The following is a 113,453-nucleotide window of genomic DNA, read 5'->3' as shown; positions in this document are numbered from 1 at the left end:
TGACCCCCTGGACCGGCGCCGGGTGCCGCGCCGGCTACTTGGTCCGCTCCGCCGGCTCCGGCCGCGTCTCCGGGTGCGCCACGGGGAACTTCACGCCGGTGAGGTCCTCGGACACGGACCACAGCCGCTGCTGAAGGGTCTGGTCGTAGGACTGCGGGCTGGACGGGGTCACCCGTGGGTTACCGCGGAGCTCACCCCTGCCGTCAGGGCCGTAGTACTGCCCGCCGAGCACCGCCGGGTCGGTCGCGGCACGGAGGCTCGGCAGCGCCCCGTGCGCGGCGTCCTGGCTGACCAAGGGCGCGAGGACCGGTGTGATCAGGCGCAGTACCGCTGACGGGTTTCGGACCAGCTCGGTGTAGGCCAGGCCGGGGTGCGAGGCAACGGAGACCGTGGTCCCCACGGGCGCGAGACGGCGCTGCAGCTCGTAGGTGAACAGGAGGTTCGCGAGCTTCGACTGCCCGTAGGCCCCGTTGCGGTCGTAGGACCTCTCCCACTGCAGGTCGTCGAAGTGGATCGCGGCGCCTCGGAAGCGGTGGGCGATGCTGCTGACCGTCACCACCCGCGAGCCCGGCACGGGCAGCAGCAGATCCAGCAGCAGCCCCGTCAGCGCGAAGTGTCCGAGGTGGTTGGTGCCGAGCTGCAGCTCGAACCCGTCCTTGGTCGTCTGCTTGGGTGGGTGCATCACGCCCGCGTTGTTGATCAGCAGGTCGATCGAGGCGTACTTCGTGTGCAGCTCCGCCGCGGCGTCGCGGACCGACTCCAGCGAGGTCAGGTCCAGCGCCTGCACGCTGACGTCGCCGGAGATCCGGGCGGCCGCGGCCCTGCCCTTCTCGACGTCGCGCACGGCCAGCACCACCCGTGCGCCGTGCTCGGCGAGGGCCCGCGCGGTCTCGAAGCCCAGGCCCGTGTTGGCGCCGGTCACGACGGCGACCCGGCCGTGCTGGTCGGGGATGCTCTGCTCGGTCCACTGCTCGCTCATGCTCATGCTCCCTTTTACGGACCACCGGTCTGTTGTGGCTCCGACCGTAAGAGACCTGCGGTCTGTTGTCAATAGACTGGTGGTCTGTAAACTGGCGGGCATGACGTTTCAGCGAGCGCGCAGCGAGGAGCAGCGGGAGATCCGGCGCCAGGCGATCCTCGACACGGCGCGGTCGATGCTCGACGAGATGCCGGCGGCCGAGGTGGGGCTCAACGAGCTGAGCCGGCGGGTCGGGCTGGCGAAGTCCAACGTGCTGCGCTACTTCGAGTCGCGTGAGGCGGTGCTGCTCGAGCTGCTGGCCGGCGTCCTGGAGGCGTGGATCTCCGAGGTGTCGCAGGAGCTCGCCGACGGCGTCGACCCACGGCTCTCGGCGCGGGAGCGGGGCGACCAGGTGGCCGCGGTCATCGGCCGGTCGCTGGCGCGTCACACGGTGCTGTGCGACCTGGTCAACGCGCAGGCGGGCGTCCTCGAGCACAACGTGTCCGTCGACGTCGTGCTGCGGCACAAGCGGTCCGCCCTTGCCAACCTCGGGACGGTGGTCGAGCTGCTCCACCACCACCTGCCGGAGCTCGGCGACAGCGCCGGGACGGTGTGCATGACGGCGCTGGTCCTGGCCGGCGCGATGTCGACGTACCGCGTCCCGTCCGCCAGCACGCTCGCCGCCTACGAGGCGGACCCCTCGTTGACCAGGTTCCAGGTGGACCTGGACTCCGACCTGGAGAACGCCGTCTCCCTGCTCATCGCGGGTGCCCTGGCGCGCCCCGGCGTCCGCTGACCCCAGGATGGTCTGTCGAGGTCCGCTTCGATCAAGCGGTCCGGCCTGGATGTGGGGCCAGAACCATGCCGAACCGCTTGATCGATGCGGACCTTCGAGGTGGCCCTGCTAGCGGGCCGGGGCGCTCCGCAGCAGCGTTCCGAGCCAGGCGGCGGCGTGCGTCCGGGCCGAGGTCGCCGCGGCGAACCGCGCGGCGTGCGCGTGGATCTCGGAGGGCTCGTAGACCTGGCGGCCCAGCAGGAGGGCTGCCTCCTCGCGGTGGTGCCTGGCGCAGAAGGCCCGGACCTCGGCGGCCTCGAACAGGTCCCAGGACGACATCAGGTTGGACGTGCGGCCCGCGCGGGCGAAGGCGGCGGCGGGCGCCAGGTCGTCGAAGAACGCCCAGCGGTCGGAGAGGTCAACGGCTGCTCCGCGGCAGATCCGGAACGCGGCCGTCTCCACGGCTCCGGGCAGCGCGGGCTGGTCGACGACGGCCGTGTACTCGCCGTCCGTCGTCGTGTGGGGGTAGGCGGTGTGGGGGGAGTGCTCGCCGTACTGCCGGCAGATCGACGTCTCGATAACCTCGAGGACGGAGCTGGTGGTGCTGGGTGGCATATCGGTCCTTCACCTGGTCTTGCCCGGGTCTGTTGGCGGGCATACGGGAAAGTATCCATGCAGAGGCATGGAATTCCGGTCATGATTCACCCTGGGCGCGGAGCGATGTGGGGGGTGCTTCGCCTGGGTGGTTCGGCGGACGTGCTGTCGATCAGTCCTGTGGCCCTGAGAGCCATACGGTCATTCTGTCAAAAAAGGGTCCAATTCGCCCGCTATAGCCGTGCCGGATTCGGATACCGCGCTCGCGGTACGAAAGATGCCACGTCTGGGGGCGGCAGGCGGCGTCAGCCTGCGCTCAGTGATCTTCCGGGTCGACGACCAGTCCCATGAACACCTCGAGGAGCTCGAGCGGCTTGCGGGACGGGTCCAGGAGGGCCTGGATCCGGAGCCCGTCGATCATCGCGAGGACAAGAGTGACCTTCTCGTCCGCGGAGAGGTGGGCGCTGTCGCGTGAGGTGGGCAGCGCGCCGTCGTGGAACCGGGTACGCATGCGCTCGCGGCGCCCGGTGAAGAAGTCGTGCGCCGGGTGGTCCGGGTGGGTCGCCGCTATCGCCAGCGCCATCCAGCTGCGCTGGTAGCCGGGGTCCGAGAACTCCTCGCGCAGCACCGCGCTCAGGACGCCGGGACCCGACATGCCGGTCTCGATGATGCGGGCCGCGAGCTGTTCCTCGTGCTCCTCGCGCTGTGCGAGGGCCGCGAGCAGGAGTTCGTCCTTGCCGGAGAAGTGGCGCAGCAGGGCGGCGTGCGTCACGCCCGCCCGCGCGGCGATGTCCCGCAGCGATGCCCGCTCGTACCCGTGCTCGGCGAAGCTCGCGAGCGCCGCACCGACGATCTCGGCCCGACGGGCGGGCGTTGACGCGTACGGCCCGCGCCGCTGCCCGGCGGCGCTCTTGTCCGTGGTGGAAGAAGTCACGAGGTCCCTGGTTCGACTGCCGCCCGGTGGGCGTGCCCGGCTCTGTTGCGGGAAATCCTAGTCTTGCCCGAACTCTAACCACTGTGGTTACATTTGGCATCGGCGCCGCTGCCAGGGGCGCTTTCGTCACCGCTCCCACCACAGCGAAGGACCGCCCATGAACGACCAGGCCCAGTTCCTCTGGGGCGCCGCCACCGCGCCGCACCAGATCGAGGGCAACAACGTCAACAGCGACTGGTGGGCCCGCGAGGGCTCGATGCCCGGCATGGAGCGCAGCGGGGACGCGATCGACAGCTACCACCGGTTCGACCAGGACATGCGGCTCCTGGCCGACGCCGGCCTGAACGCCTACCGCTTCGGCATCGAGTGGGCGCGGATCGAGCCCGTGCCGGGCCGCTTCTCGCTCGCCGAGCTCGCCCACTACCGGCGCATGATCGACACGGCGCTCGGCCTCGGCCTGACGCCGGTGGTCACGCTGCACCACTTCACCGCGCCCCAGTGGTTCGCCGAGGAGGGCGGCTGGCTCGGCGAGAACGCCGTCGAGCACTTCGCGCGGTACGTGGAGCGGGCCACCGAGATCCTCGACGGCGTCCCCTGGGTCGTCACGATGAACGAGCCGAACATGCTCGCGATGATGGTGACGATGGAGCGCGCGATGCGCTCCGCGCCGGCCGACGCCTGGCAGAGCCCCACCGTCGACAACGACCCGCGCCCGACCCTGCCGCCGCCCGCCCCGGAGATCGGCGAGATCCTCGTCGAGGCGCACGAGGCGGCCCGCAAGATCGTCCGCGCGCGGACGGGCGCCAAGGTCGGCTGGTCGGTCGCGAACCGTGCCTTCGTCGCCCGGCCGGGCGGCGAGGAGAAGCTGCGCGAGCTGGTGCACATCTGGGAGGACCTGTACCTGGAGGCCTCGCGCGGCGACGACTTCGTGGGCGTCCAGTCGTACTCCAGCCAGTGGGTCGGCGAGGACGGCATCGAGCCGCACCCGCCGCATCCCGACAACACCCTGGTCGGGACCGCGTACCGGCCGGACGCGCTCGGCCTCGCCGTCCGGCACACCTGGGACGTCACCGGCGGCGTGCCGATCCTCGTGACCGAGAACGGCATCGCCACCGCCGACGACGAGCGCCGCATCGCCTACACCGGCGAGGCGCTGCGCCACCTCTTCCAGGCGGCCGACGACGGTATCGACGTGCGCGGCTACCTGCACTGGAGCGCGCTGGACAACTACGAGTGGGGCCACTGGGAGCCGACGTTCGGCCTCATCGCCGTCGACCGCGAGACGTTCGAGCGCCACCCCAAGCCGAGCCTCGCGTGGCTCGGGGACGTCGCGCGGCGGGGCCGTCCGTGAGCGCGCACCTGAAGCCCCGCGCCACCGCGACCCGCGACCTGATCAACCTGGACGGCCTGTGGCGGTTCGCCCTCGACACCGAGGCCGGTCCGGAGCCGTGGACCGGACGCCTGGCCGGGACCCGGGAGGCCGCCGTCCCGGCGAGCTACAACGACCTGTTCACCGACCGCGCCGTCCGCGACCACGTGGGCCTGGTCTGGTACCAGCGCAGTGTGCGCGTGCCGCGCGGCTGGGCCGGCGAGCGCGTCGTGCTGCGCTTCGAGGCGGCCACCCACGCGGCGGTCGTGTACGTGGACGACGCGGTCGTGGCCGAGCACGTCGGCGGCTACACGCCGTTCGACGCCGACCTGACCGACGTCGTCCGGCCCGGCGAGGAGTTCCGGCTGACCGTCGGCGTCAGCAACGAGCTGAGCAACGTCACCATCCCGCCGGGCACGGTGACCATCGACGGGGACCGCAAGAAGCAGTCCTACCTGCACGACTTCTACAACTACGCCGGCCTGCACCGCTCGGTGTGGCTGCACAGCACCCCCGCCACGCGGGTCGACGACGTCACCGTCCGCACCCGGATCGAGGGCGCCGCCGGGCTGGTCGACTACCGCGTGGACACGAGCGGCACCGGCTCCGGCACCGCCGACGTCCGCGTGCGGATCCTGGACCAGGACGGTCGGCAGGTCGCCGAGCAGCACGGGGCCACGGGAACCGTCCGGCTCGACGACGTGCACCTGTGGCAGCCGGGCCGCGGCTACCTCTACGACCTCGTCGCGGAGGTGCTCGACGGCGACGCGGTGGTGGACAGCTACCCCGTGCCCTTCGGCGTGCGCACCGTCGAGGTGCGCGGCACCCAGCTGCTGATCAACGGCGAGCCGTTCTACTTCACCGGCTTCGGCAAGCACGAGGACACCCCGGTGCGCGGCAAGGGCCACGACCCGGCCTACCTCGTGCACGACTTCGAGCTGCTGAGGTGGGTGGGCGCCAACTCGTTCCGCACCGCCCACTACCCGTACGCGGAGGAGGTGCTGGAGCTCGCCGACCGGCTCGGGATCGTGGTCATCGACGAGACCGCCGCCGTCGGCATCAATCTCGCCGTGCAGGGCGGGCTCACGGGCAAGGCGCCCACGCCCACGTTCTCCCCGGAGACGTTCAACGACAGCACGCGCGAGGCGCACGCCCAGCACCTGCGCGAGCTGATCGCCCGGGACAAGAACCACCCGAGCGTCGTGATGTGGTGCGTGGCGAACGAGCCGTCGTCCAACGAGGCCGGCGCCCGCGAGTACTTCGAACCCCTGATCGGCCTGACGCGGGAGCTCGACCCGACCCGCCCGGTGACGATCGCCAACGTCATGTTCGCCACCTACAGCAACGACCTGCTCGTGGACCTGCTCGACGTCGTGAGCCTCAACCGCTACTACGGCTGGTACCTCGGCACGGGCGACCTGGAGGCTGCCGAGCGGCAGCTCGAGGGCGAGCTGCGAGCGTGGGCGAGCACCCACGGCAAGCCCATCCTGATGACCGAGTACGGCGCCGACACCATGCCGGGCCTGCACTCCGTGTGGGAGCAGCCCTGGAGCGAGGAGTTCCAGAGCGCCTACCTGGCGATGTACCACCGCGTCTTCGACCGCGTCCCCGAGGTCATCGGCGAGCAGGTGTGGAACTTCGCCGACTTCCAGACCTCCGACGGCATCCACCGCGTCGACGGCAACCGCAAGGGCGTCTTCACCCGCGACCGCCGTCCCAAGAGCGCCGCCCACCACCTGCGTGCCCGGTGGACGGCGACCGGAACCCGCAAGCCCACCGACAGCTGAACCACCCCGCGCGCACCGCCGCACGCCCCCCGTGACGAAGGAGTCACCATGTCCCAGACCGAGCCCGCCGGCGACCAGCCGGCGGCCCCCACCTCCGTAGCCACCTCCGCCGAGGACAGCGGCGGTGAGCGCGCCGTCGTCGCGCCACCGCTGGAGAAGATGAGCACCAGCCACATCGTGTGGCTGATGGTCGCCAACTTCGGTGCCTCGATGGCCCTCATGGTGCCCCTGTCCTACGGCCTCGCCGTGCGGATCTCCGAGCTCGCGCCGGGCCACGAGGAGGTGCTCGGCTACGTCACCGGCATCGCCCAGGTGGTCTACGTGGTGCTCAGCCCGATCATCGGGCTCTGGAGCGACCGCACCCGTTCCAGGTTCGGACGGCGGACGCCGTTCCTGGTCGTCGGCTCGCTGCTCGGCCTCGCCGCGCTCGGGATCGTCGCGCTGGCCCCGACGATCCCGCTGATCGGACTGGGCTGGGTGCTCGGCATGGCCGGCTGGGCGACGGCGGGCGGCGCGATCCAGAATCTGATGGCGGACCGCGTGCCCGAGGAGCAGCGTGGCCGGGTCTCGGCGCTGACCGGCGTCACGTCGCAGGTCGCGCCGGTGGTCGGCATCGGCATCGCCTACGCCGTGGCCTCCAGCACGCTGCTGGTCTTCCTGGTCCCCGGGCTGGTCGGCCTGGTGCTGATCCTGCTGCTGCCCGTCTTCAAGCCGGAGGGCAGCTCCGCCGAGCTCGTCCGGTCCACGCACATCACGGTCAAGGAGCTGTTCGCGAGCTTCTGGTTCAACCCGCGCAAGCACCCCGACTTCGGCTGGAACTGGCTCGGCCGGTTCCTGTTCTTCATCGGCCTCTACTTCAACACCACCTTCGGCACCTTCTTCTACGCCCAGCGGCTGGAGATGCCGGTCAAGGAGGTCGCCGGGGTCGTGGCCTCGATCGGCATCCTCGGGATCGTCGCGGCCACGGCCGGCGCCATCGTCGGCGGCTTCCTCTCGGACAAGCTCGGCCGGCGCAAGCTGTTCACGCTCATCGGCGCGCTGCTCTTCGTCGTCGGCGCCGTGATCGAGGCGTTCTCCTACTCGATCGTCCCGCTGATCGTGGGCGGCGTCATCATGCAGCTCGCCATCGCCGCCTTCTCCGTGGTGGACCAGGCCATCGTGTTCGCCGTGCTGCCCGACCGGGCGCAGGCCGGTCGCTACATGGCAGTGGTCGCCTTCGCGCAGAAGATCCCCAGCGCCCTCGCGCCCCTGATCGCCCCGCTCATCATCACCGCGGGCGTCGTCGGGGCCGAGAAGAACTACACCCTGCTCTACCTGGCGGGCGCGGTCTTCGCCCTGGTCGGCGGGTTCACCATCCTGCTCAAGGTCAAGTCGGTCCGATGACCTTCCACCCCCGTCGCCCGACCTGGAGGACCAGCTCGTGAACGCACCCCAGCACCTGACGACCGACGCCGGGGGCGGCTCGCTCGCCGTCACCGGCGCGCGGCCGCACCTGTCCTGGCGCCTGCCCGCCGGCCGGGCGCACCAGGACGGGTACACGCTGGCCGTCCGGATCGACGGCGTCGACCAGCCGGAGGTCACCGCGACCTCGCCCGCGCACCTCTTCGTCGACTGGCCCTGGCGGCCCTTGAGGAGCGGGGAGACGGCGCACTGGCGGGTCCGCACGCACCACGGCGACGAACGATCCGACTGGGCGGAGTGGCACACGTTCGAGGCCGGGCTCCTGGACCCGGACTGGTCGGCGGCCTGGGTCTCGCCGGACGAGCCGGACGACGCCGGGACGTCGAACCGCCCCGCGTACGTGCTCGCCGGCGCGTTCACGGCGCGGGCCGGTGTCGCCCGGGCCCGGCTGTACGTCGCGGCCCTCGGCCTGTACGAGGTGTTCGTCAACGGGCGCCGCGTCGGGGACACCCAGCTCGCCCCCGGCTCGACGTCGTTCGACCGCACGCTGTACGCCCAGGCCCACGACCTCGCGCCCTACCTGGTCGAGGGGGACAACGAGGTCGAGGTGCTGCTCTCGGACGGCTGGTACCGGGGCAAGGCCGGGACGTGGCGCACGCCGGCACGGTGGGGTGCCCGCACGGGCGTCCGACTGGAGGTGCACCTCCAGGACGGCGCGGGCACACGGACGGTCGTGGGAACCGGCGCGGGCTGGACGTCCCGGCGGTCGTCGATCACCCACGCCGACCTGATGGACGGGCAGGTCACCGACCTGCACCGGGATCCGGGCGCGCCCGAGCCTGTGCTGGTCGACGCCGTGCAGGCGCCGCCGGTGGACTGGTCCCCGGCGCCGCCCGCGCGGGTCGTCGAGAGCCTGCGGCCCCGTTCGATCACGGTCGCCCCGTCCGGCGCGACCGTCGTCGACTTCGGGCAGAACGCGTCCGGCTGGGTGTGGCTGGCCGACCTCGGGCCGGCCGGCATCCGCACCGTCATCGACCACGGCGAGCACCTCGGCCCCGACGGCGACCTCGACACCCGCCACCTGGACAGCTCCCGACCGGGCGAGGAACCGATCCCGTTCGTCCAGCGCGACGAGGTGGTCTCGTCCGGCGACCCGGACGAGGCCTTCGAACCCCGGCACACGGTGCACGGCTTCCGATACGCCCGGCTGACCAGGGACGATGTCGCCGCGGCCCCCGACCCCGCAGACCTCACCATGCAGGTGGTGCACACCGACCTGACCAGCACGGGGACGTTCGAGTGCAGCGACGCCGACCTCAACCGTCTGCACGAGGTGGCGCGCTGGAGCTTCCGCGGCAACGCCGTCGACGTCCCCACCGACTGCCCCACGCGCGAGCGGCTGGGCTGGACGGGCGACTACCAGATCTTCGTCTCCACGGCCGTGCGCCTGTTCGACGTCGACGGCTTCTCCCGCAAGTGGCTCCGGTCGGTGCGCGACGACCAGCTCCCCGACGGCCGGATCGTGAACTCCTCGCCCGACCCCAACCATCTCAAGGCCCACCCCGACCCGATGGTCGACCACATCACCGGATCGGCCGGCTGGGGCGACGCGATAGTGCACGTCCCCTGGGTGCTGTACGAGACGTACGGCGACCACGTCGCGCTCCGGGAGAGCTGGGACGCCATGGTCCGCTGGTTGGAGTTCGCGCTGCGCGCCGCGGCGTCGGCCCGCCATCCCTCCCGGGTGGAACGGTCCAGCGAAGCCTTGCCCCACGAGCGGTACCTGTGGGACGGGACGTTCCACTGGGGCGAGTGGAGCGAGCCCAAGACGCGGTCCGCCGACGGGACGCTGGTCTCCGCGCTCGGCTCCGACCCCCGGGCCTGGTTCATGGCCGACAAGGGGGAGGTGGGCACCGCCTACCTGCACCGCTCGCTGCGCGAGCTCGCCGACATCGCCCGCGTGCTCCGCAAGGACGACGAGGCCCGGCACTACCGCGAGCTGGCCGGGAAGGTCCGCGACGCCTGGCAGACGGAGTTCCTCGGCGCGGACGGCCGCGTCGCGGCCGACACCCAGGCCGCCTACGTCCGGGCCCTGACCTTCGGCCTCGTCCCCGACGACCTGCGCTCCGCCGTCGCCGAGCACCTCGTGACCCGCGTGCACGACGCCGACGACCACCTCACCACGGGCTTCCTCTCCACGGCGGACCTGCTCCCGGCGCTCGCGGACGCCGGGCACGCGGACGTCGCCTACGCCGTCCTGCTGCAGCGGACCTACCCGTCCTGGCTGGGCATGCTCGACCGCGGCGCCACCACCATCTGGGAGGACTGGGACGGGATCGACGAGAAGGGCGAGGCCAACGCCTCCCTGAACCACTACAGCAAGGGCGCCGTCGTCCGGTTCCTGCACACCCACACGCTCGGCCTGCGGCAGGCGCCCGGCTCGGTCGCGTGGGAGTCGTTCGACGTCGCCCCCGTGCTCGGGGGAGGGCTCACGTGGGCGCGCGGGACGTTCGACGGCCCGCAGGGTCCGATAGCCGCCGAGTGGCGGGTCGCGGACGGCGTCTTCCGGCTGAGCGTCACCGTGCCTCCCGGGTCGACGGCGACGGTGCACCTGCCCGACGGCACCTCCCTACCGGTCGGGCCCGGCCGCCACACGGCCGAGTGCGCCGCGCCGGCGTCGTACCTCCCCGCACTTTCCTGAACACCCTGAAGAAGAGGAATCACACATGCCTGTACCCGACGTCTCCCAGCACTCGATCGGCGAGCTCGTCACCCTGCGCGGCCGGACGGCCGTCGTCACGGGCGGCGGCCGCGGCCTCGGCAGGGCGATCGCCGCCCGGCTCGCCGAGGCGGGCGCCCACGTCCTGGTCGGCGACATCGACGGCGACCTGGCCGGCAAGACGGCGGCGGAGCTCGCCGAGCGGTACGGCGCCGACGCCGTCGGCGTCACGATGGACGTGACCGACTCCGCGAGCGTGCGGGCCGCCGCCGACCTCGCCGTCGACCGGTGGGGACGCCTCGACGCCTGGGTCAACAACGCCGGGGTCTTCCCGCACATCTCGGTGCTGGAGATGACCGACGAGGAATGGGACGCCGTCTTCGCGGTGAACGCGCGCGGCACCCTGGCCGGCTCGCGCGAGGCGGCCCGCGCCATGAGCGCCGGGGGCCACGGCGGCGTGATCGTGAACGTCGCCTCGACGGCGGCGTTCCGGGGGAGCGCGCCGGGCCTGGCGGCCTACGTCGGCTCCAAGCACGCGGTGCGTGGCATGACCCGGCAGCTGGCGCTGGAGCTGGCACCTCTTGGCGTCCGGGTCCTGGGGGTCGCACCCAGCTACGTCCCTACCGAAGGGAACCAGCTCGCTGCCCAGGCGGCCGGGATGCCCGCGACCGACTCGGCGTCGACGGCGCTGATGATGACCGCGCCCGTCGGCCGCATCGGGACGCCCGACGACATCGCCCGCGTCGTCTTCTTCTGCGTGAGCGACCTGTCCATGTTCATGACCGGCAGCACCCTGCTGGCTGACGGTGGTGACACGGCGTAGGTCCGCCGCGATCCCGTACCGCGATCGCGTTACGCGCGCATGCCGCGTCAGGTGGATGCCACCCGAACGGTGCCCCGGCACACTGAGGCCATGGAATGGCCCACGGAGACCGCGACCGGCGGCTCGTCCAACCCCGGGAACGGACGATTCCGGGTGCCGACCTGGGCCAGGGACCTGATCGCCGCGGCGCTGGTGGTCATCCCAGCGTTGGTGCCTCTCCCCGGGGACAAGTTCCCGCCCGAGGGGCCCCTCGAGATCGCCGTGGCCGTCGCACCCGCCCTGCTGCTCCCGCTCCGGCGACGGTGGCCGATCTCGATCCTCGTGGTCTGCATCGCGCTGTACGGCATCGCGGCCCAGGCCGGAGCGTTCGCACCCGGCATCGTCCTGGCGGCCTCCATCGCCATGTTCGCCGTCGCCTACCGGTCGCCGCGGCGCGAGACCCTCATCGCGGGTGGGGGCACGATCCTGGCGATCGTGCTCCTGAGCTCCCTGTCGGGACTTGGCGGCATCCTGGATTCCCGCATCGTCCAGCTTGCCGCGACCATCGCCTTCGCCACAGCCGCTGGAGATGCCTCCCGGTCCCGGAAGGAGTTCATCCGTGCCATGACCGACCGCGCCGTGCGAGCAGAACAGGCCCGCGACTCCGAGGCCAAGCGGCGCGTCACCGAGGAGCGGCTGCGGATCGCACGCGACCTGCACGACGCCGTCGCGCACCAGATCTCCGTGATCAGCCTCAACGCCGGAGTCGCCACCTCGACCATGGACACCCGGCCGGAGAAGGCCAGGGAAGCTCTCGGCTCGATCCGGACCGCCGCGCGCACGGTGCTGGGCGAGATCGGCGACCTCCTGGCCGTGCTGCGCGCCGACGGCGATACGTCCGCGACCGATGCCGCTCCGCAGCCCGGCCTGGCGCAGCTCGACGCCCTTGTCCAGCGGTTCGAGGAGGCGGACCTCTCGGTCCATGTCCGGGTCGAAGGCGATCTCGGCCGGGTCACCGGCGCGCCCGACCTGGTCGCCTACCGGGTGATCCAGGAAGGTCTGACCAACGCTCACAAGCACGGATCCGACCACCGGGCCCACGTCCTGATCGAGGTCCAGGACCAGCATGCCCGAATCGTGGTGGCCAACCCCGTCGTGCCCGCACCGCACGACCTGCCGGATGCGGAACGGCTGGGCGGCCACGGGCTGACGGGCTTGAGAGAACGCGTCGGATCGATCCGCGGCACCGTCGAGACCGGGCAGACACCCGGAGGATTCCGCCTCGCCGCGACGCTACCCCTGACGAAGGAGAACAGGCGATGACCACCGTGCTGATCGTCGACGACCAGTTCCTCATCCGCCAGGCGGTGCGAGACATCCTGGACAACGAGGCGGACATCTCCGTGGTCGGAGAAGCCGTGAACGGACGCGATGCGGTCACCCTGGCGACCTCGCTCCAGCCCGACATCGTGCTCATGGACATCCGGATGCCGGAGCTCAACGGCATAGAGGCGACCCAAGCGATCTGTGCCGTGCCGTCGCTGGAGAACACCCGGGTACTCGTCCTGACCACCTTCGAGGAGGACGAGTACCTCGTCGCAGCCCTGCGGGCAGGGGCGAGCGGTTTCATCGGCAAGGGCGCCGAGCCGGACGAGATCACCAGATCCGTGCGGGCGGTGCACGCCGGCGACGCTCTGCTGTCACCCGCTGCCACACGAGCCCTGATCACGAGGTATGTGCTACCAGCTTCTACCGCCGGGCCCCGGGCCACGACGGCCGTGCCACCGGCACTGGCGCAGCTGACCGACCGGGAGCGGGAGGTGTTCCTCCTGGTCGCCCGTGGCAGGTCGAACCAGGAGATCGCCGACGAGCTGGTGATCTCGCCGCACACCGCCAAGACCCACGTCAACCGCATCATGGCCAAGCTCTACGCCCACGACCGGGCGCAGCTCGTCATCCTCGCCTACGAGAGCGGGATGCTGGCCCCGGGCGGGGTCTGACCACTGCCCGAGGGCTTCCGTACCGCCGCTCGTGTACCGCGACCGCTGTACGGAAGATGCCGCGCCGGGTGGACGTAGCGCACCCAGGCCCGAAGCGAGAGTTGGGGCATGACCACGTCCCAGCCCGTGCCCGCCGCCGCGGGCGCCATCCCACCGGCAACCACCGATGCGGCAGCGCAGCAGGCGCCCGGGCGCCGCATCCTCCTCGTCTTCGCGGGCCTGCTGGTCTCGATGCTGCTGTCCTCCCTGGACCAGACGATCTTCTCCACCGCGCTGCCCACGATCGTCGGTGAGCTGCACGGCGTGAACCACATGCTGTGGGTCACCACCGCCTACCTCGTCGCGGCGACGATCATGATGCCGATCTACGGCAAGCTCGGTGACCTGATCGGCCGCAAGGGCCTGTTCATCGGCGCGCTGAGCGTGTTCCTCGCCGGGTCCGTCGTGGGTGGGCTGGCGCAGGACATGACCTGGCTCATCGTGGCGCGCGCGATCCAGGGCATCGGCGGCGGTGGCCTGATGATCCTGTCGCAGGCGATCATCGCCGACGTCGTCCCGGTCCGGGAGCGCTCGAAGTACATGGGTGTGATGGGAGCCGTGTTCGGCATCTCCAGCGTCGCCGGGCCATTGCTGGGCGGCTGGTTCACCGAGAGCATCGGCTGGCGGTGGGCGTTCTGGATCAACATCCCGCTCGGTATCGCCGCTATCGCGCTGGCCGCGGTGTTCCTGCGCCTGCCCCGGCACGACACGAGGGTCCGGTTCGACGTGTGGGGCACGATCACGATGGCGGTCGCGGTCACCTCGATCATCCTGGTCGCTTCGTGGGGTGGCACCGAGCACGAGTGGGGATCGGCGACGATGAACACGCTGATCGGCCTGGCGGTGGTGTTCAGCGCCTTGTTCGTCCTGGCCGAGCACAGAGCGGCGGAGCCGCTCATCCCGCTCGCGGTGTTCCGTAACCGCAACTTCGTGCTCGCGACCGCGGCGGGCCTGTTCATCGGTGTGGCGATGTTCGGCGCGATCGCCTACCTGCCGACCTACCTGCAGATGGTCGCCGGCGTCGATGCGACGGTGTCCGGGCTGCTGATGATCCCGATGATCGTCGGCCTGATGACGACCGCCCTCACCACGGGGCAGCTCGCCGGAAGGACGGGCCGGTACAAGTGGATGCCGATCGCCAGCATGGTCGTGCTCGGCGTCGCGCTGGGGCTGCTGTCCACGCTTACCCCGACCACCGCGCTGTGGGTACTGCTCGCCTATCTGTTCGTCCTGGGCGCGGGAATCGGTCTGGCGATGCAGATCCTCGTCCTGGTCGTGCAGAACTCCTTCCCCGACAGTCAGGTCGGGACCGCCACGGCCGCGAACAACTTCTTCCGCGAGATCGGTGCCTCGCTCGGCGGAGCCGTCGTCGGCGCGCTGTTCACCTCCCGCCTGACCACCCTGCTCACGGAGCGGCTGCCGGACGGTCAGGCCGGAGACAGCAACTCGTTCACGCCCGAGCTGGTGAACAGCATGCCCGACGCCATCCGTGACCTCGTCGTCGGGGCCTACAACGACGCCCTGACCCCGGTGTTCGCGTCGCTCGTCCCGATGCTCGTCGTCGGGCTCCTGCTGGCCGTCTTCATCAAGGAGGTGCCCCTGCGCGCCTCGCTCGAACCGGCCGAGGAGACCGGCCCGGAGGATCCGAGCACCCCCATCAATGCCTCCACCGACGCACGCACCACCACCCAAGGAGCTCTGCTTCCGTGAACGCAGTCCAGATCCCCGACCTGACCGGCCGCACCGCGGTGATCACCGGTGCCAACAGCGGCATCGGCCTCCCGACGGCCCAGGCGCTGGGCCGGGCAGGTGCGCACGTCGTGCTCGCCGTCCGTGACCTCCGCAAGGGCGAGCAGGCAGCGGCCACCATCCCGGGCAGCAACGAGGTCCGCCGTCTCGACCTCGCCGACCTCGCCTCGGTACGCAGGTTCGCGGCGTCCTGGGAGGGTGACCTGGACCTGCTGATCAACAACGCAGGCGTGATGAACATGCCGGAGGGACGTACCAAGGACGGGTTCGAGACTCACTTCGGCTCGAACCACCTCGGCCACTTCGCACTCACCAACCTGTTGCTGCCATACGTCACCGACCGCGTCGTCACGGTCTCGGCCGCCGCACACCGATGGGTCAAGGGAATCAACTTCGACAACCTGAACCTCACGGGAAGCTACAGCCCGAGCCGGGCCTACGGGCAGTCCAAGCTGGCCAACCTGCTCTTCACCCTCGAGCTGCAGCGGCGGCTCACCGAGGCCGGATCGCCCGTGCGTTCGCTCGCCGCACACCCCGGCCTGGCGATGTCGAACCTCGGCCCGAGGACCGGTCTGGGCGCCCGGATCCGCCCGGTGCTGTTCAAGCTCGTCGCGCAGACCACGGAGGCCGGCGCCCGGCCCACCCTGCTGGTCGCGACCCAGGACCTGCCCGGCGGCAGCTACGCCGGCCCCGACGGCATCTCCGGCATGCGCGGCGAACCCACGCTGGCCGGGCGGACCACGGCCGCGAGCGACCCCGCGGCGGCGCGGCGCTTGTGGGCGCTGTCCGCCGACCTGACCGGCACCGACTTCCCGGGGGGGGAACTCGGTGAGCGCCACCGACCGACCCAGTAGCGAAGTACAAGACGGAGGTACTGCTATGCCCGGTCGACCGAGACCGTGATCGACCGCCCGGCGTAGGCGCAAGCCGACGAGGGGTTCGCTTGTACAACGAGTTGTAACCGTGGTTACATCCACCCATGACCGGAGAGTGGGTGCTGCTGAGCTACCGGCTGCCGCGCGAACCGTCGTCGCCGCGCGTCGCGTTGTGGCGGCGGCTCAAGCGGCTCGGCGTCGCGCAGATCTCCGACGGGCTGGTCGCGCTGCCCGCCGACGCCCGCACACGTGAGCAGCTGGAGTGGGCGGCCGGCGAGGTGGTGGAGCACGGCGGCACGGCCAGCGTCTGGCTCGCCCGGCCGGCGTCGGCCGCGCAGGAGCGTGAGCTGGCGACCGCCATGGCGGCGGACCGGGCCGCTGAGTACCTGGAGCTGGAGACGGCCGCCCGCGAGGCGCCGGCCCAGCCGCTCGCGGAACGGCGCAAGGTGCTCGCCAGGCTGCGCAAGACCTTCCGTGCGGTGTCCCGGAGGGACTTCTTCTCGCCGGACGAACGGGAGCGGGCGTTCGCGGCGCTGCGCGAGCTCGCGGACGAGCCCCGGGTCGACACCGACGGTGTGCTCGCGACGCCGTCGGTGCAGAGCGAGCGGGGTGTGCGATGAGGTGGGCGACGCGCGCCGGGGTGCACATCGATCGCGCGGCCTGCGCCTGGCTGATCCGCCGGTTCGTCGACCCGGACGCCGAGTTCGTGTTCGTGGGGGACCTCGCCCACGTGCCTGACGACGCCACGCCGTTCGACATGCGGGGCGTCGAGCTCGGGCACCACGGCGACCGGTGCAGCTTCGAGACGATCCTCGTGCGGTACGAGCTCACGGACCCGGTCCTGACCCGGATCGGCCAGATCGTGCACGAGGCCGACCTGGACGACGCGAAGTACGACGCGCCGGAGGCACCCGGCCTCGACGTCGTGCTGCGTGGGCTGTCCATGACGGGCGACGACGAGCACACCCTCGGCGTCTCCGGCCCGCTCTTCGACGGGCTCTACGAGTTCTTCCGGCGCTCCTACCTGCTGGGACGCGAACCCGCCTGATGCCTGACCAGATACCCACGACCAGACACCCATGACCAGGAGCGACATGACCGACGACGAGACCGGCGCGACCTCTGCGGCCGCGTCGCCACCGCGGGACCTGATCCCCTTCCGGACCGCGGTGCGCGCCTGGTTCGCGATCTCGTGGCAGACGTTCGGCGGCCCGGCCGGGCAGATCGCCGTCATGCAGCGCACCCTCGTGGACGAGAAGCGGTGGATCGGGCAGGGGCGGTTCCTGCACGCGCTCAACTACTGCATGCTCCTGCCCGGACCCGAGGCGCAGCAGCTCGCCGTCTACACCGGCTGGCTGCTCAACGGCTGGCGCGGGGGCCTCGTCGCGGGCGGCCTGTTCGTCCTGCCGGGGATGCTCGCGCTGCTGGTGCTGTCCGCGATCTACGTCGCCTTCGGCGAGACCACCGTCGTCTCGGCGGTGTTCGCCGGCCTCGCCCCGGCCGTCCTGGCCATCGTGGTCCAGGCGGTGCTCCGGGTGGGCAAGCGGGCCCTGACGAGCCCCGCGCTCGTGGTCCTCGCGATCGCCGCCTTCGTGGCGCTCACCTTCTTCGCGGTGCCGTTCCCCCTCGTCGTGCTCGGCGCCGGTGTGATCGGGTGGCTGGTGCACCGCTACGCACCGGCCTGGATCGCCACCAAGCCGCGCAGCGACCAGGCCGACGGCCCCGCCCCGCTCATCCCCGACGACGCCCTGCACACCGAGAAGCCGTCCGGCCGCCGGGCCCTGCGCGTCCTGGTGCTGGGCCTCCTGGCGTGGTCGCTCCCGGTGCTCGCGGTCGCGCTGCTGACGGGGGTCGACAGCGTGTTCACCCAGCAGGGGCTGTTCTTCTCGGGCAGTGCCCTCGTGACGTTCGGCGGCGCCTACGCGGTGCTGGCCTACGTCGCGCAGCAGGCGGTGCAGACCTACGCGTGGGTCACGCCCGGCGAGATGACGCGCGGCCTGGCGCTGGCCGAGACCACGCCCGGGCCGCTGATCATGGTCGTGCAGTTCGTCGCGTTCCTCGGCGCCTACCGCAACCCCGGCGACCTCGACCCGTGGGCGGCGGCCGTGCTGGGCGCGCTGCTGACGACCTGGGTCACCTTCGTGCCCTCGTTCCTCTTCATCTTCCTCGGCGCGCCCTACGTCGAGCGGCTCCGGGGCAACAAGACCCTGAGCTCCGCGCTGACGGCCATCACCGCGGCGGTCGTGGGCGTCATCGCCAACCTCGCCCTCTACTTCACCACCCACACGCTCTTCGCCACCTCGAACCTGTGGTCCGCCGGTCCGCTGAGGTTCGACGCCCCCGACCTCACCACGATCCAGCCCGCCGCGCTGGGCATCGCCGTCGTCGCGGCGCTGCTGCTGTTCGTGGTGCGCTGGTCGGTGCTGCGAACGCTGGGCGTGTGCGCCCTGCTCGGTCTCGCGCTCGGCCTCGCCGGCCTGCTCTGACCCCTGTGTGCGCCGTCGCGCTCGCCGGACTCCGGAGCCGGACGACGTCGTCGTTCGGCTTTTCCTTGTCACCGTCGGTGCTGGAGGCGCACAGTGGGGCGCCGTCACCACAGCCGTGGGGTCGGCGTCAGCCCCCGGTGAGAACCAAGGTGACGGAGCGCGATGCGCGAGCGGGATACGTCGGACGCGGTGCGGGACTGCCTGGCACCCCTCAGACCCGTGCATGCGGAGCTCTACGACCGGGCCGTCGGCTACGTGCTCGACGGCGCCGCGCCGCACGTGCTGCACCTCCTGGCGAACCAGCAGCCGCTCGACGTGACGCTGGTCGTCCGGCCGGACGCCGTCGTCACCGCGGAGCGGCTCGACGCCGTTGCCGCCGCGCACCCCGGCTGGACCCAGGACGGCGCACAGGCCGCCCGCCGCACGGTCTACCGGACGGCACCGCCTGCGGTGCTCGCCCGGTTCGGTCGGCTGCTGACCAGCGTGTCCCAGGACGACGGCGCCGACGTCGCCGAGCGGTTGGTCCGGCTTGTCGACGACGTCAGCCGGCTCACCGCGGGCGCCCGAGGACGCCGGGGGAGCGAGGACGTCGAGGAGACGCTCGCGCGCTGGACGCCCGAGCTCATGTCCGAGGTGGTCCGCGAGTACGGGCTGCCCGACGACGCGGCGGTCGCCGTCGTGCTCCAGGTGCTGGTGCGCCGCGACCGGACGAGCGATCAGCGCCGCTGCCTGGTCCTGACCCCGGCGGCTGACGCGTTCCTGGTGCGGCACGCGGGCATCCTGGCGCGTGTGGTGACCGCGCTCGACGCGGCGGGCAAACGGTCCTTCCTCGATCTCGCCGCGCGGAACCTGGAGGCGCACGCCGGGCTCGTCTCCGCCCTGGCGGTCGACAAGGCGCCGGAGGTACGCACGAGCGCGACGGACCTGATCGCACGGCTGGCCGACGGCGCGCAGGTGCGTGCGCTGGCCCCCCACCTGACCGTCGCGGACCCGGACCGGCTCGGTGCGGTCGTCGCCCACCTGACCGCTGTCGACGGCGGCGTCGCGGCTCTGGGGGACGCGCTGGCCGGGCTGGCCTCGGGGCGGCTCGACGACGAGCGGGAGCAGCTGCTGCGGCGCGCGCTCGACGGTGAGCTCAACCCCTGACCTCGCCGCTGGTCGCTACCCCACCCCGGTGGTCGAGCTTGTCGAGACCGACAGATCCGACAGGCCCAAGGATCGTTCAGCCGATGCCGCCCAGCAGCGTGCCGGGCAGGCCGACGGTGAACCCGTTCATGTCCTGCCTGCCGTGGTCGACGCTCCGGCCGTTGCCCTTTCCGATACCACCGCGGTGCCCGTGGCCCTTGCCGTTCCCGCGGCCGTCGTCCTGACCGTCACCGCGCTCGTTGCCCTGCCCGTGCCCGTTCTCGTGACCACCCCCGTGGCCGTTGCCGCGCCCGTTGCCGTTCCCGGGGCCCTGGGCGTCTCCGGGTCCCTGGTCGTTGTACTTGGTGGGGCCCCGGCCGTTCGGGTTGCCGGGGTTCCCGGGCGGCCCGCCGGAATCGACGGCCGGCGGCGGGGTCGGCTTCGGCTCGGGTTCCGGCTCAGGAGCCGGTTCCGGAGGCGGTGCGGCGGGCTCGTCGACGGGCGCCCGCGGCGCGGTCCGGTCCACGGCCGGCTTGATGTCCGGAGCGGACGGCGGGTCGTCCGCCGGTTCCGGCTCGGCAGCCTTCCGCTCGGGCGCCGGCGCCGGGACGGCGTCCTCCTTGGGCGTGGTGGCCGGGCGCGGCGCGGGGTCTGCGGGCGGGATGGCCGGGGGCCGCTCCTGCGCGGGTGGCTCCGGCAGACCCGGCAGGCTGGGTGGCTGGCCCTCCCTGAGGGCCTGGACCGGGAGCTCGTCGCCCTGGTTGGCGATCAGCGCCGCCGCGCCCGCACCGACCGCCAGGACGGCGAGAACTCCTGCGGCCACGGCAGTCTCCTTCTTCCCGAACGAACGTGGCTGCGCCTTCGCACCGACGGCGCCACCGGTGCCGACCGCACCGGTGCCGACCACGCCGACGGCTCCGGTGGCCCAGCCACCGGCGACAAGGTGTTGTCCCAGGTCGCGGAGCATCCAGGAGACCTCGCGGACGTCGACGAACGCCCGGGTGCACTCGGGGCAGCCGTCCATGTGGACCTCCAGGCGCTGCTGGCGGCGGGGCAGCAGGCGTCCCTTGAGGTAGTCGTGCATGGCGGCGCGGGTGGTGCGGCACTCGGGTTCGTTGACGCCCTGGGCGTGGGCGGCGGCGAACGCGCCGGCGAGGCGTTCCTCGGCGCGGCGCAGCCGCATGGTCACGGCGTGGGGCCGTACGCCGAGGTTGGTCGCGATGTCGGAGACCGCTCGGTCGTGGACGTGGCGTTCCAGGAGGAGCTGGCGGTCGTCGTCGGCGAGGTCGGACAGTGCGGTGCGCAGCATGGTGATGTCGGCGTGGCGTTCGGCGTCGAGCTCTGCTCCGGCCATGGGGGGTGTGAGGCCGTCGAGGGTGTCGTCCTCGACGGGGTGGGCGCGGCCGGCCTCGCGGGTCATGCTGATGGCTTCGTTGACCGCCGCACGTCGCCAGTAGGGGGCGGGGTCGTCGATGGTGGTGCCGGTGGAGGCGATCCGGACCATCTTCTCCAGGGCGCGGCTGGCGGCTTCCTCGGCGTCGATGCCGGGCACGCGTGCGGCGACCGAGCGTACGACGTTGGACCGGTGCACCACCCAGTCGACCCGGAGGTCACCAGTGGCGGTCACGCGACGCTCCCCACGTAAAGCTGCTCGTCATCGAAAGGCCCGGATGGGCATGCCCGGATAAAAATGTCCGGAACGGGTCGGGTCGGCGGCGTCCGCCCAACACCACCGCCTCAAGCATACGGAAACGCCGTTCCGCGCTTGTGATCTCGAAGATTGGAAGGCTGCGGCAACCCGTGGTATCACCCGTAGGGGCTTGCGGGCGGTGCTCCGCCTGTGAATCCATGGCGGCATGAAGTCACTTCCTGTTCCCGGAGATCAGTCCATCTGGTCAGTGGGCGACCTGGCCGTGCGGTTCGGCCTTGAGACACACGTGCTGCGCCACTGGGAGGCGATGAACCTGCTGAGCCCGGCCCGCGACGGCGCCGGCCGGCGCCGGTACGGCTCCGACGACGCCTTCCGCGTCGCCACGATCATCCGCAGCAAGGCTGCTGGTATGAGCCTGGAGCAGATCCGCGTGATGCTCGACGGCGGCGCCTACGACCGCCACGTGATCCTCGAGGAGCACATCGCCGACCTCGGGCGGCGGATGGCAGACATGGAGCGGTCCCGCGAGATGACCCGCCACGCCCTCGAGTGCCGCGCGCACGACATCACCTCGTGCCCGAACTTCCGCGCGCACGTCCAGGACATCGTCGACAGAAGGGCCGGCCACCGACAGCCCCTCGCCGAACCCCTGCGCCGATCCCGCTGAGCGCGCGACTGGGCCCGGGGACCCAGTCGTTCTGGGCGCACAGTTGGGCCGCCGGGCCGTCGTGACCTGCGGGTCCGCTCTCTAGGTTGGGCGAGTGACCAGTGCCGAGCCCCGGAGCCGCCGTAGCACCGCGTCGCCGCGTGCCGACCGCGAGGCCGGGCAGGCCATGCCCGAGTACGTCGCGGTCGTCGGGTTCCTCCTCGTCCTCGTCGCGCTCTTGTTCGTCGCGGTGGCGCCCGTCGCGGCCGACGTCCGTGACCAGCTCGTGTGCGCGGTGAACTCGGTGGGCAAGGAGCCGGGCACCGTCGTCTGTGACAGCACCGCCGGTGAGCCCGGGGGCGAGGAGTCGCCGGGGGACGGCTACGGCCCGCCGTCGGGCGACTGCCAGGACGACGTGACCTTCGACCTCGTGGACAACCCCGCAGCGGCGGAGGACACCGAGGTCGTGCAGATCAACTGCGTCTGGTATCCCAACCCGAAGAACTGCATGGAGGAGCACCAGCCCGCGGGACACCAGGACCGGCCGCGCGCGGACCGCGTCTACCTGGAGGAGGAGATCCAGGACTTCGCGGACTGCGTGATCAACGGCTGGGGCCCGCCGAAGGACGACCCGAACGACCCGAGCTGCGTCAACACGATGCCGACCAGCGGGGAGTTCGACGAGGACGCGCCGCCCAAGGTGCAGGTGGGCTGCCGCGAGCTGCCGGTGCCCAAGGGCTGCGAGAAGGAGTGGAAGGCCTACGAGGACGCGGCCCCGGGCAAGGACCGCGCGGCCCGCTCGGGCGAGCTGGCCAACTGCGTCACCACGCGGTACACCAGCATGGAGCCGCCGTGCGTGATCGAGGCCACGGGGCACGTCGAGAGCGAGAACGTTCAGTTCCTGTTCTTCCGCTGGGGCAACAGCAACGGCACGCTGATCGAGAAGCTGGGCGACGGCCGCATCCGCATCCATATCCTGACCGGCGTCGAGATGGGGGCCGGAGTCAGCGGCAGCGACGTGGGCGGCACGCCCGTGGCGTTCGACATCGCCGGTATCACGGGCTACTCGAAGGACAAGACCTACGAGTTCACCGACATGCGCAAGGCGCAGGACTGGATCGACTGGTACAAGAAGTACGACGCGGTCAACGGCAAGCAGGAGAGCTGCTCCGGAGCCATGCAGCAGTGGGCGGGCGGCTGCGGCAAGAACCCCTACTTCGAGGAGGCCGAGGAGCTGCGGGGCCAGGAGCCCGAGCACCACGAGCTGGCCGAGGCCGACAGCGACATCAAGAAGGTCAAGCTCAAGGGCGGCCTGAAGTGGGGCCCGCAGACCGGCGCGATCGCGCTGAAGGGCACGGTCGAGGGCGGCTACGAGGGCGAGGTCCAGGTCGAGGACCGCCGGTGGTCCGACGGCAGCCGGCAGGCGACCTACACGTCGTCGGACATCGGCGGGTTCCTGATCGGCGCCGAGCTGTCGGGCAAGCAGCCGTTCACCAAGAACAGCAACGGCGCGGGCAAGGGCAAGGGGCAGCTCGGCGCCGAGTGGAAGGGCACCACCAGCACGTCGGTGGTGTGGAACAAGGACGGCAAGCTGTCCCGCCTCATCATCGCCATGGACGACCAGGTGCTGAGGACGCTCTACAAGGGGGGCATCGACGTCGACGTCGTGCTGCCGTACGGCTTCAAGGTCACCGGCGGGTACAGCAAGCAGGAGGAGGAGGGCACGCTCACCAAGCGCGAGCTGATCATCGACTTCGAGCAGTACCCGGAGCTGCGGGACACGCTCGGCCCCAAGATCGACAAGATCTTCCCGCGCGACCGCGAGGGCAACCTCATCAAGGGCGACGTCGAGATCAACGGCGAGGACGGGGAGGGCGGCGAGCTGTACGAGGCCGCCCAGGACTACGCCAACGTCCGCGAGCTGAAGTACGACATGGACCGGGTCACCGGGAGCGGCGGGTTCGGCCTCAAGTGGGAGGGCCTGGACCTGTTCAAGGTCGAGTTCACGACCGTCGACGACACCCGCACGCTGTCGGAGTCGTCGTTCGAGGTGACCGACGTGGACGGGAACCGGCAGACGACGTCCCCCGCGCCGCAGTGCCGGGCCAAGGACTTCAAGATGCCCGAGGGCTACTACAGCAACGACTACTCCGACCCGCCCACCAGCCGCGTCGACTCCCGGCACGACCTCGGTGCGCAGTACGTGGACAACGAGTCACCCATGTACACCGAGGGCACCTACCCCGGCACGAACTACGGCGGCAGCGTGCCCGGCGACCGGGCCGACCGGGTCCGCTCCCTGGTGGACGAGTACTCCAAGGCCTTCCCCGACAAGAACATCCTGGTCGTCAAGGACTTCGAGAACTTCTCCTTCAGCAACCTGTTCGGGTTCGTGCACCTGGCCACCGTCGACGGCATGGACGTGATCGCCCTGAACTCCGGCACGGTCAAGAACAAGGGGGACGGCGGTTGGATCAACTGGGGCTTCACCGGGATCTACGACTACGACCCCGAGACCAAGGTCGTGAAGTTCAAGCAGCGGTGAGGTCGAGGGTCAGGCGGCTGTCCGGCACCAGCCCCCAGCGGGCGAAGCTCCCGGCCGGGGCCTCGAGCACCTGGGTGACGCCGCGGCGCGGCCGGGTCATGCCCCAGGGGCGCAGCACCTGGGTGTGCAGCACCCGCAGATCGGCGGAGAGCAGCGCGACATCGAGCGGCACACGCATCCACGCGCCGTGCACCGAGGTGCACGGCCGCAGCAGCAGCGCGTCGGGCAGCGCGCCGCGGAACAGCAGCCCGCGCGCCCTGGTCAGCACCGTGTCGGCGACCTCGACGTCGACGACGGCGTCGCCGTCCACCACGAGCCGGACCTGCTTCACCAGTGTGCTCCCGTCGCCGAGGGGCGTGCTCCGTCCGCGCACCGCGCGACGTGCGCGGTGCCGGGGAGAGGCTCGCGCGGCCGAGTGAACGCCCCGCGAACTCTTGTCGAAATGACGACCAATAAGGGGGATATGTCCATATTGAATGTGAGGATATCGATGTCTCGGGGGCGGCACTGGTGGAGTACTCGATGAGGGGACAGTCGTGCAGGTGATCGCGATCGGTGCGCCGGAGGGCGTGCACCCGTCGGTCCACCGGGTCGGCCGCACGCTCGACGAGGTGCTGACCGCCGTGTCCGGCCTGCTGGCCGACGACGTGGTGGTCGCCACCCGCGACGACGAGGCCCGCGCCGTCGCCCGGTCGGCCCGGCTGGTCCTGGGACCCGAGCGGGTCGGCCTGCTGCACGTGGACGCCCCGGTCACCGCGTGGGCGGTGCTGCTGGCCGGCATCTCGACCGAGGGGCTCACGGCGTCGGCCGCGCAGGCGGTGGCCACCGAGGTGCTCGCCCGGACGGCCACGCGGGTGCTCCTCTCCAGCGTGGCCGGCCTGGACCGGCCCGCGCCCACGTTCCGCCAGCACGCGGGCAGCTACCTGCCGCGGACGGCGTTCGTGGTCGACCCCGGCCGGGGACGGGTCGGCCGGTTCGGCGGGAGCCTGGGGCTGCCGGACGGCGGAGACCTGCTCGTCGTGGCCCGCTCCGCCCGGCCCGTGGTGCCCGCCGAGGCCGGCGACCTGCTCTCCCGGGGCCCTGACACAACGTTGAACGGCGCCCTGCCGGGCTGGCCCGCCGCGCGCTGGTTCGAGGCCTCGACCGTCGTCGGAGCCCTGACCTCGGCGGTCGCAGCGGCCGTGTCCGACTCGTACCGCTGGGGCGCCTGCGACGTCTGCGGGCGGGCCGTCGCAGGGGCCTGCATCTTCTGCGGCGTCACGGAGCGGCGTGCCCGGCTCCCGCGCGCGGATCGTCTCCGTCCGGACCGGCCCGGTCCGGTCCGGCCCGACAGCCAACCCGACAACCTGGGAGTGATCAGTTGAACCCGCGCCAGCGCCGTGGAGTGTTCTTCCTCGTCGTCACCTCGATGCTCGCCGTCGCCGTGTTCGCCGGCGTCCTCTACTACGTGCGCACCGTGAGCACGCAGGTGGGGCCCATGGTGACCGTGCTCCAGCTCAACCGGTCGGTGGACGCCCTGGAGCCCGTCGACGAGTCGATGCTGGACCTGGTCAGCGTCCCGGAGCGCTGGGCACCCGAGACGGCGGTGCGGGACGTGGCGGACACCGCCGACCTGGTCGCGGCCACCGCCTACGAGAAGGGCTCGATGCTGCAGACCGGGATGCTGGTCGACCGGCCGGGCGTGCAGCCGGGGTTCCGCGAGGTCGCCATCCTGGTGGACGCGGAGACGGGCGTGGCGGGCAAGGTCGAGCCCGGTGACCACGTCGACATCATCGCGACCATGGGCGGCAGCGGGGACGTGCGGCCCGTCTCCCGGGTGTGGGTCTCGAACGTGCTGGTCCTCGAGGTCGGCCTCCCGCGGACGGTCGAGGATCCCGACGACCTGTCCACCACGACCAGCGGCCTGCCGGTGACGTTCGCGCTGAGCACCCAGGACGCGCTGACCCTCGCCTACGTCGAGTCCTTCTCCGTCAAGCTGCGCCTCGCCCTGCGGGGCGCGGGCGACGAGGACCTGCTCCCGGCCGAGCAGCGGGTCTACGACGGCACGATCCGCGAGGGGCGGGACTGACCATGGTGACCAAGGTGCTGCTCGCGACGCCCTCGCACGAGGTCCGGGACCATCTGGGCCACGTGTTCGCCGAGTCCGACGGCTTCGAGCTCGCTGCCGCGGTGTCCGACGGAGCCGGGGTGCTGACGGCGCTCGACCGGCAGCCGGACATCGGGATCGTCGTCGTCGACGAGGCGGCCGACGACGGGCACGGGCACGCGGTGGCCCGGACCGTCGGCCTGACCACTCCGCTCACCGGCATCGTGATGGTCGTCGACGCCCACAGCCCGGCCGAGATGAGCCAGGCCATGGCCCTGGCGATGGAGGTCGGGGCGCGGTCGGTGATCGCGCGGAACGCGGGCCTCGAGGAGGTGCTGACCCGGCTGGAGGCGGTGGCGTCGTGGTCGGCGACGGCCCGGGCCTCGATCGCCGCGGAGCGCAACGGCGGCCGCAGCGGCCAGGTGGTGGCCGTGGCCGGGGCGAAGGGCGGCGTCGGGACGTCCGTGCTGGCGCTGCTGCTCGCCCGGACGGGGCGGGCCAGGGACACCGTCCTCGTCGACCTGGACCTCGGGGCGGGCGACCTGACCGCGTACACGGGGGTGCGCACCCGCCGCTCGGTGGTCGACCTCGCCGCCGTCGAGGGCGAGGTCACCGGGCGCATGCTCCGCGAGACCACGTACGAGGTGCCGGGCGGTGTCCGCCTGCTCCCGGCCCCGAGCGAGGGGGAGCGCGGCGAGGAGATGACGCCGGCCGCGGTCCGGTCCGTGGTGAACGCCCTCCGGTTCGAGTCCGGCCTGGCCGTGATCGACGTGGGCGCGCACCTCGACGAGCCGCGTGCCACGGCGCTGGAGTTCGCGGACCGGGTGCTCCTGGTCACCACCCCGGATCTCCCTGCCCTGCGCGCCGCCCGGCGCACCCTGGCGCAGTGGGAGCGGCTGGCGGTCCGGCGGCCCGCGACGGTCGAGCTGGTGCTCAACCGGCGCACGTCGCGCGACGAGGTGACGCCCGCGCTGGTGGAACGGATAGTGGAGCGCCCGGTCGCGTTCACGGTGCCGGACGGCGGGGCGGCGTTCTCCGGGGCCGTCAACACCGCCACGCTGCTGGAGACGCCCACCGCCGTGCACGCGGCGGTCGCCAAGGCCGGCGCCGCCGCGCTCCGGCGGGACGCCGGGGCCGCGCACGAGAGCACACCGGACGGGCCGACGGAGGTGGAGTCGCTGGTCGCCGGGTCGGCGCGGAGGGCAGGCGGGGGAGAGGGCGCCGGGCGGAGGCGGACGAGCCGCCGGCGGCCGCGCCGCTCGGACCCCGAGGCCGGCCAGGCCACGGTCGAGCTGCCCGTGGTCATCCTCATGGTGCTCATGGTGGTGGTGCTGTGCGTCCAGGGCATCGGGTGGGCCTCCGGCCTGCTGGCGGCGCGCGCCGCCGCGCAGGAGGGAGCACGCACGGTCGGCGTCCTCGGGTACTACGACGCGCAGGGCACACGCCGGGACGACGTGGTCGAGCAGGTCCGCGACGACGTGCGGGAGCGGCTGCCGGACGCGCTGCGGGCGACGGTCAGCGACTCGGACATCGAGGTCCTGGCCGACACGGTGAGCGTGCGGGTGACCGTCTCGACGCTCGTCCCGGGCGTGGACCTGTCCGCGTCGTCGTCGGCCGCCGTCTACCGGGAGGGCTGATGGTGCCCCGCCGCGAGCACGGACGGTGCCGCGGGCACGGACGGTCCCGCGGGCACGGACCGGGACGCGAACGTGGACAGGCGAGCGTCGAGCTCGTCGGCATCGTGTTCACGATCGTGGTCGTGGCGCTCCTGTCGATCCAGGGCATCACCGTGGCGCAGACGGCGTCGATCGCGCAGGAGGCGGCCCGCAACGGCGCCCGCGCCCTGAGCCTGGGCCAGGACTGGCAGGCGGTGGTGGAGCGCACCGTCCCCGAAGGGCTCGACCTGCGGGAGGCGGACCCCGTCGTCGCCGACGGCGCCGCGCGCCTGCGCGTGACCGTCGCCGCCCCGCTGGGGCTCGCCGGGATGGAGCTCGTCGACGTCTCGCTGACCAGGACCGCCGTCTTTCCAGTGGAGGAGTGACATGGCGCTACGTGACCGGCTCGCCGCCGACGAACGGCACGGCGAGGACCACGACCTCGCGAAGATGTACCGCGAGCGGCTGCTCGAGGAGATCGACGTCGACGAGCTCGCCCGGCTCTCGCCGTCCCAGCGGCGGGTGCGGCTGGAGCGGGTGCTGTCCCGGATCCTGTCCGTGGACGGGCCGGTGCTGTCGGCGCGCGAGCGCAGCGCGCTGGTGCAGCGGATCACCGACGACGCGCTCGGGCTCGGCGTGCTGGAGCCGTTGCTGGCGGACGAGTCCATCACCGAGATCATGGTGAACGGCCCGCACGACGTGTTCATCGAGCGGTACGGCAAGGTCGAGCGGGTGCCCGCCCGGTTCGCGTCGGTGGAGCAGCTCTACCAGACCATCGACCGGATCGTGTCGCAGGTGAACCGCCGCGTGGACGAGTCCTCGCCGATGGTGGACGCGCGTCTGCCCAGCGGCGAACGCGTGAACGTGATCATCCCGCCGCTGGCGCTGGACGGGCCCACCCTGACGATCCGCCGGTTCCCGACGCCGTTCCGGATGGGCGAGCTGGTGGAGCGCGGCACCCTGGACCTGAGCACGGCGAGCCTGCTGGCCGCGTGCGTGCGGGCGCGGCTGAACATCGTCGTCTCGGGTGGCACGGGCTCGGGAAAGACGACGTTCCTGAACGCGCTGTCGGGCCTGATCCCGGAGCACGAGCGGATCGTCACGATCGAGGACGCCGCCGAGCTGTCCCTGCAGCAGGGGCACGTGGTGCGGCTGGAGTCGCGCCCGGCGAACGTGGAGGGGCGGGGCGCCGTCGCCATCCGCGACCTGGTGCGCAACGCCCTGCGCATGCGGCCCGACCGGATCATCGTGGGCGAGGTCCGCGGCGGTGAGACCCTGGACATGCTGCAGGCGATGAACACCGGCCACGACGGCTCGGTGGCCACCGTGCACGCCAACACGGCGCGCGACGCCCTGGGCCGGCTGGAGACGCTCGCCTCGATGAGCGAGCTCGACCTGCCGGCCGCGACGCTGCGCGACCAGATCAACTCGGCGATCGACCTGGTGGTGCACCTGGAGCGGGCGCAGGACGGCTCCCGCCGCGTCATCGAGGTGCAGGCGGTCACCTCGCAGCGGCGCGAGGAGTACGCCCTGACGCCGCTGATGCGGTTCGTCGCGGACCCGATCGGTCCCGACCGCACGGTGAGCGGCGAGTTCGTCCGCTCCGCGGCTCCGCGGGAGCTGGTGGAACGGCTGCAGCGCGCCGGCGAGACGCTGCCCCAGGCTGCGGAGCCCTCGCTGGTCGAGCCCACGGTGGTCGAGCCCGTCGAGACCCCGGGCGGTGCCCGATGACCGTCCTGTTCATCGCCCTGGGCCTGCTGGTCACGCTCGTGATGGCGGCCGCGACGGTGGCCACGCTCGTCAGCAACGCCGAGACCGAGCGGCGCATGGTCGAGACCGCCGACCTGGACCGGCTCGCCGGTGTCTCCGTGTTCGCCCGTCTCGACGAGCGGCTGACCCGGGCCCGGTGGGGCCAGCGCCTGGTGGCGCTGCTGGCCGGGGCGGGCCTGCCCACGTGGTCGCCGTCGCTGTTCCTCACCTCGGCGTGCGCGGGGGCGGTCGTGGCGGGCCTGATCGTCCTGCCGCTGTTCGGCTGGGCGACGGCGGCGCTCGCGGTGCTGCTCGTCGCCGTCGGCTCCCGGCGCTGGCTGGACCGGCGGCGCGACCAGCGCGTGGACCGGTTCGTGGCGCAGCTCCCGGAGCTGGCCCGGCTGCTGGCGAACGGCGCGTCGGCCGGGCTGGCCGTACGCCGGTCGCTCGAGATGGCGGCGCAGGAGATGACCGAGCCCGCGGCATCCGAGGTGGCGCAGGTCGGTGCCGAGATGGCGGTCGGCCGCTCCATGGGGGACGCCCTCGCGAGCCTGAGCGAGCGGCTGCCGTCCCGCGAGCTGTCGGTGCTCGTGCAGACGCTCACGATCCAGGGACGCTCGGGCGGCGAGCTGGTGACCGCCCTGGCGGGGATCGGGCAGACGCTGGAGGAGCGGCGGCGGCTGCGGCGCGAGGTGGTGACCGCCACGATGGGCGCGCAGTTCTCGGGATACACGGTGATCTTCCTGGCGTTCGGGGCGGTGGCGCTGATGAACGCGTTCAGCCCCGGCGTCGTGGACGTGATGATCACCAACCTGGCCGGCCAGGTGGTGCTGCTCGTGGCGACCGGGCTCTTCGTCGTCGGGTACCTGCTCGTCCGTCGTCTGGCGAAGGTGGAGGTGTGACGTGCCGGAGCTCGTGATCGCGGCGGCCGCCGCCCTGCTGACGGTGTTCGGGATGGTCTCGGGCCGCCTGCTGACCAGCACCGGGCTGGAGGACGTCGAGGCCGAGTACGCGCCGGACGCGGAGCCGAGGCAGCGCGGGTTCGTCGCCGTGCTGGACCGTGTCGGGGCGCCCCTGCTCCCGCTGGCCGTGCGGCTGCACGGGCGCCAGCGTCTGCAGCGGCTCGACACCGCGATCCGCCGGGCGGGCCGGCCGGAGGGCGTGACGCTGACGATGTTCGTGCGCCGCGAGGCGGCGCTCGTCCTGTTCGGCCTGCTGTTCGGGCTGTTCTTCACGCTCCAGGGGCTGTGGTCGGTCGGCGTGCCGCTGGCGGTGGCGCTGGCCGGCTGGATGAGGCTGTGGCTGGTCACGGAGGCGAACCGGCGGCGTCGGCAGATCGACGCCGAGCTGCCCGACTTCCTGGACGTGCTCAGCGTGACCGTGACGGCGGGCCTGGGCTTCCGGCAGGCCCTGGAGCGGGTGTGCGACCTGCACGGCGGCGCTCTGGCCGCCGAGATGCGCACCGCGCTGCAGGAGATGAACGTGGGCGCGTCCCGGCGGCAGACCTTCGTGGCCCTGCGCGAGCGCAACCGGTCCGCCACCGTCGGCACGTTCGTGACGGCGCTGCTGCAGGCCGAGGAGCTCGGGGTGCCGCTGGCGGACGCGCTCACGGACATCGCCTCGGACGTGCGCCGCGAGCATGCGGAGACCGTGCGCCAGCGCGCGGCCCGGGCCGCGCCGATGGTCTCGCTGGCCGTGACCATGACCATCCTGCCGGGCGCGCTGATCCTGATGGTGTCGGCGGTGCTCATCGCGAACGCGGGGGTCCTCGGTGACCTTTTCTGACCGGCTGAGCCCGCCGCACGCGATGGACGCGCTGACCCGGCGTGCCATCGGTCCCGCGGTGCGCCTGCTGTGCCAGATCCGGCTCGTGGTCCTGGCGTTCGCCCTGGTGCTTGCCCTGCTCGACGGCGCGGGCTGGTTCGGTGTGTTCCTCGTGCTGCTCGCCGCGCCCTTCTCGTTCGTGCCCGCGCTGAACTGGGAGACCCGGGGCCGCGTCTACGCCCGCAACGGGATCCTGCTCGCGGGGGACACCGCCGTCGCCGTCGTGGCGCTGCTGCCGCTCGCCGGATCGCCGCTCATGGCGATCTACGCCGCGGCGACCGCCGCGCTCTGGGGCCTCTTCGCGGGCCTGTGGCTGGCGCTGGTGATGGCCGCGCCCCTGTGCCTCTACCAGCTCACCGGGTACGACGACGGCTGGCGCGGCCTGCTCACCGGCGTCGCCGGTGCGAGCCTCACCATCATCATGGCGTGGACCGGTACGCACCTCGGACGGCGGCTGCGGCGTCAGGCGATCCTGTCCGCTGAGCTGGCGACGGTACGTGCCGAGCAGGCGGCCCTGGCCGAACGGCTGCGCCTGGCCCGGGACCTGCACGACACCGTGGCGGGCGACCTCGCCGGGCTCGCCCTGACCGCGCACGGGCTGGCCGACCGGCTGGACCGGGAGGGTGCGGCTCCGGGCACCGTCGAGGTGGCGCGCGGGCTCAGCGGCGCCGTCCGGACCGTGCACGAGCACACCCGCCGCGCCCTGGGGGAGCTGCGTGAGGACTACGACGGCGTGTCCGGGCTCCTGACCGGGATCGCCCGGCGCTGGACGGAGCGGACCGGCGTCCCGGCGGTGGTCGACGTCGGGCCCGGCGTGGACGACGCGGCGGGCGAGCGCCGTGTGCGGCACGTCCGCGCGCTGGTGACCGAGCTGCTGGAGAACGTGCGCAAGCACGCGGACGCCTCGCGCGTCGAGATCGCCGTGACCGCGGCGGACGGCGTGGTGGAGCTCGTGGTCGCCGACGACGGCGTGGGGCTCGGCCCGGGGGCGTCCGGCGGCGGCCGGTACGGGATGCGCGGCGTCCGCGAACGGGCGGAGCTGTGCGGCGGCGACGCCACCTGGGCGCCCCGGCCGGACGGCGGGACCGTCGTCCGCGTCGTGCTGCCCAGGGAACCTGCCGGCGTGGGTCCCCGGCCCGTGGCGGAGGTGGCCTGATGCGCATCCTCGCCGTGGACGACAACCCCATCATCCGGATGGGCCTGCGGACGCTGCTGGACGGCGCGCAGGGCGTGACGTCGGTGCTCGACACGGGCGACCCCGACGAGGCCGTGGCGCACGTGCGGGCGGGCCAGGTCGACGTCGTGCTGCTGGACGTCCGGATGCCCCGGATGAGCGGGCTGGAGCTGCTGCCCCGGCTCGCCGGCGCGACCGTCGTGATGCTGACGCACACCGACGACCCGGCGACCGTGTCGGAGGCGCTCGCCGCGGGGGCGGCCGGGTACCTCGTGCACGGTGCGCTGGAGCCGGACGCCATGGTCGACGCGATCCGGCTCTGCCGGAACGGGAGCCAGGTCGTCTCCGGGGTCTCCACCGCCCCAGCCGTACCCGGCCGGGGCCCGGGCCTGCGGGACCTGCTGTCCCGGCGGGAGGCCGAGGTGATGGACCTGGTCGCCGACGGCCTCTCGAACGGCGAGGTCGCGGCTCGCCTGTTCATCTCCGAGAAGACGGTGAAGAACCACGTGAACAGCCTGTTCGCCAAGCTCGGCGTGACCAGGCGCAGCCAGGCCATCGTGCGGTGGCTCCAGCGGGACCCGGACCACGGTAGGGCCAAGGGCCCAGGCAGAACGGGTCCCACGGTGGGACCGGGCACCCTGGGCGCGGGGCGCGGCCATCCATAGGTTTGCTGGTGTGGCCGCGTCCTTCGGACCCGCGGCCGGCAACCGGACACCACACGTGGAGGACAGCATGAACAAGCTGATGGAGAAGGTAGTCGCCACGCAGGTGGGCGCGCGGGCCTTCGCCGAGCGCGCGGCACGGCTGGCCCGTGACGACGAGCGCGGACAGGGCTCGGTCGAGTACGTCGGCATCATCCTGGTCGTCGTCGCGATCGTCGGCGCCGTGGTCGCGGGCGCCACGCCCGTCGGCACGGCGATCCTGACCCAGCTCACGACCGCCGTGAACAACATCGGTGGCGGCGCCCCCGCCCCCTGATCCAGCCCCGACGACGGAGGTGTTGATGCGTCGAGCCACGCTCACCGTGCTCGCGCTCGGTCTCGCGAGCCTCGCGGCCGGCTGCGGGCTCGTCGGAACCGACGAGCCCGGCCCGGCCGAGCCCTCGGCCGGTGCATCGGCATCCGTCACCTCGCCCTCGCCCGGAGGCTCACCGCCCCCGGGCGAGGTCGTGTCCGTCGACCGCGAGTGGCACGGCGCGCGGGTGCACCTCGACGTGCCGCCCGTCGAGTCCGACGGCGACCTGGCGGTCCTGCGGTACGAGTTCGGCGCGACGGCGGCCGACCCGGCGGAGCCGCCGTCGTTCTCGACCGTCGTGCTGAACCTGGGCGGGCTCGGCAGCGCGGCCACCGACGGCCGGGGTGTGCGCCTCTTCGACACGGGCGAGGGCCTCGTCCACCCCGTGGCGCGGGCACCCGGCGGAAACCCCGCCGCGGTGATCGACTGGACCGAGGACGGCGCCCTGCGGGGCTCGGCCGTCGCCGTCTTCGCCGCGCCCGCGAACGAGTCGGTGGACGTGCTGCTGCCCGGCTTCGGCGCCGTGACCGTGCCCGTCGTCCCCGCGGGCGAGGGCTTCCAGGACGCCGTCGACCAGGTGGGCGGCGTGGACGACGCCGAGACCAGGCCGCTGCGTGCCTTCACCCGCGCCTACGACGCCGATTCGGCGACGGCCGCCGAGGACGACGACGTCACCGTCACGCTGGCGTCGGACGTCCTCTTCGCCTCGGACCAGCACACCCTGTCCGCGAAGGCCCGCGGCGTCGTGGACCGCGCCGCGGCGTCGATCCGGGAGCAGGCCGACGACGGCGACGTGCGCGTGGAGGGGCACACCGACGACGTGGACACCGACGCCTACAACCAGGCGCTCTCCGAACGCCGTGCCGCGGCCGTGGCGGCTCGGCTGCGCGCGCGGCTCGGCGACGGCTTCACGGTGAGCGAGGAGGGCCGGGGCGAGGCCGAGCCGGTCGCCGAGGGGACCAGCCCGCAGGCCCGGGCCGCGAACCGCCGCGTCGAGATCGGGTTCCGGGGCCACCTCGTCGTGGAGGCGTCCGAGGAGGGCGACGTTCCCGAGGCGGACGTCCCGACGGCGCGGAACGGCCCGGTCACCATCGCCACGAGCGGTGGCGAGTACACGGTGGAGGTCGAGTCGATGGTGCGCGGGCCCGGGGCGATCATCGGCACGCTCACGGCCGAGCGCACCGCGGGCGCGGCCATCGACGTCGCCTGGTTCCTCCCGTCCTACCTGGAACAGATCGGCGACCGGCGGTTCGGTGTCCTCGGCGACCTGGCGGGCCCGCACAACCTGTCGTTGCTCGGTGCCCAGGAGCGGGTGCTGCCGTTCGACTACGTCGAGCAGAGGAAGTCGGGCGGGTTCGTCCTGCGGCGTCTGCTCGGCGACGAGGAGATCAAGCCGCTGAACCGGGGGGAGCGGACGACGATCACCGTGGTCTGGCCCGACACCGGGCAGGACACCGTGACCGTCGACGGCCCGGACCGCTTCCGGATCACCGACGTGCCCGTGACCGATTCGACCGTGACCGATTCGACGGAGGAGTGACCGTGGCACGGACGACGCCGGACGACGGCGAGCGCGGGACGACGCCGGACGACCGCGAGCGCGGGTCCATGCACGTGATGACGATCCCTGTCGCCGTCGGCATGGTGACCGTGGCGGTGCTGGTCGTGACCATGCTGGGCTCGGCGACCGACGACCGCCGGGAGGCCGGCACGGCCGCCGACGCCGCGGCGCTCGCCGCGACCCAGGAGTGGGACGAGCACCTGGGGCTGCTGCACGGCCTGCACCTCGGTGTCTCCGCGCCTGAGGAGTTCTGGGGGCTGGCCGAGGAGGCGCTGCTCAGCCAGGGCCTCCAGGAGGAGATGTACGAGGCGGCCGAGGCGTACGCGGAGGGCAACGGTGCCGAGCTGGTCGGGTTCGACGTCGACCCCGAGCGGCTCCAGGTGACCGTCCGGGTGGAGCACGACGAGGCGGTGCCGGGCACCGCGATCCGCCCGGAGGCGTCCGCGACCGCCGGCATCACGCTGCGCGGCGGTCTGTGCGTGGACGGCGACGGCCTGGGCTGGCTGATCGACGGGCTGTGCCTGACGGAGCCGGAGGACGACGCGGAGGAGGAGCCGGACGACGTGGAGGAGGAGCCGGACGGCGACGTGGAGGAGGAGCCGGACGAGGGCGACGACGAGGAGGATCCGGACGAGGACGACGACGAGGAGGACTGGACCCCGCCGGAGGTGGACGGCTACTCCAGCGCCGTGGTGCTCGTGGGCTGAGCCGCATCGGCTTGCGCACAGTGCCCGGTCCGTGACTTCATGTCGACATGAAGTCAGTCCCGGTACCTGGAGATCCTTCGATCTGGTCGGTAGGTGACCTCGCTGCGCGGTTCGGCCTGGACACCCACGTGCTGCGCCACTGGGAGTCCATGGGCCTGCTCAGCCCGGCCCGCGACGGCGCGGGCCGCCGTCGGTACGGCCCCGACGACGCCTTCCGTGTCGCCACGATCATCCGCAGCAAGGCGGCGGGCATGAGCCTCGAGCAGATCCGCGTGATGCTCGACGGCGGAGCCTACGACCGCCACGTGATCCTCGAGGAGCACATCGCGGACCTCGACCGGCGGATGGCCGAGATGGAGCTGTCCCGCGAGATGGCGCGCCACGCCCTCGAGTGCCGCGCGCACGACATCGCCTCGTGCCCGAACTTCCGCGCGCACGTCCAGGACATCGTCGACGGCAGGGCAAGTCACCGTCCGCCCCTCGCCGAATCCCTGAGGCAGAGACACTGACACCCAGCTCAGGGGCTTCCCTGGCTCGTCCCTGGCTTGTCCCCGGAACCGCCCGAGAACCCTTGGTTCGCAGGTCAGAGCCGTGAAATAACCTCCACATGAAGACGCCCAGACTCATCCCGTCAGCACTCGTCGCGACGGCCCTCGTGGCCTGCACGGCGGTCGTCGCACCCAGCGCGGCGGCCGGTCCGGCGGTGGTCGGCCCGACGTCGGCTACCGCGTCGTCGGACGACGACACCCCGGCACTCTTCCTGTCCGAGCCGACCGGGCAGTACCCCGTCGGCATGAAGCCCGTCCACCTCGTCGACGAGGACCGCGCCGACCCGTGGCGGCCCGAGCGGCGCCGGGAGCTCATGGTGTCGGTGTGGTACCCGGCGCTGCCGTACGGCGAGCCCGCGCCGTACACGACGGAGGCCGTCTCGGCGGCGATCGTCGCGACCGCGGGGCTTCCGGTGGCGCCGGACATCCTGACGACCGTCGAGACCAACTCCTACGACCGCGCCCCGGCGCTGCCGGGCCGGCGGTCGCTCGTGGTGCTGTCGCCGGGCGCCGGCCTCAGCCGGGAGTCGCTGACCTCGCTCGCCGAGGACCTGGCATCGCGCGGGTACGTCGTGGCCGGCGTCGACCACACGTACGAGGCCCGTGCCATCCAGTTCCCCGACGGCAGGGTCGCCCCCTGCCTGCTCTGCCAACGTGAGAACAGCGCGGAGGTCGGCGCGTGGGTCACGCGCGGCCGCGCCCTCGACATCGACTTCGTCCTGGACGAGCTGACGCACGGCCGGCTCTGGCGGCACGGGCCGACCGTCGACGCGCGGCACATCGCCGTCGTCGGCCACTCGCTCGGTGGCGCGTCCGCCGCGGCCGCGATCGTCGACGACCCGCGCGTGGACGCCGGGGTCAACATGGACGGCACCTTCCAGGTGGACTTCCCCGGGACGGGGATGGACCGGCCGTTCCTCATGCTGGGCAGCGCCTCGCACGAGCCGGGTGCCAGCGACGGGACGGACTGGCCGGACAACCGGGCACGCCTGGGCGCGACGGGCCTGTGGCTGCAGGTTCCGACCGCCAACCACGGATCGTTCACGGACCAGCTGATGTTCCTCGACCAGCTCGGCGTGCCGGGGCCGGGCGGGTTCATCGGTGGGGCTCGCGGCGTGGAGATCACCAACGCCTACGTGGGCGCGTTCCTGGACCGCCACCTGCGCGGCCAGGCCGCACCGCTGCTGGACGGTCCGGTGGCCGAGTATCCGGAGGTGGAGTTCCGGGACGGGCAGTGAGCCGCGCAGCGACCGGTGCGTCGGCCGGTGCGTCGGCCGGCGCAGCCCCGAATTCCCCCTGACGCGGCGCGCCTCGATCCCTAGGATCTGGCGCATGTCGAACCCAGCCACCCACCCCGCCGTCGAGAAGGTCACCGCTGCGCTCGCCGAGGCCGGCGCCACCGGCCAGGTCCGCTGGCTGGACGACGCCGCGACCACCGCAGCGCTCGCCGCCGCGCACCTCGGCATCGCAGTGGGCCAGATCGCGAACTCACTGGTGTTCCTCTTCGACGGCGTGCCCACCCTCGTGCTGACCTCCGGTGCGCACCGGGTCGACACGGCGTGGCTCGGGGAGCAGATCGGCGCGACCATCACCCGCGCGTCCAAGGAGCAGGTCAAGGAGGCGACCGGGCAGGTGATCGGCGGTGTCGCGCCCGTCGGGCACCCGGCGCCCGTACCGACCTACGTCGACACGGCCCTCGCCGCCCACACCGAGGTGTGGGCGGCGGCGGGCCACGCCAGGACGGTGTTCCCCACGACGTTCGACGAGCTGGTCCGGATCACGGGCGGGACGCCGACGGCGGTGGCGCCGACCTGAGGGCTTGCCCCTCAGGGCCCGAGAGCCTAAAGTCATCTGTGACATCTGAATCAGTTGTGACATTTGAACGGGAGGTGTGGCGATGGCTCTTGAGACGGCGAACATCCCTGCTGTCGAGCTTGATGCTCTCGAAGAGTTCGCGCGCACCAGCGCAGGTCCCGAACTGCGCGATGTGTTGCTGACGCTGAGTCGTGCTGCGCGCGATGGCTCGCAGTTTTCGATCATTGATGCCAACGCCGTTCTGTCGCCGAATCAGGCCGCTGAGCGTCTCGGCATGAGTCGCACGCACCTCTACAAGCTCCTGGACGGAGGCGAGATCGTGTTCCATCGCGTGGGCCGTGATCGCCGCATCAGAGTGAGTGACCTGATCGCCTTCGAGACGCGCCGTCAACGTGGTCGCCGGGAGCTTGCCGAGCGTTTTGCCAGCCAAGACCGCACGCGCGCGAATGCGATCGACGAGGTCGCAGATGGTCTTTAACCCGCCCGAGCGTGTTTGGCGAAGCACATCTATGGTTGTTTGGTGCACAGTCGACGAGCTCGCCCTACGCTTCACCTGCTATCGGAGCATCTGACTTCCGGATGGACTTCGCCGCTGCCCGGGAGGGCGCTCGCTGAGGGCGACCTCAGCCGACTGCATCCGTTGCCGGAACTGCCGCACCCGATCATCCGGAAGGCCGCGGCGTCGTTCGCTCACACGGCAGATGCTGACAACTTCGTTGGCACGATCACGAGCAGCACCGAGTTGCGGCTCTTCGAGATCAAGGCCGGTCAGTGGCGTGGCGGTGTGTGGCAAGACGCTGAGACCAAGGTCAACTGGTTGGTCGTCGCAGGGCTTGCCAAGGGCGAGCATCAGGATCACGACGACTTCTACATGCGCGTGAAGAGGGCCAACGACGGTGGGGTAACCGATCAGTGGCTGCCGACCGAGGCGGACTGGCGCCTGCTCAAGCAAGAGACGGCAGCCCGATTGATCACCGAGTGGGAACTGGCCTTGCAGTCACAGATGTTGGACTCCGTGCGCGTGGTCCAGCGCGGTGGGACGACGAGCGGTGCTATTCGTCACGTGTCCACCGAGAGGCCTCCCATCGGACGGTTCACGAGCTCGAACTCTTCCCGGAGCCTGCGTTCGCTGGAAGCAACCTGCTCTGGCAGGCGACGCTCCGCTCGCTGATCTCACTCAATCCACCTGAGCAGGGTTGGGACCGCGACAGGAACTCGTACATGACGATCGCAGAGCCTGGCGCCCTCTCGATTCGAGTCTGCGAGCTCGAACGGCTCGTGGGAGAAGGTGAGCTGGGCGAATCAGTGCCCGGCGCCCACAGCCATTACACACATCGCATGCACCTCGCGGGACAGACCGTCGCGGGCAGGGCTGCGCGTGCCCTTTGCGGCGTCTTCTTCGTGCCGACCCAGGATCCTGAGGGTCTGCCGGTGTGCTCCAGCTGCGAGCAGCGCTACAACGAGATGCCTGGCTGAGGGCGCCGGAGCCGCGTCTCGTGCCGGGCTCCGCGGCCTACCGGAGCCCCGTCACCGTCACCCGGATCGACAGCAGCATGTGCGTCGCCGTCACGAACAAGGTGTTGCGCTTCGGTCCGCCGAACGTCAGGTTCGAGCAGACCTCGGGCAGCAGCAGCTTCCCGAGCAGGGTGCCGTCCGGGTCGAAGCAGTGCAGGCCGTCGTGCGCGGCGGCCCAGAGCCGGCCCCCGTCGTCGACCCGGACGCCGTCGAAACCGCCCGCGTCGCAGGTGGCGAACACCTCGCCGCCGGACAGCGACAGATCCTGCCCCACGTCGAAGCGACGCAGGTGCCCGCGCTCGGTGTCGGTGACATAGAGGCTCCGCTCGTCCGCCGAGAACGTCAGGCCGTTGGGCCGGGAGAAGTCGTCGGTGACCCGCGTGACCGAACCGTCCAGGTCACGGCGGAAGACGTGACAGCCGTCGATCTCCGGCGTGGCCCGAAAGCCCTCGTAGTCGCTGTCGATGCCGTACGCGGGGTCGGTGAACCAGACGCTGCCGCCGCTGTGCTCGACCAGGTCGTTGGGGCTGTTGAACCGCTTGCCCTCCCAGCGGTCCGCGAGCACGGTCACGGTGCCGTCCGGCTCGGTGCGGGTCACCGAGCGGGAGCCGTGCTCGCACTGGAGCATCCGGCCCGCACGGTCGATGGTGCGGCCGTTCGCGTACCCGCCCGGGCTGCGCCAGACGCCGACGGCGCCGGTCGTCTCGTCCCAGGACAGGACCCGGTCGCTCGGGATGTCGCTGAAGAGCACGGTGCGCCACGCCGCGGAGTAGGCGGGACCCTCGAGCCAGCTCCCGCCGTCGTACAGCACCTCGACGAACCGGTCCCCGCGGACGGGGGAGAACCGCTCGTCGTGGCGCTCCCACTGGGCACGGATCCTGGTCACGGTCACGGGAACATCATCGCGTGTGAATCCGCGAACCGTGAACGGAGTGTGAGGGGTTCCGTCCCCGCACAACCAACGGTGGGTCGAGAAGCGTCAACATGACGTGAAGCAAAACGTCGGTACGGAAGCGAAAGCGGAAGCAGCCGTGCCGACGCACGTGCCGATCCGCCCTGCTCGGCACGCGGCCGTGAGGGCGGTGGCCGGTGCCAGGCATCCCCGGCTCGCGGGCATCGATGCCGCGCGAGGGCTCGCCCTCGTCGGGATGATCGTCGTCAACGTCGGGCCGGTGGGCTCGCAGTCCCTCCTCCAGCGCCTCTACCTGCTGCCCTACGGGCGGGCCTCCGTGCTCTTCGTCGTCGTGGCCGGCATCGGCATGGGATACCTGCTGAACCGGCGGCCGGAGCGAGAGCGGTGGTCGACGGTCACCTGGCGCGCGGCGCTCCTCTTCGGGGGCGGGGCCGCGCTCCAGGAGCTGACGGACCAGGTCAACGTCATCCTGCCCACCTACGCGGTCCTCTTCCTGCTGGCGCCGCTGCTGTGGCGGCTGCCCGACCGCGCGCTGCTGGGTGTCGGCGTCGTGATCGCGCTCGCCGGGCCTGCCGTCATCGTCGCGCACGAGACGATCTGGCCGGGCCCGCAGCCGGTCGACCCGGTCACCCTCGGCACGCCGCCGTGGGAGGCGGCGTACTCGCTCCTGCTGACCGGCCGGTACCCGCTGCTGAGCTGGACGGTGCCGTTCGTCGCGGGTCTGTGCGTCGCGCGGCTGGACCTCACCGACACGGCGGTGCTCCGGCGGCTGACCGCCGGTGGGGCCGCCGTCGCGGCGGTCGCGGTCGCGGTCGCCCAGCTCGCGTACCTGCTCATCGGGCCGGACGCGGACCATGGCCCCTGGCGCCTGCTGACCGGCGCCGCGCACGGCCAGATGCCGTTGTGGCTGGCCAGCAGCATCGGCGGCGCGGTAGCGGTCGTCGCGGCATGCGTGCTGGTCCTGCGCCGGTTCGAGGGGTCGCGGGTCCTCGGCTGGCTTGTCGCGTGCGGCCGGCTCTCGCTGACCCTCTATGTCCTGCACTTCGTCGTGCTCGCGGTGATCAAGCCCGCGCAGGGGTTCTCGTTGGGGCAGGGCGTCCTGATCAGCTCGGTGCTCGTCGTCGCCGTGGTCGTGGCGGCCGTCCTCTGGGCGAGGACGGGCCGGACCGGCCCGATTGAGCAGCTCCTCCGCCGGTCGTGGCTCCTGCCGCCGACGACGCGGGTACGCACCCCCACGCAGACGCACCGAACCGAGGAAAGGGCAACACAACAGTGACTGACCAGAAGAAGCGGCCGGGCATCGCGGCGGCGTTCGTGACAGCCGCAGTGATGGTGGGGCTCGGCGCCTGTACGGCGGCGCCGCCCGATCCAGGGCCCGGCCGGTCGCCGTCCCCGTCGGCCTCGTCGTCGGGACCCGCACCCTCGTCCACGCCCCCGCCCGCAGCGGAGCCGGAGCTGGGCGCCCACGGCGTCAGCGCCGGACACCCGCTGGCCGCCGAGGCCGGCGCGCGGATGCTGGAGCGAGGCGGCACCGCCGTGGACGCCGCGGTCGCCGCGGCCTTCGCGGACGCCGTCCTGCAGCCGGCCAGCTCGGGCATCGGGGGCGGAGGCGCCGCGATAGTCCTGGCCGAGGGGGAGGCGGCGAACTACGAGTACCGCGAGGTGGTCAACCAGGCCGGCGAGATCCCGGACAGCGGCGCGGGGATCCCCGGTTTCGTCGCGGGGATGGAGCGGCTGCACCGCGACCACGGATCTCTGCCCTGGGCCGACCTGCTCGAACCCGCCGTCGAGATAGCCCGGTCCGGCGCGCCGGTCTCGCGGTACCTCGCGTCCCAGATCGCCGGCGCCCCCGGTCCGGAGGTCACCGCGTCGCTCCCGCACTTCCGGCGCGACGACGGCTCGGTCCTCCGCCGGGGCGACGTGCTGGTCCAGGAGGAGCTCGCCACCACCATGCGCACCCTCGCCGAGGACGGCGCCGACTCCTTCTACACCGGCAGCCTTGCCCGGACGCTGGCCGAGACCCCGGGGATCGACCTGGAATCCCTCGCCGCCTACGAGGTCGACGTCTACGAGCCCGCGGCGGGCCCGGTGGGCGAGTTCACCATGCTCTCCGGAGCGCCGGCGCTGCCCGGCGCCGCCATCATCCAGCTGCTGCAGATCGCCGAGGCCGCGGGCATCGCCGACGTCGATCCCGACTCGCCCGAGTACGTCGACATCCTGTCTCGTGCCTGGCAGGTCGCCGACACCTCCGTTCAGGAGCACTTCGGGGACCCGCGCTTCGTGGACGTCCCCGTGGAGTCGCTCACCGACCCCGAACGGAACGCCCAGCTCGCGGCGACCCTGCCGGGTGTGGCCGAGACGAGCCAGAGCTCGGCCGCGTTCGCGAGCTACGAGGGCGCACCGAACACGACCCACATCTCGGTGGTCGACGCCGACGGCAGGGCGGTGTCGATGACCAACACCATCACCAACTACTGGGGCAGCGGGCAGTACGTCGCGGGGTTCTTCGTCAACAACCAGCTCGGACGGTTCGGCGACGTCGGGGTCGACGGGGCGAACCGGCCGGAACCCGGGCGCCGCTCCGTGACCTGGAGCTCGCCGTCCATGCTGCTCGACGAGCGGCAACGGCCGGTGCTCGTGGTCGGCACCCCGGGCGGCCAGCAGATCCCGAGCACCATCGCGAACGTCGTCGCCCGCTGGGCCCTGCACGGCCAGCCGCTGGAGACCGCCGTCCGCTCCGGCCGGTTCTACCTGACCGGCGGCGAGCTGCGCCTGGAGACCCCGCAGCTCGCCGACGCGATGCGGGGGATGGGCTACGACGTCGTCGTGACGGACGAGGCGGCCCGGCCCAGCTACGGCTCGGTGCAGGCGCTCGTGGTCAGGTGGGGGCAGGGGCGGGTGGGCGGCTACGCCGACGAGCGCCGTTCGGCGGGCTACGTGGTGGGCCGGGGCTAGCCCGGCTGAGCCCCGGCCAGCACGGCCTGCGCCGTCGTGACCTCGATCAGCGGCGCGTAGAGCCGCATGACGTCCAGCGCGCGCTCGTGGTTCTCCGGCGTCGAGCCGGCGCAGGCGTCGGCGACCACGAGCACGCGGCGGCCCGCGTCGGCGGCGGCGAGCGCCGTCGAGATCACGCAGCAGTCGGTCGCGACGCCGGCGAGCACGAGCGTGCCGGCGTCGTGCGTGGCGGCGGCCAGCTCCGGGCCCCACTTGCCGAACGTGGGGAGCGCGACGACGGGCGCCCCGGCGTCCGCGACGTCGGCCAGGTCGGTGATCTCGTAGAGCGGGTCGTCCTCGGGCACGAGTGCGAACGGCCACTGTTCGAAGTAGGCGCGCCAGGCGCCGTCGGGCACCGTGGGGGCGATGTACCTGGTGAGGACCGTGCGGCCCGAGAAGGCGGGGAGCAGACGGCGGGTTCCGGCGAGCGCGGCCGGGTAGTCGGGGGAGGCCCATGGGCTGGGCGGACGCGCGAAGACGTCCTGCATGTCGATGACGACCAGTGCCGTGTCGAGCCCGGGCGGCGCGACGGCGGCCGCTCCGCCGTCGCTCACCGCTCCTCCTGGCGGCGGACGGCGCGCGCGGTGAGCAGGAGCGTGCCGAAGAAGCCGAGGGCCAGGGCGACGAGCACGCCCAGGTTGGCGTACGCCCAGTTCCCGTCGACACCGCCGAGCGGGCCCAGCAGGTAGCCCTGCCAGGCGAGCCACGGCGCGTAGGTGTTGGTCACGAGGCCCCACCCGATGGCGGTGCCGCCCAGCACCAGCGCCACGGCGGACCAGTTCACGGATCCGTACCGGCCGGCGGCGTCGTACAGGTCGGCGTCGGTGTAGTCGCGGCGGCGCAGCAGGATGTCGGCGAGCAGCACGCCGCACCACGCGGCGACGGGTACGCCCAGCGTGATGAGGAAGCCCTGGAAGGGGCCGATGAACGAGTCCGCGACGAACACGACGTAGATCGCGCCGATCACCATGAGCCCGCCGTCGATGGCGGCGGCGACCCAGCGCGGGGCGGGCAGGCCCAGGGACAGCAGTGCGAGGCCTGAGGAGTAGATGTCGAGCGCCGCGCCGCCGATCAGCCCGGCCAGGGCCACCACGACGAACGGGATGAGGAACCACGTGGGCAGGAGCGTGGACAGGGCGCCGATCGGGTCGGCGCCGATCGCCGCGTTCAGGTCGGGGTCCGAGCCGGCGAGCAGCAGGCCGAACACGAGCAGCACCACGGGGGCCAGTGAGGCGCCCAGCGTGGTCCAGCCGACGATCCGCGGGCCGGAGGCGGAGCGGGGCAGGTAGCGCGAGTAGTCGGCGGCCATGTTGACCCAGCCCAGGCCGAACCCGGTCATCATGAACACGAGACCGCCGATCACCTGCGGTGCGCCGCCGGCGGGGATCGCGGCGACGGTGGCCCAGTCGACGTGGTCGGCCACCAGGATGATGTAGACGACGGTGAGCACGGCGGTCAGCACGGTGATGATCACCTGCAGCCGCATCACGAGGTCGAACCCGAAGACGCCTGCGGCCACGACGATGCTCGCCACGACCACGAGGGCCACGATCTTGGTGACGGTTCCGCCGCCCCAGCCGAGCGCCCCGAGCACGGTCGAGGTCGCGAGCGTGGCAAGGGCCACGAGCACCGTCTCCCAGCCGACGGTGAGGATCCAGGACAGCAGGGAGGGCAGCTTGTTGCCGCGCACCCCGAACGCCGCGCGGGACAGCACCATGGTGGGCGCCGAACCGCGCTTGCCCGCCAGCGAGATGAACCCGCAGAAGAGGAACGACACCACGATGCCGAACGCGCCGATCACCGTCGCCTGCCAGAACGAGACACCGAAGCCGAGCAGGTAGGAGCCGTAGCCGAGTCCGAGCACGGACACGTTGGCCCCGAACCAGGGCCAGAACAGGCTGCGGGGCGCGCCGTGCCGCTCGGACTCGTCGATCGTGTTGAGGGCGTTGGTCTCGACCGCCGTGGGGACGCTCATGGTGGCGATCCTGCCACCTGCCGGTGACACGCACGAGAGGCCCGCACCGATGTGGTGCGGGCCCCTCGGGTGGCTGGGTTCAGCCGGCGCGGACGTCAGCCGACGCGGATGAAGGTCGGGCTGTTCTGCCAGATCTCCGTGTAGCGCACGGTCTGGCCGGGGACCGGCGCCTCGACCTGCATGCCGTCGCCCGCGTAGATCGCGACGTGGCCGGGGCTCCAGATGAGGTCGCCCGGCTGGGCCTCGGCCTGCGAGACCGGCGTGCCGGCGTAGCGCTGCTCCGCCGAGGAGTGCGGCAGGTCGATGCCGATCTGCGCGTAGACGTACGACGTGAACCCGGAGCAGTCGAACCCGGCGGGCGTCGAGCCGGCCCAGACGTACGGCACACCGAGGTACTGCATGGCGATCGACACGATCTCGGACCCTCCGGCGGAGGCCGGGGCGGCCTGCTCGACGGGCGCGGCGGTCTCGACGACCTCCTCGACGACCGGCTCGGGCTCGGGTTCCGGGGCGGGGGTCACCTCGATGGTGCCCGTCTCCAGCGTGAACTTGCTGTCGGCGGCTACCTGCACGGCGGGTGCGGTGTTCACGGCCTCGACCACCACGGCCTCGGCGACCGAGCCCTGCGACGTCTTGTTCAGGAGGTCGAGCTCGGCGGTGGACGGGCTGTTGTCGGCCACCGGCGCGGCGTCCGCGGGAACGCTGAGCAGGGAGACCGCCAGGCCGGAGCCGGCGACGACGAGTGCGCCGCGGCGGGCGGCACCTGAGATGCCCCGCGCCGCGGCACGGGAGAGGGGAGTCAGCGGGGTGATCGGTCTGCGGGCAGCACGGTGGCGCCCAGGCGTGCGAGTAGTCAAGAGCTTCTCCTGACGCCTACGAGGTGAGCTGTCGGATTCGGATCGGAGAATGACCCGGCCGCGTACTACCGGTGCGGCTTCACCCCAAGGACACCGTCTCGGTGCCCGCTTACCTGGTTCCCCCGTCCCTGTCTTTTGTCTGTGCAGTCTCGAGGAGGTGACAGGGCTCGGCGCCCACCTCGAGTGCCCGCGGACTTCCCGCGAACCGGAGCGACGCTAACCCCGTCCGGCCGCAAAGTCACAATCGCATCACGGCTCACGGGCCAGATCGCGTCCTACTTGACCCGAATTGTCCCTATGAGGTAGATCACTCCGCCGCCGGGGGAACGTTGTGATTCCGGGCAAACAGGTTGCTCGGGTCGTATTTCCGCTTCACCGTGGCAAGTCGCTCGTAGGTTCCCGCCGGATAGACCGCCGCGACGTCGTCCGCGGTGGTGGTCCCGAGGAAGTTCGAGTAGGCGCCGTTGACGTGCGGCGCGAGCCTGGCCCAGATCGCCGCGAGGCCAGGACGGGCGGCCTCGATCACGGGCTTCGGGCCACCGGCCACCGTCGCGACCAGCAGCTCCGCACTGCGGTGCGCGTACGCCGTCGCGTCGTCAGGGACTCGCGACACCGCGCCACCGACGCTGCGGACCGCTATCGACGGCGCACCCGCCGACGTCCCGACCTCGGCGAGGATCCGCAGCACGTCGGGCACCGACTCCCGCTCGACGAAGCCGCTGTGGCCCAGCAGTTCGAGACCCGGCGGCAGCGCCGCGCCCTCCACGAGGATGTCGGCGTAGGCGTGCGGCGCGACGTCGTCCTCCAGCACCGTCCCGAGCCGGCGGATCGGGTCGAGCGCCCTGGCCGCGAGCTCCGGGTCGTCGCCGTCGAACGCCACATGGATCTCGAGCGGCGCCTCCGGGCCGCCCGCGAACGGGTTGGCCACGTTCGCGATCGAGGTGAGCTCCTCGGGCGCCGTGCGGAGGTGGTCCGCCCAGCCCTGGAGCACGACGGCGGTCTCCGCGGCGGGGAACGTGATCTTGCCGAAGAAGACCGCTGTCGTCGGGTGGGCCACGAACTCGAAGGAGGTCACGACGCCGAGGTTGCCGCCGCCCCCGCGGACCGCCCAGAACAGCTCGGGGTTCTCCTCGGCGCTCGCGGGCACGACCACGCCGTCGGCGGTGACCAGCTGCGCGGCCACCAGGTGGTCGAGCGTCAGGCCGTGCTTGCGGACCTTCCAGCCGATGCCGCCGCTCAGCGTCAGCCCGCCGACCCCGACGCTCCTGGTGTCGCCGGAGGAGATCGCGAGGCCGTGCGGCGCCAGCGCCTCGGCCACCTGGCCCCAGGTCGCGCCGCCGCCCACCCGGACGAGACGGCGGTCCTCGTCGATCACCTCGACGTCGGCGAGCCCGCTCAGGTCGATCACGATGCCGCCGTCGTTGGTGCCGAAGCCGGGAAAGCTGTGGCCGCCGCCGCGCACGGAGAGCGTCAGCCCTGATCCGGCGGCGAACCGGACGGCCGTCTGCACGTCGCCGACCGTCTTGGGGCGCAGGACGAAGGCCGGGCTGCCCGCGACCAGCTTCGCGCGGCTCACCGCCTCGTACTCTGCCGCGCCCGGCTCGATGACGTCGCCGCCGAAGTCGCGCCGGAGGTTCTCGATCGCTGAGGTCATGGGATTCCTTCCACAGGGGGCGCGTGGTGCGCCCGATGTGGAAGAGACTCCTCAGCTCAGAGAGATGTGACCGCGAGAGGTGTGACGGCGGTCACAGCTCGCCCATCAGGTCGAAGTCGAAGCCCTCGGCGCGCGCGAGGTAGAGGCGGTGCTGGGCGTGGTTGCCCTGGAACCGCATCGGGCCGCGCGGTCCTTCGTACACGACGCCGTCCACCGATCGGTCGGTCGCCGCGACGGCCGCGCTCCCGGCCCGCTCGACGATGGTGCGCAGCGCGAAGATCCCCTCGTAGCAGGCCTCCGCCGCGGCGCCGACGGCGGGGGCGTGCACGCCGTGGTGGGCCGTGTAGCGGCCGATGAGGTCGAGCGCCTCGCCCGTCGCCAGGCTCCGGAACCAGCCGCCCGTCGAGTACAGGTTGGCCGTGCCGCCCACGCCGCTGCCCATGAGCATGTTCTCCTCCATGAGCGTGCTGAGGCGGACCACTCGCTCGTGCAGGCCCTGCCGGGCGAACGCCCTGTTGAACCGCACGGCGTTCTGGCCGACCATCAGCATCAGCACGCCGTCGGCCCGCGACGCCTCGATGTCGTTCACGACGCCGCCGAGCTCCGCGCGGCTCGCTCCCTGCTCGGCCAGGAACCGGGTGCCGGCGAACTCGACGCCGAGCGTCGTGGCCTGGGAGGACAGCACCTGGAACGTGCGCCGTGGCCAGGCGTAGTCGTCACCGACGACGTACCAGGTCCGCACTCCGAGCTCGGCCCGGAGCCGGGAGATCGCTGGGAAGAGCTGCGCAGACGGGACCTCGCCGGTGACGTAGAGGCCCGGCCGGGTCTCGGAGCCCTCGTACGCGGCCGGGTAGACGTACGGCACGCGGCGCTGCACCAGCGGCACGACGGCGTTCCGCACCGCCGAGGTGTGCCACCCGGTCAGCGCGTGGATGCTGCCGCCGGTCAGCACCCCGGCCACCTGACGCCGCAGGACGGGGAGCGGCTGACCCGCGTCGAGGAACTGGGCACGCACCGGACGGCTGAGGATCCCGCCCGTCGCGTTCAGCTCCGCCACGGCCAGCTCCGTCACGGCCTGGCACGACGGACCGTAGATCCCCCCGGGACCCTGGAAATGCAGGAGGGCACCGATGACGAAGTCCGACATGACGCCCCGTCCCGGTGATGGGCCCTTTCCTGGGCTCGGCCTGTGTTGGCGGGTAGTGTACGAGCACACAGGAAGGGCACGCGCTCATGCGGACTGCTGATGAGACGGTCACGGCTACGCCCCACGGCGACGTGGCTGACGCGATGTCCGCGACCGTGCTGCGCGAGTCCGTCCTCGCTGCCCGCCGCGCTGCCCGGAACGCCGCCGAGGTGCTCGGCCCGGAGGGCTACACGCTCGACGAGTGGCTGGTGCTCGACGTCCTGGGCGCGGGCGACGGCCTGACCATGTCGCAGCTGCGCGAGGCGGTGCTCGCCGACAAGGCGACGCTCGGCCGCCGGGTCGACGACCTGCTGACCAAGGCGCTCGTCTACCGCGAGGTCGACGCCTTCGACCGCCGCGTGATCCGGGTCTACCTCTCGTCCCGCGGCCGCGACGTGCTCGCCCGGCTGACGGCGCGGCTCGCGCAGGGCTGAACGCCCTCCGCCCGTGGCCTGCTGGCGCGCCGGGTGTTCTGCCAACGCGTGGGCCGGGTGGGCGCCCCGGGTGGTGAGGTACACCCGAAGCGTGGGTGCCAGGTCTCCTGAATAACGTCCACCTGCGCCCGACTCAGTTCAGCCTGGCTGAATAGTTCGGGACGGGCCGCAATGCCGGGGCACAGCCGAACGCAGTTCAGCCCAGCTGGCACCCACCCAAAGGGCTCTGTGCGCCCCCGCGTCTTCACAACTGCAGGCTCGACGCACCTATGCCGTCGGCCGCCTGTTTCGCCGAGGGGAAGTGAGGTAGGCGCCCGCGCCCCAGGCCAGCAGCAGCACCACCGTGAGCACCACGCCGTACGGCTCGAGGCTCACCGAGGCTCCCGGCACCCAGCCCAGCCACGGCGCGTGCTCGACGGCGACCTGGACGAGAGTCACGAGGCCGATCCCCAGCGCGGCCAGCGCCGAGATGCCCGTGACGACGACGTCGTAGCGCATCCGGGTGCCCGTCTCGCCCACCTTGACGGTGCCCGCCATGCTGCCGTCTGCAGTTGCCCGGCCGCTGCCCGCGTGGGTGTAGACACGTCGGGCCACCGCGCCCTGGGCCGAGTCCAGCAGCGACATGCCCGCGGCGAACAGCACCGCGAGCGGCAGCGCCGAGTACCACGCGACCTGGCCGACGGCGGCGGACGCCGTGATCGCCAGCAGGCCGATCTCCGTGGCCGTGTCGAACCCGAGCCCGAACACCAGCCCGACGACGTACATCCGGGCCGGCCTGTCCGTCGACCACTCGAACCGGCGCAGCAGCCAGGTGACCGGACCGCCGGCGTGGTGCGTGTGGCCTTCCGGGTCGGCGCTCCCCGGGGCGGCGCCGGCCCGCCCGCGCAACGCGCGGCGCAGCATGGCGATGTTGACGGCGGCGATGGCCAGCAGGAACGTCCCCGAGACGAGCGGTCCCCAGACGCCGGTCGCACGGCGCAGCCGCGACGACTCGTCGCCGAGCATCGGCGCCAGGGCGTGCACGCCGAGGGCCAGGAGCAGGGCGGCGCCGAGGACCACCGTCGAGTGCCCCAGCGAGAACCAGAGCCCGACCCCGCGCGCGTCCCGGTCCGCGCGGACCAGCCTGCGGGTCGTGTTGTCGATGGTGGCGATGTGGTCGGCGTCGAACGCGTGGCGCAGCCCCAGCGCGTAGGCCGCCAGCCCCATCGCCACGGTGATCGCCCCGGTGCCGCCGTCCGCGGCCAGGGTCGCGGCCAGGCCGCCGATCCCGACGACGTGGAGCGCGACGACGACGGGGACCGTCGCGCCCCAGCGCTCGCGGTGGGTCGAAAGGTCGGTCGGGCTGGTGCTCATGTGTCCTCCGAGTAGATCGCGGGCTCCTGGCTGCGGTCCCCAGGCTTGGCAGTGCCATATCTCCGGGCTTTCCGGCACCTATGAGCCTGTTGAACCAGAGTCAGGAGCCAGGGGGCTGAGGTGGGTAGCTGGGCCCAGCCAGCGGGTGAGGGTTCCGCCGCGTTCCAGGTGGAGCACGACGGCGCCGTCGCAATCCGGTGCCGATGTCGGCTCCGAACGCTCGGGGGTGGCGGCGAGGCTTCCGCACACGTCGGTGACGGTGTCCATCACGGTGTGCTCGCCCAGGACGCCGGGGACCGGGCGGTTCCCGGACGCGGTCAGCTCCTCGACCAGGATCGGGCCGACGTCGTCAGCGATGTCCGTGCGGAGCACCATGCGGCCGCCGCGCTCGCCGGACCGCCCCAGCACCACGGTCTCCCGCAGGGTGAGGGCCGCACCGGCGCCGAGCCGCGCCGTCGTGGTGCGCCGAACGTCCGCTCCGGCGGCCACGATGAACGGCAGCCCCGCCCAGGTCAGGCGGGCCCCGGCACCAATACTGAGGTCCGCGTCCCACCGGCACTCCCGTCCCTCTCCGTCGTAGGCGACGGTGCCGCCGACGTCGGTCAGGGTGAGGGCGCATCCGGGGGCCACCTGGATGCTGACGACGACCTGGTCACCGCCGAGCAGCATGGCGCCGCCCGCGACCAGCGCGACCTCCGCATGCGACCCGTCGCGGGCGACGACCCGCGCCGCCAGCAGGCCGTCCGAGGTGCGGACGCGTACGGGCGCGCCGAACCCCGTCGGGCGTTCGACCGCGACCCGGGTCACCCGCGGGGACGACGGCGCTCGCAGCACCGCAGCCGTCGAGCTCCCGTCCGGCGTGCTCGACACGGTGTCCGGCCCGTCCCGCAGCGCGTCCGGCACGGACGGTTCTGTGCTCAGCATCGGCAGGTCAGTGCGCGTGGGCGTGGTCGTGTGCCTGGTCCTCCTCGTCGTGGCTGTGCACGTAGCCGCCGTCCTCGTCCGCGTGGAAGTGGGGCGCCATGGGGCCGGGATCCTGGGCGACGTGCGCCCCGGCCTGGAAGCTGGCCAGCACGCCGAGCACCCAGGCGCGCAGCTCGGCGACCGACGTCTCGTCGCTGCGGGAGAGCGCGACGACGGCGCGGTTCTCCCGTGCCGCCGACGCGTCGGCGACCATCTGCTCGACGTCCACGCCGACGTACGGTGCGAGGTCTGTCTTGTTGACGACGAGCAGGTCGGCCCGGCCGATCCCGGGACCGCCCTTGCGGGCGACGTCGCCGCCGCCGGCGACGTCGAGCACGAAGATCTGGGCGTCGACGAGCGCGGGGGAGAAGGTGGCCGTGAGGTTGTCGCCGCCCGACTCGATGATCACGAGGTCCAGCGGGTCGAAGTCGCGCTCCAGGTCCTCGGTGGCCAGCAGGTTCGCGGTGACGTCGTCGCGGATGGCGGTGTGCGGGCAGGCGCCGGTCTCCACGGCGCGGATGCGTTCGGGCTCGAGCACGCCGGCGGAGCGCAGGAAGCGGGCGTCCTCGTCGGTGTAGATGTCGTTGGTGATGACGCCGATGCGCAGCTCGGCGCCGAGCGCGCGGCACACCGTGGCGATCAGGGACGACTTGCCGACGCCGACGGGTCCGGCGACCCCGAGACGCAGGGCGCGATGAGCGGCAGACGTGTCAGACGCAGGGGTCACCCGAGTGACCTGCGCGTCTGACATGTCGAGGGCGGGGGAAGGGGCGGGGGCAGGTAGGGAATCAGGCACGGAACAACCTTTGGCTCAGGAGGGAGTGGGCCTGCGCCCAGCCCTCGGTCTGCGGGGAACCGGAGGCCGGGATGTCCTCCGGGGTGGTGCACGCCGCGACGCGCAGCACGTGCTGCTCCGCCGCGGCGCAGGCTTCGAGGACCCAGCGCGCGGGCGTGACCGGGTCGAGCGGTTCGAGCTTGAGCAGGGCCGACGCCGCGGTCTGGGCGTCGTCGTAGACGGTGAGGCGGACGGTGTCGGCGGCGGGCAGGCCGGTCGCCGCGGCGACCGCTCCCAGCACGACCGCGCGGGGGAGCGGCCCGTGGCCGGCGTCGTGCGCGACCAGCGCTTGCACGGCCGGAGAAGCCGCCCACAGCGTCCGCGCGAGTCGCAGGTAGCCGCGGCCGAGCAGGCGGGCGGCGTCGCGCAGGGCGGGCGCGGGCGTCCGGGCCGCCCAGGCACGGACGACGTCGGCGAGGCCGAAGCCGCCGGCGACCCGCGCGCCGTCGGACGACGTCCCGGCTCGGTCAGCGAACCCGCCGCCGTCGGCGCACGCGAGCAGCCGCGCCGTCACCACGGCGGTGCCGGCCTCGACCAGGCTCACGGTCGTCGCCCGCCCGACGATCCAGGCGGGCACGTCCCCGGTGGGCATGCCGCCCAGCAGCGCGGGCTCGAGGCTCGCCGAGTGCGCGTGCCCGCCGCTGGGCAGGCGGGCGTCCGCGAGCAGCAGCGCCACCGAGAGGGCGTGGGGTGAGGTCACGTGCCGCTCAGAACATCGAGTAGAGCTGGGCGAGCGGCAGCCGGACGGCGGGCGCGGGCTCGACGAGGTCGCCGTCCACCCGGATCTCGAACGTGTCCGGCCGGATGTCGATCCGGGGTAGGACGTCGTTGTTGCGCATGTCCGCCTTCCCGACGTCGCGGGTCGGTGCCACGGCGGCCAGCTCGCGCCGCAGCCCGAGGCGGTCCGCCAGCCCGTCCTCGATCGCCGCCGGGGCGACGAACGCGAGCGACAGGTCAGCGGCGATCGCGTCGCCGAACGCCGGGCGCTGCAGCACGGGCTGCGGCGTCGGGATGGACGCGTTCGGGTCGCCGAGCGCTGCCCACGCGATCACGCCGCCCTTGAGCACGACGTCGGGCCGGACGCCGAAGAACCGCGGGTCCCACAGGACCAGGTCCGCGAGCTTGCCCGGCTCCACCGACCCGACGTGGGCGTCGATGCCGTGACCGATCGCGGGGTTGATCGTGTACTTGGCGACGTAGCGGCGCGCGCGCTCGTTGTCCGCGGGCTCCGAGCTGCCGAGCGGGCCGCGGCGGTGCTTCATGACGTGCGCGACCTGCCACGTGCGGGTGATCACCTCGCCGATCCGGCCCATGGCCTGGGCGTCCGACGACGTGACCGACAGCGCCCCCATGTCGTGCAGCACGTCCTCGGCGGCGATCGTCGTCGCGCGGATCCGGGACTCGGCGAACGCCAGGTCCTCCGGGACCGCCGGGCTCAGGTGGTGGCAGACCATGAGCATGTCGAGGTGCTCGGCGACGGTGTTGACGGTGTGGGGGAGGGTCGGGTTCGTGGACCCCGGGATGACGTGCGGCAGGCCCGCGATCGTCAGGATGTCGGGGGCGTGCCCGCCGCCCGCGCCCTCGACGTGGAAGGCGTGGATCGACCGGCCCCCGATGGCGTCGACCGTCGACTGCACGAACCCCGCCTCGTTGAGCGAGTCCGAGTGCAGGGCGACCTGCAGCCCCCACTCCCCGGCGGCGCGCAGTGCGGCGTCCAGCGCGGCCGGGGTGGCGCCCCAGTCCTCGTGGATCTTGTAGCCGCCCGCGCCGGCCAGGGCCTGCTCCGCCAGGGCGTCCGCGCTCACCGTGTTGCCCTTGCCGAGCAGCAGCACGTTGACCGGCACCGGGTCGAGCGCCCGCAGGATGTGCCGCAGGTGCCCCGCGCCCGTGACCGTCGTCGCCTTGGAGCCCTCGGACGGGCCCGTCCCGCCGCCCGCGACCGTCGTGATCCCCGTCGCGAGCGCCTCGTGCAGCTGCGACGGCGACAGCAGGTGCACGTGCGCGTCGAAGGCCCCGGCCGTGAGGATCCGGCCCTCGCCGGAGATGACGTCCGTGGACGGCCCGATGACCAGGTCGGGGTGGACGCCGTCCGCGACGTCCGGGTTGCCGGACCGGCCCAGGGCGACGATGCGCCCGTCCCGCAGCCCGACGTCGGCCCGGACCACGCCCCACCAGTCCAGGACGATCGCGTTCGTGATCACCGTGTCCAGCGCGCCCTGCGCGCGGGTGCGGGTCGACTGCGCCATCGACTCGCGGATCGACTTGCCGCCGCCGAACACCGCCTCCTCGCCGCCGGCCGTGTAGTCCTCGGTGACCTCGATCCACAGGTCGGTGTCGCCCAGGCGCACCTGGTCGCCGACCGTCGGGCCGTACAGGGCGGCGTAGCGCTCGCGGTCCACCCAGGCCATCAGCGGTTCCCCGGTTCGTCGTCGGCCGCCGGTGGCTCCGCAGGGGCGGACGCCGGAGCGGCGACCGGCCCCAGCGCGCCGCCGTCGTCCTTGCCCCGCTGGAGGCCCGGGACCCGCCGCGCGCCGCGGATCGTCACGGCGTCGACCTGCCGGCTCGCGCCGGGCTCGAACCGCTGCGACGTGCCGGAGGGCACGTCGAGCCGGAACCCGTACGCGGCCTCCCGGTCGAACTCCAGCGCTGTGTTGGCGTCGGGCAGGTGCAGGTGGGAGCCGATCTGGACGGGGCGGTCGCCGGTGTTCAGGACGACGAGGCGCAGGCGTTCGTGCGGCGCGCGGTCGGCGTTGATCTCGATGCGGCCGGGGGCCACGCGGATCGCACCTGGTCCGGTCGATGTGTGGGCTGACATGAGGGCCTCTCTGCAGGACCGGCTACTGGACCGGGTGGTGGAGCGTCACGAGCTTGCGGCCGTCGGGGAACGTGGCCTCGACCTGGACGTCGGTGAGCATCTCCGGGACGCCGTCCATGACCTGCTCGCGGACCAGGACCTCGCGGCCGGTGTCCATGAGCGTCGCGACGTCGGCACCCTCGCGGGCGCGCTCGATCACCCAGCAGGACAGCAGCGCCACGGACTCCGGGTAGTTGAGCCGCACGCCACGCGCCAGGCGGTCGCGCGCGACCATCCCGGCGGTGGCCAGCAGCAGCTTCTCGACGTCGGCAGGGCTCAGGTGCACGGCCCCTCCAGCCAGCGGGCGGTCACAGGGTCAGCGCCGTTCGGGCTGCCTGGGCCGCGGCCGGGCCGCCGCCCTGGCCGCGGTGGGCGACCCGGCCGGAGGCGAGCACCGCGAACTCGGCGGCGTGCTCCACGGCGTAGCCGATGTGCTGCTCGACGAGCAGCACGGACAGGTCGCCGGCCGTGGTGAGCGCGGAGATCGCGGCGTAGATCTCGCCGACGACGTTGGGCTGGATGCCCTCGACCGGCTCGTCCAGCACGAGCAGCCGCGGTCCCGTGACCAGTGCCCGGGCGATCGCGAGCTGCTGCCGCTGCCCACCGGACAGCAGCCCGGCCTGGCGGCCCAGCAGGTCGCGCAGCGCGGGGAACAGGTCGAGTGCCTCGGCCGCCCGGCGTCGGGCGGCACGTCCGTGGGCGTCCGCGACCACCTGGAGGTTCTCGCGCGCGCTCAGCAGCCCGAAGGACTGCTGGCCCTGCGGCACGTAGGCGATGCCGCGCCGCACCCGCTGGTGCGGCGCGAGCCGGGTGACGTCCTCGCCCGCGAGCCGCACCGTCCCGGCGCGCACGGGCAGCAGGCCGAGCACCGCCCGCAGCAGGGTCGTCTTGCCCGCGCCGTTGTGGCCCAGCACGGCGGTCAGCCCGCCGTCGGGCACGGTCAGGTCGACGTCGTGCACCACCGTCGTGCGCCCGTAGCCCGTGGTCACGCCGCTCAGCTCCAGCATCACGCGATGTCTCCTTCACTCGGGGCTGTCGCCGGGGCCGTCGTCGGAGCGCCGAGGTAGACCTCGACGACCGCCGGGTCGTTCTGCACCTCGTGCACGGTGCCCTCCGCGAGCACCCGCCCCTGGTGCATGACGGTGACCGAGTCGGCGAAGGACCGGAGGAACTCCATGTCGTGCTCGACGACGACCACCACCCGCTGCGACCCGATGCGGCGCAGCAGCTCGCCGGTCTCCTCGCGCTCGGCCTGGGTCATGCCCGCCACAGGCTCGTCGAGCAGCAGCAGGTGGGCGTCCTGCACGAGCAGCATCCCGATCTCCAGCCACTGCTTCTGGCCGTGCGCGAGCACGCCGGCCGGCACGTCCCGCAGCGCCGTCAGGCCTACCGTCTCCAGCGCGTGCTCTACGGCCTCCGGTACGTCCCGCCGACGCCGCAGCAGGGTCAGCGCCCCACGCCGCGCACCGGCCGCGATGTCGAGGTTCTGCAGCACGGTCAGCTCCTCGAACACGCTGGCCGTCTGGAACGTGCGCCCGACGCCGGCCCGGGCGATGCGGTGGGTGCTGCGCCCGAGCAGCTCGGTCCGGCCGAAGGCGGCCGAGCCGGTGGCCCGGACCAGGCCGGTGACGGCGTCGATGAGCGTCGTCTTGCCCGCGCCGTTCGGGCCGATGAGGAACCGCAGGTCGCCCTGCGTGACCGTGAGGTCGACGTCGCGCACGGCGACGAAGCCGTCGAACTCGACCCGCAGCCCGCGCACCTCCAGGTAGTCGTGCCGGAACCGCGCGGTGTCCGTGCCGAGCAGCGCCTCGGCCGCGGCCAGGTCGATCTCGGTCCCGGGCTGTTCCGCGGTCGGTGAGGTGTCGTTCATGCGGGGCTCCTTTCCGTGGCCGGCCCGTCAGCGAGCAGGTCCGTGGCCGGCCCGTCAGTGGCGGGCTCGGCGGCGCGACGGCGCCGCAGCGTCCCGACGACGGACGCGAGACCGCCGGGCAGGAACGCGATGACCAGGACGAACAGGGCGCCCTGGAAGTAGATCCAGCCCGACGGGAACTGCTCGGAGATCGAGGTCTGCGCCCAGCTCACCGCTATCGAGCCGAGCACCGGGCCGAGCAGGGTCGCGCGCCCGCCGATCGCCACGCCGATGAGGAAGCCGATGGACGGCACCACGCCGACGTCGGCCGGCGAGATGATGCCCACGATCGGCACGAACAGCGCGCCGCCGACCGCCGCCATGACCGCGGCGACCACGTAGGCGACGACCTTCACGAGGGCGGGGTCGTAGCCGAGGAACCGGACGCGGTCCTCCTGGTCCCGCACCGCGATCAGCAGCTCGCCGAACCGGGAGACGGTGAGCTGCCGCATCACGGCGACCATCCCGAGCAGGACGCCCGCGGCGATCAGGTAGAGCATCTGCTTGTTGACCGGGTCGGCCAGGTCGTAGCCGAAGAACGCCCGGAACCCGTTGAGCCCGTTGGTCCCGCCGGTGGTCTGCTGCTGGCCGATGAGCAGGACGGCGAAGGCCGCCGCCAGCGCCTGGGACAGGATCGCGAAGTACGCGCCCCGCACCCGCCGGGTGAACACGGCCCAGCCGAGCAGCGCGGCCAGCCCGGCCGGGACGAGCACGACCAGCAGGATCGCCGAGACGGGGGAGCGCAGCGGCTCCCACCAGCCGGGTACCTGCCCCGTGCCGTACAGCAGCATGAAGTCCGGGACGCCGCCCGGACCGGCGTCGGCCAGCTTGAGGTGCATGGCCATCAGGTAGGCCCCGAGGCCGAAGTAGACCCCCTGGCCCAGGGTGAGCAGGCCGCCGCGGCCCCACGCCAGGCCGATCCCGACCGCGACCATGGCGAGGCAGAGGAACTTGGCGAGCAGGTCGAGGCGGAACGGGCTCAGCACCACGGGCGCGAGCAGCAGGAGCGCGGCCGCGAGGCCGAACATCACGAGCGTGCGGGTGCGCCCGGGGCGGACGAGTGCGGTCAGGACGGTCATGCGAGGCTCCTCGTCCGGACCGAGACCAGGCCCTGGGGTCGTAGCTGCAGGAAGGCCACGATGGCGACGAACACGAGCACCTTGGCGACGGAGGCCGTCGTCGAGTACTCGAAGAACGACTGCATCAGGCCCAGCGCCGTCGCGGCGATCACCGTGCCCTTGATCTGGCCGATACCGCCGGCCACGACCACGAGGAACGCGTCGACGATGTAGCTGGTCCCGAGCGTCGGCCCGACCGAGCCGAGCAGCGTGAGCGCGACGCCCGCGATGCCGGCCAGCCCCGACCCGATGAAGAACGTGACCCGGTCGGTCGCCCGCGACGAGATGCCGGACGCCTCGGCCAGGTCCCGGTTCTGCACGACGGCGCGGATGCGCCGGCCGAGCGGGGTGGCCCGCAGCGCCACCGCGAGGGCGACGACGCACACGAGGGCGAGCGCCAGGATGAACAGGCGCGTCCGGGGCAGCGCGAGCCCGCCGACCTGGACCGCGCCCGACAGCCAGGCGGGCGCGGCGACGTCGACATTGGGTGCGCCGAACACGTCCCGCGCGACCTGCTGGAGCACGAGCGCGACGCCCCAGGTGACCAGCAGGGTGTCCAGCGGCCGCCGGTACATGCGGTGGATGAGCGTCGCCTCGAGGAGCAGGCCGAGCAGGCCGCCGACGAGGAAGCCCAGCGGCAGCGCGACGAGCAGGCTCACCCCGGCGTCGCCGACCACGCCCTGGACGACGAACGCGGTGTAGGCGCCGGCCATCATGAACTCGCCGTGGGCCATGTTGATGACGCCCATCTGGCCGAACGTCAGGGACAGCCCGAGGGCGGCGAGGAGGAGGACGGAGCCGAGGCTCAGTCCGGCGAAGAGCTGGGCGAGGATGTCCATGCGGGTCCCGTTTCTTCCCGGGGCCCGGTCAGGACAGCCCGTCGGCCCAGTCGTAGCCCTCGAGGAACGGGTCGGGCTCGATCGGTTCCTCCGAGCTCCACTCGGTGTGGATCAGGCCGTCCGCGCCGATCTTGCCGATGAGGGCGGTCTTGGCGATGTGGTGGTTGTCGCCGTTGACGATCACCTCGCCCTCGGGGGCGTCGAAGGTGACGCCGTCCGCGGCAGCGGTCACGTCGTCGACGGCGAACGACTCGGCCTTCTCGACCATCGCCTTCCAGAGGTAGAGGGAGGTGTAGGCGGCCTCCATCGGGTCGGACGTGGGACGGTCCTCGCCGTACTCCGCCTTGAAGGCCTCGACGAACGCGTTGTTCGCGGGGCTGTCCACGGTCTGGTAGTAGTTCCAGGCGGTGAGCTGGCCCTCGACGTTGTCGATGCCGATGCCGCCGACCTCCTCCTCGGCGATGGACACCGAGACGACGGGCATCTCGTCGGCGGACATGCCGACGTTGTTGTACTCCTTGAAGAACGCGACGTTGGAGTCGCCGTTGAGGGTGTTGAACACGGCGTCGGCGTCGGCGGACTTGACCTTGTTGACGATCGTCGAGAAGTCGGTGTGGCCGAGCGGCGCGTACTCCTCGCCGACGATCTCGATGTCGTGGGCCTCGGCGTACGCGTTGATGATCTTGTTCGCCGTGCGCGGGAAGACGTAGTCCGAGCCCACCAGGAACAGGGACTTCGTGCCCTGCTCGGCGAGGTAGTCCAGCGCCGGCACGATCTGCTGGTTGGTCGTGGCGCCCGTGTAGAAGATGTTCGGCGACGACTCCAGGCCCTCGTACTGCACCGGGTAGAACAGCAGGGAGTCCTGGGCCTCGAACACGGGCAGCATCGCCTTGCGCGACGCCGAGGTCCAGCCCCCGAACACCGCCGCGACGCAGTCGCTCGTGATCAGCTTGCCGGCCTTCTCGGCGAAGATCGTGGGCTCGGACTGGCCGTCCTCCGAGACGATCTCGAGCTGCTTGCCGAGCACGCCGCCGTCGGCGTTGATCTCCTGGGCGGCGAGCTGCAGGGAGTCGTGGACCGTCTGCTCCGAGATCGCCATCGTGCCCGACAGCGAGTTGAGGAAGCCGATCTTGACGGTGTCGCCTGACGTGTCGACACAGCTCTCGGCGGAGCTGGACGCGCCGGGGCTGCCGGCGTCGACCCGCGCCCCGCAGGCGCTCAGGGCGATGACGCACAGGGCGGCGAGCGAGACGGTGCTCAGGCGCGTCGCGCCGTGGGGCGACGGGGACCGAAGACGCATGGGGGATGCTCCGTTTCATGGCCGACGGCCCAGGGTGGGCCGACCGTTTAGGTTCAAATGAACCTAAGTGGACGGAGATGTCGCTCCAGCTCTTCGGCGGTAACTTTCGTGTTTCCCTGTGGGCGCTTGTGTTTCGGCTGGGTACGGGGCCGTGACCTGCGCCGAGGGTCAGCTCGCGCCCCCCAGCACCGCCTCGGCCACGACCAGGTCCTCCCACGACATCCCGGTGCTCTTGAAGACCAGCGGCCGGGCAGGGTCCGGGCGGACGGCGCCCGTGACGACGTCGCGCATCGGGACCAGGTCCTCCGCACGGAGCGCACCCTCGGCGACGGCCAGCACGACGTCGCCCGCCTCACGCAGGGCCGCGGCACGATCCTCGACGACGACGGTGGCCCGGCCGAGCAGACCGGCGGGCAGCTCCCGGGCGTCCGGCTCGTGCGACCCCACCGCGACGACCACCGCGGCGTCGGCGATCAGGTCGGCGTCGAACAGCGGCTCGCGCGCCGACGTCGCGCAGACGACGACGTCGGCGGCGCGCAGGGCGTCGTCCGACTCCGGGGTGCCGAGCCGGACGAGGCGCGCGCCGTCGATCGGCCCGGACCCCGCCTGACTCGCGGGTTGAGCTTGTCGAAACCCAGGTCTCGACAAGCTCGACCCGCGAGACGCGCTCGACCAGCGAGAGGGGTCCCGGACGAGCTGGGTCACGGACGTGAGCCGGCGACGTCCGGCCAGAGCGGCCTCCAGCGTGGCGACGTGGCCGTGGGCCTGGGGTCCGGAGCCGAACACGGCCACCCGCAGCGGCGTCGTCCCGGCGCGGAGCCTGCCCCGCACCGCCGCGACGGACACGGCCGGCGTGCGGAGCGTCGTCAGGGCGATGCCGTCGAGCACGGCGACGACGCCGAGCGTCGCGGCGTCGAGCAGGAGGTACGAACCCTGGACCCGGGGCAGGCCCCGCTCCGGGTTGCCGGGTGCGACCGTGGCGACCTTGACGCCGACATGGGTGAGGGCGCCGCCGCCGTCGGACGGCATGAGCAGGAGCTGGCCGGCCTCCAGCGGGACGGCCTGGCGGGGGAGGTCGGTGGCGGGATCCAGCCCGCGGTCCAGCGCGGCGGTGATCGCGGCGACGGCGTCGGCGGGCGGACAGGCGGCGGCCACCGCCGCGGCATCGAGGACGAGGGGCGCGCTCATCCGCCCGAGCCTATCCAGGGAACTGACCATGTACTTGCTGCCAGAACCGGCCGTGCTCTGGCAGCAAGTACATGGTCATCGACCTCGGGCGGAGGCCTCCTCCGCCAAAGGTCGTAGGCCAGGTGCATGCTCGCGGGCGATGTGCCGCCGCTGCCCGCCCGACAGGCTTGGGGCGTCCGGAAGAAAGCCTCCGGACCAGCCCGAACACCCGCCGAGCGCGAGGAGCGCGACGATGTCCCCGACCTATGAACTACCCACCCAACGGCCCGGCCGCGTGCGCACCCTGGCGGCGCTCGCCGCCGTGGGGGCGCTAGCGATCACCGTCGCCGCGGGCCTCCCGGCGTCCGCCGCGACCGCCTCCGAGCCGACACCGCCCCCGCCCGTCTCCGCCCCGGCGGGCGAGCACGCTCTCGAGCAGGCGGACGTCGACGCCTGGCTCGACGGCCTGCTGCCCTCCGCGCTGGAGAGCGCGGGCATCGCGGGCGGCGTCGTCACGGTGGTCGACGACGGCAAGGTCGTCACCACCCGCGGCTACGGCTACGCCGACACGGGCACGACGGGCGGCGAGGCGGTACCGGTCGACCCGGAGAGCACGCTGTTCCGCCCGGGTTCGGTCTCCAAGCTGTTCACCGCCACCGCCGCCATGCAGCTGGTCGAGAGCGGCGACGTCGACCTCGACACCGACATCGCGGAGTACCTCGACTTCGACGTCCCGCGATCGTTCGACGGGCCGATCACCATGCGCCACCTGCTCACGCACACCGCGGGCTTCGAGGAGCGGCTCGGTGGCCTCATCGGCTCGGGCGACGTGTCGCCGGTGCTCCGGGACGAGCTGGCGGAGGACCCGCCCGAGCAGGTCTACGAGCCCGGTACCGTCCCCGCCTACTCGAACTACGGCAACTCGCTGGCCGGGTACATCGTCGAGCACGTGAGCGGCGTGCCGTTCGAGGAGTACGTCCAGCAGAACATCCTCACGCCCGCCGGCATGACGTCGTCGACCTTCGAGCAGCCGCTGCCCGACGCGCTCCGCGACCGGATGTCCAAGGGCTACGCGACGTCGGCGGACGCCCCCGGCCCGTTCGAGATCGTCGGGACGCCGCCCGCCGGTGCCCTGACCGCCTCGGCACCCGACATGGCGCGCTTCATGCTGGCCCAGCTCGGCGAACCCGGCACGGGTTCCATCCTGGAGCCCGGGACGCTCGACCTGATGCACGCCCCGGCGCTGGACGAGAGCTCGCTGGGCAACCTCGCGGCGTCCCCGCGGATGACGCTCGGGTTCTTCGACGAGAGCCGCAACGGGCGCTGGATCATCGGCCACGGCGGCGACACCAACTACTTCCACTCCCACCTGCAGCTCTACCCGGAGGAGCGCACCGGGATCTTCGTCTCGTTCAACAGCACGGGCGACAGCGGCCTCGCGACCCTCGAGCTGCGCGACGCGGTGCTGCACGGCTTCACCGACCGCTACTTCCCGGCGGAGTCCGCCCCGGCGGCCGGCACCGTCGACGACGCGACCGCCAAGGAGCACGCCGCGATCGCCGAGGGCAGCTACGTCGCCTCGCGCGGCATGCAGAGCACGTTCCTGGCCTCGATGGAGGCCTTCAGCACCACCCAGCTCACGGCGCGCGCCGACGGCCGCCTCCTGATCACGCCGGGTCCCCTCAGCGACTCGCCCGCCCTGTACGAGGAGATCGAGCCGTGGGTCTGGCGTGAGGTCGACGGCCAGCGCGTCATCGCCATGCGCGTCGCCGACGACAAGGTCGAGGCGATCGGCATCGAGGGCGCCTTCACCCTGCTGCCCGCCCAGCCGGAGCGTGCCCAGGCGGTGGCGCTCCCCGTGCTCGGCGTGTCCGCGCTGATCCTGCTCGTCGCGGCCGTCGCGTGGCCGGTCGGTGCGATCACGCGGCGGGTCCGGCGGCGGTCGGTCTCGGGGTCCACGGCCGTGCCCGAGCGGGCCGTGCGTCTCCACCAGGAGCGCTCCGGCCGGGTCGCCAGGCTGCTCACCAACATCGCGACGGTCTGCGCGGTGCTCGCCCTCGGCGGCTGGACGGCAACGGTGCTCACCGTGATGGGCCTCCAGGACGTCTCCGAGTTCTCCCTGCGCCAGCTGCAGGTGGTCCAGGGCCTCGGCGTGCTGGGTATCGTCCCCGCGGCGCTCCAGGTGGTCGGCGCGATCCGGCACCGCCACGGCTGGCGCAGGATCCTCGGCGCCGTGCTCGTGCTGCTCGCCCTGGCCGGAATCGCCTGGTTCGCCGTCGAGTTCCGCCTGCTCGCGCCGTCGGTATCGTACTGACGATGCCCACCACGGACGGCCCCACGGTGTTCGACGACGTTCCGGTCCCGCCGCGCGTCGGCAGGCTCGACAGCCTGCTGACCCGGCTCGGCGTGACCACCCGGCCGGCGCAGGACGCACTGCTGGCCGCGGTCGTCGCCCTGCTGACCGCGGGCCTGCTGGTGGTGCTCTTCCAGTACGTGCTGGAGGCGGAGGACCTGACGGTCGGTCCGGCGCAGGGCGTCCTGCTGGCGGTCGCCACGTGCGCCCAGGCGCTGCCGCTGGTCCTGCGCCGCACCCGTCCGGTCCTCTGCCTGGGCCTCGTCGTGGCCGTTCAGGTGCTCGTCATCGCCGCTTCGCCCCCCGACCTGTCGGTCGGCGGCATCCCGCAGGTCATCGCCGGATACACGGTCGGAACGCTGCTGCCCACCCGCCGGGCCCTGATGGTCACCGGTGCGGCGGTTCCGGTCGGGGTCCTGACGGCGGCGGTGACAGCCCTCGTGTCGGGCAACGGCCTGCTGATGCCGGCCGCGAACCATCTCGCGGCTGGCATCGGCACCTACATGGTCAGCGCCCTGGTCGGCGGGGCGGTGGCGACCCGCCGCCGCTACGTCGAGCTGCTCCACCTCCGGGCCGCCGAGCTGCTCCGCACGCAGCGCGCGACCACCCAGGCGGCGATCTTCGCCGAACGGTCGCGCATGGCCCGCGAGCTGCACGACGTCGCCGCGCACCACCTGTCCGGCCTCGTCGTGCAGGCGGCCGCCGTCGAACGGCAGATCGACAGCGACCCCGAGGCGGCGAAGGCCGGCACCCGGTGGATCCGCGGGCAGGGCAAGGAGACGCTGGACAGCCTCCGCCTGATCGTCGGCGTCCTGCGTGAACGCCCGAGCATCGACGACGACGGGCACGACGCGCCTCCGCCCGGGCTCGATGCGCTCGACGGGCTGGTGCGGACGGCGCGCACCCTGGGGGACACCGTGGAGCTGGTCCGCGAGGGCCGGCCCCGCGACCTGGCCCCCATCGCGGACGCGGCGTTCTACCGCGTCGCGCAGGAGTCGCTGTCGAACGCCCGCCAGCACGCGCCCGGCGCACCCGTGCGGATGGCGGTGCGGTTCGCGGAGCGGGAGGTCTCGCTCGAGGTCGTCAACGAGCGGGGCACCGGGGCCGCCCCGGGGGACTCGTCCAGGCAGGGCATGGGTCTGGTCGGGATGGGCGAGCGCGCCCACCTGGTGGGGGCTGCGCTCACGACGGGCGCGACGCCGTCCGGCGGCTGGCGGGTCCGGCTCACGCTCCCGCTGCACCACGAGCCGGCACGTCACGTGCCGGACGCCGAGACCTCCGCGGCTCCCGCGGCGGTCCGCGAAGGGGGACAGGGATGATCAGGGTCATGCTCGTCGACGACCAGGCGGTCGTCCGCGCCGGCTTCCGGTTCCTGCTGGAGCAGGCCGACGACATCGAGGTGGTCGCCGAGGCAGCGAACGGTCTGACGGCGGTCGAGCTCGCCCGTCGGCACCACCCCGACGTCGTCTGCATGGACGTACGGATGCCCGGTGGCGACGGTCTCGCGGCGACCCGCGAGATCGTCGCGGGCGAGACGCCGCCCGCCGTGCTGGTCGTGACCACGTTCGACCTCGACGAGTACGTCTTCGGCGCCCTGGAGGCGGGCGCCTCAGGGTTCATCCTCAAGGACTGCGAGCCGGAGGAGCTGATCGACGCGGTCCGCCGGCTGGCCGACGGGCACGGCCTGATCGACCAGACGGTGACCCACCGGGTGATCACCGAGTTCGCGCGGCGCAAGGCCCCGCCCGCACCGGAGTCGGACCTCACCGCGCAGCTCACGGCACGCGAGGCCGAGATCGTCCGACAGCTCGCCAGGGGGGCTGTCGAACGCGGAGATCGCACAGGAGCTGGTGGTGGAGACGAGCACCGTCAAGTCTCACCTCGGACGCGCGATGGCGAAGATCGGAACCCGCGACCGGCTGCAGACGGTGGTCTGGGCCTACCAGAACGGCCTCGCCCCGGGCTGACGCCTCGTCTCCGCGGCCCCGCTGGGGGGACGGCCGTCGGGGCAAGGTAGACCCTGGCGAGGGGTGCCAGGTGTGCTGAACTGTGTTCGCCTCAGCCACGTCGGATTCGCCTGGGCTGAACTATTCAGCCCAGACCGCAAACTCGGGGCTCAGCCGAACACAGTTCAGCAGACCTGGCACCCGCCACCGGGGTATGCCTTGCCCGCTCGGTCTGGTCCGCTCGGTCTGGCTCAGTCGCCCTCGCCGGGCCGTCTATCCGGGTGGGCAGCCGACGGTCGCGCCGTCGCGTGCGAACGGGGCCGGGTCGAAGACGCCGAACCGTTCGCGGTACTCCGCCGCCCGGCCGGGCCACAAGAGCGTGAGGCGTCCCGAGCGTTCGTCCACGTACCAGCTGCGGCAGCCGCCACGGAGCCACACCGTGCCGGCGGCGCGCTCGTCGATCTCGCGCGTGTAGGCGGCCTCGGCCGCCGCCGACACCTCGAGCGGCCCGCCCGCCCGGTCCTGGTGGTCGAGCGCGCCGAGCACGTAGTCGATCTGTGCCTCGATCACCTCGAGGGCGGAGTGGTGGCCGAGCCCCGCGTTCGGGCCGTCGAGCACGAAGAGGTTCGGGAAGCCGTGCACGGCCGTGGAGGCGTGGCTCGTCATGCCGCCGGACCAGTGCTCGGCGAGCGTCCGTCCGCCGCGCCCCGTGATCAGGTCGGCGAACGGCGGCCGGGTCGTCTCGAACCCCGTGGCCAGCACGAGCACGTCGACCTCGTACCGCGCGCCCGACGCCGCGACCAGCGTCGATCCCTCGACCGCTACCGGCGGACCCGGCTCCAACGTGACGTGCGGCTGCTGCAGGGCCGGGTACCAGTCGTCGCTGAACAGCGCGCGCTTGCAGCCCACGGCGTAGTCGGGGGTGAGCAGCGCGCGCAGCGCCGGGTCCGGCACCTGGGCGCGCAGGTGCGCCTGCGCGCGTTCCCGCAGCGCGGCCTCCGCCGTCGTACCGGCGATCCGGGCCTCGAAGAGCAGGTCGGCCTCCTCCGCGAGCGCCGCCCGCTCCGGCCGGGCCTCGCCGGGCGCGTAGGCCCGGTCGCCGCGCGGCAGCACCCACGGTGGAGTCCGTTGCAGCACGACGACGGACGCCGCCCGGCGGGCCAGCTCCGGCACGAGCTGGACGGCGCTCGCGCCGGTGCCGACCACGCCGACCCGTAGTCCGTCCGGCAGGTCGCGGTCCCAGCGGGCGGAGTGGAACACGCGGCCGGGGAACGTGCCGAGACCCGGGAGGTCGGGCACGCGGGGCTCGCTGAGCCTGCCGACCGCCGTCACCAGGACCCGGGCGGTCAGGGGACCGCGCGACGTCGTCAGGCGCCATGCGGCCTCGTCGTCGTGCCAGCGGGCGTCCGTGAGCTCGGTGCCGAGGCGCAGGTGCGGGGTCAGCCCTTCGGACCGTGCGACGTCCCTGACGTACTCGTGGATCTCGGCGCCCGGCGCGAACACCCGTGACCAGGCGGGCTGGGGCAGGAACGAGTAGGAGTACAGCGCGCTCGGGATGTCGCACGCGACGCCCGGGTAGACGTTGTCGCGCCAGGTCCCGCCGACGTCGTCGGCCCGCTCCAGGACGGCGAAGCCCGTGCGGCCGGCACGGCGCAGGCGCGCGCCGAGGCCCACGCCGGCGAGCCCCGCGCCCACCACCGCGACGTCCACCTCGGTGGCCGCTCCGGCTCTGGGGTTCGTGCCCGTCACCCCACCTGCTCGTACGTGGTCGTGCGCTGGCGTACGGGCCGGCCCAGCTCGGCGGCGAGCCGCGTCACGTCCGCGACCGTCAGCTCGCGCCCCTGCTCGGGGCCGGCGTCCGGGTCCAGGACGCCGTCGAGCAGCACGCCGCCGAGGTCGTCGGCGCCGCCGGCGAGCATGCGCTGCGCACCACGCATGCCGAGCTTGGTCCACGCCGCCTGCACGTGGTCGATCCGCCCGTCGAGCATCAGTCGCGCCACCGCGTGCAGGGCGCGGCTCTCGCCCAGGGTCGCCGCCCGCGCGCCGGCGACTGGCACCGGCGACTCTGACGCCAGCCAGGGCATGGGGATCAGCTCGGTGAACCCGCCGGTCTCGTCCTGTACGCGGGCCAGCGTGCGCAGGTGCCGCACCTGGTCGCGGGCCGTCTCGACGTGCCCGTAGACGATGGTCGCCGTGGACCGCAGGCCCGCGGTGTGCGCGGCGGTGACGAGCTCGACCCAGCGCTCGGCGGGGATGTCGGTGCCTCCGGTGAGCAGGTCCCGGATCCGGTCGTCGAGGATGCGGGCGCCCGTCCCCGGCACGGTGTCGACGCCTGCTTCGCGGAGCGTCGTCAGCCAGTCGGGCAGGGAGAGCCCGGCGCGCGCGGCGCCGTCGGCGAGCTCGGCCGGGCGGAAGGCGTGCAGGTGCAGGCCGGGTCCGCCCCGCTTCACGGCGCGGGCCAGGTCGAGGTAGCCGTCCGCGCCGGCCGACGTCGGCGGCACGCCCTGCGCGCACACCTCCGTGGCGCCGAGCGCGACGGCCTCCTTCGCCAGCTCCTCGACCTGCTCGGGGGACAGGCCCCGCGACGCGTCGATGTTCCGGTTCACCGCGTAGGTGACGGCGTCGCCGACCCGTGCACGCCGTACCTGGTCGGCGAGCGCGGCGAGCTCCTCGAGGTCGGAACCGCGCGCCCCCAGCAGCTCGACCCAACCCGCGTCGTCGACCCCAACAGGATCGCCGGCGACGTCCCCAATCAGCCGCCCCAGCCTCCCCGCTCCGTTGAGTGCTGGATATTCGCCCTTCTTCGTTCCCGAGAGGGGCGAATATCCAGCACTCAACGGGCTGGAGGCGGGGAAGGTGCCCAGGAGGGCGTCCTGGCGGGCCAGGCCGTAGTCGTCCGCCAGTGCCAGGACGCGGGGGCGCAGGCGGTCGTCCAGCCAGTCCGCGCCGTCCCTGGCCTCGCGCAGGTAGTGCGGGTGCGCGGTGAGGCGTTCGCGCAGCGTGTACCCGCCCTCGCCCGTGAGCCGCGCCAGGTCCTCGATCTGGGGCCAGGGCCGCTCGGGGTTCACGTGGTCGGGGGTCAGCGGGCTGACGCCGCCCCAGTCGTCGATGCCGGCGCGCACCAGGAGCTGGAGCTCGGCGGCGTCGGTCAGGTTGGGCGGGGCCTGCACGCGCAGGCCCGGGCCGAGCAGCACCCTGGTCACGGCGACGGCGGCCGCGTACTCCTGGGTCTCCAGGTCCTCGGCGCCCATCATCGCGGTGGCCGACTTGGCGCGGAAGTTCTGCACGATCACCTCCTGCAGGTGACCGTGCCTTGCGTGCGCGTCACGCAGGGCCAGGATGGAGTCCACGCGTTCGGCGTAGTTCTCGCCGATGCCGAGCAGCACGCCGGTCGTGAACGGGATGCGGGACCGGCCGGCGTCGTCGATCACGCGCAGCCGCAGGGCCGGGTCCTTGTCGGGGGAGCCGAAGTGTGCCTCGCCCTTCTCGGTCCACAGCCGCGACGACGTGGTCTCCAGCATCATGCCCATCGACGGGCCGACCGGCTTGAGCCGCTGCATCTCCGCCCACGACATGACGCCGGGATTGAGGTGCGGGAGCAGGCCGGTCTCGTCCAGGATGAGCTGCGCCATGTGGCCCACGTACTCGAGGGTCGAGGCGTACCCGTGGCTGTCCAGCCACTGCCGGGCGACAGGCCAGCGGTTCTCCGGCCGGTCGCCGAGCGTCAGCAGGGCCTCCTTGCAGCCCAGCTCCGCACCCTGCCGGGCCACCTCCAGGACGGCGTCGGCCTCCATGTAGGGCGAGATGCCGGCCTTGGCGAGCTTGCCGGGCGACTGGACGAAGATGCAGTAGTGGCACCGGTCCTGGCACAGGTGCGTCAGCGGGACGAACACCTTGCGCGAGTACGTGATGACGCCGGGGCGGCCGGCCTCCGCCAGGCCGGTGTCGCGCATCGTGCTCGCGACGGCGAGGAGCCGGTCCAGGTCAGCGCCGCGAGCGTGCAGGAGCACCTCGGCGTCCGCGCGGTCGGGCGTGCTGCCACCGCCGTCCTCCAGCCGGTCGAGCGCCGCGTCCAGGACCGGACGGTCCGGGGCCTGCGGCTGGTCAGCGGCGCGCGAGGGCATGCGCAGGGTCAGGGGAACAGTCATGGGCCCACCTCGGGTGCGGGAACCGGATCGGGATGGTCCGGAGGGGACGGGCCGACACTATGTCATCGGGTGATGTCGGCTCACCGTGATCCCGCAGTGCGCCATGTCGCGTCACTCACCATCGGCGAGAGTTCCCTCCTCGGCGCTGACGAGTGTGTCGATCGTCGCGAAGAACGCCTCGATCCCCGGCAGGTTCGCACCCTTGACGCGCGACGCGGCGAAGTCCTCGGACGAGCGCCACTCCACGACGTCGAGCCACTCGTCGTCGGGCAGGCGCACGAGACGCGCCCCGAGGAACCCGGAGCGGTCGGCGCGGAAGTCGGCGAGCATCGCCGGTCGCGCGGCCAGCATCGTGGCGGTGTTCTCCGGTGCCACCCGGAACCGGGTCAGCTCGACGGACGTGCTCATGATCTCTCCTCGGACGTGCGGCTCCTGCGGTCGGGCTCACCGTAAGATCACCTACATTGAAAGTCAACATCGGTGACTATATGGTTCGGTGACTAGAGTGTGCGGGGGACCGCACCGATCGAGAGCGAGCAACCGTGCGACGTAGTGAGCGCAAGAGCACCGACCCTGACCTCGGCGTGAGCGCGGGCCGCCTGCTCTTCGCGGTGCAGGGCGAGCTGTTCGCCCGGCTCGCGGAGCAGGGGCACCCGGACCTGCGGCCCCAGCACGGGGCGGTGCTCGCGTACCTGGATCCCGAGGGCAGTCGTGCCACCGATCTGGCGCAGCGGTCGGGCCAGCACAAGCAGGTGGTCGGCAAGGTGGTGGACGAGCTCGAGGCGCTCGGCTACGTCGAACGCCGGCCGGACCCGGCCGACCGCCGGGCCAAGCTCGTGGTGCCGACGGAGCGCGGCCTGGACCAGATGGCCCGGTCCGACGCCGTCGTCGAGGCGCTGGAGCGCCGCCATGCCGAGGCGGTGGGCGAGGCGGCGTACGCCGAGTTCCGGCGGGTGCTGCGCGAGGTGACCGAGCTGCAGCGTGCCTGGCGTGAAACGGTGTGGAAATCCCCGATATCACCCGACGACCCACCTTGCTAGCGTCTGGGCGACCAGCAGGCCGGCAGCGTAGCCGCGACCTGCTCCGGATCAACAGACGAACTGAGGTGGTCCCATCATGGTCTCCCGCCGCGCCCCGATCGTCGTCGCAGTTGCCACTGCCGCGATGCTGGCGCTAGGAACGGCCCTCGTCCCTCTTCTGCCCGCCACAGCCGTCACCGCCGTCACGAGCGAGTGCTCCGCACCGACCTGGGCGGAGGGCACGAGCTACCGCGCAGGGCAGCAGGTCACCTACGAGGGCCGCTCCTACACCGCCACGCAGGCGCACACCGCCCACCCGGGCGCGGGCTGGGACCCGGCGTCGACGCCCACGCTCTGGACCCTCAGCGGTACGTGCGACGGAGGTCCGGATCCCGAGCCGACGCCGACCGACCCGGCTCCGGAGGCAGGCACGCCGGTCGCGGCCAACGGCCAGCTCAGCGTGTGCGGCGTGGGTCTGTGCAACGCGCAGGGCAAGCGGATCCAGCTGCGCGGGATGAGCACGCACGGCACCCAGTGGTACTCCCAGTGCATCACCGACGGTTCGCTCGACACCCTCGCGTACGACTGGAACGCCGACGTCGTGCGGATCTCCACCTACGTGCAGGAGGACGGCTACGAGACCGACCCGGCACGCTTCACCGCGCTCGTGAACCGCTACATCGACATGCTCACGGCGCGCGGCATGTACGCGATCGTCGACTGGCACATGCTCGACCCGGGCGACCCGAACTTCAACCTGCAGCGCGCCAAGACGTTCTTCACGGCGATCGCTGAGCGGAACAACGGCAAGAACAACATCATCTACGAGGTCGCGAACGAGCCCAACGGCGTGTCCTGGCAGACCATCAAGGGCTACCACGAGCAGATCATCCCGGTCGTCCGCGCGAAGGACCCGGACGCCGTCATCCTGCTCGGCACGCGGGCGTGGTCCTCGCTGGGCGTCTCCGACGGCTCCACCGAGTCCGAGGTCGTGAACAACCCGGTCAACGCCTCGAACGTGATGTACACGTTCCACTTCTACGCCGCGTCGCACGGGCAGGACTACCTGAGCGCGCTCTCGCGGGCCGCGGACCGGATCCCCATGTTCATCACGGAGTTCGGCACCCAGGACTACGCCGGTGAGGGCGCCAACGACTTCGCCATGTCGCAGCGGTACCTCGACCTCGCGGCGTCCAAGAAGATCAGCTGGGTGAACTGGAACTTCTCCGACGACCACCGGTCCGGCGCGGTCCTCACCCAGGGAAGCTGTGCGAGCGGTTCCTTCGGGGTGGGCAACCTCAAGGAGTCCGGCCGGTGGATCCGGGACCGGATCCGGACGGCGGACAACTTCTAGACCGGCTCCGCCGCCTGGCGCTGCGGTAGCAAGGTAGACACGACAAGAGGGTGCCAGGTCTGCTGAATTCCGATCGCCTCAGGCCCGTCGAGTTCATCTCAGCTGAACAGTTCAGCTGAGATGAACTCGACGGGCCTGAGGCGAACAAGGTTCAGCCCACCCGGCACCTACCGAAACAGCACTACGCGCCTGGACGCTCAGGAGCCGCCAGCAAGCCCTGGCCTGCGAGGATCGTCGAATGCGCATCATCCAGCTCCCGGCGCGGGAGATCTCGCGGTTCAACAGCCACGGCGTCGACATGGACCTTCTTCCCCAGGTGCTCGACGCCGAGCGCACCACCATGCACGTCGCCCGGATGGTCGCGGGCGGGGTGCTGGGGGAGCACCCGGCCGTAGGGCGGCAGATCTTCGCCGTCCTCGCGGGCGAGGGAATCGTCGCGTCGAAGGGCACGGCAGGAGACGCCGACGAACGCTGGGAGATCGAGCCGGGCCAGGCCGCGATCTGGGAACCAGGCGAGATCCACGAGACGACTGCGACCACCGACCTGCTCGTGGCGATCATCGAGACGAGCGACGGTGAGCTGGCGTTCCGGGAGCACGAGGTGCTGTTCGGTCCACCGCTGGGTTGAGCCGGCCGCCGTGTCGGGCCGGCCTTGTCTCCGAGGTCCAGACCACTACGCTCCATCCATGTCGCACACCGTGTACGTGATCGGCGCCGGGCCGGCCGGACTGGCAGCCGCCGCGGCCCTGCGGGCGAAGGGCGCGGACGTCACGGTCCTGGAGAAGTCGGACCACGTGGGCAACGCGTGGCGGCACCACTACGACCGCCTGCACCTGCACACGACACGTGGACTCTCGCAGCTGCCGGGTCTCCCGATCCCGCGCGAGTTCGGCCGCTGGGTAGCCCGGGACGACGTCGTCCGCTACCTCGAGGCGTATGCCGCCCACCACGACCTGCGGATCGAGCACGGAGTCGAGGTCACGCGCCTCGACCGCGCCGACGGCGTGTGGACGATCACCACCACCGGCGAGGGCGACGCCGAAGGCCGGCGCACGGCGGACGCCGTCGTCGTCGCGACCGGGTACAACCACACACCGCACCTGCCCGGCTGGCCCGGCCAGGACACGTTCCCCGGGCAGGTCGTGCACGCGAGCCGGTACCGCAACCCGGCCCCGTACGCGGGCAAGGACGTGCTGGTCGTCGGGGTGGGCAACACGGGGGCCGAGATCGCGCAGGACCTCGCGGAGAACGGCGCCGCGAGCGTCCACCTCGCGGTCCGCACGCCGCCGCACATCGTGCCGCGCAACCAGGGGCCGTGGGCCGCGCAGTACACGGGCCTGCTGGTGCGCCACCTGCCGACCGCCCTCGTCGACGCCCTCAGCGTCCCCGTCCGCAAGGCCAGCTTCCCGGACCTCGCGCACCTCGGGCTGCCGATCCCGGAGGTCGGCCTGGCCACACGCGTGGCCCAGGGTTCCATCCCCGTGCAGGACATCGGCCTCGTCGCCGCCGTCCAGGCCGGCACGATCCGCGTCGTCAGGGCGATCGAGCGGTTCGACGGCGGCGACGTCGTCCTGACCGACGGCGCCCGCCTCACCCCCGACGTCGTCCTCGCCGCCACCGGCTACCGCCGCGCCCTGGAGCCCGTCCTGGGCCACCTCGGCGTCCTCGACGAGCACGGGAAGCCGATCGCGACGAAGGGCCGTCCGGCCGCGCGGGGCCTCTACTTCACGGGCTTCACCAACCCGATCTCCGGCATGTTCCGCGAGATGGCGGCCGACGCCCACCGGATCGCACGGAACGTCACCGCCGGCCGCTGAGTCCGGCGACACGATGTCTCGATACAGCGAAATTGCTTGACAGCCCGACGTCGGACAGGCAGCGTCCGGCGCATGAACCGCCGAACGTCCCTCGCAGCAGGAGCCACCGCGACCCTCGTGGCCCTCACGCTCACCGCCTGCGCACCGTCAACGGGTAGTCCGGAACCCGGCGGGGCGGCGGGGGAGGGGTGCGACGGCGACGCGGTAGCGCTCGACGTGTGGTCCTGGCGCACCGAGGACGTCAAGACGTACGAGAAGATCTTCGACGTCTTCGAAGAGGCCAACCCGTGCATCACGGTGAACTTCCAGGCCCACCTCAACACCGAGTACGACCAGATCCTGCGCACCGGCCTGACCGGCTCCGACGGACCCGACATCGCGCAGGTGCGGTCCTACGGCCTGCTCCAGCCGCTCGTCGAGGGCGGCAACCTCGAACCGCTCGAGGACCTCGTCCCGGCGCTCGGCGAGTTCGACGACGCGATCCTCGACGGCGCTCGCGGGCGCGAGGACGGCGCGGTCTACGGCGTGCCCCTCGCCTCCCAGACGATCCAGGTCTACTACAACACCGCGATCTTCGAGGAGAACGGCCTGGAGGAGCCCGAGACCTGGGACGACTTCCTGGCGATCAACGACGAGCTGCTCGGGACGGACGTCACGCCGCTCGCGGTCGGCGCGCGCGACGGATGGTTCGTGCCCACCGTGCACGACGCCCTGACGTCCGCCCAGTACGGCGGCGCGGACTTCCAGCAGGCGCTGCGCGACGGCGACACCGACTTCACGGACCCGGCGTACGTCGACTCGATCCAGACGCTCAAGGACCTGCAGAAGTACATGCCCGAGGACGTGACCGGCGTGGCGTACACCGACGCGCAGGTGCTGTTCACCTCGGAGCAGGCGGCGATGTTCGCCGGCGGCTCGTACGAGCTGGCGTTCTTCCAGGAGGCCAACCCCGACCTGGAGCTCGGCGTGTTCCAGGTGCCCCCGCCGCCCGGCGCGGCGCTGGACCACCCGGTCAGCCCCGGGTACGCGGACGGGAACTGGGGCCTGTCGGCCGCCACCGAGCACCCGGAGGAGGCCGAGACGCTGCTGAACTGGCTGGCCACGCCGGAGTTCGGGCAGCTGGTCGCGGACGAGCTCAAGCAGTTCTCGCCCATCCCCGGCGTCGAGTTCTCGGACCCGCTCCAGCAGGAGATGTGGGACCTGTACCAGGAGAACCCTGCGCCGTACCTGCTGCTCGTGGACTACCGCTACGGCGACCCCGTCGGCACCGACCTGATGGGGGAGGCGGGCCAGAAGCTGTTCCTCGGCGACGCCGACGCCGAGCAGGCCGCGGGAATCATCCAGGACGGCCTCTCGGCCTGGTGGACGCCGGGCGAGTGAGCGGCCGTCGCACAGCGGCGCTCCCGACGTCGGTCGCACTGCTCTTCCTGCTGCCCGCGGCGGCGCTGTTCGCCGTCTTCGTGCTCTACCCGATGGCGACGGCCCTGACCTACTCGCTGTTCTCCTGGCGCGGCACCGCGCAGGACTCGTTCGTGGGGCTGGACAACTTCGTCACGCTGCTGACCACCGAGCCGTACCGCAGCCAGCTCCCGCGCGCCTTCGCGCACAACGGGCTCCTGTTCGCCGGCGCGATGGTCGTGCAGAACTCCGTAGGCCTGCTGCTGGCGTACGTGCTGCACAAGCGGGAGCGGATGCGCCGGCTGTTCCAGGTGCTGTACACGATGCCGTACCTCGTCTCGCCGCTGGTGGTCGGCTACCTGTGGTCGCTGCTGCTCTCGCCGCTGTTCGGCCCGGTGAACGCCGCCCTGCGCGCCGTCGGCCTGGAGTCGGTGGCGCAGCCCTGGCTGGGCGACCCCGACACCGCCCTGTGGGTGGTCGTGCTGGTGACGGCGTGGCAGTGGGTAGGGTTCCCGCTCCTGGTCTACGGCGCCGCGCTCGGGTCGCTCGACCCCACGATGGAGGAGGCCGCGATGCTCGACGGCGCGTCCTCCCGCCAGCGGTTCTGGTACGTCACGCTGCCCATGTTGGTGCCGGTGATCGGCACGGTGAGCGTGCTGACGTTCATCTTCTCCATGGAGGCGTTCCCGATCCCGTACGCCCTCGGAGGATCCAACGGCAGCCCGGCGGGGGCCACCGACGTCATGTCGCTCCTCTTCTACCGCACCGCGTTCAGCTCGGGAGCCTCCAACGCGATAGGTGTCTCGTCAGCGGTGGCGATCCTGCTGTTCGTCGTGATCGTCGGGGTGTCGGTGCTGTTCACGCGGTGGTTCCGCCGTGTAGAGCGAGGTCTGACATGAGGCGCGCGGCGGTGCAGGTGGTCCTCTGGGGCTACGCGGCGGTCGCGCTGGTGCCGCTGCTGATCATGGTGTGGAACTCGTTCCGCACCGATCAGGAGCTCGTCGCCGAGCCGCTCGGCGTGCCGGTCAGCCCCTCGCTGGACGCGTACCGCCAGGCCTGGGTGGAGGCGTCGTTCTCCACGTACTTCCTCAACTCGGTGCTCGTCACGACGGCGTCGGTCGCGCTGTCCACGGTCGTGTCCCTGCTGGCGGCGTACGCGCTGGCCCGCTCGCGCTCACGCCTCATGGGCGTCATCGAGCAGGTGTTCGTGTCGGGCCTGATGATGCCCGTGTTCCTCATGATCGTGCCGATCTTCTACCTGCTCGATCGCGTAGGGCTCGCCTCGACCCGGACCGGGCTGATCCTGGTCTACGCGGCGGTCTCGATCCCGTTCTCGGTGTTCGTGCTGGCCACGTTCCTGCGCCAGCTCCCGGACGAGCTGGAGGACGCCGCCCGGATCGACGGCGCGGGCCCCTTCAGGACCTTCTGGTCGGTGCTGCTGCCGCTCGTGCGCCCAGCGGTCGCCACCGTGGTGGTCTTCCGCTTCGTGCCCATCTGGAACGACTTCTTCTATCCGCTCATCCTCGTGCGCGACCGTACCCAGTACACGCTGCCCGTCGGTCTGACCACGTTCTTCGGGGAGTACCAGACGTCGTGGTCCACCCTGTTCGCGGGCCTCGTCATCGCTACGCTGCCGCTCGTGGTCCTGTTCCTCGTGGCCACACGGCAGATAGTGGCGGGTCTGACGGCGGGGATGGGCCGCTGACGGTCGGCGGATGCCGGACGGTGTGCGGCACGCCACCGGTTTGCATTCGGCGCCCGTGGTCGTGGGGCGTACCATTGACGGGTTGCCCGTGCGTCTCTCGCACATCGTCGTCAGCGCGGCTGACAGCGAGCAGCGGCAACTGAGCTGAGCATCCCCGCGCCACCCCGGGAAGCAGTAAGCCGGCGTGCGCGCACCCCCGACATTCTGGAGACCATCGAAGTGAAGAGCGCCGTCGAGACCCTGGAGCCCACCAAGGTCAAGCTGACCGTCGAGGTGGACTACGACGAGCTCAAGCCGAGCATCGATCACGCCTACGAGCACATCGCGGAGCAGGTGAACGTTCCCGGCTTCCGCAAGGGCAAGGTGCCCCCGCGCATCATCGAGCAGCGGGTCGGCTGGGGCGCAGTGATCGAGCACGCCGTGAACGACGGCCTCTCGGGCTTCTACCGTGACGCGCTCGGCGAGACCGAGCTGCGTCCGCTGGCCCAGCCCGAGATCGACGTGACCGACGTGCCGGCCAAGGCCGGCGAGGGCCAGCTGAAGTTCACGGCAGAGGTCGAGGTGCGCCCGGAGATCGAGCTGCCCGAGCTGTCCGACGTCGAGCTGACCGTCGACTCGACCGAGGTCACCGACGAGGACGTCGCGGAGCGCATGGACGCCCTGCGGGAGCGCTTCGGCACCCTGGTCGGCGTCGACCGTCCGGCCGTCGAGGGCGACTACATCGTCATCGACCTGAAGGCCGTCATCGGTGACGAGGAGGTCGACTCCGTGTCGGGCGTCTCGTACCAGATCGGCTCCGGCAACATGCTCGAGGGCCTGGACGAGGCCCTGACCGGCCTCTCCGCCGGCGAGACCACGACCTTCAAGGCGCCGCTGGCCGGCGGCGACCACGAGGGCAAGGACGCGGACGTCACCGTCACCGCGACCTCGGTCAAGCAGCGCGACCTCCCCGAGGTGGACGACGACTTCGCCCAGCTCGCCTCGGAGTTCGACACGCTCGAGGAGCTCAAGGACGACCTGAAGACCCAGGTCGCCGGCATCAAGACGTCCAACCAGGCGGTCAGCGCCCGGGACGCCCTCATGGAGAAGCTGCTGGAGACCGTCGAGGTCCCCGTGCCCACCGGTGTGGTCCAGGCCGAGGTGCACCGCCACCTCGAGTCCGAGAGCCGCCTGGAGGACGACGAGCACCGCGCCGAGGTCACCGCCGACGCGACCAAGGCGATCAAGAACCAGATCCTGCTCGACACCCTCGCCGAGAAGCTCAAGGTGCAGGTGAGCCAGGGCGAGCTCGTCGAGTACCTGGTGAGCGCCTCGCAGCAGTACGGCATGGAGCCGAGCGAGTTCATCCAGTCCCTCGAGCAGGGCGGGCAGATCCCCGCCATGGTCGGCGAGGTCGCGCGCTCGAAGGCCCTCGCGGTCGCCCTGCGCCAGATCGAGGTCAAGGACGCCGACGGCAACGTCGTCGACCTGAGCGAGTTCATCGGCTCGGAAGAGGTCGACGAGGCCCAGGCCGCGCTCGACGCTGCCGTGGCACAGGCTCAGCAAGCCGGTGACGACGAGGCGCCCGAGGCGGCTGCCGAGGGCGCCGAGCCCGAGTCGTCGGAGCCTGCCAAGGCCTGACGTACACCCGGCCCGAGAGGGCCGATGCATGACGCCCGACGGCGGTCCGCGTGCGGTGGTCGAGCTTGTCGAGACCGGTCTCGACAAGCTCGACCACCCAGCCGGACCGCCGTCCGCGTTCCCCCCGACTTCGCCGTGGGCAGCACCGATGCGCTGTAGGCGAAACGGGCTCCGAATCAGGAGTTCCGGCGGGCGGGGGCACGTTAGGGTCGAGCGAGACGTCAATGGGACGTGGTCCAGAGACGTGGTCCAACAGACGAGAGTCAGAACCGAGGAGATGGACGTGAACGATCTGCTGCGGATGGATGCCGGGCCGGTAGCACGGGCGGAGGGTGCTGGATTCGGGCTCAACGACTCCATCTACAACCGGCTGCTCAAGGAGCGCATCATCTGGCTGGGGTCGGAGGTGCGCGACGAGAACGCGAACGCGATCAGCGCGCAGATGATGCTTCTCGCGGCCGAGGACCCCGACAAGGACATCTGGCTGTACATCAACTCGCCCGGCGGCTCCATCACGGCCGGCATGGCGATCTACGACACGATGCAGTTCATCAAGCCGGACGTGGCGACCGTCGCGATGGGGATGGCCGCGTCCATGGGGCAGTTCCTGCTGTCCTCCGGCACGAAGGGCAAGCGCTACATCACGCCGCACGCCCGCGTGCTCATGCACCAGCCGTCGGGTGGCATCGGCGGTACGGCGACCGACGTCCGGATCGGCGCGCAGCTCATCATGCACATGAAGAAGGTGCTCGCCGAGCTGACGTCCGAGCAGACCGGGCAGCCGATCGAGAAGATCATCAAGGACAACGACCGCGACAACTGGTTCACGGCCGCCGAGGCGCTGGAGTACGGCTTCGTCGACCACGTCGTCGAGAGCGCTGCGCTTGCCGGCGGCGGCGGCATGGCCAGCTGACCGCCCGGAAACTCATCAAGACCTGATCGACGAGGAGATCCATCGTGAGTCCTGAAGCCCAGTTCATCGCAGCCGCAGAGCGCCTTGCCGGTACACGCGCCCACCCGGTCGCGGGGCTGCCCTTTGCCACCGCCGGCGCCATGCCGTCCGCCCGCTACGTGCTCCCGCAGTTCGAGGAGCGCACCGCGTACGGCTTCAAGCGCCAGGACCCGTACACCAAGCTGTTCGAGGACCGCATCATCTTCCTGGGTGTCCAGGTCGACGACGCGTCCGCCGACGACGTCATGGCCCAGCTGCTGGTCCTGGAGACCCAGGACCCGGACCGTGACATCTCGATCTACATCAACTCGCCGGGTGGCTCGTTCACGGCCATGACGGCGCTGTACGACACCATGCAGTTCATCAAGCCGCAGATCCAGACTACCTGCCTGGGGCAGGCGGCGTCCGCCGCCGCGGTCCTGCTGGCCGCCGGTCAGCCGGGCAAGCGCCTGGCCCTCCCGAACTCGCGCGTGCTGATCCACCAGCCCGCGATGGAGGGTGGCGGCTACGCGCAGGCCTCGGACATCGAGATCCACGCGAACGAGCTCATCCGCATGCGCGAGTGGCTCGAGCTGACGCTGGCGACGCACAGCGGCAAGTCGCAGGAGCAGGTGCGCAACGACATCGAGCGCGACAAGATCCTCACCGCCGCCCAGGCGAAGGAGTACGGTCTGGTCGACGAGGTGCTCCAGTCGCGCAAGCCTGTCACGGTCGTGACGAACTGACCGTTCCGGTCGGTTCCGTCGAGACCGCTTCCGACGCCGGGGCGCGCCACCAATAGCGGTGGACGACGAGCCCCGGCGTCGGGCATGGTGGGACACGCTGCACAGAACATGACAAAATTGTCATGATGTGGTGAATATCGGTCGTGCGACCCGCCGGGCCGCCGGGCTGACAACGAGCCACCGGTGGTGTGGAATGGATCTAAGACCGCTCGACGTTGCGGATCTGCTGGGTCAACCGGCCTGTGCGGGACTCCGTGAGGGTGCACAAGGCGAGGAGACAGGTAGTGGTGCGAATCGGTGACGGCGCGGAACTGCTGAAGTGCAACTTCTGCGGCAAGTCGCAGAAGCAGGTGAAGAAGCTGATCGCCGGGCCGGGCGTGTACATCTGCGACGAGTGCATCGAGCTGTGCAACGAGATCATCGAGGAAGAGCTCGGTGAGGCAGCCGAGCTCGGACTGACAGAGCTGCCCAAGCCGCGCGAGATCTTCGACTTCCTCGAGCAGTACATCATTGGCCAGGACCCCGCGAAGCGCGCCCTGGCCGTTGCTGTCTACAACCATTACAAGCGCATCCAGGCGGGCGAGGCCGGCCGGTCGATCAACCCGGACGAGCAGGACCAGGTCGAGATCGCGAAGTCCAACATCCTGCTCATCGGCCCGACGGGCACGGGCAAGACCTATCTGGCGCAGACGCTCGCCAAGATGCTCAACGTGCCCTTCGCCATCGCCGACGCGACCGCTCTCACAGAGGCCGGCTACGTGGGCGAGGACGTCGAGAACATCCTGCTCAAGCTCATCCAGGCCGCGGACTACGACGTCAAGAAGGCCGAGACGGGCATCATCTACATCGACGAGGTCGACAAGGTGGCCCGCAAGGCCGAGAACCCGTCGATCACGCGCGACGTGTCCGGTGAGGGCGTGCAGCAGGCACTCCTGAAGATCATCGAGGGCACGACCGCCTCGGTGCCGCCGCAGGGCGGGCGCAAGCACCCGCACCAGGAGTTCATCCAGATCGACACGACGAACGTGCTGTTCATCGTGGCCGGCGCCTTCGCAGGGCTGGACGACATAGTGGCGGCCCGCTCCCGCAAGCGCGGCATCGGGTTCAGCGCCCCCATGGAGTCGATAGTCCCCGACGCGGACCTGTTCGCCGAGGTGCGACCCGAGGACCTGCAGAAGTACGGGCTGATCCCCGAGTTCATCGGCCGTCTGCCCGTCATCGCCTCCGTCTCGCCGCTCGACCGCGACGCGCTGGTGCGGATCCTCACGGAGCCCAAGAACGCGCTCGTGAAGCAGTACCAGCGCATGTTCCAGATCGACGGCGTGGAGCTCGAGTTCGACGAGCCGGCAGTGGGCGCCATCGCCGAGCAGGCGCTCCTGCGGGGCACCGGGGCGCGCGGCCTGCGCGCCATCATGGAAGAGGTGCTCCAGCAGGTCATGTTCGACGTGCCGAGCCGTGACGACGTCGAGCGTGTGCTCATCACGCGCGACGTGGTGCTCGACAACGTGAATCCCACCGTGGTGCCGCGCAAGAGCCCCGTACGGGGCCGCCAGCCTCGCGAGAAGAGCGCGTAACCACTCGCCCCTTCCCACCCAGGCCCGCCCCGGGGTATGTCGAAGTAGAGCGCGTGTCCGAGTCTCCCGTGGTCACCACGGGAGACTCGGACACGCGCTCTACTTCGACATACCCCGGGGCTAGCGGGTGGGTGCAGCCACCGGGGCGCCGTAGAGGGCGTCGACGGCGCCCGCGAAGTCGGCTAGCACCTTGGCGCGCTTCACCTTGATGGACGGCGTGAGGTAGCCGTTCGCCTCCGTGAAGTCGAGGTCGAGCACCATGTACTTGCGGATCGACTCGGCCTTGGAGACCGCCTCGTTCGTGTGCTCTACCGCCTTGTCGAGCTCGGCCAGCACCTTCGGGTGCACACGCGCCTCGGAGACCGAGAGCCTGCGCAGCCCGTTCGCCGAGCACCAGCCGGGCAGCATCTCGGCGTCGAGCGTCACGAGGGCGCCGATGAACGGGCGCTGGTCGCCGACGACGACGACCTGGCTCACGAGCGGGTGGGCGCGCATGCGGTCCTCGAGCACCGCCGGGGCGACGTTCTTGCCGCCGGCCGTCACGATGATCTCCTTCTTGCGGCCGGTGATGTGCAGGTGGCCGTGCTCGTCGAGGCGGCCGAGGTCGCCGGTGCGGAACCAGCCCCCGACGAACGCCTCGGCGGTCAGCTGCGGCTCGTTGCGGTACCCGCGGAAGATGTGCGGCCCGTGCAGCAGCACCTCGCCGTCCTCGGCGATGCTGATCTCCGTGCCGAAGAACGCGGGGCCCACCGACCCGATCACGGTCTTCCCGGGCAGGTTGACCGACGTCGGAGCCGTGGTCTCGGTGAGGCCGTAGCCCTCGAGGATGGTGACGCAGGCGCCGCGGAAGAAGTGGCCGAGCCGTTCGCCGAGCGGCGCGCCGCCGGAGACCGCCCACCTGAGCTGGCCGCCCATGGTCGCCTTGAGCTTGCTGTAGACCAGCTTGTCGGCGATCGCGTGCTTCCTCCGGAGCGCGCGGTCGGGGCCGTCCGTCGTGTCCAGGGCGCGCGAGTAGTCCTCCGCGACGCGCGCGGACCAGGCGAAGATCTTGGCCTTGAGACCCGACGACGACGCCTTCTGCTCCGCGCTGTTGTAGACCTTCTCGAAGACGCGTGGCACGGCGAGCAGGTACGTCGGGCGGAAGGAGCCCAGGTCGGCCACGAGGTTCTTGATGTCCGGCGCGTGGCCGAGCACCGCGTTGCCCGCGACCGTCGCGACCTCGACGAAACGCGCGAACACGTGCGCGAGCGGCAGGAACAGGAGCGTGCGGGCGTTCTCGGCCTGCAGCAGCTCCGGGATGCCGATGGCGGCGTTGATCGCGAGGTGCGCGAAGTTGCCGTGCGTGAGCTCTACGCCCTTGGGCCGCCCGGTGGAACCGGACGTGTAGATGATGGTCGCCAGGTCGTCCCGCCGGACGGCGTCGCGCCGGTCGGCGACGATGCCCGCGGAGAGGTTGATGCCGGCCTTGCGCAGGTCGAGGATCGCCTCGTCGTCGATCAGGAGGATGTCCTCGAGCGTCGGCAGGCTGGAGCGCACGCCGCGGACGATCTCTGCGTGCGCGGCGGACTCGACGACGACGAGCCGCACGTCGGCGTCGGACAGGATCCACTGGACCTGCTCGGCGGACGAGGTCTCGTAGACCGGCACGGCCACGGCACCCGCGGCCCAGATGGCGAAGTCGAGGAGGGTCCACTCGTAGCGGGTGCGCGACATGATCGCGACCCGGTCGCCGGCGGAGATGCCACGGGCGACGAGCCCGCGAGCGACGGCGAGGACCTCGTCCTCGAACTGGCGGGCAGGCACTGCGACCCAGGGGCCGCCAGGGGTCTCGCGTCGCTCGATGAGCGTCTTGTCTCCGGAGCGGGCCACGCGGTCCGCGAGGATGGTGTTGATGCTGGTGCCCTCTGGCACCTCCACCAAGGCCGGCGACGTGGCGAGTGTCATCTGCTGCTCTCCGTTGAAGTCTTGAAGAGGTGAAGCCAGAGTTCTGGGCCTTCACCAAGTTGCGTGCCTGCTCGCAGACTGTAGCCGATCCGCGTCACGGGTCGGAACAGCCTTCGCCGGTACAGCCCTCGGCCGGTTAGCCTCTTCCTGTGTCTGACAACGAACCGACCAGCGCTCCGGTGCCGTCCGAGATCATCCGGCTCCGCGGGAGCATCGACAACATCGACGCGGCCCTAGTGCACCTGCTCGCCGAGCGGTTCAAGATGACGCGGAGGGTCGGCGAGCTGAAGGCCGTGGGCGGTCTGCCGCCGGCGGACCCGTCGCGGGACCAGCAGCAGATCGCCCGGCTCACGGCGATCGCGGAGGAGTCGGGTCTCGACCCCGAGTTCGCGGTGCAGTTCCGCCAGTTCATCGTGAGCGAGGTGATCCGCCACCACGAGCTGATCGCCGCGCGGCACAAGGGCGACAACCTCCCTGAGGTCGACACATACGCTTGAAGGGGTTAGCCCTTTGAGGCGCCTTTGCCGCTTGCTGGCCTGAGGTCAACATCCGGTGGTGAAGATTTGGTGCTCCGGTCACAGGCAATTCCGCCCTGGGGGTGGCGTCTCCTCGTGATCCGTCGTTTCCTGGAGGGAACGCCGGGGCGACGTCGTGCGGTACGGCATTTCATCGACCTCGGCGGGAGACGCGGAGGTTTGTATGAAGATCGACTGGCTCAAGCCCCTCCTCGGCCACCAGGGCCCCTTTGCGACCCTGCACCTGGACGCGACGCCGTCCGAGCAGGCCGCCGAACGTGACGTCGAAGGCCGGTGGAACTCGGCGCGCAAGGACCTGGCACAGCAGGGGACCCCGGACGCCGTGCTGGATGCCATGGGGGAGGTGGTGCTGCGACCCACCAGGGTCCCGGGACCGCACGGCCGGGTCGTCATCGCCGACGACACCGGCGTGCTGGTGGACCGCGTGGTGAACAACCCGCCGGCCGGCACGACGTGCTCGTGGGCCCCCGTGCCGGCGATGCTCCAGGCCGCGCTGGCCGCCGACGAGTCGGTGGAGCTGCTCAAGGTGATCGTCGACCGGCAGGGCGCGGACTTCGTCCGGGTGGGGCCGGACGGCAAGGTGCACAGCACGTTCCAGGCTCCGCACGACGAGATCGAGAAGACCGGGTCCACCAGGGTCAAGCGGGCTCGCATCGAGTCGCGTGCCGAGGACTCCTGGGAGCGCAACGCGGAGGCGATCGCGGCCGAGACGGAGCGGCACGTCGCCGACACCAGGCCGGAGCTGGTGCTGGTGACGGGGGACAAGCGCGTGGTGTCGCAGGTGCGCGCCGCCCTGGCCCCGCCGACGGCCGAGAAGGTGGTCGAGGTCTCGGGCGGTGGCCGCGGTGCCGGGGTGCACGAGGGCGCGTTCGCCGAGCGCGTGGGCGAGGCGCTCGACTCCTACCGCGAACGACGCCGGGAGCGCGTCCTGGCGGAGCTGCGGCAGGAGCTCGGCCGCGAGTCGAACGCGGTGATGTCGGTGGACGACGTCGTCTCGGTGCTCGCCCGCGGGCAGGTCAAGGAGCTCGTGCTCGCGGAGGAGTACGGCACGGGCAACGCGCCCATGAACGGGCGCAAGCTCTGGATCGGACCGGACCCGATGCACATCGCGGCCTCCCGGTCCGAGCTTGAGGCGATCGGAGTGACGGAGCGGCTGGAGGAGCTGCCGGTCTCGGTGGCGCTCGTGCGCGCCGCCGTGGGGCAGGACGCCGGCCTCACGTTCGCCCCGGAGGGCTCCGTCGAGCTCATGGACGGAGTCGCCGCGACGCTGCGCTGGCGTGACGAAGGCACGCCAACGGAGGCGCTCGCGAGCATGTCGGGGGATGATCGAAGGTTGCACTGATGTCCCGCGTTAACTCCAGGTGAATTCACCCGCCCGTTCTGGGGGACTAATACCCCCAGAACGGGCACGGAATCGTATGGATTTTCCGTTTTACCGTCTATGGGAAAATGTTGCGTGGAAACGTGTCCGTTTTGCCCATACACACGGAAACGCATTATCGGTACGGTCACGGGCCATGGGGATGATTCATTGTGAGTACGCGCGGCTAGCCGCCGAGGACTTCGACAAGGCACGCACCGATCCGACCTGGGCGCTCGAGCACATCGACGAGCTCGCCGGTGAGTGGGTGCAGATGGACCTTCCGGCACAGGAGGCGAGGTACTTCAGCATCGGGACCGTCTGGGGTCCGCTGCACAACGTGCTGCGGACGCACGGCGGGATGCCCGTCGACCCGGTGCAGGGTGGAGCCGCACTGGGCTCCGCCGCCGGGATCACGCCGGTGCGCTACCTGGGCCCTGACGACGTGGAGAAGGCCGCCGCGTTCCTGGTCGGCACGTCGTTCGACGCCCTGGCGCCGCTCGCCGACGCCGCTCAGGTGTGCGACGAGGACGTCTGCCCGGACCCGGGCGAGCACGCCGCCGAGACGGACGCCGAGCGTCTGGCGCAGGCCTACGGCGAGCTGACCGCGTTCTACGGTGCCGCCGCCGAGGCCGGCGACGCAGTGGTCCTGATGCTCAACTGACCCGAGGGTTCCGCGAAGTAGAGCGCCTGTCCGGGTCTCCCTGATGACACCAGGGAGACCCGGACAGGCGCTCTACTTCGCGGAACCTCTCAGGTCAGCCCTTGTTGCGCGGCGGGGCCTCGCCCAGCTCGCTCGAGGTCACCACCATGCCGCCCTGGACCGCCTGGTCGCCCTGCCCCTCGGCAGCGGCCACCAGGTCGAGCGCACCCGTGACGCGGCCTGCGGCCTTGATGTCCTCGACCGCGGTCTCGACGGCGGTCAGCGAGGCGGCGGGCACGGCCAGCGACGCGGCGACGATCGGGGTGCGCATCGAGGCCTTGGCCTCGGACTTCACCTTGCGCAGTGCTGCCAGGGCGTGTCCGGCCGCGGCGAGGTCCGCCGGGTCGGCGCCGTCGGACGCCGCACGCAGCGGCCCCGCGACGGGCCACTCCGCGCGGTGCACCGAGCCCTCGCGCCACCAGGACCAGACCTCTTCCGTGGCGAACGGGAGGTAGGGCGCCAGGAGGCGCAGCATGGTGTCGAGCGCGATCGCCAGCGTCGTGCGGGCCGACGTCGTCTCGGCGGAGAGGTTCGCCGCGTCGTCACCGGCGCCGTAGGCGCGGTCCTTGACGAGCTCGAGGTAGTCGTCGCAGAACGCCCAGAAGAACGTCTCGGTGAGCTCGAGCGCGCGGGTGTGGTCGTAGGACTCCAGTGCCGCGGTGGCCTGCTCGACCACGCCGGCCAGCCCCGCGAGCATGGACCGGTCGAGGGCGACGGTCACCGCTGCCGGGTCGAGCGCGATCTCGCTGCCCGCGCCGCCGCCGAACGACAGCGCGAACTTCGAGGCGTTGAGGACCTTGATCGCCAGACGGCGACCGATCTTCATCTGCCCCACCTCGAACGCCGCGTCCGTGCCCAGGCGGGCCGACGCCGCCCAGTACCGCACCGCGTCGGAGCCGTGCTCCACGAGCAGGTCCATCGGCGTGACGACGTTGCCCTTGGACTTCGACATCTTCTTGCGGTCCGGGTCGAGGATCCAGCCGCTGATCGTCGCGTTCTTCCAGGGCAGCACCTTGTTCTCCAGGTGCGAGCGAACCACCGTGGAGAAGAGCCAGGTACGGATGATGTCCTGGCCCTGGGGGCGCAGGTCCATCGGGTAGACGCGGTCGAACAGGTCCTGGTCCCGCTCCCAGCCGCCGACGATCTGCGGGGTCAGGGACGAGGTCGCCCAGGTGTCCATGACGTCGGCGTCGCCGACGAAGCCACCGGCCTGACCACGCTGGTCCTCCGTGTAGCCGGAAGGTGCCTGGGACGTCGGGTCGATCGGCAGGGACTCCTCGGCCGGGACGATCGGGTGGTCGTAGTCGACCTCGCCGTTCGCGTCGATCGGGTACCAGAGCGGGATCGCGACGCCGAAGAAGCGCTGGCGGCTGACCAGCCAGTCGCCGTTCAGGCCGTTGACCCAGTTCTCGTACCGCACCCGCATGAAGTCGGGGTGGAAGTCGAGCTCCTTGCCGCGGCCCAGCAGCTCCTCGCGCAGCGACTTGTCCCTGCCGCCGTTGCGGATGTACCACTGGCGCGAGGTCACGATCTCGAGGGGCTTGTCGCCCTTCTCGAAGAAGTTGGCCTTGCGCTGGGTGGCCACCGGCTCGGTCGGCATGTCGCCCGACGCGACGAGCGCGTCGACGATCGCCTTGCGCGCGCTGAACGTCGTCTTGCCCGCGACCTCGGCCTCGAACAGCTCGGCGCCCGGGCCGCCCGGGAGCCACTCCGGCACCTCACGCGTGATGCGGCCGTCGCGGTTGATGATCGAGCGCGTCGGCAGCTGCAGCTCGCGCCACCACTGCACGTCGGTGAGGTCACCGAAGGTGCAGCACATCGCGATGCCCGCGCCCTTGTCCGGCTCGGCCAGGTGGTGCGCGAGCACGGGGACCTCGACGCCGAACAGCGGCGACTTCACGGTGGTGCCGAACAGGTGCTGGTAGCGCTCGTCGTCGGGGTGCGCGATGAGCGCGACGACGGCGGGGATCAGCTCGGGCCGGGTCGTCTCGATGTAGACGGGGCCCTCGGTGGTCGAGCCCGTCGAGACCGGGTGGAAGGCGACCTTGTGGAAGTGACCGGGGTAGTCCCGGGCCTCCAGCTCGGCCTGGGCGACGGCGGTCTGGAACGTGACGTCCCACAGGCCCGGCGCCTCGGCCTGGTAGGCCTCGCCGCGCTGCAGGTTGCGCACGAACGCGCGCTGCGCCGTGGCGCGCGAGACGTCGCCGATGGTCTGGTACGTCTGGGCCCAGTCCACGGAGATGCCCAGGCGGCGCCACAGCTCCTCGAACTGCTTCTCGTCCTCGGCCGTCAGGCGCTCGCACAGCTCGACGAAGTTGCGGCGGCTGATCGGGACCTGGTCCGCGGCCTTGACGCTCTTGCCGGTGCCCTCGAACGGGGGCGTGAAGTCCGGGTCGTAGGGCAGCGACAGGTCGACGCGCACGCCGTAGTAGTTCTGGACGCGGCGCTCGGTGGGCAGGCCGTTGTCGTCCCAGCCCATGGGGTAGAAGACCTCGAGGCCACGCATGCGCTTGTAGCGCGCCACGATGTCCGTGTGCGTGTAGCTGAACACGTGGCCCACGTGCAGGGAGCCCGAGGCGGTCGGCGGCGGGGTGTCGATCGAGTAGATCTCGTCGCGGGTCTTGGTGCGGTCGAACGCGAAGGTCTGCTCGGCGGTCCAGCGCTCGTCGAACTTGGTCTCGAGACCGTCCGTGCTGACCTTGTCCGGTACCTCCTTGACCACCGCGCGGACGACGTCGGCGCCGGCTACCGAGGCGGCCGAGGAGTCGAGGGCGGGTGTGGTCGCGGCCGGGTCCGTCGGCCCGGAGGAGGCAGGAGTGCTCATGCGCACCAGTGTCCCAGATTCGAGCAAGCCGAAGTACACGTTTCCACGGTCACGGGGTGATCAGTAGTTCTGCCCCGCACGGCTCAGCCGGCATCGGCGAGCGCCTGCTCCAGGGTTGCGTCGGTGCAGGTGTCGGTGGCGACGGGACCGTCGATGGAGAGCTCGACCACGGCGTCCTGCTGCTCGGGCGACGACTGCCCGCCGCCGGTGAGCTCGACCGACCAGCCGTTGGCGGCCACGGACTCGACCCAGATGTCGCCGCCGTGCTCGGAGTGCTGCTGCTCGGACATCGGCTCCATGCCGTGCTCCTCGAGCACCGGGTCGACCTGCGCGGCGAGCGAGGCGAGCAGCGCCTGGGCGTCATCGATGGTGCCGGTCCCGTTGGCGCTCGTGACGAAGAGGTAGCAGAGCCCGTCCTCCTGCTCGGTGACCGACGGGTAGGTGGCCATGGACTCCGCCCACGTCAGGTCACTCGCGTCCGGGGCCTCCCGGAGGGCGGCCAGGACGTCGTCGTACAGGTCGGTGTAGGTGGTGAGAGCCTCGTCGAGGGGCGGCGCCTGCTCGGTGGGGCCGTCCGGCGTGCAGCCGGTGAGGGCCGTGGCCACCAGCGCGGCGGCCAGGGCGGCGGGGACGGTCCGGGATGCGCGCACGAGGTGCTCCTTGACGAGTCGTGGGCTGCTCGCCCGTGATCGGTCTCGGACGCTACCAGCGCCCGCGGCGGCTGTCTCGAACCTGGCAGGGGGAGCACTACCCATGGTCAGTGGGCCGTGGTCGGTGGGCCGCGGTCAGCCCGCCAGGTGGGACCAGTGCGGTTCCAGGTCACGCCAGCGCCCGACGGCGGCGACGCGTCCGCCGTCGAGCACCACCACCCGGTCGGCGGTCGCGAGGGTTGCCGCTCGCGACGTCGTGCCGACCACCGTCGTGCCGGCGGACCGCAGCCGGGACCAGACCTCCGCCTCGGTGACGGCGTCGAGCGCGGAGGAGACGTCGTCCACGAGGAGGAGGTCGGAGCCGGTGGCCAGCGCCCGGGCCAGGCCGAGCCGCTGCACCTGGCCGCCCGAGAGCCGCAGGCCGCGGTGCCCCACCAGCGTCGCCGTGCCGCCCGCCTCGGCGATGTCCCGGCCGAGCCCGGCAGCGTCTACCGGACCGGTGACGGGGCGGTCGTGGTCGAGCCGTACGTTGTCCGCGAGGGTGCCCGACACGACGTGCGGCACCTGCGCGACGTGTGCGACACGAGGCGGGCGCAGGAACGTCTCCGGATCGGTGATCTCCTCGCCGTTCCAGCTCAGCCGCCCGCCGACGTCGACGAGACCGGAGAGGGCCCCGAGCAGCGACGACTTGCCGGAGCCGACCCGTCCCACGACCAGCACGAGCTCGCCGCGCCGGACCGTGAGGTCCACGCCCGCGACGCCTACCGTGCCGTCGTCGTGCGTCGCGCTGACGCCGTCCAGCCGCAGCTCCCGCAGCGGGCCCGGCACGGCGGGGGCTGTTCCTGCCGGGTTCCATGTCGTCGGGTTCGACGCAGTCGGGTCTGATGCCGCGGGGGCCGGCGCTGCGGGGTCCGCCGTGCCGGCGAACAGGTCAAGGTCCTTGGGTACGTCGGCGAGCCGCTCCGTGCCGGCGTACCGGGAGGTGACCTCGACCCAGCGGCGGGCGGACGCGGCGCTGGTGACGAGCTGCCCCAGTCCGTACCCGATCCAGCTGAAGGTACCTATCGAGGTGCTGACCAGGAGGGCGGTGGCGAGCGACCACGTGCCGCCGAGGTGCAGCGACCACGCCAGGACCATCGCGATCCGGCTCAGCACCGAGGGCGCGAGACCGACGAGGAAGCTGGTGCGCTCCTCGCGCAGCGAGGCCTGCACGCGGCGCCCGTCCACCCGGGCGACCTGGGCGAGGACTCCGCCGGTCGCCGCAGCGAGCTTGACCGTGCGCACCGCGTCGAGGGCCGATCCGAGCAGGCGGCCCAGCTCGGCGGCGGCGTCCCCCGCACGCCGGGCGGCGGCCGCGACGGACCGGCTGCCCAGCACCTGCGCCGTGAACATCACCGCCGCCATGACCAGCCCGATCGCACCGGCGAGAAGGCTGTCGCTCAGCACCACGAGCAGCGCCAGCGTGAACGGTGCGGTGAGGACCTCGCGCCAGGCCTGGGTGTGGCCGGTGAGCCGGTACTCCTCCTGGGCCCGCGCGGCGATCTCGCCGGGGGCGTCGCGCACCGTGCGCCGCTGCGCCGTCTGCCCGCGCAGGACGGCGAGGCGCAGCCGCAGCCGCGAGTCGGCCCACCAGCGGGCGCTGGTCAGGCGGATGGTGAACGGCAGCAGGGTGTTGGCCACCACCGCGGCCAGGACGGCGCAGGCCAGCAACCACGGCGCCGAGCCCTGCTCCAGCTCGACGACGAGCGACGCCCACAGCCAGCCGACGATCAGTCCGGTGGTGGTGAGGTAGTCGGTGAGCTCCCAGACGACTGCGGGGAGCAGCAGACCGAGCGGCCGGGCGCGCAGCGTGCTCCACACGGCGCGGGCCATCGACGTGCGGGGCGGTGGCGCGGGATCCGGGCTCTGTCCGGCCCGCCCCGAGCTCGCCGCCTGGTCGCTGCCGGCGAGCTGTGCGGGCGGTGTCCGCGGAGCTTGCTGGGTGTCGGTATCGGTATCCGGGCCGGTGTCCGCGAGCGGTTCCGTGAGCCCTGCCGCGGCGACGAGCTGGGCGAAGTGCCCGTCCCCGGCCGCCAGCCGGTCCCAGGGGCCGTGCTCCATCAGGCGCCCGCCGTCGAGCACCGCGACCGTGTCGGCGTGCCGTGCGGTGGGCAGCCGGTGCGCGACGACCAGCGCCGTCCGGCCCGCCAGGAGCGCCTGGGCGGCGAGGGTCACCCGCTCCGCCGTCGCCGGGTCCATCCGGGCGGTCGCCTCGTCGAGCACGACCACCTCGACGTCGCGCACGAGGAGGCGCGCGAAGGCGACGAGCTGTTCCTCCCCGGCGGACAGGGTCACGCCGTCGGACCCGAGCCGGGTGTCCAGGCCGTCCGGCAGCGACGCGACCCAGGCCCGCAGGCCGAGGGCTTCCACCGCCTGCTCCACACGGTCCGTCGGTACCGGCGCCCAGAGCGTGATGTTCTCGGCGAGGGTCGCGGCCAGGATCTCGGTGCGCTGCCCGACGACGCCGACGCGGGTGCGCAGCTCGTGCAGGTCCAGGCCGGTGATGTCCCGACCCTCCAGGAAGACGCTCCCCGCGGGCGGCTCGACCGCTCGGGACAGCATCTTGGTCAGGGTCGTCTTGCCCGAGCCCGTCCGCCCCACCAGCGCGCACGTGCTGCCCGCCGGGATGGTCAGGGACAACGGGCCCAGGCGGAAGCCGCCGCCGTACCCGAACGTCAGGTCACGCAGCTCGACGTCCACCCCGGTGGCTCGGCGGGGGAACGCGTCGCCGCCGACGGGTTCCTCGGGGACACCCAGCAGGTCGCGCACGCGGTGGAACGTGCCGATCGCCTCCTCGACGCGCGGCAGCAGGCGGCCCAGGACGTCCACCCGGCCGACGAATCCCGTGACGAGCAGCCACAGCGTGACCAGCCGGGCGACGTCGAGCGTGCCTCCCGTCACCGCCCATACCCCGCCCACGAGGACGGCGCCGACGAGTGCGTCCAGCGGGAGCTCGGTGCGCAGCCGCACCCGGGAGAACACGACCGACCACTCCTCCCGCAGCCGGATCTGGCGCGCCGCCAGCTCGGCGTACCGGCGTAGCACGTACCGCTGGCCGTGGGCGGTGCGCAGGTCGTCCCGCGCGGCGATGGCCTCCTCGAGCTGCGCCATGTGGTCCGAGCCTGCCTCCGAGCTGCGTCTGCTGAGGTCGCGCAGGGGGCGCGCCGCCCGTCGCGCGAACACGAGCACCACGGCGGCCACCAGGGGGAACGCGATCCAGGCGGGCCACCACACCAGGCCGGCGGTCACCCAGCCGACCACCAGGCTGATCGCCGCCTGCCCCAGCGTGATGCCGATACCGCTGATCGCCCGCGTGAGCCGCTCGGGATCGCCGTTGACGCGGTCCAGGAGCTCACCCACCGCCTGCTCCTCGAGTGCGGGCAGGGGCTGGCTCAGGGCCGCTGCGGCAAGGTCGACCCGGAGCCTTGCTTCCGCGCGGGCCACCGCACGCTGCACGACCAGCCACGTCACGGCGTCGAGCACGATGACGGCCGCGCTCACCGCGGCGAGCACGATCAGCGTGTCCCGCGCCGGGTCGGCGGCCATCCGGCCCGTGACCACCGCGGCGTACGACGACGCCCCGGCCGCCAGGACCGCGGCCGGGACCGCGACGGCGGCCACCCGCAGCGCGCGACGACGCCACGAGGTGCGGCGCTGGTCGCCGGTCTCGTTCGTTCGACGGCTCGGTCGAGCCGGGGTGCGGGGCATGGCTCGACTCTGCCACCGGTCACTGACACTCCGTCCGGCCCGGGGGAGCCGCCGAGGGGTTCGCTCGCGGGGACCGTGGACCGGACCTGAGGTGGGTGTCAGAGAGTCGACGTAGCGTGGATCTCGTGACCTACCGCGAGCTCGCACCGCCCACCGGCCTGCTGCCGGTCGTGGCCTGCCTGTGGGAGCACGAGGTGCCACCCGACCATGAGCAGCGGATCATCCCCGACGGTTGTGTCGACCTGGTCCGGCTCGACGGAGAGCTCGTGGTCGTCGGCGCGGACACGGGCCCGGTCGTCGCCCGGTCGCACGCCACGGCGCCGCCGGCACGGACCAGCGGCATCCGGCTCCGGCCGGGTGCGGCGGGTGCCGTCCTCGGCATCCCTGCCTCGGAGGTGCGCGACCTGCGGGTACCGCTCGCCGACGTGTGGCCCGACGTCGGCCCGGCGCTCGCCGACGCGCTCAGCGCGGCGGACCCCAAGGGGCGGCTGGACCTGCTCGCCCGCACGGTGCTGCGGCGAAAGGCAGAACGGGACGGGCTCGTCGCGGCGGCCGCGCGGCGGCTCGGGGTGCCGGGCTCGCGGATCTCCGGCGTCGCGCAGGACCTGGGCGTGAGCGAGCGGCACCTGCATCGCCGCACCGTGGACGCGGTCGGCTACGGGCCCAAGATGCTGGGGCGGGTCGCCCGGCTGCGGCGGCTGATCGGCCTGTCCGCGGGCGCGTCGTCGTCCCTGGCGGAGCGTGCGGTCGCTGCCGGGTACGCGAGCCAGGCACACATGTCCGACGAGGTGCGCCGGCTGACCGGCCTCACACCCGTCCGTTTTCTGGAAGACGCCGCACTGACCGCCGCCTAGCGTCGAAGCCATGAGCACAACGACGAGTATCGACATCGAAGCCGCGAGGCGGTTCGTCTACGACGACGCCCGCCTGCTGGAGCGGCACCGCCTCGCGGTGCTGTTCGACGGCGCGCCGGGCAGCCGCGTCCTGGACGCCCTGCGTCCTTACCGGAACGACGACGGCGGGTGGGGCCACGCCCTGGAGCCCGACCTGCGCGGGCCGGACAGCCAGGTCTCGGGCGCGTTGTCCGCGCTCGAGGTGCTCGCCGAGCTGGGTACGGCAGCCGACCCGGCGGTGGCGCCGCTGGTCAGGGAAACCGCCGACTGGCTGGCGTCCGTCGCACTGCCCGATGGGCGGGTGCCGCACGTGCTGCCGACCGCCGCCGCGTACCCGGCCGCGCCGTGGATGCAGCCGAACGAGGGCGGCATGCTCACGTTCGCGATCGTCGGCCACCTGTGGGAGCTGGGCGCCGACCACCCCTGGCTCGACGACGCGACCGCGTGGTGCTGGGCCCAGGTCGAGGCGGAAGGAGGATTGGTGGGCGGCTACCCGGTCAAGTTCGCCGTCCACTTTCTCGACGCGGTGCCCGAGCCGGACCGCGCGGCCGCCGCGATCGAGCGGATCCGGCCGCTCCTGCGCGCCGACGGCACGATCCCTGTCGACGGCGGGCAGGACGACGAGAAGCTCAGGCCGCTCGACCTTTCCCCGAGGCCCGGTGCACCCAGCCGGGCGCTGTTCTCCGCGGACCAGGTCTCCGCCGAGCTCGACCGGCTGGAGAGCGGGCAGCTGGACGACGGCGGCTGGGAGTTCGACTTCCTGCACTGGTCACCGGGACAGGCAGTGGACTGGCGCGGCATCGTCACCCTCGGAGCGCTGCAGACCCTTCGAGCGCACGGCCGGCTTCCGTAGCCTGCTCGGTCGTGTGCCGCACGAACCGCGCCACGTCGGGCGACGTGGCGGTGCACGCCCAGGCGACCCGGAGCTCGCTGACCGACAGGTCGACGACCGGCACGACCACCGTGCCGTCCGTCGGCCGCTCGGGCACGTGGGTGCTCGGCATGAAGCCCACGGCCTGACCGAGGCGGATGCTGCCGGTGTACTGGGCGGCGTCGTGCACCGCCGGACCTGGCCGCCAGTCGTGGTACTCCAGGTCTGTCCCGGTCCAGTACGCCATGGCGGCCGGCGGGAGGTCCGGCCAGACCGGGAACGCCTCGCCCGCCAGCTCGCTCCGGTGGACGACGTCCCGCCCGGCCAGCCGATGGGAACCGGGGAGCACGGCGACTCGAGGAACCGCGCTGATGAGGTCGCTGTCCAGGCCGCGGTGGTCGAACGGGCTGCGGAGCAGCGCCACGTCCGCGGCTCCCGCGCGCAGCTCGCCGGCCTGGGCGCCGACCTCGACGATCGCCGCACGAGCGGGCAGCTCGTCCGGGTAGCGCTCGTTGTAGGAGTCCACCAGACGCCGCAGGGGTTCGACGTCGCACGCCCGGGCGGTCACGCGCAGGTGCGGCTCCTCCCGCCCGAACCTCGTCGCGCGGGTCAGCGCGGCCTCGGCCGCCTCGACGACTCCACGGGCATCGCCGCTGAACTGCCGCCCGGCCTCGGTGAGCGCGACTCCCTGTGGCTGCCGCACGAAGAGCGCGGACCCGATGGCGTGCTCCAGAGCGCGGATCGCCCGGGACAACGCGGGCTGGGTCATCCCCAGCCGCTCCGCGGCGCGGGTGAACGTGCCCTCGTCCGCCACCGCTACGAAATAGCGCATGTGCTTGAGATCGACATCCGGTGTCACGGCGTGAGCATCGCATGCGCAGGAGCCATGCCGCCAGGGCATACCCCCATGCCACGCGGGCCTTGGATCAATTCTCGCGACTCCGATGTGCTGTGTACGGGCCGGCAGACCGGCCCCCGTACACGGCGGAAGGAGAGAACGATGGCGCAGAACGCAGTAGTCACAGCGGGCACCCGGGGGATAGGCGCGGAGGTCGCGCGGGAGCTGGTCCGGCGCGGTTACACGGTGACCGTGGTGGGCCGTGACGCGGTGCACGGGCAGGAGGCAGCCCGCCGGATGGGCGGCGCGCGATTCGTCCAGGCGGACCTCTCGGCGCTCGCCGAGGTCCGCGCGCTCGGCGAACGACTCGCTGCCGAAGGCCCGCTCCAGCTCCTGGTGAACAACGTGGGCGGCATGTGGTCCGAACGCTGGGAGACGGCCGACGGCATCGAGGCGAGCTTCGCGGTCAACCACCTGTCCCCGACGGTGCTGACCGAGGCGCTGCTCGACGCGCTGCGCGCCGGCGGCCCGAGCCGGGTCGTCGACGTCACGTCGTCGTCCATCGGCACCCTGACCGGGCCGCCCGCGTACGACGACGTCGAACCGGACGAGTACTACGGGATGGCCGTCTCGGGCCGGGCCAAGCTCGCCCACCTCGCATACACCCTGGACCTGGCCGGACGGCTGCGGGGCACCGGCGTCTCGGTGTTCGCAGCAGATCCGGGGGCCGCGGCCACGCCCAACGCCGCGGAGATGACCCCCGAGATCCTGCCGCCGGCCCTGCGTCCCCACTGGCAGCAGATCCTGGACCTCCAGCGCCCAGCCGCCGAGGCCGCCCGCACCGTGGTGTTCGCCGCCACCGACTCGTCGCTGGCGGACCGGACCGGCGTCGTCCTCGATCCGGAGTGCCGGCCGTCGGACGCCCTGACCGGCGCGATCACCCCCGACCTCCTCGCGGCCTCCCAGGCTCTCACCGAACGGGTGCTCAAGGACACCCTCTGAACGAGGTCCCCGCCGTCTAGGCTGTCCGAGTGGTGACCATCGGCTATGCCGCGATGCTCGAACAGTTCGCGCCCCGGGAGGCCGTGGAGCTGGCGGCGCTCGCCGAGGCGCACGGCTTCTCCGGCGTCATGGCGGCGGACCACTTCCAGCCCTGGACCCCTGCCCAGGGGCAGGCGGGCTTCGTCTGGAACGTGCTCGCGGCGGCCGCCGAGCACACCACTGGCGACCTGGGCCCTGTGACGGCGCCGACGTTCCGGTGGCACCCCGCGGTGGTCGCCCAGGCGTCGGCGACGCTGGCGGCGATGAACCCGGGCCGGCACTGGCTGGGGGTCGGCTCGGGGGAGGCCCTCAACGAGCACGTGGTCGGCGGCTACTGGCCGGAGGCCGCCGAGCGGATCAACCGCATGTTCGAGGCGGTGGAGATCATCAAGAAGCTGTTCGCCGCATCGCTGGCCGGACGCGACGTGAAGCATGCGGGAACGTACTTCAAGCTGGAGTCGACGCGGCTGTGGACGATGCCGGCGGTGGCTCCCGAGATCCTGGTCGCGACGGCGGGTCCGGTCACCGCCCGCCGTGCGGGGCGGACGGCGGACGGGCTGATCACGCAGGCGGCGCCCCTCGACCGCATGGCGTCGCTGCTCACCCGGTTCGCCGACGGTGTCCGCGAGTCCGGCCGTGACCCGGGGCGGATGCCGAAGGCGCTGCAGCTCCACCTCTCCTGGGCGCCCACGCACGACGAGGCGGTGGCCAACGCCCTGACCGAGTGGCCGGTGGGCGGCATGCGGTTCCCGCGGTCCGACATCCGCTCGCCGCACGACTTCGCGCAGCTCGCGCGGATGGTGCGCCCCGAGGACTTCGAGGGACGCGTGCTGATCTCCGCCGACCCGGACGAGCACCGGGCCTCGATCCAGCGGTACGTGGACCTCGGGTTCGACCGCATCTACCTGCACAACGTGGGCCGCAACCAGCGCGAGTGGATCGAGACGTTCGGCCGAGAGGTGCTGCCCAAGCTCGTGCGGTGACGCGCTGCTCGCGGTCGGCGGGGCGACCTCCGGGCATCACGGAGTGACGGCCCAGTGGTAGCCGTAGCCGAACTTCTCCTGCTTCACCTCTACCGCTGCCAGCGGACCGACGTCGGGCAGCGTCACGGTGACGGTCACCGGGTTGACGTCCATGAGGTTGCCCTGGGTCCAGAAGGTGTCCTCCGCCGACGCGTCCGCGGGTGTGCTCTTCTGGGCCGTCCCGTCCCGCCCGACGGCGTAGATCCCGAGATGTGCGCTCGGCGTCGGGTTGCCGTACTCCTCCGTGCCCGTCTGGTCGCACGCGAGCGTCAGCGTCGCCCGCCGGCCCTCCACCCCGACCACGCTGGCGACCCAGCACGAGCCGGCGTCCAGATGCTTGACCGTTCCCTGTGCCCAGGGATGGTCCTGAGTGCCGTCGGCGGCCAGCTGGACGGGGCTCGGGCTGTTCTGCGGCGGCGCCGTGGTCAGCGTCTGCCCGCTACCGCTGGGCTCCCGGTCGTCGTCGGTGAGCGAGCTCCAGACGCCGAACGCGGCCCCGGCCAGCACCGCCGTCCCGGCGACCAGCGAGCCCAGGACCATCAGGGGCCGCCGTCGGCGTGCGCGGTGTCCGTCGCTCCGTAGTACGCCGCTCTGTCGTACGCGGCGCTCGGCGCCGCGGCCCCGCCGCGGCCTGGCCAGGGGAAGCGTGGCGCCGGCCGGCTCGGCAGCGCCGAGCGAGTGCAGGATCGCGTCGAGGGTCGGGCGATGCTCCGGGTCCTTGACGAGGAGTGAGTCGAGGAACGGGCGCAGGTACGGGGGACAGTCGTCGTAGGACGGCGAGGACGCGGCTACCCGGTACAGCACCACTGCCGGGTGGTCGCCCTCGAAGAGGTGGTTTCCGGTCGCGGCGTAGTACGCCAGCGCGCCCAGCGCCCACACGTCCGCGGCCGACGTCGTCCGGTTGCCCGACGCCTGCTCCGGAGCCATGTACATCGGGGTCCCGACCGGCTGCCCGGTCATGGTCAGCCGGGTCGCGCCGACCGAGGCGACGACGCCCAGGTCGATCAGGCGCGGACCGTCCGGGCCGAGGATCACGTTGGCCGGCTTGACGTCGCGGTGGACCAGGCCGGCGCGGTGGATCTCGTGCAGCGCCTCGGCGACCCCGGTGACCAGGCGCCGCACCTCGTCCTCCGACAGCGGACCCTGGGCGGCGAGGGCCTGCGAGAGGGTCGGCCCGGGGACGTAGTCGGTGGCGAGCCAGGGCAGCTCCGCGTCGGGATCGGCGTCGACCAGGTTCGCGATGAACGGGCTGCGGACCTTGGCGGCAGCCCGCACCTCCCGCCGGAAGCGCGCGCGGAACTCGTCGTCGTGGAGCTGGGCGCCCCGGATCAGCTTGATCGCGACCTGCTCCCCGCGACGGGTGGTCCCGAGATAGACGTCGCCCATGCCGCCGCTGCCGAGCCGGCTCCGGACCCGGAACGGCCCGATCGTGCGGGGATCGCCGGACCGCAGGGCGGCCGGCTCGGGTACGGGAACCGTCCTCTGAGCGGGCGGGTCGTGCAGCACCGGACGCTTCCCCCATCGATCGCAGTACGAACCAGGCACAGCTGAACCAGACAGGTGTGGCCTGGACGCCTGGCAGAGTACCGCGCCGGCACGGTCGCTCGCCTTGATACAACGGCCACAAGCGGACGCCGCGCTCCGGTGCGCGGTCGTGGTGTGAGGATGGTCCCCGTGGAACGACTCAGCATCTGGGCCCCCGACGGGCTGCCCGAGATCAGCCCCGGCGACGACCTCGGCGAGCTGATCGCCGGCCTCCTGGCGGCGCAGGACGAGCAGGACCGGCCGCAGGACGGCGACGTCGTCGTGGTGACCTCGAAGATCGTGTCCAAGGCGGAGGGGCGTGTCGTAGCAGCCGACGACCGCGAGCAGGCCATCACCGACGAGACCGTCCGGGTGGTCGCCCAGCGGCAACGCCCCGGACTGCCGCCGCTGCGGATCGTCGAGAACAAGCTCGGCCTGGTGATGGCCGCGGCGGGCGTGGACGCGAGCAACACCCCGGAGGGCACTGTCCTGCTGCTGCCCGTCGACCCGGACGCCTCGGCCCGGACGATCCGCGCCGCGCTCACGCAGCGGCTCGGTCTGGGCCGCGTCGGCGTGGTCGTCACGGACACGGCCGGCCGGCCCTGGCGTGACGCCCTGGTCGACATCGCGATCGGCTGCGCGGGGATCGCGCCCACGGACGACCTGCGCGGCAGCACCGACGCCCACGGTCGCCCGCTCAACGTGACGGTCACCGCCGTCGTCGACGAGATCGCGGCGGCGTCCGAGCTGGTCCGGGGCAAGTCGAGCGGGCGCGCGGTCGCCGTCGTGCGGGGTATGGGCCACCACGTCACCGCCGACGACGGCCCGGGTGCCCGCGTCCTGGTGCGCAGCAGCGCCGACGACCTCTTCCGCGAGGGTTCGGCCGAGGCCTACGCCCGAGGCCTGGCGGACGGCGGGACGCCGACCGGCTGACCCGCCGGGTCCCGGTGTACCCAGTGATCCCGCCCGAACGTCGCTCGATTCCGGGCCGGATCACTGGGCTGGGGGACGGCGGCCGGTGGCGCCCCGTCGATCAGAGAGACGGGCGGCGCGAGGTCATCCTGACGACCGGCGACGTGTCGTCCCGGTCCTCGGGGGTGACGGTCACCGACCAGTCCGGCTCCGGTCCGCCGCTCTCGGCAGAGTCCGACGCCGATACCGGGTTCGGGGCCGAGTCCGACCCTGACGCCGCCGCCGGGTTCGAGTCCGAGGTCGGGTCCGCGGCCGACGTCGGTTCGGAACCCGACCCCGACCCCGACTCTGACCCCGACTCCGGAGCGGGCGGCGGAGGCGCTGCGGGGACTCCGCGCGGCGGCGTGGGCGTTCCGGAGTCGGCGGTCGGAACCGGCGCGCGGGGTGCGGGGGCATCGGGGTACACCACACCGGCCTGCGGCGGAGCTGCTGGTGCCGGGGCGGCTGGCTGCGGAGCGGCGGGCGCAGGACCAGCAGGCGACGAACCAGCGGGCGCAGGACCAGCCTGCGGTGGACCAGCCGGTGCCGGTGCCGCACCTGCCGGCGGCACAGCGCTCTGCGGAGCGACGACCGGCGTCGGCGCCGACGGGACTGCCGGCGTCGGACCACCCGACGGAGCGACGACCGGCGTCGGGGCCGTGCCCACCGAAGGCCCGGGAACGCCCGGCGACGGCTGCCCGTCGGCCGGCCGCGGGGAAGGAACGGTTACCGGCGTCGTCCTGGCCGGCACCGAAACACCCGCCCCGCCCCGGGTTGGCGAGGCGACCGGGTCGACGTCGGGCAGCGGGGACTCCAGCAGGACCACGTCCACGCGCGACTCCCGCATCTCCCGGCAGGTCGCGAGGCCGATACCGCCCACGTAGTCCTCGAGCGTCTGCAGCAGCTTGAGCGGCGTGGCCAGGATCATGTGGAACCCGAACGCCGCGAACGTGTCCATGGCGGTGCGGGTGAACGCCGTGTCCGCCTTGTCGAACGCCTCGTCCAGGAGGATCGAGCCGAAGGCGGGCGTCGCGGAGTCCGAGGCGCCGGCGAGCTGGTACCGCAGGGCGGCGGCCAGGCAGAAGACGACGAGCTTCTGCCGCTGGCCGCCGGAGAGACCGGCGGAGGAGTCGTGCACGGCCAGCGCGATACCGCCCGCCGTGACCTCGACGCCCGTGAAGTGCACGTGCCGCCGGGTGTCGAGGCACAGCGCACGCCACGCCCGGTCGGCGGGATCGCTCGTCCCGAGGCGGCGCACCAGGCGCTCCAGCACCTCGTACTCCGGCTCGGTGTCGCTGGTGAGGGCGTCGAGGGTCGCGAGGAACTCCTCGACGGCCGCGGGCCTGCGCTCCTTGACGCGGATCTCCAGGAACCGGTCGGTGTCGAAGGGGGAGCGGCGCAGGGACGTGTTGACGCCGACGATCCGCTCCCGGATGGCCGCGGGTGCCTGCCGGATCTCGGCGGCGAGCTTGCGCAGCGCGCGCCGGGCCTGGTCGGTGAGGAGGTCCGAGAATCGCGCCTCCTGCTCCGGGAGCCGCGACGTGCGGATGCGCTCCAGCACCTCGAGATACCGCGAGCGGTCGCCGACCTGCGCCGTCAGGTCGCGGGTGATGGCCGGCCAGCGGCGGCGGAACTCGGCGAGCAGCCCGACGATCTCCCGCTCGGCGGCACCGGAGGTGCGCAGCCCGGCCTCCCGCTCCGCGTCGAGCGTGCGGGACACGGTGAGCGAGACGTCGTCGATCACCTCGTGCGTCACCGTCTTGCGGACGGCGGCGTACCGCTTCTCCAGCTCCTCGCGGTGCGCGAGCGGGATGGCGTTGGTCGGGGCGTCACCGAGCTCGGCGACCACGCGCTCCAGCGAGCGACGGTGCGCGCGCGCCTCAGCGAGCGTGTCGGCGGCCACCGCCGCGGCCGCGCGGGCCTGGTCCAGGCGGGTCTCGGCCGCCGCGACGTCCTGCGACGCCTGCAGCAGGTCCATCGTGCCGTCGAGCAGCCTGTCGAACGACGCCTGCGCGTCGGTCAGGTCGGCCTCGGCGGTCTCGATGTCCACCTCGCGCCACTCCCGGCGGGCCACGTGCCGCAGCGTCAGCTGGCGGCGCACGGCCTCACGCTGCTCGGCGACGGCGTCGGCCACGGCGGCGTCGGCCTCCGCGAGGCGCGCCTGCGTCGCCCGGGCGAGCTCCAGGAGCTGGTCGAGGCGGTCGTCGGCGTCCCAGCCGAGCGCCCAGTCCTCGACACCGGGCAGCAGCGGCTGCTCGATCTCCTCGGGCCCGTGCTTGATCAGGCCGGCACGGGTCACCGCACGCTCGTGCCGGTCCAGCCCGGACGGGTCGTCCACGCACAGGTAGTCGTACTGCTCCGACAGGCGCCGGTGCAGCCAGCCCGACATCGGGCCGTCCTTCACCTCGACCTTGTGCACCAGCGAGGCGGAGTCCGTGGAGCGCGGCGCGTCGTTGCGCACGCCGACCACGCGGTAGCGCAGGCCCGGCCCGGCCCCGACGGCGCTCGCGACGGCCGCGCGGTGCGCGGGGGCCACGAGCACGACGGTGGCCAGCGGCCGCAGCACCCCCTCGATCACGGGGCGCCAGTCGGCGTCCTCCTCCCGGACGCGCAGCAGCTCGGCCGCGAACGGGAGCGCGGAGATCTCGAGCCCCGCGGCCTCGGCCACGGCCCGGCGGGCCGCCGCGAGCTCCGCGGGCACGTTCGTCTGGGTCTGCCGTACCGCCTGGATCCGCGTGGCGACGGCCTCGTGCCGCAGTCCGACGGCGGAGCGCGCCGCCAGCGCCTCCCGGATCCTCGTGTCGAACGCCTCGGGCGCACGCGACCGCCCGACCGTCGCGAGAGCGCCGGTGGTGACGGCGGGCAGCGCACCGGTCGCGACCCCGGCGGCCGACGGGACCGGGGCCGTGACGGCGGGCACCTGCCCCGTCGAGTGGGCGGGCGTGTGAGCGGGGGCGACGGCGGGAAGGGCGCCCGTCAGCGTCGGCACCGAGCCGGTGGCCAGCGGCCGGGCGCCGCCGAGCTCCCACCTGGCCTTCTCCTTGAGCGCCGCGAACTCCGCGAACGTCTCGGGCATGTTCATGCCCACGGACTGCAGGTCGGTGGAGAGCTCACCGCGCCGCGTACGGACCAGGGCGGCGATCTCGCCGGCCCGCTGGAGGCGGTCGGCCTGCGTGGCGAGCGCCTGGCCGCCCCGGGCGCCGAGCACGTTGACGGCCTGCTGGTGGGTGTTCGCCGCGACGTCGACCTCGGTGTCCGCGGCCTGGCGGTGGTGCTGCGCCCGGTCCTCGGCCGCCCGCGCCTCCGCCAGCGCGCCGTGCGCCAGGTCGAGCTTCCACGCGTCCTTGAAGGTCTCCAGCGACCCGCGCAGCGTGGCCGCGCGCACGCCGGCCGACGACCCCTCGTCGTACGCCTTCGTCAGGGTCGCGAGCCGACTCAGGTGCTCGATCTGCCGGCGCGAGGTCTCGATGTCGGCGTAGGCCCGCGCCACGTCCGCGAACTGGTCCACGGCCTGCGCCGCCAGCTCGAACGTGCTCGGCTCGTCGAGCATGTGCCCGCGGAACAGGTCGTCCAGGCTGCCCAAATTCTTCGCCGACTGGGTGCGGTGCAGCAGCACCAGCGCCTGCTCCGAGCCGATCCCCAGCGCCTGCGTGAACGCCGCGGCGAACGGCCCGTGCCGCTCGCTCACCGTCGCCGTGGGCCAGGCGCCGGTCACACCGGCGACGTCGGGCCCGGACCGGACGTACCGCTCGAACTCCAGCAGGCCCACGTCGTCCGGCACCACCACGTGCAGCATGGACGGGGCCGAGGACCCGCGCGTCAGGTGGAACAGGCGCACCAGCGTCACGGCGGCGTCCGGCGCGTCGGTGCCGTTCGAGTAGTGCAGCAGGATGCCCGACCACGTCGCACCCGAACGCAGGTGGTCGGCGACCACCTCGCCCGTGCTCTCGTCGGTGCGGTGCCGCCAGGCGCCGCGCACGTACGAGACGATGTCGCGGTCGCCCGCCTCGCGCTCGGTCGCGCCCGTGCCGGCGGCCGCCACGTTGAACCGCAGGTGCTCCGGCGGGGTCAGGACCGCCGCGACGGCGTCGACCAGCGACGACTTGCCGGAACCCGAGTGGCCGGTGAGCAGGAACCCCTCGCGGGGGACCGGCACCACGTGGTGCCCCGAGAACGTGCCCCAGTTGACCAGCTCGACGCGCGCGAGGCGCCACTGTCCGGGGTGGGGCGTGTTCATGCGCTCTCCTTCGCCAGTCGTGCGTACTCGGCGCTCAGCGCCGCTACCTGGTCCGCACCGAATACGGTCCGCAGCACCGGCGAGACCACGCACCGGTCCCCGCTGAGCGGCTCCAGCATGCCCGACTCGGTCAGCCGGGCCCACGTCGCGTCCAGCTGCCGCGTGAAGTCCATGGGTGAGCCCCCGCCGCGCCGCCGGTACTGGCCGAGATGGTCGGCCGCCTCGTCGCGGCTGACCGCGACCCGCCCGTCCGGCGAGTCCAGCAGCAGGGCACGCAGGTGCAGCAGCAGCGCGGTGTCGAGGAACGTGAGCGTCAGCTCGCGCACGACCTGCGGCGCGTCCGCCGCCGGCACGTCGCGCACGAATGCGACCTGCGCGTCGGCGTCGACCACCAGGTCGAGGTACTGGTCGGAGAGGCGCTCGCGGACCATGTCCTCGTGCGACAGGAGCGCACGCCAGGTGTCCGGGTCGGACTCTGCGGCCAGGTAGGGCCCGCGCACGAGGCGGGCCAGCGCGAGCCGGGCCGGGGCGGGCAGCGTGCCGTGATCACCCGGCCAGAGGTGCGCGCCGGTACCGGCGTCGTTCCCGGTGTCCGGGACGGCTCCGCTCCCGATGCCCGACGACACGCCGCCGCCGGCCGGCCGGCCTGGCCGGGCACTGGTGAGGTCTGTGGTGCCGGGCGTCGCCTGGCCGGTTCCTGTCACGGTGGGTTCGGTCACGGGACATGCTCCTCGAACTGGTGCTGGGGTAGTACGGCCCGTCGCACGACACCGCGCGAGGACCGCCAGTTCACGTCTTCGTTCTTTCCGGTGGCCACGCCGTTCTGCTCGGCGAGCGTCAGCAGGCCGACGACGCTCGCCGCGCCCTGGGTGGCCGGGTGCGCGGCGAGCACGGACGCGACGGTGGCACGGCCCACTGCCGCGACCCGCTCGTTCACGTGCCCGCGCAGCTCGTCCACGTCGATCTCGGAGTCGCGGGCCATCGCCCGCAGCGCCGAGAGCGAGACGATCCGGGGCGGGGGAGTGGGCGCGGCGGGCGGTGCTTCCGCGTCCTCCCCGCCCGGGTTGTGCGGCTGCAGGCCGCCCACGGACCGGGGTGCGACGGTGCCGAGCGGCAGCCTGAGGCGCATCTCGGCCCCGGGCGCGACGTCGGGGGCTGCGGCGAGGGCCGCGTCCTGCGCCTGGCCGAGCAGACGGCGCAGGGCGCGCTCGGCGGGCAGCTCGCCGGACCGGACCATGCGCTGCAGGGCGCGGCGCAGGCCGGCCATCGTGTCGGTGAGCTCGTCGGCGGCGTCCTGCAGCGTGGGCAGCAGACGGCGCAGCGCCGATGCCTCGGCGGGTGCCAGGTGGACCGTGTCGAGGACCCGGCCGACGTCGTCCTGCGCCGTGTGCTCCGTCTGCCGCAGGAGGTCGCGGAACGCGACCAGGCCGCGCCCCGCCTCGGACTCGGCGAGGTGGTCCACGCCGCGGTAGATGTCGTCGAGGAACGTGTCGCGCGAGCCGTCGGACTCCAGGAGGCGGCGCCGCAGCTCGCGGTCCGTGCGCTCCAGGTCGGTGCGGACGCGGGCCAGGTCGGCGGGGATGTCGCCGGCCAGGGCGAGGATCTCGCGGGCGCGTTCGGCGGCGGACTCAGGGGGCAACGGGTCCGAGTCGCCCCGGCGGGCCCGCTCGATCCTGGCGTCCAGGGCGGCGCGCTGCTCCAGCAGGGACGCGAGCCGTGTCTCAGGGTCGGGGTCCGCATCGGAGGCGAGCGTGTGCAGGCCGTCGAGGATCGTGCTGAGCCTGGAGGGCGTCACCGCCGGGTGAGGTCTGCTCAGCCGGGAGACGAAGCGGACGGCGAGCAGGGCGCCGTCGGACAGCTCGACGGTCTCGGTGCCGGGTTCGCCCGCCACCTGCGCGGCCCGCCGCCGCACGAGCACTCCCTCGTCGATCCACTCGGAGACGTAGAAGTAGCCGGAGTAGGGCAGCTCGAAACCGGCGCGGCGCAGCTCGGGCAGGTCGTCGTCGATCCGGTCCGCGAGCTGCTCCACGGGCAGCCTGCGGCGGGAGGCGCCGAGGTTGCGGTCCAGCAGGACGACGGCGGCCGCGGCGTTCCTCGAGCGCAGCAGCACCCACGCGGGGTGCTCCTGCAGGAGGGCGCGCACGCTGCGCGCCGCCTGGCCGCGCCGACCTGAGCCGTGCCCGGCGGACTGCCGGGACACGGCCGCGTCACCCGGTGTGCTCGCTGTGCCCATGGGGGCTGAGAGTAGTAGGCCAACGTGTCGGAGCGGCACCCCCGGCGGAATCCGTGACACCTGCCCTGTCGATGAGCCGCGACGGCCATAGACGTATAGAGTCAGTCGCACAGGGCTTGCCGGAAAAAAGATCTTCACTTTCCGGGAGGCCCTGTCGTGCGTCATGGCACGTTTTCGATGGCCGAGCGTCGACGGGAGGGGCGTCTTGCTCACCACTGCAGCCCAGATCGTTGTCAGGATCCGTGCCGAGCGAGGGCTCAGCATGAGTTCGCTGGCAGTGCTGGCGGGCGTACCCACGTCGACGATCAGCCGTATCGAGTCCGGTCAGGTGGAGCCCACGCTCGGCATGATCCGGCGCATCGCACTGGGCGCGGGCTACCACCTGCACCTGCAGTACTACGACCTGTTCTCGGGCAAGCTCGAGGACCACGTCGTCGGGGCCACGACCGCCGAGGGGCGGAACGAGGGCGAGGACGATCCTGACCGCTAGAGCAGGTCCGCCGTTGTCCGTTACCTTGTGTCCTTATGGGGTGTCTGCGCGGGGGGCGCGAGAGCTGCGGTGGAGGGCCTGGCCCGCATGTTCCTGCTGGTAGTGAAATAGCGCGTCATTACCGCGGAATCCCGGCCCGTACCCACACTCAGATTGTGCCGGTCATTCCTCCGAGCAATATGGTCGTCATATGCCGAACGTCATGATCCCCGCCGAAGTGCGGGAGGACGTAGAGACGCTGTGGGCGTTCCACGACCTGCAGCACGAGCCGCGACCGGTCGACGTCTGCATCGGTCTGGGCGGTCACGACCTCGGCGTGGCCGACTACACGGCCGACCTCTACCTCGACGGGCTGTTCCGGCAGATCGTCTTCACGGGCGCCAACGCGCCCACCACCATCGACGCCTTCCCGGAGGGTGAGGCGTTCGGCTACCGCGACCACGCCATCGCCCGCGGCGTGCCGGGCACCGCGATGCTCGTCGAGCCGGCCGCGACCAACACGAGCGAGAACCTCGAGCTGAGCCGCAAGCTGCTCGCCGAGCACGGGATCGAGCCCTCCTCCGTGCTGCTCGTCTCCCACCCGTACCAGCAGCGGCGCGCGTTCGCGACGTGCCGGGTCGTGTGGCCCGAAGTGGACGTGCGGTGCGTGTCCCGCCCGATGCCGCTCGACGAGTACGTCCGGATCAACGGTGACGCCGACCGGGTGGTCGACATGCTCGTCGGCGAGACGCAGCGCCTCACGCTGTACGCGGAGCTCGGCTTCATCTACCACGAGGAGGACGTGCCGGACGACGTGGTGGTCGCCTTCGACCGCCTCGTGGCCGCGGGGTACACGTCACGGCTCGTGGAGGACCGGCGCCCGATCGACGTGTGAGGTAGACGTCACGAACCGGACGACTCGTACATCCCTGGCGAGTCGTCCGGTTCTCCGTTACCTTCCGGGCATGGGCGATGAGAAGAAGCGCGGCAAGGATCCCAGGAAGTTCACCTGGCAGGAGATCCTGACGTTCATCGCGGGCGCCGGGTACGTGGCCAGCCCGATCGACCTCCTGTCGGAGGGCGTCCTGGGCCCGCTCGGCCTGGGCGACGACGCGATAGCGATCGTCATCGCCGGCGTGACCCTGTTCAAGGCGGTGCAGCGGTTCCGGCAGCACCGGCCGAAGCCGGGCGTCCCCGGGGACAGCACCCCCAAGCAGGGCGGCACGACGCCGGGGGCCGCGCCGTCGGGCAGCGAGACGCCGGGCAAGTACGCGACGGACAAGACCATCCCTGGGACCGCCGAGGACGTGACGCCGGGCCGCAGGCCCAAGCGCTGACACCGGTCGGGAACGGGCGGGCCGGGCGGGTCGTTGGGCGTTCGCGGGATCTGTCAGAATTGAGATTCTGCGTTTTTGCCTGAGGTTTCACCCGATCCACCTTTGACTCGAGGACGACGATGTCACGCACCATCCGCCGGGCTCTCGCACGACTGATCTGGGCCGTCACCGGCTACCGGATGCGCTCGGAACCCGCCCCGACCCGGCCCACGGTGTTCATCGGCGCGCCGCACACGTCCAACACGGACTTCTTCCTGATGCTCGCCATCGCGTTCGACATGGACCTCAAGATCCGGTTCCTCATCAAGGACTCCTGGTTCAAGGGCCCCATGGCCGGCCTGATGCGGTCCCTGGGCGGCATCCCCGTCGACCGGAAGGACCCGGCGAGCATCGTCGAGGAGATCCTCGCGGCCGTCGAGCGGGGCGAGGAGTTCCACCTGGTCGTGACGCCGGAGGGTACGCGCGGCGCCGGTTCGGGCTACTGGAAGTCGGGGTTCTACCGGATCGCGCTCAAGTCCGGTTTTCCGGTGACGCTCGGTTACGTCGACGGCGTGGCCAAGGTCGCCGGACTCGGGCCGAGCATCCAGCTCACCGGCGACGTCCGCGCCGACATGGACGTGATCCGCGAGTTCTACGCGGACAAGTCGGGAGTCAACCCGGCCAACCGCACCGAGCCGCGCCTCCGCTCGGAGGACGAACCCAGCTGAGTGCTGGATATTTGTCGATTCCTGTCCAGTATGTCGACAAATACCCAGCACTCAACGTGCTTGCATGGTTGACGGCGGTGTCGGCATCCGTCCGGGAGTGCGTCCCCTTGGGGCTGGTTACGGCTTCTTACGCGTCCGGTTCGTCGACGACCGGGGCCAGCGAGTCGAGCACGCGCGCCAGCCCGTACTCCCAGGCGTGCTCGGGGCTGGATGCCGCGTTCATCTCCTCGCCGGCGGCGCCGCCCACCCGCTGGGCCAGCGGGTAGTCGTCGCCCAGGTACCCGGCGAGCGGGCCGGCCCACCGGGCCCAGATCTGCGGCATCTCGTCGGCCCGCGGGTCACGTCGACGTGCGCGGGCGGCGGCCCGCACGAAGTCGAGCACGAAGGTGAGCGCGGCGTCGCGGGCGACGTCGTCCAGGGGCAGCGCGTCCAGGGCGTGCAGCTCGTGGTCGTACTTGGCGATGGTGCCGGGGCCGAACGCCGTGCGTTCGTCGTCGATCTCCAGCAGCCAGGGGTGCTCGAGGTGGAGGGCCAGGTTCGCGTCAGCGACCCGGCGCACGCGGGTGCGCCAGCCGGCGTCGCCGTAGGCGGGCAGCGGCATGCGCGCGTGGGCGGCGTCGGCCATCAGGACGAGCAGGTCGTCACGCTCGTTCACGTGCGTGTACACCGACATGGTCGAGATGCCCAGGGCTTCGCCGAGGCGCCGGACCGTGACCGTGGCGAGGCCCTCGGCGTCCGCCAGGGTGCAGGCCGCGTCGACGACCGCACCGGTCGTGACGCGCGACCGCGGGCCGCGCGTGCCGCCCTGCGGGGCGGCCGGATGGTCGCGCCAGAGCAGGTCGATCAGCTCGCGAGGCATGGGTCTCCAGAATCGGTGTGACAGGCCGGGAACATTCTGCAACCATCCTACGTTGTACGCCGTACAGAGTTAATCGCGACGCGAGGAGCCAGCTTGAAGATCACCGAGACCGCCCTGTCCCTCAACGTGCCCGACGTCGCCGCTTCGGCAGAGTTCGCGAAGCAGCACTTCGGATTCACCGAGACGATGTCCGCGGACGGGTTCGTGGCGCTCACGCACCCCACGGCGGGCGTCAACATCGTGTTCCTGCGAGTTGGCCTGGGCACCTTCAAGCCCGAACGCATCGCCGGACCGGCCGGCCAGGGCCTGCTCGTCGCGTTCGTCGTGGAGGACGTCGACACCGAGTTCGCCCGCATCTCCGCCGCCGGGGCGGAGGTCGTCACGCCGCCCGAGACCGAACCCTGGGGCGAGCGCTACTGCCAGTTCGCCGACGCCAACGGGATCGTGTGGCAGCTCGTCCACTGGGTGGCCTGACCGCGCCCGGCTAACCGTGCGCCCAGCCGGACCACCGGGTCACCCGCACCCTGATCAGCGGCCCGTCCGGCCTGCGCTCGCGGTACTGCGGGTACCGCGCGGCGAGCGCGTCCAGCGCCGCCGCGCGGGGCTCGCCCTCGTGCTCGACGGTCGCGGTGCCGTCGGCCCGCACCCACCAGAGGTGTGCCCAGTCGTCGTCGTACCGGTCCACGAGGAACGCGACCCGCGGGTTCTCGGCGAGGTTGCGCAGGCGCTTCAGGTCGCGCGTGGTCTTGGGCTTGTGGTCGACGGCGACCACGACCTCGTCGCCCGTCGGTGCGCCGGCCGCGGTGTCGGACGGCGCATCGCCCGTGGCGCAGTGTGCCGCGCTAAGCACCGCGAACGTCACCGGCACGAGGTGCGGCACACCGTCGGCGTCGGCGGTGGCGAGGTAGGCGTGCCGGGCCGCGGCGAACCGGGTCCGGCAGGCGTCGAGATCGAGGCGCACGACCTCATTCTGCCGAAGCGGGAGCTGTCGACCCCGGCACCTCAGGAGCTGACCATGCAGTTGCTGCCAGTCTGACCCTCGGACTGGCAGCAACCGCATGGTCGACTCCGTGAGCGGTCAGCCCTCGGCGGGCGCGCCCGCCTCGTAGTCGGCGGACAGCGTGACGTCGACGTCGATGTCCCGGGGCTGGAGCTCGACCTGCGCGCCGCCGTCGCCGTCGGACATCATCCCTGCGCGCATGGCGTACATCGGGGTGTGCCCGCCGCCTCCGTTGCCACCGCCGCGCAGGCCCGCCTCGAAGATCGCGACGGGCGCGACCGGGCCGAGCCCCAGGGCGTCCGCGTACGACTGCGCGCGCACCGCCGTCTCCTCGGCCGCCTCGATCCGGGCCTCGGCCAGGAGCGCCTTGCGGGTCTCGTCGGTCAGGTTCCAGGTGATCCGGTCGATCTCCACGCCGTCGACGTCCATGACGTCTGCGAGCCAGGTCGACAGCACCTCGAAGTCGCGAAACGTGACCGACAGCCGCGCCGAGGCGCGGAACCGGCGGATCCGCTGCTTGCCGCCCGTCTGGGAGTTCTTGACCCGGTCGTCGTAGACGTACGAGTGCACCGAGTCGGCGTCCCACCGCTCGGCGGCGCCCGTCGAGACGTGTGCCTTCACCTGCTCCACGAGGATGGTGTG

The 113,453-nt window shown here is 72.2% G+C and carries 102 protein-coding genes, 1 pseudogene and 1 riboswitch (1 of these 104 cut by a window edge); of the genes and pseudogenes, 64 read left to right on the top strand and 39 right to left on the bottom strand.

Annotated features, from left to right (window positions below):
• Positions 1–34: 34 nt before the first annotated feature.
• Positions 35–979, bottom strand: coding sequence for an SDR family NAD(P)-dependent oxidoreductase (locus tag ACNYC2_RS19610; protein WP_419703402.1), 945 nt, complete (start codon positions 977–979; stop codon positions 35–37).
• A 100-nt stretch (positions 980–1,079) separates the two neighbouring features.
• Between ACNYC2_RS19610 and ACNYC2_RS19605 the strand changes: the two genes are divergently transcribed.
• On the top strand, positions 1,080–1,754 hold the full coding sequence (locus ACNYC2_RS19605; protein ID WP_419703401.1) for a TetR/AcrR family transcriptional regulator: 675 nt from the start codon (positions 1,080–1,082) through the stop codon (positions 1,752–1,754).
• A gap of 108 nt (positions 1,755–1,862) precedes the next feature.
• On the opposite strand, the gene ACNYC2_RS19600 is transcribed toward ACNYC2_RS19605, so the two are convergent.
• Entirely contained in the window at positions 1,863–2,348 is a 486-nt protein-coding gene (locus ACNYC2_RS19600; RefSeq protein WP_419703400.1) for a hypothetical protein, read from the bottom strand.
• 295 nt (positions 2,349–2,643) lie between these two features.
• Positions 2,644–3,261 (bottom strand): TetR/AcrR family transcriptional regulator, encoded by a 618-nt coding sequence (locus ACNYC2_RS19595; RefSeq protein WP_419703399.1) that lies wholly within the window; start codon positions 3,259–3,261, stop codon positions 2,644–2,646.
• A 157-nt stretch (positions 3,262–3,418) separates the two neighbouring features.
• Here ACNYC2_RS19595 and ACNYC2_RS19590 point away from each other — a divergent pair, with 157 nt between their 5' ends.
• The 13 genes from ACNYC2_RS19590 to ACNYC2_RS19530 all read left to right on the top strand — a co-directional run bounded on the left by ACNYC2_RS19590 (position 3,419) and on the right by ACNYC2_RS19530 (position 19,634).
• The gene (locus ACNYC2_RS19590) at positions 3,419–4,612 is read left to right on the top strand and encodes a family 1 glycosylhydrolase (protein ID WP_419703398.1); all 1,194 of its coding nucleotides are present in this window, start codon (positions 3,419–3,421) and stop codon (positions 4,610–4,612) included.
• Positions 4,609–6,417 (top strand): beta-glucuronidase, encoded by a 1,809-nt coding sequence (gene uidA / locus ACNYC2_RS19585; RefSeq protein WP_419703397.1) that lies wholly within the window; start codon positions 4,609–4,611, stop codon positions 6,415–6,417. Before ACNYC2_RS19590 ends, uidA begins: the two co-directional genes overlap by 4 nt.
• Before the next feature lie 48 nt (positions 6,418–6,465).
• Positions 6,466–7,800 carry an MFS transporter gene (locus tag ACNYC2_RS19580; protein WP_419703396.1) on the top strand — a complete coding sequence of 445 codons (1,335 nt, stop codon included), beginning with the start codon at positions 6,466–6,468 and terminating at the stop codon, positions 7,798–7,800.
• A 37-nt stretch (positions 7,801–7,837) separates the two neighbouring features.
• Entirely contained in the window at positions 7,838–10,519 is a 2,682-nt protein-coding gene (locus ACNYC2_RS19575) for a family 78 glycoside hydrolase catalytic domain (RefSeq protein WP_419703395.1), read from the top strand.
• A gap of 25 nt (positions 10,520–10,544) precedes the next feature.
• Positions 10,545–11,360: an SDR family NAD(P)-dependent oxidoreductase gene (locus ACNYC2_RS19570; protein ID WP_419703394.1), complete on the top strand. Its 816-nt coding sequence runs from the start codon at positions 10,545–10,547 to the stop codon at positions 11,358–11,360.
• A 90-nt stretch (positions 11,361–11,450) separates the two neighbouring features.
• The gene (locus tag ACNYC2_RS19565; protein WP_419703393.1) at positions 11,451–12,662 is read left to right on the top strand and encodes a sensor histidine kinase; all 1,212 of its coding nucleotides are present in this window, start codon (positions 11,451–11,453) and stop codon (positions 12,660–12,662) included.
• The gene (locus ACNYC2_RS19560; RefSeq protein WP_419703392.1) at positions 12,659–13,339 is read left to right on the top strand and encodes a response regulator; all 681 of its coding nucleotides are present in this window, start codon (positions 12,659–12,661) and stop codon (positions 13,337–13,339) included. Before ACNYC2_RS19565 ends, ACNYC2_RS19560 begins: the two co-directional genes overlap by 4 nt.
• A 108-nt stretch (positions 13,340–13,447) precedes the next feature.
• Entirely contained in the window at positions 13,448–15,088 is a 1,641-nt protein-coding gene (locus ACNYC2_RS19555; RefSeq protein WP_419703391.1) for an MDR family MFS transporter, read from the top strand.
• Positions 15,085–15,981, top strand: coding sequence for an oxidoreductase (locus ACNYC2_RS19550; protein WP_419703390.1), 897 nt, complete (start codon positions 15,085–15,087; stop codon positions 15,979–15,981). Before ACNYC2_RS19555 ends, ACNYC2_RS19550 begins: the two co-directional genes overlap by 4 nt.
• A gap of 125 nt (positions 15,982–16,106) precedes the next feature.
• Entirely contained in the window at positions 16,107–16,622 is a 516-nt protein-coding gene (locus ACNYC2_RS19545) for a Chromate resistance protein ChrB (RefSeq protein WP_419703389.1), read from the top strand.
• Positions 16,619–17,050 (top strand): chromate resistance protein ChrB domain-containing protein, encoded by a 432-nt coding sequence (locus tag ACNYC2_RS19540; RefSeq protein ID WP_419703388.1) that lies wholly within the window; start codon positions 16,619–16,621, stop codon positions 17,048–17,050. Before ACNYC2_RS19545 ends, ACNYC2_RS19540 begins: the two co-directional genes overlap by 4 nt.
• A gap of 46 nt (positions 17,051–17,096) precedes the next feature.
• On the top strand, positions 17,097–18,488 hold the full coding sequence (chrA, locus tag ACNYC2_RS19535; protein ID WP_419703387.1) for a chromate efflux transporter: 1,392 nt from the start codon (positions 17,097–17,099) through the stop codon (positions 18,486–18,488).
• Between the two features lie 162 nt (positions 18,489–18,650).
• Positions 18,651–19,634, top strand: a complete 984-nt coding sequence (locus ACNYC2_RS19530) for a hypothetical protein (protein ID WP_419703386.1) — start codon at positions 18,651–18,653, stop codon at positions 19,632–19,634.
• 76 nt (positions 19,635–19,710) lie between these two features.
• Here the strand turns inward: ACNYC2_RS19530 and ACNYC2_RS19525 are convergent, their stop codons facing one another.
• Positions 19,711–21,240: a zf-HC2 domain-containing protein gene (locus ACNYC2_RS19525; RefSeq protein WP_419703385.1), complete on the bottom strand. Its 1,530-nt coding sequence runs from the start codon at positions 21,238–21,240 to the stop codon at positions 19,711–19,713.
• A 229-nt stretch (positions 21,241–21,469) separates the two neighbouring features.
• Here ACNYC2_RS19525 and ACNYC2_RS19520 point away from each other — a divergent pair, with 229 nt between their 5' ends.
• Positions 21,470–21,931: a MerR family transcriptional regulator gene (locus ACNYC2_RS19520; RefSeq protein WP_419703384.1), complete on the top strand. Its 462-nt coding sequence runs from the start codon at positions 21,470–21,472 to the stop codon at positions 21,929–21,931.
• Positions 21,932–22,025: 94 nt separating this feature from the next.
• Entirely contained in the window at positions 22,026–24,455 is a 2,430-nt protein-coding gene (locus tag ACNYC2_RS19515) for a hypothetical protein (RefSeq protein ID WP_419703383.1), read from the top strand.
• Here the strand turns inward: ACNYC2_RS19515 and ACNYC2_RS19510 are convergent.
• Positions 24,442–24,786 (bottom strand): DUF192 domain-containing protein, encoded by a 345-nt coding sequence (locus ACNYC2_RS19510; protein ID WP_419703382.1) that lies wholly within the window; start codon positions 24,784–24,786, stop codon positions 24,442–24,444. The genes ACNYC2_RS19515 and ACNYC2_RS19510 overlap by 14 nt on opposite strands.
• A 205-nt stretch (positions 24,787–24,991) precedes the next feature.
• Between ACNYC2_RS19510 and ACNYC2_RS19505 the strand changes: the two genes are divergently transcribed.
• The 18 genes from ACNYC2_RS19505 (at position 24,992) to ACNYC2_RS19420 (ending at position 40,064) form a co-directional block, all read left to right on the top strand.
• Positions 24,992–25,819, top strand: a complete 828-nt coding sequence (locus ACNYC2_RS19505; RefSeq protein WP_419703381.1) for a hypothetical protein — start codon at positions 24,992–24,994, stop codon at positions 25,817–25,819.
• Positions 25,816–26,523, top strand: coding sequence for a Flp pilus assembly protein CpaB (gene cpaB, locus ACNYC2_RS19500; RefSeq protein WP_419703380.1), 708 nt, complete (start codon positions 25,816–25,818; stop codon positions 26,521–26,523). The genes ACNYC2_RS19505 and cpaB overlap by 4 nt, the downstream gene beginning before the upstream one ends.
• A 2-nt stretch (positions 26,524–26,525) precedes the next feature.
• A complete protein-coding gene (locus tag ACNYC2_RS19495; RefSeq protein ID WP_419703379.1) occupies positions 26,526–28,178 on the top strand; it encodes a hypothetical protein in 1,653 nt (550 codons plus the stop codon).
• Positions 28,178–28,582 carry a TadE/TadG family type IV pilus assembly protein gene (locus ACNYC2_RS19490; protein WP_419703378.1) on the top strand — a complete coding sequence of 135 codons (405 nt, stop codon included), beginning with the start codon at positions 28,178–28,180 and terminating at the stop codon, positions 28,580–28,582. The genes ACNYC2_RS19495 and ACNYC2_RS19490 overlap by 1 nt, the downstream gene beginning before the upstream one ends.
• A gap of 1 nt (position 28,583) precedes the next feature.
• On the top strand, positions 28,584–29,927 hold the full coding sequence (locus tag ACNYC2_RS19485) for a CpaF family protein (RefSeq protein ID WP_419703377.1): 1,344 nt from the start codon (positions 28,584–28,586) through the stop codon (positions 29,925–29,927).
• Positions 29,924–30,847, top strand: a complete 924-nt coding sequence (locus tag ACNYC2_RS19480) for a type II secretion system F family protein (RefSeq protein WP_419703376.1) — start codon at positions 29,924–29,926, stop codon at positions 30,845–30,847. The genes ACNYC2_RS19485 and ACNYC2_RS19480 overlap by 4 nt, the downstream gene beginning before the upstream one ends.
• 1 nt (position 30,848) lies before the next feature.
• Positions 30,849–31,730 (top strand): type II secretion system F family protein, encoded by an 882-nt coding sequence (locus ACNYC2_RS19475; RefSeq protein ID WP_419703375.1) that lies wholly within the window; start codon positions 30,849–30,851, stop codon positions 31,728–31,730.
• Positions 31,717–32,925, top strand: coding sequence for a sensor histidine kinase (locus ACNYC2_RS19470; RefSeq protein ID WP_419703374.1), 1,209 nt, complete (start codon positions 31,717–31,719; stop codon positions 32,923–32,925). Before ACNYC2_RS19475 ends, ACNYC2_RS19470 begins: the two co-directional genes overlap by 14 nt.
• Positions 32,925–33,608, top strand: coding sequence for a response regulator transcription factor (locus ACNYC2_RS19465; RefSeq protein ID WP_419703373.1), 684 nt, complete (start codon positions 32,925–32,927; stop codon positions 33,606–33,608). The genes ACNYC2_RS19470 and ACNYC2_RS19465 overlap by 1 nt, the downstream gene beginning before the upstream one ends.
• A 67-nt stretch (positions 33,609–33,675) precedes the next feature.
• Positions 33,676–33,921: a hypothetical protein gene (locus ACNYC2_RS19460; protein WP_419703372.1), complete on the top strand. Its 246-nt coding sequence runs from the start codon at positions 33,676–33,678 to the stop codon at positions 33,919–33,921.
• A gap of 25 nt (positions 33,922–33,946) precedes the next feature.
• Positions 33,947–35,497, top strand: coding sequence for an OmpA family protein (locus ACNYC2_RS19455; protein ID WP_419703371.1), 1,551 nt, complete (start codon positions 33,947–33,949; stop codon positions 35,495–35,497).
• 2 nt (positions 35,498–35,499) lie between these two features.
• Positions 35,500–36,225: a pilus assembly protein TadG-related protein gene (locus tag ACNYC2_RS19450; protein WP_419703370.1), complete on the top strand. Its 726-nt coding sequence runs from the start codon at positions 35,500–35,502 to the stop codon at positions 36,223–36,225.
• Between the two features lie 47 nt (positions 36,226–36,272).
• On the top strand, positions 36,273–36,734 hold the full coding sequence (locus ACNYC2_RS19445; protein ID WP_419703369.1) for a MerR family transcriptional regulator: 462 nt from the start codon (positions 36,273–36,275) through the stop codon (positions 36,732–36,734).
• 98 nt (positions 36,735–36,832) lie between these two features.
• Positions 36,833–38,011 carry an alpha/beta hydrolase family protein gene (locus tag ACNYC2_RS19440; protein WP_419703368.1) on the top strand — a complete coding sequence of 393 codons (1,179 nt, stop codon included), beginning with the start codon at positions 36,833–36,835 and terminating at the stop codon, positions 38,009–38,011.
• 94 nt (positions 38,012–38,105) lie between these two features.
• Positions 38,106–38,588: a YbaK/EbsC family protein gene (locus ACNYC2_RS19435; RefSeq protein WP_419703367.1), complete on the top strand. Its 483-nt coding sequence runs from the start codon at positions 38,106–38,108 to the stop codon at positions 38,586–38,588.
• An 82-nt stretch (positions 38,589–38,670) separates the two neighbouring features.
• Positions 38,671–39,066: a helix-turn-helix domain-containing protein gene (locus tag ACNYC2_RS19430; RefSeq protein WP_419703366.1), complete on the top strand. Its 396-nt coding sequence runs from the start codon at positions 38,671–38,673 to the stop codon at positions 39,064–39,066.
• A 162-nt stretch (positions 39,067–39,228) separates the two neighbouring features.
• The gene (locus tag ACNYC2_RS19425) at positions 39,229–39,759 is read left to right on the top strand and encodes a hypothetical protein (RefSeq protein ID WP_419703365.1); all 531 of its coding nucleotides are present in this window, start codon (positions 39,229–39,231) and stop codon (positions 39,757–39,759) included.
• A 50-nt stretch (positions 39,760–39,809) separates the two neighbouring features.
• Positions 39,810–40,064 carry a DUF3039 domain-containing protein gene (locus ACNYC2_RS19420; RefSeq protein ID WP_419703364.1) on the top strand — a complete coding sequence of 85 codons (255 nt, stop codon included), beginning with the start codon at positions 39,810–39,812 and terminating at the stop codon, positions 40,062–40,064.
• A gap of 37 nt (positions 40,065–40,101) precedes the next feature.
• Here ACNYC2_RS19420 and ACNYC2_RS19415 read toward each other — a convergent pair whose 3' ends face one another.
• Positions 40,102–40,995 (bottom strand): SMP-30/gluconolactonase/LRE family protein, encoded by an 894-nt coding sequence (locus tag ACNYC2_RS19415; RefSeq protein WP_419703363.1) that lies wholly within the window; start codon positions 40,993–40,995, stop codon positions 40,102–40,104.
• A 139-nt stretch (positions 40,996–41,134) separates the two neighbouring features.
• On the opposite strand from ACNYC2_RS19415, the gene ACNYC2_RS19410 reads away from it, so the two are divergent.
• The gene (locus ACNYC2_RS19410; protein WP_419703362.1) at positions 41,135–42,292 is read left to right on the top strand and encodes an acyltransferase family protein; all 1,158 of its coding nucleotides are present in this window, start codon (positions 41,135–41,137) and stop codon (positions 42,290–42,292) included.
• Positions 42,289–43,971, top strand: coding sequence for a gamma-glutamyltransferase (locus tag ACNYC2_RS19405; protein ID WP_419703361.1), 1,683 nt, complete (start codon positions 42,289–42,291; stop codon positions 43,969–43,971). The genes ACNYC2_RS19410 and ACNYC2_RS19405 overlap by 4 nt, the downstream gene beginning before the upstream one ends.
• On the opposite strand, the gene ACNYC2_RS19400 is transcribed toward ACNYC2_RS19405, so the two are convergent.
• The 5 genes from ACNYC2_RS19400 to ACNYC2_RS19380 form a co-directional block, all read right to left on the bottom strand.
• A complete protein-coding gene (locus ACNYC2_RS19400) occupies positions 43,968–44,564 on the bottom strand; it encodes a cysteine hydrolase family protein (protein ID WP_419703360.1) in 597 nt (198 codons plus the stop codon). The genes ACNYC2_RS19405 and ACNYC2_RS19400 overlap by 4 nt on opposite strands.
• A complete protein-coding gene (locus tag ACNYC2_RS19395) occupies positions 44,561–45,985 on the bottom strand; it encodes a purine-cytosine permease family protein (protein WP_419703359.1) in 1,425 nt (474 codons plus the stop codon). The genes ACNYC2_RS19400 and ACNYC2_RS19395 overlap by 4 nt, the downstream gene beginning before the upstream one ends.
• Positions 45,986–46,080: 95 nt before the next feature.
• Positions 46,081–46,842 carry a C40 family peptidase gene (locus tag ACNYC2_RS19390; protein ID WP_419703358.1) on the bottom strand — a complete coding sequence of 254 codons (762 nt, stop codon included), beginning with the start codon at positions 46,840–46,842 and terminating at the stop codon, positions 46,081–46,083.
• Positions 46,842–47,025: riboswitch (cyclic di-AMP (ydaO/yuaA leader) on the bottom strand. Its footprint overlaps the gene before it by 1 nt.
• A gap of 124 nt (positions 47,026–47,149) precedes the next feature.
• Entirely contained in the window at positions 47,150–48,496 is a 1,347-nt protein-coding gene (locus tag ACNYC2_RS19385) for an FAD-binding oxidoreductase (protein WP_419703357.1), read from the bottom strand.
• A 91-nt stretch (positions 48,497–48,587) separates the two neighbouring features.
• A complete protein-coding gene (locus ACNYC2_RS19380) occupies positions 48,588–49,643 on the bottom strand; it encodes a substrate-binding domain-containing protein (protein WP_419703356.1) in 1,056 nt (351 codons plus the stop codon).
• Positions 49,644–49,729: 86 nt separating this feature from the next.
• On the opposite strand from ACNYC2_RS19380, the gene ACNYC2_RS19375 reads away from it, so the two are divergent.
• Positions 49,730–50,116 (top strand): MarR family transcriptional regulator, encoded by a 387-nt coding sequence (locus ACNYC2_RS19375; RefSeq protein ID WP_419703355.1) that lies wholly within the window; start codon positions 49,730–49,732, stop codon positions 50,114–50,116.
• 267 nt (positions 50,117–50,383) lie between these two features.
• Here the strand turns inward: ACNYC2_RS19375 and ACNYC2_RS19370 are convergent, their stop codons facing one another.
• The 13 genes from ACNYC2_RS19370 to ACNYC2_RS19310 all read right to left on the bottom strand — a co-directional run bounded on the left by ACNYC2_RS19370 (position 50,384) and on the right by ACNYC2_RS19310 (position 62,475).
• A complete protein-coding gene (locus ACNYC2_RS19370) occupies positions 50,384–51,469 on the bottom strand; it encodes a HoxN/HupN/NixA family nickel/cobalt transporter (RefSeq protein WP_419703354.1) in 1,086 nt (361 codons plus the stop codon).
• Between the two features lie 78 nt (positions 51,470–51,547).
• A complete protein-coding gene (locus tag ACNYC2_RS19365; RefSeq protein ID WP_419703353.1) occupies positions 51,548–52,393 on the bottom strand; it encodes an urease accessory protein UreD in 846 nt (281 codons plus the stop codon).
• 7 nt (positions 52,394–52,400) lie between these two features.
• Positions 52,401–53,183, bottom strand: a complete 783-nt coding sequence (gene ureG / locus ACNYC2_RS19360; protein WP_419707862.1) for an urease accessory protein UreG — start codon at positions 53,181–53,183, stop codon at positions 52,401–52,403.
• Between the two features lie 37 nt (positions 53,184–53,220).
• Complete coding sequence (locus ACNYC2_RS19355; protein WP_419703352.1) at positions 53,221–53,967, bottom strand: urease accessory protein UreF; 747 nt, start codon at positions 53,965–53,967, stop codon at positions 53,221–53,223.
• Positions 53,968–53,974: 7 nt separating this feature from the next.
• Positions 53,975–55,675, bottom strand: coding sequence for an urease subunit alpha (locus ACNYC2_RS19350; protein WP_419703351.1), 1,701 nt, complete (start codon positions 55,673–55,675; stop codon positions 53,975–53,977).
• Positions 55,675–56,082, bottom strand: coding sequence for an urease subunit beta (gene ureB / locus ACNYC2_RS19345; RefSeq protein ID WP_419703350.1), 408 nt, complete (start codon positions 56,080–56,082; stop codon positions 55,675–55,677). The genes ACNYC2_RS19350 and ureB overlap by 1 nt, the downstream gene beginning before the upstream one ends.
• A 22-nt stretch (positions 56,083–56,104) precedes the next feature.
• Positions 56,105–56,407 carry an urease subunit gamma gene (locus ACNYC2_RS19340; protein ID WP_377137201.1) on the bottom strand — a complete coding sequence of 101 codons (303 nt, stop codon included), beginning with the start codon at positions 56,405–56,407 and terminating at the stop codon, positions 56,105–56,107.
• Between the two features lie 22 nt (positions 56,408–56,429).
• On the bottom strand, positions 56,430–57,128 hold the full coding sequence (locus tag ACNYC2_RS19335; protein WP_419707861.1) for an ATP-binding cassette domain-containing protein: 699 nt from the start codon (positions 57,126–57,128) through the stop codon (positions 56,430–56,432).
• Complete coding sequence (gene urtD, locus ACNYC2_RS19330; RefSeq protein ID WP_419703349.1) at positions 57,128–57,991, bottom strand: urea ABC transporter ATP-binding protein UrtD; 864 nt, start codon at positions 57,989–57,991, stop codon at positions 57,128–57,130. The genes ACNYC2_RS19335 and urtD overlap by 1 nt, the downstream gene beginning before the upstream one ends.
• Positions 57,988–59,109 (bottom strand): urea ABC transporter permease subunit UrtC, encoded by a 1,122-nt coding sequence (urtC, locus tag ACNYC2_RS19325; RefSeq protein ID WP_419703348.1) that lies wholly within the window; start codon positions 59,107–59,109, stop codon positions 57,988–57,990. The genes urtD and urtC overlap by 4 nt, the downstream gene beginning before the upstream one ends.
• Entirely contained in the window at positions 59,106–59,987 is an 882-nt protein-coding gene (gene urtB / locus ACNYC2_RS19320; protein ID WP_419703347.1) for an urea ABC transporter permease subunit UrtB, read from the bottom strand. Before urtB ends, urtC begins: the two co-directional genes overlap by 4 nt.
• A 28-nt stretch (positions 59,988–60,015) precedes the next feature.
• Positions 60,016–61,287, bottom strand: a complete 1,272-nt coding sequence (gene urtA / locus ACNYC2_RS19315) for an urea ABC transporter substrate-binding protein (protein ID WP_419703346.1) — start codon at positions 61,285–61,287, stop codon at positions 60,016–60,018.
• 168 nt (positions 61,288–61,455) lie between these two features.
• Complete coding sequence (locus ACNYC2_RS19310) at positions 61,456–62,475, bottom strand: ornithine cyclodeaminase family protein (protein WP_419703345.1); 1,020 nt, start codon at positions 62,473–62,475, stop codon at positions 61,456–61,458.
• Positions 62,476–62,707: 232 nt separating this feature from the next.
• Between ACNYC2_RS19310 and ACNYC2_RS19305 the strand changes: the two genes are divergently transcribed.
• From ACNYC2_RS19305 to ACNYC2_RS19295, 3 genes and pseudogenes are all read left to right on the top strand, one after another.
• Positions 62,708–64,768 (top strand): serine hydrolase domain-containing protein, encoded by a 2,061-nt coding sequence (locus ACNYC2_RS19305; RefSeq protein ID WP_419703344.1) that lies wholly within the window; start codon positions 62,708–62,710, stop codon positions 64,766–64,768.
• Positions 64,769–64,770: 2 nt separating this feature from the next.
• The gene (locus ACNYC2_RS19300) at positions 64,771–66,126 is read left to right on the top strand and encodes a sensor histidine kinase (protein WP_419703343.1); all 1,356 of its coding nucleotides are present in this window, start codon (positions 64,771–64,773) and stop codon (positions 66,124–66,126) included.
• Positions 66,123–66,774 (top strand): annotated as a pseudogene (locus ACNYC2_RS19295) (response regulator). The gene ACNYC2_RS19300 and the pseudogene ACNYC2_RS19295 overlap by 4 nt, the downstream one beginning before the upstream one ends.
• A 252-nt stretch (positions 66,775–67,026) precedes the next feature.
• Here the strand turns inward: ACNYC2_RS19295 and ACNYC2_RS19290 are convergent.
• The 3 genes from ACNYC2_RS19290 to ACNYC2_RS19280 all read right to left on the bottom strand — a co-directional run bounded on the left by ACNYC2_RS19290 (position 67,027) and on the right by ACNYC2_RS19280 (position 71,309).
• Complete coding sequence (locus ACNYC2_RS19290) at positions 67,027–68,502, bottom strand: flavin-containing monooxygenase (RefSeq protein WP_419703342.1); 1,476 nt, start codon at positions 68,500–68,502, stop codon at positions 67,027–67,029.
• Positions 68,499–70,901: a 7,8-didemethyl-8-hydroxy-5-deazariboflavin synthase CofG gene (gene cofG / locus ACNYC2_RS19285; RefSeq protein WP_419703341.1), complete on the bottom strand. Its 2,403-nt coding sequence runs from the start codon at positions 70,899–70,901 to the stop codon at positions 68,499–68,501. Before cofG ends, ACNYC2_RS19290 begins: the two co-directional genes overlap by 4 nt.
• Before the next feature lie 111 nt (positions 70,902–71,012).
• Positions 71,013–71,309 (bottom strand): antibiotic biosynthesis monooxygenase family protein, encoded by a 297-nt coding sequence (locus tag ACNYC2_RS19280; RefSeq protein WP_419703340.1) that lies wholly within the window; start codon positions 71,307–71,309, stop codon positions 71,013–71,015.
• A 134-nt stretch (positions 71,310–71,443) separates the two neighbouring features.
• Here ACNYC2_RS19280 and ACNYC2_RS19275 point away from each other — a divergent pair, with 134 nt between their 5' ends.
• The 11 genes from ACNYC2_RS19275 (at position 71,444) to clpX (ending at position 83,065) form a co-directional block, all read left to right on the top strand.
• Positions 71,444–71,941, top strand: a complete 498-nt coding sequence (locus ACNYC2_RS19275; RefSeq protein ID WP_419703339.1) for a MarR family winged helix-turn-helix transcriptional regulator — start codon at positions 71,444–71,446, stop codon at positions 71,939–71,941.
• Positions 71,942–72,017: 76 nt separating this feature from the next.
• Positions 72,018–73,274 carry a cellulase family glycosylhydrolase gene (locus ACNYC2_RS19270; protein WP_419703338.1) on the top strand — a complete coding sequence of 419 codons (1,257 nt, stop codon included), beginning with the start codon at positions 72,018–72,020 and terminating at the stop codon, positions 73,272–73,274.
• Between the two features lie 238 nt (positions 73,275–73,512).
• The gene (locus ACNYC2_RS19265; protein ID WP_419703337.1) at positions 73,513–73,902 is read left to right on the top strand and encodes a hypothetical protein; all 390 of its coding nucleotides are present in this window, start codon (positions 73,513–73,515) and stop codon (positions 73,900–73,902) included.
• Between the two features lie 58 nt (positions 73,903–73,960).
• Complete coding sequence (locus tag ACNYC2_RS19260) at positions 73,961–75,091, top strand: flavin-containing monooxygenase (RefSeq protein WP_419703336.1); 1,131 nt, start codon at positions 73,961–73,963, stop codon at positions 75,089–75,091.
• Between the two features lie 72 nt (positions 75,092–75,163).
• Complete coding sequence (locus ACNYC2_RS19255) at positions 75,164–76,471, top strand: ABC transporter substrate-binding protein (protein WP_419703335.1); 1,308 nt, start codon at positions 75,164–75,166, stop codon at positions 76,469–76,471.
• On the top strand, positions 76,468–77,388 hold the full coding sequence (locus ACNYC2_RS19250) for a carbohydrate ABC transporter permease (protein ID WP_419703334.1): 921 nt from the start codon (positions 76,468–76,470) through the stop codon (positions 77,386–77,388). Before ACNYC2_RS19255 ends, ACNYC2_RS19250 begins: the two co-directional genes overlap by 4 nt.
• On the top strand, positions 77,385–78,194 hold the full coding sequence (locus ACNYC2_RS19245; protein WP_419703333.1) for a carbohydrate ABC transporter permease: 810 nt from the start codon (positions 77,385–77,387) through the stop codon (positions 78,192–78,194). The genes ACNYC2_RS19250 and ACNYC2_RS19245 overlap by 4 nt, the downstream gene beginning before the upstream one ends.
• Positions 78,195–78,413: 219 nt before the next feature.
• Positions 78,414–79,814, top strand: coding sequence for a trigger factor (gene tig / locus ACNYC2_RS19240; protein WP_419703332.1), 1,401 nt, complete (start codon positions 78,414–78,416; stop codon positions 79,812–79,814).
• Between the two features lie 277 nt (positions 79,815–80,091).
• Positions 80,092–80,727 carry an ATP-dependent Clp protease proteolytic subunit gene (locus ACNYC2_RS19235; RefSeq protein ID WP_357450314.1) on the top strand — a complete coding sequence of 212 codons (636 nt, stop codon included), beginning with the start codon at positions 80,092–80,094 and terminating at the stop codon, positions 80,725–80,727.
• Positions 80,728–80,771: 44 nt separating this feature from the next.
• Complete coding sequence (locus ACNYC2_RS19230; protein ID WP_419703331.1) at positions 80,772–81,491, top strand: ATP-dependent Clp protease proteolytic subunit; 720 nt, start codon at positions 80,772–80,774, stop codon at positions 81,489–81,491.
• A gap of 284 nt (positions 81,492–81,775) precedes the next feature.
• The gene (gene clpX, locus ACNYC2_RS19225) at positions 81,776–83,065 is read left to right on the top strand and encodes an ATP-dependent Clp protease ATP-binding subunit ClpX (RefSeq protein WP_377137164.1); all 1,290 of its coding nucleotides are present in this window, start codon (positions 81,776–81,778) and stop codon (positions 83,063–83,065) included.
• A 120-nt stretch (positions 83,066–83,185) separates the two neighbouring features.
• On the opposite strand, the gene ACNYC2_RS19220 is transcribed toward clpX, so the two are convergent.
• Positions 83,186–85,009, bottom strand: coding sequence for an AMP-dependent synthetase/ligase (locus tag ACNYC2_RS19220; protein WP_419703330.1), 1,824 nt, complete (start codon positions 85,007–85,009; stop codon positions 83,186–83,188).
• A gap of 149 nt (positions 85,010–85,158) precedes the next feature.
• Between ACNYC2_RS19220 and ACNYC2_RS19215 the strand changes: the two genes are divergently transcribed.
• The 3 genes from ACNYC2_RS19215 (at position 85,159) to ACNYC2_RS19205 (ending at position 87,569) form a co-directional block, all read left to right on the top strand.
• Entirely contained in the window at positions 85,159–85,506 is a 348-nt protein-coding gene (locus tag ACNYC2_RS19215; RefSeq protein ID WP_357450302.1) for a chorismate mutase, read from the top strand.
• Positions 85,507–85,708: 202 nt separating this feature from the next.
• On the top strand, positions 85,709–86,887 hold the full coding sequence (locus tag ACNYC2_RS19210) for a hypothetical protein (protein ID WP_419703329.1): 1,179 nt from the start codon (positions 85,709–85,711) through the stop codon (positions 86,885–86,887).
• 175 nt (positions 86,888–87,062) lie between these two features.
• Positions 87,063–87,569 (top strand): DUF1877 family protein, encoded by a 507-nt coding sequence (locus tag ACNYC2_RS19205; protein WP_419703328.1) that lies wholly within the window; start codon positions 87,063–87,065, stop codon positions 87,567–87,569.
• A 94-nt stretch (positions 87,570–87,663) separates the two neighbouring features.
• On the opposite strand, the gene valS is transcribed toward ACNYC2_RS19205, so the two are convergent.
• The 3 genes from valS to ACNYC2_RS19190 all read right to left on the bottom strand — a co-directional run bounded on the left by valS (position 87,664) and on the right by ACNYC2_RS19190 (position 94,829).
• Positions 87,664–90,432, bottom strand: a complete 2,769-nt coding sequence (gene valS / locus ACNYC2_RS19200; RefSeq protein WP_419703327.1) for a valine--tRNA ligase — start codon at positions 90,430–90,432, stop codon at positions 87,664–87,666.
• A gap of 83 nt (positions 90,433–90,515) precedes the next feature.
• Complete coding sequence (locus ACNYC2_RS19195) at positions 90,516–91,082, bottom strand: hypothetical protein (protein WP_419703326.1); 567 nt, start codon at positions 91,080–91,082, stop codon at positions 90,516–90,518.
• 135 nt (positions 91,083–91,217) lie between these two features.
• A complete protein-coding gene (locus ACNYC2_RS19190) occupies positions 91,218–94,829 on the bottom strand; it encodes an ATP-binding cassette domain-containing protein (RefSeq protein ID WP_419703325.1) in 3,612 nt (1,203 codons plus the stop codon).
• A gap of 125 nt (positions 94,830–94,954) precedes the next feature.
• Here ACNYC2_RS19190 and ACNYC2_RS19185 point away from each other — a divergent pair, with 125 nt between their 5' ends.
• Positions 94,955–95,683 carry an AraC family transcriptional regulator gene (locus tag ACNYC2_RS19185; RefSeq protein ID WP_419703324.1) on the top strand — a complete coding sequence of 243 codons (729 nt, stop codon included), beginning with the start codon at positions 94,955–94,957 and terminating at the stop codon, positions 95,681–95,683.
• 10 nt (positions 95,684–95,693) lie between these two features.
• Positions 95,694–96,575 carry a hypothetical protein gene (locus ACNYC2_RS19180; RefSeq protein WP_419703323.1) on the top strand — a complete coding sequence of 294 codons (882 nt, stop codon included), beginning with the start codon at positions 95,694–95,696 and terminating at the stop codon, positions 96,573–96,575.
• Here ACNYC2_RS19180 and ACNYC2_RS19175 read toward each other — a convergent pair.
• Positions 96,526–97,452, bottom strand: coding sequence for a LysR family transcriptional regulator (locus tag ACNYC2_RS19175; protein ID WP_419703322.1), 927 nt, complete (start codon positions 97,450–97,452; stop codon positions 96,526–96,528). The genes ACNYC2_RS19180 and ACNYC2_RS19175 overlap by 50 nt on opposite strands.
• Before the next feature lie 141 nt (positions 97,453–97,593).
• Here ACNYC2_RS19175 and ACNYC2_RS19170 point away from each other — a divergent pair, with 141 nt between their 5' ends.
• Both ACNYC2_RS19170 and ACNYC2_RS19165 read left to right on the top strand, forming a co-directional pair.
• The gene (locus ACNYC2_RS19170; RefSeq protein WP_419703321.1) at positions 97,594–98,433 is read left to right on the top strand and encodes an SDR family NAD(P)-dependent oxidoreductase; all 840 of its coding nucleotides are present in this window, start codon (positions 97,594–97,596) and stop codon (positions 98,431–98,433) included.
• A 29-nt stretch (positions 98,434–98,462) separates the two neighbouring features.
• Complete coding sequence (locus tag ACNYC2_RS19165) at positions 98,463–99,455, top strand: TIGR03557 family F420-dependent LLM class oxidoreductase (protein ID WP_419703320.1); 993 nt, start codon at positions 98,463–98,465, stop codon at positions 99,453–99,455.
• 36 nt (positions 99,456–99,491) lie between these two features.
• Here ACNYC2_RS19165 and ACNYC2_RS19160 read toward each other — a convergent pair whose 3' ends face one another.
• Positions 99,492–101,000, bottom strand: a complete 1,509-nt coding sequence (locus ACNYC2_RS19160) for a serine/threonine-protein kinase (protein WP_419703319.1) — start codon at positions 100,998–101,000, stop codon at positions 99,492–99,494.
• 159 nt (positions 101,001–101,159) lie between these two features.
• On the opposite strand from ACNYC2_RS19160, the gene cofE reads away from it, so the two are divergent.
• A complete protein-coding gene (gene cofE, locus ACNYC2_RS19155) occupies positions 101,160–101,951 on the top strand; it encodes a coenzyme F420-0:L-glutamate ligase (protein ID WP_419703318.1) in 792 nt (263 codons plus the stop codon).
• Positions 101,952–102,051: 100 nt separating this feature from the next.
• Here cofE and ACNYC2_RS19150 read toward each other — a convergent pair whose 3' ends face one another.
• The 3 genes from ACNYC2_RS19150 to ACNYC2_RS19140 are packed head-to-tail and all read right to left on the bottom strand — an operon-like array spanning position 102,052 to position 108,439.
• Positions 102,052–106,206 carry an ATP-binding protein gene (locus ACNYC2_RS19150; RefSeq protein WP_419703317.1) on the bottom strand — a complete coding sequence of 1,385 codons (4,155 nt, stop codon included), beginning with the start codon at positions 106,204–106,206 and terminating at the stop codon, positions 102,052–102,054.
• The gene (locus ACNYC2_RS19145; RefSeq protein WP_419703316.1) at positions 106,203–106,925 is read right to left on the bottom strand and encodes a DUF4194 domain-containing protein; all 723 of its coding nucleotides are present in this window, start codon (positions 106,923–106,925) and stop codon (positions 106,203–106,205) included. The genes ACNYC2_RS19150 and ACNYC2_RS19145 overlap by 4 nt, the downstream gene beginning before the upstream one ends.
• Entirely contained in the window at positions 106,922–108,439 is a 1,518-nt protein-coding gene (locus ACNYC2_RS19140) for a DUF3375 domain-containing protein (RefSeq protein WP_419703315.1), read from the bottom strand. The genes ACNYC2_RS19145 and ACNYC2_RS19140 overlap by 4 nt, the downstream gene beginning before the upstream one ends.
• A 163-nt stretch (positions 108,440–108,602) precedes the next feature.
• Between ACNYC2_RS19140 and ACNYC2_RS19135 the strand changes: the two genes are divergently transcribed.
• From ACNYC2_RS19135 to ACNYC2_RS19120, 4 genes are all read left to right on the top strand, one after another.
• Positions 108,603–108,929 (top strand): helix-turn-helix domain-containing protein, encoded by a 327-nt coding sequence (locus ACNYC2_RS19135; protein WP_419703314.1) that lies wholly within the window; start codon positions 108,603–108,605, stop codon positions 108,927–108,929.
• Between the two features lie 190 nt (positions 108,930–109,119).
• Positions 109,120–109,803, top strand: a complete 684-nt coding sequence (locus tag ACNYC2_RS19130) for a YdcF family protein (RefSeq protein WP_419703313.1) — start codon at positions 109,120–109,122, stop codon at positions 109,801–109,803.
• Between the two features lie 70 nt (positions 109,804–109,873).
• The gene (locus ACNYC2_RS19125) at positions 109,874–110,245 is read left to right on the top strand and encodes a DUF1232 domain-containing protein (protein ID WP_419703312.1); all 372 of its coding nucleotides are present in this window, start codon (positions 109,874–109,876) and stop codon (positions 110,243–110,245) included.
• 119 nt (positions 110,246–110,364) lie between these two features.
• On the top strand, positions 110,365–110,952 hold the full coding sequence (locus tag ACNYC2_RS19120; RefSeq protein ID WP_419703311.1) for a 1-acyl-sn-glycerol-3-phosphate acyltransferase: 588 nt from the start codon (positions 110,365–110,367) through the stop codon (positions 110,950–110,952).
• Between the two features lie 127 nt (positions 110,953–111,079).
• On the opposite strand, the gene ACNYC2_RS19115 is transcribed toward ACNYC2_RS19120, so the two are convergent.
• Positions 111,080–111,811 carry a TetR/AcrR family transcriptional regulator gene (locus tag ACNYC2_RS19115; protein ID WP_419703310.1) on the bottom strand — a complete coding sequence of 244 codons (732 nt, stop codon included), beginning with the start codon at positions 111,809–111,811 and terminating at the stop codon, positions 111,080–111,082.
• A 93-nt stretch (positions 111,812–111,904) separates the two neighbouring features.
• Between ACNYC2_RS19115 and ACNYC2_RS19110 the strand changes: the two genes are divergently transcribed.
• Positions 111,905–112,285: a VOC family protein gene (locus ACNYC2_RS19110; protein WP_419703309.1), complete on the top strand. Its 381-nt coding sequence runs from the start codon at positions 111,905–111,907 to the stop codon at positions 112,283–112,285.
• 10 nt (positions 112,286–112,295) lie between these two features.
• Here ACNYC2_RS19110 and ACNYC2_RS19105 read toward each other — a convergent pair whose 3' ends face one another.
• Positions 112,296–112,772 (bottom strand): TIGR03668 family PPOX class F420-dependent oxidoreductase, encoded by a 477-nt coding sequence (locus tag ACNYC2_RS19105; RefSeq protein ID WP_419703308.1) that lies wholly within the window; start codon positions 112,770–112,772, stop codon positions 112,296–112,298.
• 117 nt (positions 112,773–112,889) lie between these two features.
• On the bottom strand, positions 112,890–113,453 hold the 3' portion of the coding sequence (locus ACNYC2_RS19100) for an SIMPL domain-containing protein (protein ID WP_419703307.1). The gene runs 126 nt beyond the window's last position; only the last 564 of its 690 coding nucleotides appear in the window; its start codon lies off the right edge, out of view; it ends in the stop codon at positions 112,890–112,892.

It is taken from the genome of Promicromonospora sp. NFX87 (assembly GCF_048564965.1).
GTDB lineage: Bacteria > Actinomycetota > Actinomycetes > Actinomycetales > Cellulomonadaceae > Promicromonospora.
This window is presented reverse-complemented; position numbering and strand designations above follow the sequence as displayed.

Coding starts and splice junctions, on each gene's coding strand:
- urtD (WP_419703349.1), bottom strand. CDS start 57,991: ATGAACGACACCTCACCGACCGCGGAACAGCCCGGGACCGAGATCGAC.
- ureB (WP_419703350.1), bottom strand. CDS start 56,082: ATGTCAGCCCACACATCGACCGGACCAGGTGCGATCCGCGTGGCCCCC.
- chrA (WP_419703387.1), top strand. CDS start 17,097: ATGACCGACGACGAGACCGGCGCGACCTCTGCGGCCGCGTCGCCACCG.
- ACNYC2_RS19490 (WP_419703378.1), top strand. CDS start 28,178: ATGGTGCCCCGCCGCGAGCACGGACGGTGCCGCGGGCACGGACGGTCC.
- ACNYC2_RS19610 (WP_419703402.1), bottom strand. CDS start 979: ATGAGCGAGCAGTGGACCGAGCAGAGCATCCCCGACCAGCACGGCCGG.
- ACNYC2_RS19565 (WP_419703393.1), top strand. CDS start 11,451: ATGGAATGGCCCACGGAGACCGCGACCGGCGGCTCGTCCAACCCCGGG.
- ACNYC2_RS19220 (WP_419703330.1), bottom strand. CDS start 85,009: ATGACACTCGCCACGTCGCCGGCCTTGGTGGAGGTGCCAGAGGGCACC.
- ACNYC2_RS19280 (WP_419703340.1), bottom strand. CDS start 71,309: ATGAGCACGTCCGTCGAGCTGACCCGGTTCCGGGTGGCACCGGAGAAC.
- ACNYC2_RS19435 (WP_419703367.1), top strand. CDS start 38,106: ATGTCGAACCCAGCCACCCACCCCGCCGTCGAGAAGGTCACCGCTGCG.
- ACNYC2_RS19365 (WP_419703353.1), bottom strand. CDS start 52,393: ATGCTGAGCACAGAACCGTCCGTGCCGGACGCGCTGCGGGACGGGCCG.
- ACNYC2_RS19445 (WP_419703369.1), top strand. CDS start 36,273: ATGAAGTCAGTCCCGGTACCTGGAGATCCTTCGATCTGGTCGGTAGGT.
- ACNYC2_RS19245 (WP_419703333.1), top strand. CDS start 77,385: ATGAGGCGCGCGGCGGTGCAGGTGGTCCTCTGGGGCTACGCGGCGGTC.
- urtB (WP_419703347.1), bottom strand. CDS start 59,987: ATGGACATCCTCGCCCAGCTCTTCGCCGGACTGAGCCTCGGCTCCGTC.
- ACNYC2_RS19305 (WP_419703344.1), top strand. CDS start 62,708: ATGTCCCCGACCTATGAACTACCCACCCAACGGCCCGGCCGCGTGCGC.
- ACNYC2_RS19455 (WP_419703371.1), top strand. CDS start 33,947: ATGCGTCGAGCCACGCTCACCGTGCTCGCGCTCGGTCTCGCGAGCCTC.
- ACNYC2_RS19265 (WP_419703337.1), top strand. CDS start 73,513: ATGCGCATCATCCAGCTCCCGGCGCGGGAGATCTCGCGGTTCAACAGC.
- ACNYC2_RS19420 (WP_419703364.1), top strand. CDS start 39,810: ATGACGATCGCAGAGCCTGGCGCCCTCTCGATTCGAGTCTGCGAGCTC.
- ACNYC2_RS19580 (WP_419703396.1), top strand. CDS start 6,466: ATGTCCCAGACCGAGCCCGCCGGCGACCAGCCGGCGGCCCCCACCTCC.
- ACNYC2_RS19530 (WP_419703386.1), top strand. CDS start 18,651: ATGCGCGAGCGGGATACGTCGGACGCGGTGCGGGACTGCCTGGCACCC.
- ACNYC2_RS19130 (WP_419703313.1), top strand. CDS start 109,120: ATGCCGAACGTCATGATCCCCGCCGAAGTGCGGGAGGACGTAGAGACG.
- ACNYC2_RS19270 (WP_419703338.1), top strand. CDS start 72,018: ATGGTCTCCCGCCGCGCCCCGATCGTCGTCGCAGTTGCCACTGCCGCG.
- ACNYC2_RS19260 (WP_419703336.1), top strand. CDS start 73,961: ATGTCGCACACCGTGTACGTGATCGGCGCCGGGCCGGCCGGACTGGCA.
- ACNYC2_RS19150 (WP_419703317.1), bottom strand. CDS start 106,206: ATGAACACGCCCCACCCCGGACAGTGGCGCCTCGCGCGCGTCGAGCTG.
- ACNYC2_RS19540 (WP_419703388.1), top strand. CDS start 16,619: ATGAGGTGGGCGACGCGCGCCGGGGTGCACATCGATCGCGCGGCCTGC.
- ACNYC2_RS19495 (WP_419703379.1), top strand. CDS start 26,526: ATGGTGACCAAGGTGCTGCTCGCGACGCCCTCGCACGAGGTCCGGGAC.
- ACNYC2_RS19430 (WP_419703366.1), top strand. CDS start 38,671: ATGGCTCTTGAGACGGCGAACATCCCTGCTGTCGAGCTTGATGCTCTC.
- ACNYC2_RS19555 (WP_419703391.1), top strand. CDS start 13,448: ATGACCACGTCCCAGCCCGTGCCCGCCGCCGCGGGCGCCATCCCACCG.
- ACNYC2_RS19380 (WP_419703356.1), bottom strand. CDS start 49,643: ATGTCGGACTTCGTCATCGGTGCCCTCCTGCATTTCCAGGGTCCCGGG.
- ACNYC2_RS19255 (WP_419703335.1), top strand. CDS start 75,164: ATGAACCGCCGAACGTCCCTCGCAGCAGGAGCCACCGCGACCCTCGTG.
- urtA (WP_419703346.1), bottom strand. CDS start 61,287: ATGCGTCTTCGGTCCCCGTCGCCCCACGGCGCGACGCGCCTGAGCACC.
- ACNYC2_RS19115 (WP_419703310.1), bottom strand. CDS start 111,811: ATGCCTCGCGAGCTGATCGACCTGCTCTGGCGCGACCATCCGGCCGCC.
- cofG (WP_419703341.1), bottom strand. CDS start 70,901: ATGACTGTTCCCCTGACCCTGCGCATGCCCTCGCGCGCCGCTGACCAG.
- ACNYC2_RS19370 (WP_419703354.1), bottom strand. CDS start 51,469: ATGAGCACCAGCCCGACCGACCTTTCGACCCACCGCGAGCGCTGGGGC.
- ACNYC2_RS19120 (WP_419703311.1), top strand. CDS start 110,365: ATGTCACGCACCATCCGCCGGGCTCTCGCACGACTGATCTGGGCCGTC.
- ACNYC2_RS19480 (WP_419703376.1), top strand. CDS start 29,924: ATGACCGTCCTGTTCATCGCCCTGGGCCTGCTGGTCACGCTCGTGATG.
- ACNYC2_RS19125 (WP_419703312.1), top strand. CDS start 109,874: ATGGGCGATGAGAAGAAGCGCGGCAAGGATCCCAGGAAGTTCACCTGG.
- ACNYC2_RS19235 (WP_357450314.1), top strand. CDS start 80,092: ATGGACGTGAACGATCTGCTGCGGATGGATGCCGGGCCGGTAGCACGG.
- valS (WP_419703327.1), bottom strand. CDS start 90,432: ATGAGCACTCCTGCCTCCTCCGGGCCGACGGACCCGGCCGCGACCACA.
- ureG (WP_419707862.1), bottom strand. CDS start 53,183: ATGTCAGACGCGCAGGTCACTCGGGTGACCCCTGCGTCTGACACGTCT.
- ACNYC2_RS19335 (WP_419707861.1), bottom strand. CDS start 57,128: ATGCTGGAGCTGAGCGGCGTGACCACGGGCTACGGGCGCACGACGGTG.
- ACNYC2_RS19300 (WP_419703343.1), top strand. CDS start 64,771: ATGCCCACCACGGACGGCCCCACGGTGTTCGACGACGTTCCGGTCCCG.
- ACNYC2_RS19600 (WP_419703400.1), bottom strand. CDS start 2,348: ATGCCACCCAGCACCACCAGCTCCGTCCTCGAGGTTATCGAGACGTCG.
- ACNYC2_RS19605 (WP_419703401.1), top strand. CDS start 1,080: ATGACGTTTCAGCGAGCGCGCAGCGAGGAGCAGCGGGAGATCCGGCGC.
- ACNYC2_RS19210 (WP_419703329.1), top strand. CDS start 85,709: ATGAAGATCGACTGGCTCAAGCCCCTCCTCGGCCACCAGGGCCCCTTT.
- ACNYC2_RS19560 (WP_419703392.1), top strand. CDS start 12,659: ATGACCACCGTGCTGATCGTCGACGACCAGTTCCTCATCCGCCAGGCG.
- urtC (WP_419703348.1), bottom strand. CDS start 59,109: ATGACCGTCCTGACCGCACTCGTCCGCCCCGGGCGCACCCGCACGCTC.
- cofE (WP_419703318.1), top strand. CDS start 101,160: ATGGTCCCCGTGGAACGACTCAGCATCTGGGCCCCCGACGGGCTGCCC.
- ACNYC2_RS19310 (WP_419703345.1), bottom strand. CDS start 62,475: ATGAGCGCGCCCCTCGTCCTCGATGCCGCGGCGGTGGCCGCCGCCTGT.
- ACNYC2_RS19440 (WP_419703368.1), top strand. CDS start 36,833: ATGAAGACGCCCAGACTCATCCCGTCAGCACTCGTCGCGACGGCCCTC.
- ACNYC2_RS19375 (WP_419703355.1), top strand. CDS start 49,730: ATGCGGACTGCTGATGAGACGGTCACGGCTACGCCCCACGGCGACGTG.
- ACNYC2_RS19385 (WP_419703357.1), bottom strand. CDS start 48,496: ATGACCTCAGCGATCGAGAACCTCCGGCGCGACTTCGGCGGCGACGTC.
- ACNYC2_RS19570 (WP_419703394.1), top strand. CDS start 10,545: ATGCCTGTACCCGACGTCTCCCAGCACTCGATCGGCGAGCTCGTCACC.
- ACNYC2_RS19520 (WP_419703384.1), top strand. CDS start 21,470: ATGAAGTCACTTCCTGTTCCCGGAGATCAGTCCATCTGGTCAGTGGGC.
- ACNYC2_RS19395 (WP_419703359.1), bottom strand. CDS start 45,985: ATGAGCGTCCCCACGGCGGTCGAGACCAACGCCCTCAACACGATCGAC.
- ACNYC2_RS19545 (WP_419703389.1), top strand. CDS start 16,107: ATGACCGGAGAGTGGGTGCTGCTGAGCTACCGGCTGCCGCGCGAACCG.
- ACNYC2_RS19180 (WP_419703323.1), top strand. CDS start 95,694: ATGAGCACAACGACGAGTATCGACATCGAAGCCGCGAGGCGGTTCGTC.
- ACNYC2_RS19460 (WP_419703372.1), top strand. CDS start 33,676: ATGAACAAGCTGATGGAGAAGGTAGTCGCCACGCAGGTGGGCGCGCGG.
- ACNYC2_RS19590 (WP_419703398.1), top strand. CDS start 3,419: ATGAACGACCAGGCCCAGTTCCTCTGGGGCGCCGCCACCGCGCCGCAC.
- ACNYC2_RS19350 (WP_419703351.1), bottom strand. CDS start 55,675: ATGGCCTGGGTGGACCGCGAGCGCTACGCCGCCCTGTACGGCCCGACG.
- ACNYC2_RS19465 (WP_419703373.1), top strand. CDS start 32,925: ATGCGCATCCTCGCCGTGGACGACAACCCCATCATCCGGATGGGCCTG.
- ACNYC2_RS19485 (WP_419703377.1), top strand. CDS start 28,584: ATGGCGCTACGTGACCGGCTCGCCGCCGACGAACGGCACGGCGAGGAC.
- ACNYC2_RS19135 (WP_419703314.1), top strand. CDS start 108,603: ATGGCACGTTTTCGATGGCCGAGCGTCGACGGGAGGGGCGTCTTGCTC.
- ACNYC2_RS19205 (WP_419703328.1), top strand. CDS start 87,063: ATGGGGATGATTCATTGTGAGTACGCGCGGCTAGCCGCCGAGGACTTC.
- ACNYC2_RS19170 (WP_419703321.1), top strand. CDS start 97,594: ATGGCGCAGAACGCAGTAGTCACAGCGGGCACCCGGGGGATAGGCGCG.
- ACNYC2_RS19190 (WP_419703325.1), bottom strand. CDS start 94,829: ATGCCCCGCACCCCGGCTCGACCGAGCCGTCGAACGAACGAGACCGGC.
- ACNYC2_RS19140 (WP_419703315.1), bottom strand. CDS start 108,439: ATGGGCACAGCGAGCACACCGGGTGACGCGGCCGTGTCCCGGCAGTCC.